This is a genomic window from Flavobacterium mesophilum (assembly GCF_039581405.1).
GTDB lineage: Bacteria > Bacteroidota > Bacteroidia > Flavobacteriales > Flavobacteriaceae > Flavobacterium.
Genome location: NZ_JBCPXZ010000003.1, coordinates 1 through 115,343, shown reverse-complemented (window position 1 = coordinate 115,343; position 115,343 = coordinate 1). Strand labels below are relative to the sequence as shown.

General features: G+C 35.1%; 94 protein-coding genes, 2 tRNA genes and 1 riboswitch (1 of these 97 running past the window's edge). Of the genes, 55 read left to right on the top strand and 41 right to left on the bottom strand.

Features of this window, described 5'->3' with window-relative positions; genetic code table 11:
- On the bottom strand, window positions 1–3,492 hold the 5' portion of the coding sequence (gene porU / locus AAYQ19_RS09470; RefSeq protein WP_343535985.1) for a type IX secretion system sortase PorU. 345 nt of this gene lie to the left of the window's left edge; the window shows 3,492 of its 3,837 coding nt (coding positions 1–3,492); the start codon lies at window positions 3,490–3,492; the stop codon falls past the left edge of the window.
- Window positions 3,493–3,705: 213 nt separating this feature from the next.
- Here porU and gldJ point away from each other — a divergent pair, with 213 nt between their 5' ends.
- Both gldJ and AAYQ19_RS09460 read left to right on the top strand, forming a co-directional pair.
- Window positions 3,706–5,391 carry a gliding motility lipoprotein GldJ gene (gene gldJ / locus AAYQ19_RS09465; RefSeq protein WP_343536816.1) on the top strand — a complete coding sequence of 562 codons (1,686 nt, stop codon included), beginning with the start codon at window positions 3,706–3,708 and terminating at the stop codon, window positions 5,389–5,391.
- Window positions 5,392–5,508: 117 nt separating this feature from the next.
- Window positions 5,509–6,795: a UDP-N-acetylmuramoyl-tripeptide--D-alanyl-D-alanine ligase gene (locus AAYQ19_RS09460; RefSeq protein WP_343535984.1), complete on the top strand. Its 1,287-nt coding sequence runs from the start codon at window positions 5,509–5,511 to the stop codon at window positions 6,793–6,795.
- Window positions 6,796–6,834: 39 nt separating this feature from the next.
- On the opposite strand, the gene AAYQ19_RS09455 is transcribed toward AAYQ19_RS09460, so the two are convergent.
- Window positions 6,835–9,705 (bottom strand): triple tyrosine motif-containing protein, encoded by a 2,871-nt coding sequence (locus AAYQ19_RS09455; RefSeq protein WP_343535983.1) that lies wholly within the window; start codon window positions 9,703–9,705, stop codon window positions 6,835–6,837.
- A 345-nt stretch (window positions 9,706–10,050) separates the two neighbouring features.
- Here AAYQ19_RS09455 and AAYQ19_RS09450 point away from each other — a divergent pair, with 345 nt between their 5' ends.
- The 11 genes from AAYQ19_RS09450 to bglX all read left to right on the top strand — a co-directional run bounded on the left by AAYQ19_RS09450 (window position 10,051) and on the right by bglX (window position 27,684).
- Window positions 10,051–13,161 (top strand): SusC/RagA family TonB-linked outer membrane protein, encoded by a 3,111-nt coding sequence (locus AAYQ19_RS09450; RefSeq protein ID WP_343535982.1) that lies wholly within the window; start codon window positions 10,051–10,053, stop codon window positions 13,159–13,161.
- A 13-nt stretch (window positions 13,162–13,174) separates the two neighbouring features.
- A complete protein-coding gene (locus AAYQ19_RS09445; protein ID WP_343535981.1) occupies window positions 13,175–14,680 on the top strand; it encodes a RagB/SusD family nutrient uptake outer membrane protein in 1,506 nt (501 codons plus the stop codon).
- A 27-nt stretch (window positions 14,681–14,707) separates the two neighbouring features.
- Window positions 14,708–15,565: a hypothetical protein gene (locus tag AAYQ19_RS09440; protein WP_343535980.1), complete on the top strand. Its 858-nt coding sequence runs from the start codon at window positions 14,708–14,710 to the stop codon at window positions 15,563–15,565.
- Between the two features lie 142 nt (window positions 15,566–15,707).
- Window positions 15,708–17,159, top strand: a complete 1,452-nt coding sequence (locus AAYQ19_RS09435; RefSeq protein WP_343535979.1) for a glycoside hydrolase family 30 protein — start codon at window positions 15,708–15,710, stop codon at window positions 17,157–17,159.
- An 89-nt stretch (window positions 17,160–17,248) separates the two neighbouring features.
- Complete coding sequence (locus AAYQ19_RS09430) at window positions 17,249–18,718, top strand: glycoside hydrolase family 30 protein (RefSeq protein ID WP_343535978.1); 1,470 nt, start codon at window positions 17,249–17,251, stop codon at window positions 18,716–18,718.
- Window positions 18,719–18,748: 30 nt separating this feature from the next.
- Window positions 18,749–20,224 (top strand): glycoside hydrolase family 30 protein, encoded by a 1,476-nt coding sequence (locus AAYQ19_RS09425; RefSeq protein WP_343535977.1) that lies wholly within the window; start codon window positions 18,749–18,751, stop codon window positions 20,222–20,224.
- A 25-nt stretch (window positions 20,225–20,249) separates the two neighbouring features.
- Window positions 20,250–21,992: a cellulase family glycosylhydrolase gene (locus AAYQ19_RS09420; protein WP_343535976.1), complete on the top strand. Its 1,743-nt coding sequence runs from the start codon at window positions 20,250–20,252 to the stop codon at window positions 21,990–21,992.
- A gap of 36 nt (window positions 21,993–22,028) precedes the next feature.
- Window positions 22,029–23,102, top strand: a complete 1,074-nt coding sequence (locus AAYQ19_RS09415) for a glycoside hydrolase family 16 protein (protein ID WP_343535975.1) — start codon at window positions 22,029–22,031, stop codon at window positions 23,100–23,102.
- A gap of 72 nt (window positions 23,103–23,174) precedes the next feature.
- Window positions 23,175–24,014 (top strand): endonuclease/exonuclease/phosphatase family protein, encoded by an 840-nt coding sequence (locus AAYQ19_RS09410; RefSeq protein WP_343535974.1) that lies wholly within the window; start codon window positions 23,175–23,177, stop codon window positions 24,012–24,014.
- A gap of 2 nt (window positions 24,015–24,016) precedes the next feature.
- On the top strand, window positions 24,017–25,441 hold the full coding sequence (locus AAYQ19_RS09405) for a glycoside hydrolase family 30 protein (RefSeq protein WP_343535973.1): 1,425 nt from the start codon (window positions 24,017–24,019) through the stop codon (window positions 25,439–25,441).
- Between the two features lie 14 nt (window positions 25,442–25,455).
- Window positions 25,456–27,684: a beta-glucosidase BglX gene (gene bglX, locus AAYQ19_RS09400; protein ID WP_343535972.1), complete on the top strand. Its 2,229-nt coding sequence runs from the start codon at window positions 25,456–25,458 to the stop codon at window positions 27,682–27,684.
- Window positions 27,685–27,733: 49 nt separating this feature from the next.
- Here the strand turns inward: bglX and AAYQ19_RS09395 are convergent, their stop codons facing one another.
- Window positions 27,734–27,991: a hypothetical protein gene (locus AAYQ19_RS09395; protein WP_343535971.1), complete on the bottom strand. Its 258-nt coding sequence runs from the start codon at window positions 27,989–27,991 to the stop codon at window positions 27,734–27,736.
- A 276-nt stretch (window positions 27,992–28,267) separates the two neighbouring features.
- On the opposite strand from AAYQ19_RS09395, the gene AAYQ19_RS09390 reads away from it, so the two are divergent.
- Both AAYQ19_RS09390 and AAYQ19_RS09385 read left to right on the top strand, forming a co-directional pair.
- Entirely contained in the window at window positions 28,268–29,023 is a 756-nt protein-coding gene (locus AAYQ19_RS09390) for an NUDIX hydrolase (RefSeq protein ID WP_343536815.1), read from the top strand.
- Window positions 29,024–29,054: 31 nt separating this feature from the next.
- On the top strand, window positions 29,055–29,375 hold the full coding sequence (locus tag AAYQ19_RS09385; RefSeq protein WP_343535970.1) for an MmcQ/YjbR family DNA-binding protein: 321 nt from the start codon (window positions 29,055–29,057) through the stop codon (window positions 29,373–29,375).
- Window positions 29,376–29,380: 5 nt separating this feature from the next.
- Here AAYQ19_RS09385 and AAYQ19_RS09380 read toward each other — a convergent pair whose 3' ends face one another.
- The 8 genes from AAYQ19_RS09380 to ahcY form a co-directional block, all read right to left on the bottom strand.
- Window positions 29,381–29,989: an alpha-ketoglutarate-dependent dioxygenase AlkB family protein gene (locus AAYQ19_RS09380; RefSeq protein ID WP_343535969.1), complete on the bottom strand. Its 609-nt coding sequence runs from the start codon at window positions 29,987–29,989 to the stop codon at window positions 29,381–29,383.
- A complete protein-coding gene (locus tag AAYQ19_RS09375; RefSeq protein ID WP_343535968.1) occupies window positions 29,976–30,221 on the bottom strand; it encodes an Ada metal-binding domain-containing protein in 246 nt (81 codons plus the stop codon). The genes AAYQ19_RS09380 and AAYQ19_RS09375 overlap by 14 nt, the downstream gene beginning before the upstream one ends.
- A 137-nt stretch (window positions 30,222–30,358) precedes the next feature.
- The gene (locus AAYQ19_RS09370; protein ID WP_343535967.1) at window positions 30,359–31,072 is read right to left on the bottom strand and encodes a 2OG-Fe(II) oxygenase; all 714 of its coding nucleotides are present in this window, start codon (window positions 31,070–31,072) and stop codon (window positions 30,359–30,361) included.
- 80 nt (window positions 31,073–31,152) lie between these two features.
- Window positions 31,153–31,995 (bottom strand): bifunctional helix-turn-helix domain-containing protein/methylated-DNA--[protein]-cysteine S-methyltransferase, encoded by an 843-nt coding sequence (locus AAYQ19_RS09365; RefSeq protein ID WP_343535966.1) that lies wholly within the window; start codon window positions 31,993–31,995, stop codon window positions 31,153–31,155.
- A gap of 127 nt (window positions 31,996–32,122) precedes the next feature.
- Window positions 32,123–34,441: a patatin-like phospholipase family protein gene (locus AAYQ19_RS09360; RefSeq protein ID WP_343535965.1), complete on the bottom strand. Its 2,319-nt coding sequence runs from the start codon at window positions 34,439–34,441 to the stop codon at window positions 32,123–32,125.
- A gap of 188 nt (window positions 34,442–34,629) precedes the next feature.
- Window positions 34,630–35,091, bottom strand: a complete 462-nt coding sequence (locus AAYQ19_RS09355) for a hypothetical protein (RefSeq protein ID WP_343535964.1) — start codon at window positions 35,089–35,091, stop codon at window positions 34,630–34,632.
- A gap of 131 nt (window positions 35,092–35,222) precedes the next feature.
- On the bottom strand, window positions 35,223–35,894 hold the full coding sequence (locus AAYQ19_RS09350) for a hypothetical protein (RefSeq protein WP_343535963.1): 672 nt from the start codon (window positions 35,892–35,894) through the stop codon (window positions 35,223–35,225).
- 128 nt (window positions 35,895–36,022) lie between these two features.
- Complete coding sequence (gene ahcY / locus AAYQ19_RS09345; protein WP_343535962.1) at window positions 36,023–37,339, bottom strand: adenosylhomocysteinase; 1,317 nt, start codon at window positions 37,337–37,339, stop codon at window positions 36,023–36,025.
- A gap of 381 nt (window positions 37,340–37,720) precedes the next feature.
- Here ahcY and AAYQ19_RS09340 point away from each other — a divergent pair, with 381 nt between their 5' ends.
- The gene (locus tag AAYQ19_RS09340; protein ID WP_343535961.1) at window positions 37,721–38,371 is read left to right on the top strand and encodes a 4'-phosphopantetheinyl transferase family protein; all 651 of its coding nucleotides are present in this window, start codon (window positions 37,721–37,723) and stop codon (window positions 38,369–38,371) included.
- A gap of 88 nt (window positions 38,372–38,459) precedes the next feature.
- On the opposite strand, the gene AAYQ19_RS09335 is transcribed toward AAYQ19_RS09340, so the two are convergent.
- The 3 genes from AAYQ19_RS09335 to AAYQ19_RS09325 all read right to left on the bottom strand — a co-directional run bounded on the left by AAYQ19_RS09335 (window position 38,460) and on the right by AAYQ19_RS09325 (window position 39,820).
- Complete coding sequence (locus tag AAYQ19_RS09335) at window positions 38,460–38,858, bottom strand: group III truncated hemoglobin (RefSeq protein WP_343535960.1); 399 nt, start codon at window positions 38,856–38,858, stop codon at window positions 38,460–38,462.
- On the bottom strand, window positions 38,855–39,142 hold the full coding sequence (locus tag AAYQ19_RS09330; protein ID WP_343535959.1) for a hypothetical protein: 288 nt from the start codon (window positions 39,140–39,142) through the stop codon (window positions 38,855–38,857). Before AAYQ19_RS09330 ends, AAYQ19_RS09335 begins: the two co-directional genes overlap by 4 nt.
- An 81-nt stretch (window positions 39,143–39,223) precedes the next feature.
- Window positions 39,224–39,820, bottom strand: coding sequence for a Crp/Fnr family transcriptional regulator (locus AAYQ19_RS09325; RefSeq protein ID WP_343535958.1), 597 nt, complete (start codon window positions 39,818–39,820; stop codon window positions 39,224–39,226).
- Between the two features lie 94 nt (window positions 39,821–39,914).
- Here AAYQ19_RS09325 and AAYQ19_RS09320 point away from each other — a divergent pair, with 94 nt between their 5' ends.
- The 5 genes from AAYQ19_RS09320 (at window position 39,915) to AAYQ19_RS09300 (ending at window position 46,223) form a co-directional block, all read left to right on the top strand.
- Window positions 39,915–40,643 (top strand): phosphoglycerol geranylgeranyltransferase, encoded by a 729-nt coding sequence (locus AAYQ19_RS09320; RefSeq protein ID WP_343535957.1) that lies wholly within the window; start codon window positions 39,915–39,917, stop codon window positions 40,641–40,643.
- 25 nt (window positions 40,644–40,668) lie between these two features.
- Window positions 40,669–41,292 (top strand): nicotinamide riboside transporter PnuC, encoded by a 624-nt coding sequence (gene pnuC / locus AAYQ19_RS09315; RefSeq protein WP_343535956.1) that lies wholly within the window; start codon window positions 40,669–40,671, stop codon window positions 41,290–41,292.
- Window positions 41,253–43,367 carry a DUF4301 family protein gene (locus AAYQ19_RS09310; protein ID WP_343535955.1) on the top strand — a complete coding sequence of 705 codons (2,115 nt, stop codon included), beginning with the start codon at window positions 41,253–41,255 and terminating at the stop codon, window positions 43,365–43,367. Before pnuC ends, AAYQ19_RS09310 begins: the two co-directional genes overlap by 40 nt.
- Window positions 43,367–43,771 (top strand): alternative ribosome rescue aminoacyl-tRNA hydrolase ArfB, encoded by a 405-nt coding sequence (gene arfB / locus AAYQ19_RS09305; protein WP_343535954.1) that lies wholly within the window; start codon window positions 43,367–43,369, stop codon window positions 43,769–43,771. Before AAYQ19_RS09310 ends, arfB begins: the two co-directional genes overlap by 1 nt.
- Before the next feature lie 289 nt (window positions 43,772–44,060).
- A complete protein-coding gene (locus tag AAYQ19_RS09300) occupies window positions 44,061–46,223 on the top strand; it encodes a TonB-dependent receptor (RefSeq protein ID WP_343535953.1) in 2,163 nt (720 codons plus the stop codon).
- A gap of 41 nt (window positions 46,224–46,264) precedes the next feature.
- On the opposite strand, the gene AAYQ19_RS09295 is transcribed toward AAYQ19_RS09300, so the two are convergent.
- Window positions 46,265–46,678, bottom strand: coding sequence for a Rieske (2Fe-2S) protein (locus AAYQ19_RS09295; protein WP_343535952.1), 414 nt, complete (start codon window positions 46,676–46,678; stop codon window positions 46,265–46,267).
- Window positions 46,679–46,833: 155 nt separating this feature from the next.
- Between AAYQ19_RS09295 and greA the strand changes: the two genes are divergently transcribed.
- Complete coding sequence (gene greA, locus AAYQ19_RS09290) at window positions 46,834–47,310, top strand: transcription elongation factor GreA (protein WP_132990808.1); 477 nt, start codon at window positions 46,834–46,836, stop codon at window positions 47,308–47,310.
- Window positions 47,311–47,371: 61 nt separating this feature from the next.
- Entirely contained in the window at window positions 47,372–47,761 is a 390-nt protein-coding gene (locus AAYQ19_RS09285) for an HIT family protein (protein ID WP_343535951.1), read from the top strand.
- Between the two features lie 101 nt (window positions 47,762–47,862).
- Here the strand turns inward: AAYQ19_RS09285 and AAYQ19_RS09280 are convergent, their stop codons facing one another.
- Complete coding sequence (locus AAYQ19_RS09280) at window positions 47,863–49,014, bottom strand: sensor histidine kinase (protein WP_343535950.1); 1,152 nt, start codon at window positions 49,012–49,014, stop codon at window positions 47,863–47,865.
- 160 nt (window positions 49,015–49,174) lie between these two features.
- Between AAYQ19_RS09280 and AAYQ19_RS09275 the strand changes: the two genes are divergently transcribed.
- The 4 genes from AAYQ19_RS09275 to AAYQ19_RS09260 all read left to right on the top strand — a co-directional run bounded on the left by AAYQ19_RS09275 (window position 49,175) and on the right by AAYQ19_RS09260 (window position 52,037).
- Window positions 49,175–50,050: a flavin reductase family protein gene (locus tag AAYQ19_RS09275; protein WP_343535949.1), complete on the top strand. Its 876-nt coding sequence runs from the start codon at window positions 49,175–49,177 to the stop codon at window positions 50,048–50,050.
- A 33-nt stretch (window positions 50,051–50,083) separates the two neighbouring features.
- The gene (locus AAYQ19_RS09270) at window positions 50,084–50,455 is read left to right on the top strand and encodes a DUF3127 domain-containing protein (protein ID WP_343535948.1); all 372 of its coding nucleotides are present in this window, start codon (window positions 50,084–50,086) and stop codon (window positions 50,453–50,455) included.
- 140 nt (window positions 50,456–50,595) lie between these two features.
- On the top strand, window positions 50,596–51,240 hold the full coding sequence (aat, locus tag AAYQ19_RS09265) for a leucyl/phenylalanyl-tRNA--protein transferase (RefSeq protein ID WP_343535947.1): 645 nt from the start codon (window positions 50,596–50,598) through the stop codon (window positions 51,238–51,240).
- 2 nt (window positions 51,241–51,242) lie between these two features.
- On the top strand, window positions 51,243–52,037 hold the full coding sequence (locus AAYQ19_RS09260) for an MOSC domain-containing protein (protein WP_343535946.1): 795 nt from the start codon (window positions 51,243–51,245) through the stop codon (window positions 52,035–52,037).
- Here the strand turns inward: AAYQ19_RS09260 and AAYQ19_RS09255 are convergent.
- From AAYQ19_RS09255 to AAYQ19_RS09205, 11 genes are all read right to left on the bottom strand, one after another.
- Window positions 52,034–52,744: a HesA/MoeB/ThiF family protein gene (locus tag AAYQ19_RS09255; protein WP_343535945.1), complete on the bottom strand. Its 711-nt coding sequence runs from the start codon at window positions 52,742–52,744 to the stop codon at window positions 52,034–52,036. The genes AAYQ19_RS09260 and AAYQ19_RS09255 overlap by 4 nt on opposite strands.
- A gap of 54 nt (window positions 52,745–52,798) precedes the next feature.
- Entirely contained in the window at window positions 52,799–53,950 is a 1,152-nt protein-coding gene (gene thiH / locus AAYQ19_RS09250) for a 2-iminoacetate synthase ThiH (protein ID WP_343535944.1), read from the bottom strand.
- 95 nt (window positions 53,951–54,045) lie between these two features.
- On the bottom strand, window positions 54,046–54,822 hold the full coding sequence (locus AAYQ19_RS09245; RefSeq protein WP_343535943.1) for a thiazole synthase: 777 nt from the start codon (window positions 54,820–54,822) through the stop codon (window positions 54,046–54,048).
- Window positions 54,803–55,441, bottom strand: coding sequence for a thiamine phosphate synthase (locus AAYQ19_RS09240; RefSeq protein ID WP_343535942.1), 639 nt, complete (start codon window positions 55,439–55,441; stop codon window positions 54,803–54,805). Before AAYQ19_RS09240 ends, AAYQ19_RS09245 begins: the two co-directional genes overlap by 20 nt.
- On the bottom strand, window positions 55,434–56,174 hold the full coding sequence (locus AAYQ19_RS09235) for a hydroxymethylpyrimidine/phosphomethylpyrimidine kinase (protein WP_343535941.1): 741 nt from the start codon (window positions 56,172–56,174) through the stop codon (window positions 55,434–55,436). Before AAYQ19_RS09235 ends, AAYQ19_RS09240 begins: the two co-directional genes overlap by 8 nt.
- On the bottom strand, window positions 56,132–56,728 hold the full coding sequence (locus AAYQ19_RS09230) for a thiamine phosphate synthase (RefSeq protein WP_343535940.1): 597 nt from the start codon (window positions 56,726–56,728) through the stop codon (window positions 56,132–56,134). Before AAYQ19_RS09230 ends, AAYQ19_RS09235 begins: the two co-directional genes overlap by 43 nt.
- Before the next feature lie 74 nt (window positions 56,729–56,802).
- Window positions 56,803–58,623 carry a phosphomethylpyrimidine synthase ThiC gene (gene thiC, locus AAYQ19_RS09225; RefSeq protein ID WP_343536814.1) on the bottom strand — a complete coding sequence of 607 codons (1,821 nt, stop codon included), beginning with the start codon at window positions 58,621–58,623 and terminating at the stop codon, window positions 56,803–56,805.
- 176 nt (window positions 58,624–58,799) lie between these two features.
- A complete protein-coding gene (gene thiS, locus AAYQ19_RS09220) occupies window positions 58,800–59,006 on the bottom strand; it encodes a sulfur carrier protein ThiS (RefSeq protein WP_343535939.1) in 207 nt (68 codons plus the stop codon).
- 66 nt (window positions 59,007–59,072) lie between these two features.
- A riboswitch (TPP riboswitch) is annotated at window positions 59,073–59,169 on the bottom strand.
- Window positions 59,170–59,269: 100 nt separating this feature from the next.
- Window positions 59,270–59,857, bottom strand: a complete 588-nt coding sequence (locus tag AAYQ19_RS09215; RefSeq protein WP_445709690.1) for a DNA-3-methyladenine glycosylase I — start codon at window positions 59,855–59,857, stop codon at window positions 59,270–59,272.
- Window positions 59,839–60,534 carry a hypothetical protein gene (locus AAYQ19_RS09210; protein ID WP_343535938.1) on the bottom strand — a complete coding sequence of 232 codons (696 nt, stop codon included), beginning with the start codon at window positions 60,532–60,534 and terminating at the stop codon, window positions 59,839–59,841. Before AAYQ19_RS09210 ends, AAYQ19_RS09215 begins: the two co-directional genes overlap by 19 nt.
- A gap of 14 nt (window positions 60,535–60,548) precedes the next feature.
- On the bottom strand, window positions 60,549–61,211 hold the full coding sequence (locus AAYQ19_RS09205) for a queuosine precursor transporter (protein WP_343535937.1): 663 nt from the start codon (window positions 61,209–61,211) through the stop codon (window positions 60,549–60,551).
- Window positions 61,212–61,500: 289 nt separating this feature from the next.
- On the opposite strand from AAYQ19_RS09205, the gene AAYQ19_RS09200 reads away from it, so the two are divergent.
- Window positions 61,501–63,618 (top strand): M3 family metallopeptidase, encoded by a 2,118-nt coding sequence (locus AAYQ19_RS09200; RefSeq protein ID WP_343535936.1) that lies wholly within the window; start codon window positions 61,501–61,503, stop codon window positions 63,616–63,618.
- A gap of 301 nt (window positions 63,619–63,919) precedes the next feature.
- Here the strand turns inward: AAYQ19_RS09200 and tsf are convergent, their stop codons facing one another.
- The 6 genes from tsf to AAYQ19_RS09170 form a co-directional block, all read right to left on the bottom strand.
- The gene (gene tsf / locus AAYQ19_RS09195) at window positions 63,920–64,882 is read right to left on the bottom strand and encodes a translation elongation factor Ts (protein ID WP_343535935.1); all 963 of its coding nucleotides are present in this window, start codon (window positions 64,880–64,882) and stop codon (window positions 63,920–63,922) included.
- 140 nt (window positions 64,883–65,022) lie between these two features.
- Window positions 65,023–65,787, bottom strand: coding sequence for a 30S ribosomal protein S2 (gene rpsB / locus AAYQ19_RS09190; RefSeq protein WP_012023686.1), 765 nt, complete (start codon window positions 65,785–65,787; stop codon window positions 65,023–65,025).
- Between the two features lie 176 nt (window positions 65,788–65,963).
- Window positions 65,964–66,350, bottom strand: a complete 387-nt coding sequence (gene rpsI / locus AAYQ19_RS09185) for a 30S ribosomal protein S9 (RefSeq protein ID WP_111288027.1) — start codon at window positions 66,348–66,350, stop codon at window positions 65,964–65,966.
- Window positions 66,350–66,805 carry a 50S ribosomal protein L13 gene (gene rplM / locus AAYQ19_RS09180; RefSeq protein WP_026728617.1) on the bottom strand — a complete coding sequence of 152 codons (456 nt, stop codon included), beginning with the start codon at window positions 66,803–66,805 and terminating at the stop codon, window positions 66,350–66,352. Before rplM ends, rpsI begins: the two co-directional genes overlap by 1 nt.
- Before the next feature lie 194 nt (window positions 66,806–66,999).
- The gene (locus AAYQ19_RS09175) at window positions 67,000–67,812 is read right to left on the bottom strand and encodes a ferritin-like domain-containing protein (protein ID WP_343535934.1); all 813 of its coding nucleotides are present in this window, start codon (window positions 67,810–67,812) and stop codon (window positions 67,000–67,002) included.
- Between the two features lie 25 nt (window positions 67,813–67,837).
- Complete coding sequence (locus AAYQ19_RS09170) at window positions 67,838–68,584, bottom strand: ferritin-like domain-containing protein (protein ID WP_343535933.1); 747 nt, start codon at window positions 68,582–68,584, stop codon at window positions 67,838–67,840.
- Window positions 68,585–68,791: 207 nt separating this feature from the next.
- Here AAYQ19_RS09170 and AAYQ19_RS09165 point away from each other — a divergent pair, with 207 nt between their 5' ends.
- Window positions 68,792–69,820 carry a LacI family DNA-binding transcriptional regulator gene (locus AAYQ19_RS09165; protein WP_026728614.1) on the top strand — a complete coding sequence of 343 codons (1,029 nt, stop codon included), beginning with the start codon at window positions 68,792–68,794 and terminating at the stop codon, window positions 69,818–69,820.
- Between the two features lie 39 nt (window positions 69,821–69,859).
- Here the strand turns inward: AAYQ19_RS09165 and AAYQ19_RS09160 are convergent, their stop codons facing one another.
- Window positions 69,860–70,306 (bottom strand): hypothetical protein, encoded by a 447-nt coding sequence (locus tag AAYQ19_RS09160; protein WP_343535932.1) that lies wholly within the window; start codon window positions 70,304–70,306, stop codon window positions 69,860–69,862.
- Between the two features lie 122 nt (window positions 70,307–70,428).
- Window positions 70,429–73,269 carry a DNA polymerase I gene (gene polA / locus AAYQ19_RS09155; RefSeq protein ID WP_343535931.1) on the bottom strand — a complete coding sequence of 947 codons (2,841 nt, stop codon included), beginning with the start codon at window positions 73,267–73,269 and terminating at the stop codon, window positions 70,429–70,431.
- 302 nt (window positions 73,270–73,571) lie between these two features.
- Here polA and AAYQ19_RS09150 point away from each other — a divergent pair, with 302 nt between their 5' ends.
- The 7 genes from AAYQ19_RS09150 (at window position 73,572) to AAYQ19_RS09120 (ending at window position 78,365) form a co-directional block, all read left to right on the top strand.
- Window positions 73,572–73,769 carry a hypothetical protein gene (locus AAYQ19_RS09150; RefSeq protein ID WP_343535930.1) on the top strand — a complete coding sequence of 66 codons (198 nt, stop codon included), beginning with the start codon at window positions 73,572–73,574 and terminating at the stop codon, window positions 73,767–73,769.
- A gap of 51 nt (window positions 73,770–73,820) precedes the next feature.
- Window positions 73,821–74,057 carry a hypothetical protein gene (locus AAYQ19_RS09145; RefSeq protein WP_343535929.1) on the top strand — a complete coding sequence of 79 codons (237 nt, stop codon included), beginning with the start codon at window positions 73,821–73,823 and terminating at the stop codon, window positions 74,055–74,057.
- A gap of 190 nt (window positions 74,058–74,247) precedes the next feature.
- Entirely contained in the window at window positions 74,248–74,922 is a 675-nt protein-coding gene (locus AAYQ19_RS09140) for a response regulator transcription factor (protein WP_343535928.1), read from the top strand.
- Between the two features lie 12 nt (window positions 74,923–74,934).
- Window positions 74,935–76,272 (top strand): sensor histidine kinase, encoded by a 1,338-nt coding sequence (locus AAYQ19_RS09135; RefSeq protein ID WP_343535927.1) that lies wholly within the window; start codon window positions 74,935–74,937, stop codon window positions 76,270–76,272.
- A gap of 108 nt (window positions 76,273–76,380) precedes the next feature.
- Complete coding sequence (locus tag AAYQ19_RS09130; protein ID WP_343535926.1) at window positions 76,381–76,572, top strand: hypothetical protein; 192 nt, start codon at window positions 76,381–76,383, stop codon at window positions 76,570–76,572.
- Window positions 76,573–76,753: 181 nt separating this feature from the next.
- Entirely contained in the window at window positions 76,754–77,989 is a 1,236-nt protein-coding gene (locus AAYQ19_RS09125; protein WP_343535925.1) for a metallophosphoesterase, read from the top strand.
- Window positions 77,990–78,062: 73 nt separating this feature from the next.
- Window positions 78,063–78,365: a thioredoxin family protein gene (locus tag AAYQ19_RS09120; protein ID WP_343535924.1), complete on the top strand. Its 303-nt coding sequence runs from the start codon at window positions 78,063–78,065 to the stop codon at window positions 78,363–78,365.
- Window positions 78,366–78,386: 21 nt separating this feature from the next.
- Here the strand turns inward: AAYQ19_RS09120 and AAYQ19_RS09115 are convergent, their stop codons facing one another.
- Complete coding sequence (locus AAYQ19_RS09115) at window positions 78,387–79,025, bottom strand: polysaccharide deacetylase family protein (protein WP_343535923.1); 639 nt, start codon at window positions 79,023–79,025, stop codon at window positions 78,387–78,389.
- A gap of 97 nt (window positions 79,026–79,122) precedes the next feature.
- On the bottom strand, window positions 79,123–82,404 hold the full coding sequence (locus AAYQ19_RS09110; protein ID WP_343535922.1) for a glycosyltransferase family 117 protein: 3,282 nt from the start codon (window positions 82,402–82,404) through the stop codon (window positions 79,123–79,125).
- 245 nt (window positions 82,405–82,649) lie between these two features.
- On the opposite strand from AAYQ19_RS09110, the gene AAYQ19_RS09105 reads away from it, so the two are divergent.
- Both AAYQ19_RS09105 and AAYQ19_RS09100 read left to right on the top strand, forming a co-directional pair.
- Window positions 82,650–82,720, top strand: a tRNA-Gln gene (locus AAYQ19_RS09105).
- Window positions 82,721–82,829: 109 nt separating this feature from the next.
- Window positions 82,830–82,900 (top strand) — tRNA-Gln (locus tag AAYQ19_RS09100).
- A gap of 55 nt (window positions 82,901–82,955) precedes the next feature.
- Here the strand turns inward: AAYQ19_RS09100 and AAYQ19_RS09095 are convergent.
- The 3 genes from AAYQ19_RS09095 to AAYQ19_RS09085 all read right to left on the bottom strand — a co-directional run bounded on the left by AAYQ19_RS09095 (window position 82,956) and on the right by AAYQ19_RS09085 (window position 86,241).
- Complete coding sequence (locus AAYQ19_RS09095; protein WP_343535921.1) at window positions 82,956–83,762, bottom strand: helix-turn-helix domain-containing protein; 807 nt, start codon at window positions 83,760–83,762, stop codon at window positions 82,956–82,958.
- Window positions 83,763–83,824: 62 nt separating this feature from the next.
- Window positions 83,825–85,246 carry an aldehyde dehydrogenase family protein gene (locus tag AAYQ19_RS09090; RefSeq protein WP_343535920.1) on the bottom strand — a complete coding sequence of 474 codons (1,422 nt, stop codon included), beginning with the start codon at window positions 85,244–85,246 and terminating at the stop codon, window positions 83,825–83,827.
- A gap of 170 nt (window positions 85,247–85,416) precedes the next feature.
- Complete coding sequence (locus AAYQ19_RS09085; RefSeq protein WP_343535919.1) at window positions 85,417–86,241, bottom strand: universal stress protein; 825 nt, start codon at window positions 86,239–86,241, stop codon at window positions 85,417–85,419.
- Window positions 86,242–86,416: 175 nt separating this feature from the next.
- Between AAYQ19_RS09085 and rimP the strand changes: the two genes are divergently transcribed.
- The 4 genes from rimP to AAYQ19_RS09065 all read left to right on the top strand — a co-directional run bounded on the left by rimP (window position 86,417) and on the right by AAYQ19_RS09065 (window position 91,749).
- The gene (gene rimP, locus AAYQ19_RS09080; RefSeq protein WP_343535918.1) at window positions 86,417–86,881 is read left to right on the top strand and encodes a ribosome assembly cofactor RimP; all 465 of its coding nucleotides are present in this window, start codon (window positions 86,417–86,419) and stop codon (window positions 86,879–86,881) included.
- A gap of 19 nt (window positions 86,882–86,900) precedes the next feature.
- Window positions 86,901–88,154 (top strand): transcription termination factor NusA, encoded by a 1,254-nt coding sequence (gene nusA, locus AAYQ19_RS09075; protein ID WP_109191786.1) that lies wholly within the window; start codon window positions 86,901–86,903, stop codon window positions 88,152–88,154.
- A gap of 59 nt (window positions 88,155–88,213) precedes the next feature.
- Window positions 88,214–91,105 (top strand): translation initiation factor IF-2, encoded by a 2,892-nt coding sequence (gene infB, locus AAYQ19_RS09070; protein WP_343535917.1) that lies wholly within the window; start codon window positions 88,214–88,216, stop codon window positions 91,103–91,105.
- 134 nt (window positions 91,106–91,239) lie between these two features.
- On the top strand, window positions 91,240–91,749 hold the full coding sequence (locus tag AAYQ19_RS09065) for a DUF4920 domain-containing protein (RefSeq protein WP_343535916.1): 510 nt from the start codon (window positions 91,240–91,242) through the stop codon (window positions 91,747–91,749).
- A 79-nt stretch (window positions 91,750–91,828) separates the two neighbouring features.
- Here the strand turns inward: AAYQ19_RS09065 and AAYQ19_RS09060 are convergent, their stop codons facing one another.
- The gene (locus AAYQ19_RS09060; RefSeq protein WP_343535915.1) at window positions 91,829–92,218 is read right to left on the bottom strand and encodes an SPOR domain-containing protein; all 390 of its coding nucleotides are present in this window, start codon (window positions 92,216–92,218) and stop codon (window positions 91,829–91,831) included.
- A gap of 218 nt (window positions 92,219–92,436) precedes the next feature.
- Here AAYQ19_RS09060 and AAYQ19_RS09055 point away from each other — a divergent pair, with 218 nt between their 5' ends.
- The 13 genes from AAYQ19_RS09055 to AAYQ19_RS08995 all read left to right on the top strand — a co-directional run.
- Complete coding sequence (locus AAYQ19_RS09055) at window positions 92,437–93,774, top strand: cytochrome c3 family protein (protein WP_343535914.1); 1,338 nt, start codon at window positions 92,437–92,439, stop codon at window positions 93,772–93,774.
- 32 nt (window positions 93,775–93,806) lie between these two features.
- Entirely contained in the window at window positions 93,807–96,872 is a 3,066-nt protein-coding gene (locus tag AAYQ19_RS09050) for a TAT-variant-translocated molybdopterin oxidoreductase (protein ID WP_343535913.1), read from the top strand.
- 33 nt (window positions 96,873–96,905) lie between these two features.
- Window positions 96,906–98,309 (top strand): NrfD/PsrC family molybdoenzyme membrane anchor subunit, encoded by a 1,404-nt coding sequence (nrfD, locus tag AAYQ19_RS09045; RefSeq protein ID WP_035645274.1) that lies wholly within the window; start codon window positions 96,906–96,908, stop codon window positions 98,307–98,309.
- The gene (locus AAYQ19_RS09040; RefSeq protein ID WP_026728591.1) at window positions 98,302–98,826 is read left to right on the top strand and encodes a DUF3341 domain-containing protein; all 525 of its coding nucleotides are present in this window, start codon (window positions 98,302–98,304) and stop codon (window positions 98,824–98,826) included. Before nrfD ends, AAYQ19_RS09040 begins: the two co-directional genes overlap by 8 nt.
- Before the next feature lie 8 nt (window positions 98,827–98,834).
- Window positions 98,835–99,380 carry a c-type cytochrome gene (locus AAYQ19_RS09035; RefSeq protein ID WP_343535912.1) on the top strand — a complete coding sequence of 182 codons (546 nt, stop codon included), beginning with the start codon at window positions 98,835–98,837 and terminating at the stop codon, window positions 99,378–99,380.
- A gap of 27 nt (window positions 99,381–99,407) precedes the next feature.
- On the top strand, window positions 99,408–100,802 hold the full coding sequence (locus tag AAYQ19_RS09030) for a quinol:cytochrome C oxidoreductase (protein WP_343535911.1): 1,395 nt from the start codon (window positions 99,408–99,410) through the stop codon (window positions 100,800–100,802).
- A gap of 19 nt (window positions 100,803–100,821) precedes the next feature.
- Entirely contained in the window at window positions 100,822–102,012 is a 1,191-nt protein-coding gene (locus AAYQ19_RS09025; RefSeq protein ID WP_343535910.1) for a cytochrome c oxidase subunit II, read from the top strand.
- Between the two features lie 30 nt (window positions 102,013–102,042).
- Entirely contained in the window at window positions 102,043–103,845 is a 1,803-nt protein-coding gene (locus AAYQ19_RS09020; RefSeq protein ID WP_320569891.1) for a cytochrome c oxidase subunit I, read from the top strand.
- 107 nt (window positions 103,846–103,952) lie between these two features.
- The gene (gene ruvB, locus AAYQ19_RS09015) at window positions 103,953–104,975 is read left to right on the top strand and encodes a Holliday junction branch migration DNA helicase RuvB (protein WP_343535909.1); all 1,023 of its coding nucleotides are present in this window, start codon (window positions 103,953–103,955) and stop codon (window positions 104,973–104,975) included.
- A gap of 9 nt (window positions 104,976–104,984) precedes the next feature.
- The gene (locus AAYQ19_RS09010) at window positions 104,985–105,800 is read left to right on the top strand and encodes an alpha/beta hydrolase family protein (RefSeq protein WP_343535908.1); all 816 of its coding nucleotides are present in this window, start codon (window positions 104,985–104,987) and stop codon (window positions 105,798–105,800) included.
- A gap of 57 nt (window positions 105,801–105,857) precedes the next feature.
- Window positions 105,858–107,204, top strand: a complete 1,347-nt coding sequence (locus AAYQ19_RS09005) for a cytochrome P450 (protein WP_343535907.1) — start codon at window positions 105,858–105,860, stop codon at window positions 107,202–107,204.
- Window positions 107,201–108,127: a tRNA epoxyqueuosine(34) reductase QueG gene (gene queG / locus AAYQ19_RS09000; protein WP_343535906.1), complete on the top strand. Its 927-nt coding sequence runs from the start codon at window positions 107,201–107,203 to the stop codon at window positions 108,125–108,127. Before AAYQ19_RS09005 ends, queG begins: the two co-directional genes overlap by 4 nt.
- A 536-nt stretch (window positions 108,128–108,663) precedes the next feature.
- A partial coding sequence (locus AAYQ19_RS08995; RefSeq protein ID WP_445709689.1) for an Ig-like domain-containing protein occupies window positions 108,664–115,343 on the top strand: 6,680 nt, incomplete at its 3' end.

Genomic DNA, 115,343 nt, shown 5'->3' with positions numbered 1-115,343 from the left:
AGTTACAGGGTTGTTGTAAACATCCCAAGCTGTAAAACTTATTGTATGCAGTCCTGCTTTTAAATTTCGAAGCGGGAAGCGTAAATTTCCATTAGTATAATCGTCTAATTTTGTTTGATAATAATCATTCAAAATATAAGGATTGCTGACGTCTCCATCTAATATCGCTACTATGTCATGCCCAATTCCACTAGCTGTATTAATTCCATTTTCGTCTTCAAGAAACGCTAAAAGAAACGGATTTTCATTTGTTATACCACCAGAAACAAATGTTTCGTCGTTCATATATAACTTAACTTTTGGACTAATATTGTCTTGAGGAGCATTTTCATTTATGCCTCCTATTTTAATAGTAGTGTTGTAGCCAGATTGATTTTCTAGGCCTTGGGTTTTCTTCGAATAAAAACTAATTCGGCCGTAATCAACAGGAATTCTAATATCTCTTGGAACAACAAAGCTAAATTCAAATTGGCCGTTTGTGACAGATGCATTTCCTCTAAAGATAGTTTCGCCAAGGGTCTTGAATGACATTGCGGGGCTAAATCCATCATTGTTAAGGGTGGAAGTTGTAATTAGCTTGTCAAAAATTGCAGTTGCCAATTCGCCGTTGTAATTGCTTAAAAGTGTGTTGTTTTCGTCTGTGATTTCTCCTGAAATCTTGATTTTTGAAAGCGATTTCAAGTCTGGAATCGCCTGCGAAATCACAATGTCGTTTATTTTTGTTAAATTAATTCGCGGTTTCGGGATTGCAAGCATTAATGCCGGATCTCCAATGTAAAAAATCACATTACTTGAAGAACTTGGATTTTCATTTTTTGAAATTCGAAGGGCTTCAGAAATGGTGGTGTATTGGTTTGATCCATACGAAAGCAAATTTTTGCTCAAACTATCATTGAAATTCTCTGCATTAAATTGGCCAATTGATCGAATTGTCGTCAACATTGAGATTGCACCTCCTTTTGGATTCCAGTACGTGTATTCGCCGGCGGTTGGTCGCGTTGGGTCGTCAAATCGGGAGAATTCACAAGTAATGGTGATAAATAAAGGGTATTTGTATTGATTGTTTAAGTTTTGCCCATCTGACTTTTCCCAAATTCTTTCGCTGGCCAATCCATCCTCGCCACCATGTCCTAAATAATTAAAAACTAGTGCGCCTTTTTCAAAAGCGTCAAATAAATCAGTTCGTGCTTTTGGATATCGTGATCCACCTGCAGAGGCTTCTTGAGTATAAGAGTCTAAAATGATTTTGTCAATATTGAAAAAAGGCTTTTGAGTGGCGATGACGTCTGCAAGTGCATTTTGGCGCGATTGAAGTGTCGCATCTGAGCTTTGGTCTGAATCGTCACTGATCAAAACAAAATTGTTTTTCCAGCTTCCATAGGATTTGGCATCATGATACTCTAAGACTTTGTTAACCATTTCGCTGGCCTGAGCATTGTCCGAAACTAGCATACGGCCTGTTGCAATGTCAATGCCGCCAAAGAAACTGGTGATGTTTCCTTCGTCGGCATCCATTAAGCCATAAAAATCATCAGAAGCAAATGAAGCTTCTCCCGTAGAGTTGCTAATGATGGAATGATATATAGGTACAATATTAGTGTTATTTGAAATTCTGTCCTTATAATCGTAGGAAGCATCTCCGAATAAATTTACGTATTTGATTCTTTTGTCTGTTGAAGATGCGTTTTCGTAAATATATCGAATACAGTTTCTAATAGCAGCGATGTCCTGCTTTCCCGAAGAAAATTCCTGATAGATGTTTTCAAGCGCAATAACTTTCACATTTAAATTAGAATAATTGCGGTGAAAAGTAGCTAGTTTTTCTGCTTGAGAGCTTAAAGATTTAGGTGAAATAATAACGTAGTCTATGTCTTGAAAGCTGTTTTGGGCATTTTTAAAAAGAGTTCCTTTCAAATTTTGATTGGCAACTTTTGATTGGCTCTCTTTTAAAGGTGCTAAATAATCTGAGGCATCAATGGCAATATATTTTCTGATTTCGCCCAAAGAAGCTTTAAAGCTGAAAGTAGCTTGATTTGTATTTTCAACTTTAGATGTATTGTAAATATCGGTAATATCCCAAATTTGAGATATTCCTGTTGCGTTTGCTATGGTATAATTTACAATTCCGGCGGTAGATCCTGCTTGGTCATATTGAAATTTGAATTGTTTTCCGGTTCCAAGGAGTTTCCTTTTTGCAACAATATTGATGTAGTCAAGATATCCTTTTGACCCTGGAACACCATTATTATTATAGGTAAGCTTTATTTTTGTGTTTTCAGAGCCTGAAAATGTTGTGTTTGCAGGCAGTTTTCCGGTATAGAATTTAATATCTGAACTTGAGGCTAGTGCATTAAAATTGATGTTTCCAATGTTTTGTCCATTTGCGCTTATCGCGAAAGAGGTAGATGTAAAAGCTGCAGAAGCTGCGACAACCTCTATTTTTATTGGAATTGATGTGTCAAGATTTGGAAATGTAAACGAAAATTCTTGTTCTTGATTGATGTCAAATGATTCTCCAAACCATTGACGCCCTAAATGAGCAATGTTTGTTTGGTCAATTTCATGGTATTGATAGTCATCAAACGTGTTTAGTTCTAAAGTTGCAGTGCCAGAAGGTTGGCTTAAGTTTGCGATTCGCTTTCCATCGCCGCCAGTGGTGGTTACGTAATAATAAGATTTCGAGTCATATAAATTAAGGTTGGTCTGGCTTTCTGAATTCCAGTTTTCAACTCCTTCGGCATAAAATAGAATGTAATCGTCATTGTTGAAGATTCCGTCGGTTTCTCCAATAATTTGGATGGCATTTTCTGTTAAATCATCGGGATAATATGTGTTGTTGGCTAAAGGAAGCATTTTGCCACCGTTTCCGTAGATTTTAATTCTTCTTGGGTCAGTTTTGCTGGGATCAAAACCTAGGCTTTGCAAAAAAGCTTTGGAGATTTTATAAACACCAGATTTTTCAACATAAAAGCGATACCAATCTCCTGAAGCCAAAATGGAATTAGTGACTGCTGCAGTTTTTTGAAAAGATGAAGTATTGCTGTTTTTTGATGTTGCGTTAGTAGAAGAATACGAGAAAGATTTGATTCGTTTGTATCCATTGCCGTCTTTTAGAATTGGTGAAAGCGATAAGAAAAGTTGCTTTTTGTCTCTTGACGAAGCAGATTTTAACGTTTCATTTGGTTTTTCGGGAATGTTTTCGAGAGATAAATCGCCAAGTTCATTCGTTGAAATTCCTTCGTAAATAATGTTCGAAATTTGGACAGAATTGCTCGTTGTAAAACCCGAATCGCTTAAATTAAGAAGCAATGTTAGGCTTTTTTTAGTATTGTCGTATCGAAAACTGCTTCCAGAAAAGTAAGGAATAATAGTTTTGAAATCGCCAAAACTCATTTCTTTTTTGCCTTGCCAATCTATCGTGAAGCTCCCATTTATCTGAGAAAAAGCAAAAATCGGAATTAAAAAAAAATATAAGATTAAGACTTGTTTCATAGGTAAAGAAAACGAAATTGATTGCAAAATATTTTAGTAAGTAAAAATATAGTATTTCATGTTATAGTAAATAATAAAAAGTATATTTTTGCGTTCGTAACTATAGGTTATTTTCTGGTAAAAAACAGCTAAATAAAATTATTAGAACAGATGTTGCTAATTAAATGTTAATTATTATATTGCAGCACCTAAATTTATCACCTAAGAATGAGTATGAAAGTAAACAAAATTGTAGTCTTGCAATTAATGATGTCAATGGTATTGATGTTGGGCACGGCTAGTTGTAGCAAAAAATCGAGTTCCTCTCACGCTTCTCGAGCGACTGGGTGGGATGTAGATAGTCAAAATGGAACGGCTGCTAGAAATGCAGGAAAAAAACAACAGGCAGGTCCTGGTTTAGTTTTTGTTGAAGGAGGTACATTTACAATGGGTAAAGTACAGGATGATGTTATGCACGATTGGAATAACACACCAACTCAACAACACGTTCAATCATTCTATATGGATGAAACCGAAGTTACGAACGGTATGTACTTAGAATACCTTGAATGGTTGAAAAAAGTTTTCCCTCCAACTGAAGAAAATTACAAAAACATTTACGAAGGAGCATCTCCTGATACATTAGTATGGAGAAATCGTTTAGGATATAACGAAACTATGACTAACAACTACTTAAGACACCCTGCTTATGCTGAGTACCCTGTAGTTGGAGTTAACTGGATTCAAGCTGTTGAATTTAGTAAATGGAGAACAGACCGTGTGAACGAAGCTGTTTTAGAAAAAGACGGATACATTAAAAAAGGTGCTAAAACTCAAGATGTAAGTGCTGAAAGTTTATTTAATACAGAGGCTTATTTAGCATCTCCATCTACTTCTTACGGAGGAAGTGAAGAAATTGTATTAAAGAAAAACCCTAGCGGAAGAAGACCTAAAGCAGGTAAAGATGGTGTAGTTCCAGAAGAGAAAAACGTATATGCACAGCGTTCTTCAGGTGTTATTTTACCTGAGTACAGACTTCCTACTGAAGCAGAATGGGAGTATGCAGCTGCTGCTGATGTTGGACAAAGAGAATACAATATCTATAAAGGACAAAAGAAATATCCTTGGTCTGGAGATTACACTCGTTCAGCAAAACGTAAAAACAGAGGTGATCAATTGGCTAACTTTAAGCAAGGAAATGGTGACTACGGTGGAATCGCTGGATGGTCTGATGACGGTGCTGATATTACAAACAAAGTAAAAAGCTACGCTCCAAATGATTTCGGATTGTACGATATGGCTGGTAACGTTGCAGAATGGGTAGCCGATGTTTACAGACCTATCATTGATAACGAAGCAAATGACTTCAACTACTTTAGAGGTAACCTTTATGCTAAAAATAAAATTGGCAAAGATGGTAAAATTGAAATCGTTTCAACTGCTAACATTAAATACGATACTTTAAGCAACGGTAAAATTATTGCAAGAAATCTTCCAGGAGAAATTGCTCAAGTTCCAGTTGACGAACAAGAAACTTATTTAAGACAAAACTTTAGCCAAAGCAACAATATTAACTACAGAGATGGTGATAAACAATCTTCTAGATATTTTGACTTCGGAGATTCAGAGTCTGGACCAAAAGCTGACCAAGCTATGTACAACTCTCCTAAACATAATGTAACAACTGACAGTTTAGGAAAAATGATCAGAAAATACGATAGCTCTAGCAAACGTACTACTTTAATCGATGATAAAGTAAGAGTTTACAAAGGAGGTTCTTGGAGAGATAGAGCTTACTGGTTAGATCCAGCTCAAAGAAGATATTTCCCTCAAGATATGGCAACTGATTACATTGGTTTCAGATGTGCAATGTCAAGAGTAGGATCTAAAACTGAAAAAAGAAAATCACCAAGGAATTAAGATTTAGAAATTCCAATATAAAAAATTCCAAATTCCAAAAGCTGAATATTCAGTCTGGAATTTGGAATTTTTTTATTGTTTTTTTTCTACTTTTATCATCTATAAAAAATAATATAAATGAATATTCAGGACATTCATAATCTGTTTTTGCAATGTAAGTCGCTTTCAATTGATACTAGAAAAATTGAAAAAGATTCAATGTTTTTTGCAATTAAAGGAGAGAATTTTGATGCCAATACTTTTGCTGAAGAAGCTTTGAAATTAGGTGCTTTATTTGTTGTTATAGACAATGAATCGTACTTTATAGACGAGAGGACTGTTTTGGTTGAAAACAGTTTAGAGACGTTGCAGGAATTGGCCAAATTTCACCGTTCTTATTTAAAATTGCCTATAGTTGCCTTGACGGGAAGCAATGGTAAAACAACAACCAAAGAGCTTATTAATGCTGTTTTATCAAAAAAATACAAAACTAAAGCCACTGTTGGGAATTTGAATAATCATATTGGTGTTCCGTTAACATTATTGTCTTTCACGAAGGAAACAGAAATTGGGATTGTGGAAATGGGAGCAAATCATAAAAAAGAAATCGAATTTTTATGTGAAATCGCCCAGCCAGATTATGGTTATATTACCAATTTTGGAAAAGCGCATTTAGAAGGTTTTGGCGGTGTTGAAGGAGTGATTCAGGGAAAAAGTGAAATGTATCAATTTCTTGCAAAAAATGAGAAAGTTGCATTTGTAAATTTGGAAGATCCAATTCAGATTGAAAAATCGGCAGGAATAAAGTCGTTTACTTTTGGTCTGAATAAAGAAAGTGCTGATGTCAATATCAAAAAGATCGAAGCGAACCCGTTTGTTGTGATTGATTATGAAAATTTCAGTGTAGAATCTCATTTAATAGGCTTATACAATTCAAATAACATAAATGCTGCAGTTTCTATTGGTCATTATTTTAAAGTGAATGATGAGGCTATAAAGGCAGCGATTGAAAATTATATTCCGGAGAATAATAGGTCGCAATTATTGAAAAAAGGCTCAAATCAAATTATTCTTGACGCATACAATGCTAATCCAAGCAGTATGGCGGTCGCTATTGCTAACTTTTTACAGCTTGATAGCCAGAATAAAATAATGATTTTGGGTGATATGTTTGAATTGGGCACTGAGAGCCCGCAAGAACATAAAATCATTGTTGAATCATTATCCGATCAAAATAAATCTGAATGTTATTTGATAGGGAAATCATTCTATGAAAATAAAATTTCAAATGATAAACTTCATTTTTTTGAAACGTTTGATGACTTTTCTAATCATTTAAAAACGCTTCATTTTGACAATAACACTATTTTGATAAAAGGATCCAGAGGAATGGCTTTGGAACGAACATTAGAATATATTGCATAATAAGAAAGCCATTCACTTCGAATGGCTTTCTTATTTTTGTTAGATACTCATCAAAAATCCGATTAGATTTTCTTTTTTATTCAGTCCCAGTTTTTTTCTTAATCGATATCTGGCTAATTCAACTCCACCAGTTGAAATATTCATGATTTCGGCGATTTCTTTTGTAGACATATTCATTAAAAGATAGGTGGACAAATCTAGTTCACGAGGTGAAATCGTCGGGTATTTCTCTTTTAATCTCTTCAAAAACTCGAAATGAACGTTTTTGATGTGTTTTTCTAAGTCTTTCCAGCTTTTATCGGTATTGACCTCTTTCACAATGCTTTTGTTGAGTTTGCTGACTTGAAATTTTGTTGAATCATCAAGCGCTTCAATGTCAATCTCTTTTAATTTGTGAATAATTCCGTTTAAGATCTTGTTTTTCTTTACAACCTGAAGCGAATTGTTTACTAGCTCTTTGTCTTTCGCTAAAATTTTAATTTGAAGTTTGTCATTTTTCAGTTTTTCAATCTCTTTTTCAAGATCATATTGTTCTTGTCTGATTTTCGACTCTTTTTCAAGATATAGTCGTCGTTGCTCAATTGTTTCGTAATATTTGTTCTTTCTGATTTTCATTTTTATTCGATCAGAAATAACATAGATTGCAACTATGATTAAAATAAAATAAATCATCAGCGCCAGGAAGTGTCGGTACCAGGGTGGAGAAACCGTAAATGAAATGGTTGACGGCTCAGATTGGATTCCGTAGCTGTTTCTCACTTTTACTTTCATCATATATTCGCCTTCACGAAGGTTCGTATATTCTTTTATAGAAATAGTTGACCAGTTGCTCCATTTATCGTCAAAAGGCTCTAATTGATACGAAAACTCGACATTTTCAAGATTTTCATATGTTGGTGACGAAAATGTGAAACGTACATGGTTTGAAGAGTATGGAATACGAATGTTTTCGATCTTATTTTGATTGTTTCCTAAGATAATAGTGTCGCCAGGAAACGAAAAGCTTCTAATGAATGCTTTTGGTTTGGTAACAAAATTATTCAGCAGTTCTGGATTATAATGCGCCAATCCGTCTGTTAGTCCGATAAAAATATTTTTTGGATCAATTGTATTTACAGATAGATAATTACTAACCAAATTTCCGGTCAAATTTGAGAAAGGAGCGACAATATTTGTGTAGTAATTATTCGTTTTCATTAATACGCCAATTGATTCATCAAAAGCATACCATAAATTAGATTGTGAATCCTCACTTAAACTGTTTATTACAGGAATATTTTTGAAGAGTTTTGACAGGTTTTTATCTTCATAAAATAGATCTTGCTCTTTAGAATATTTATAAAAATGATTGTTTGTTTGAAAATACAGTTGATTGTCAATTTTTTGAATGCTTCCGATATTTTTAAACTGAGATGTTAGCTGATCTATTTTTTTAATGGATGAAAATCGCGTCAAATCACTGTTTAAAGCCATTCGGTAAATAGATTCGTCTTTTTTAAGCCACAAATAAGAGTCGTCAAGCTCAAAACTGTTTGACGATTTATCAAACCCGATAACTTGATTTTTATAAATTAATCCGTTTGGCGTCTTTTCAAAAACAGCAAAACCTTCATAATTAGAGCCAATTAAAAAGCCAGGATGATTAGGGATTTTTTTAAATCCGAAATAACCTTTAGAATCTATCATATTCGTTACAGCACCGCCTTTAATAACTAGTGCTCCACGGTTATTGGAGCAAATCAATTGATTGTCTATCACTTGAACATTCCATGATTGGGCCGTAGTTCCTTGCACCAGCTTGAAAGTGTCTTCTTTGAAGCTGTTATTCCATGCATGATAAAACACGCCTTGGTTTGTTGCTACATATAAATTTCCTTGATAAATTACAGATGCATAAACGGTACTAATATCATAACTGAAGCCAAAATAAGTAAAAGGAGATCCTTCATTTACAAAAGCAATACCATTATCTAGACCAAGCCAAAGGTTGTTTTTGTTGTCAATGAACGAAGTAAGAACCGTATTGTTTTGTAGGCCTTTTTTGCGATTCAAATGCTGAATTATCTTGCCGTTATAATCGCAAATTACAATTCCATCCAACACTGAATTTAGAACGATGAAGTTGTTGTTTATTGTTACACCTCCAAGAGAGTTGTTTTGTTTGACAAAATTATTGGCCTCTGTATTCCATGGTTTTACAACATTGTTTTCGTAAACAAATAAGCCTTTTTCCAGGGTTATTATTAAGGTCTTGTCTTTTGTTAAATTGTACATTCCCCAAATTTCAGTATCGTTGAGGCTTGTAGTGTTTGGCAGGGAATAAAGTTTTCCATTTTTGTATTCAAGAATTCCCTTTTCAATGTCTTGAAAATAAAGTTTGTTGTTAACGATAAAAGAAAATTGAAATCGTTTAGGAGCTTCTAATATGGTAAGCTTGTCATCTTTTACTATATATGCTCTTGCAAATGACTGAAAAATGGTTTGATTATTAAAGGTGTGTATCTTCCAGATGAAATCTATTATTTTGATTTTATTACGGTCTACTTTTTTAGATAATGAAGTGTATTGAAGTTTTCCCTTTTCATTTGGTTTAAAATAGCCAAACTCATTATAACCGCCCACAAATATTCTTCCATCATTCGCAATCTTTAAACATCTTACAGATGTTAAATTAGGAAGCGGATATTTTCTCCATGATGATCCATCGAATTGCAAAAGGCCATTATTGTTGGCAAAATATAGATTTCCGTTTTTATCTTGGTCAATACTCCAATTTTGAGTTCCTCCTTTATATTCATTTCGTTTGTAATTTCTTACATCTGGAAGCCCAATGTTTTTAACTTGTCCAAAAATATTAATTGATAATAATGTAAAAAAAATAATAATAAAATATGATTTTGTCAATTTCATAAATTTTTAGGCTTTTTGGTGTGTTGGAGTCTTAATTGTCTTATTTGTAGTGTTTTACAATAGTTTTTTCTCTACTATCACGTTGTAGAAACACATTTTATTGATAAAAATAAGGAATCTTATACAACTGTAGTGTTTATTTTTATAATTAACATTTTGATAACATCTTAAATTTTATTTTTAAATAATTGTAAATCAAATATTTGTAAAAAAAATGATGTGTTTTTGTAATGTGTAAAAATTTGTTTTGATGTGTTTTTGTAGTGAATTTTACTTGTTGATAGTAAAAAAATAACATTATTATTGCATCAAATTACTAATTAATTAACCAAAATTTTTAGAAAAATGAAATTAACAAAATTACTTGTTTTTTGTATTTCATCTCTGTTATTCTCGGTTATAGCTGTGGCTCAGGATGTCACTGTAAACGGAATAATAAATGATGAAAATGGGATGCCAGTTCCTGGTGCAACTGTTGTATTAAAAGGTACAAAAAAGTCTACTGCATCAGACTTTGATGGGAAATTCCAAATTCAGGCGCCTTCAAATGGTGTTTTGACAGTTACTTTTATTGGATACAGCACAGTTAGCGAAGCTGTAAATGGAAGAACAAAAATTACATTCCAATTAAAACCAGAATCACAATCATTAAATGAGGTTGTGGTTGTTGGATACGGTACTCAAAAGAAATCAGTAGTTACTGGAGCAATTTCTAGTGTTAAAGCTGCAGATTTAGAGAAAGTACCAAACGGACGTGTTGAACAGTCATTACAAGGTAGAGTAGCGGGGGTTTCTGTTGCTTCTACTTCTGGACAACCTGGTTCAGCTTCGAAAGTACGTGTTAGAGGGGTTACTACATTCAGAGAAGGAGGAAATGATCCTTTATGGGTTGTTGATGGTATCGCTGTAGACGCTGGAGCAATTGGTTTTATTAACCAAAGCGACATTGAGTCTATCGAGGTTCTTAAAGATGCTGCTTCTGCTGCTATTTATGGTACGCGTGCTGCAACTGGGGTTATCTTGGTTACGACTAAAAAAGGTAAATCAGGTAAGATTTCTGTAAACTATAATGGTTTTGCAGGAGTTTCTGCACCAGCAAAAACATTAAATATGCTTAATGCTACTCAATATGGTGCAATTATGAATGAGAAATCTTTAGCAGATGGTGGTCCTATTAAATATGCTGACCCAACAGCTTTAGGTAAAGGTACTGATTGGCAAGATGCTATTTTCAATCATTCAGCTTTTAGATACACTCACGAATTAAGTATTAGCGGTGGTGGTGAAAAATCTACTTTTTATGCTTCTTTCGGAATTCAAGATCAAGAAGGTATTGTTGCAACAGAAATTTCAAACTATACTAAAAAGAATTTCCGTTTAAACTCAACACACAAAATCTCTGATTATTTTACTTTTGGACAAACTTTTGGATATACACACCAAAAATCAAAAGGAATTGGAAACACAAACAGTGAGTTTGGAGGACCTTTAAGTTCTGCAATCAATTTAGATCCAATTACTCCATTAGTTGAAACAGATCCTACTAAAAATACAGTTGGTTTCTATGCAAATCCAAATGTTATTAGAGATGCAAACGGAAATCCTTACGGAATTTCTACTTTAGTTCAACAAGAAATGAGTAACCCATTAGCGTATACTCAAACAAGATTAGGCGGTTATAGCTGGTCTGATGATTTTGTTGGAAATGCTTATTTAGAGGCAAACATTACTAGCCACTTAAAATTCAGAACTACACTTGGAGGTAAATTAGCTTACTGGGGAAGTGAAGGATTCACACCTGTTTTCTTCTTAAATCCTAACATTAAAGCAGATAGAAACAATTACAACCAAAATAATGAGAAATCATTTGCTTGGACTCTTGAGAACACTTTAGCTTATGCTAATAAATTTGGAGATCATAACCTTAGCGTTTTAGCTGGACAAGGTGCTTATGTTGAGAATATTGGTAAAGCTGTTAACACTACAATGTTTGGACTTCCAATTACTAGTTATAAAGATGCTTCTTGGAATTTTAACGTTCCTCAAACTGATAGATCTACATCAACAAGTGATAAGACACAACACAAATTGGCTTCTTTATTCTTACGTGCAAACTATGATTACATGGAGAAATACCTTTTCACAGGAATTGTTCGTCGTGATGGATCTACTCGTTTTGGTGAGAACAAAAAATGGGGTGTTTTCCCTTCATTCTCTTTAGGTTGGGTTGTTTCAAAAGAAGGATTCTGGAAAGAAAACAATGTAGTTAATACTTTAAAAGTACGTGGAGGTTATGGAGTTGTAGGTAACGATAATATCGATGATTTCAAATATAGAGCTGTAGTTGTTGGTGGATATAACTATGCAGTTGGAACTTCAGGTGATATCACAACTGGTTACGGAAACTCTACCTTGCCAAACCCTGATTTAGGATGGGAAGAAACATCTCAAACTACAATTGGTATTGATGCAAAACTTTTTAATGACTTTACATTAACTGCTGATTACTACAAAAAAACTACTAAAGGAATTTTAAGAGATGTTGTTATTCCTGGATATGTTGGAGTAGTTACTGCACCATCTGCAAATATCGCAGATATGTATAACAGCGGTTTTGAGATTGAATTAGGTTACAAGAAAAGACTTGGTGAATTTAACTTAGGAGTTAACGGTAACGTTGCTTACTTGAAAAACGAAATTACTTACGTAGGTTCATCTACAAATTACATTGTTGGAGATGCTTCATTCCAATCTATGGGACCTGTTACTAGAACGCAAGTTGGTCACTCATTCAATGAGTTTTATGGTTACAAAACTGCTGGAATTTTCCAAAATGAGGCAGAAGTTGCAGCGTACAAAAATGCAGGTGGTGGTTTAATCCAACCTAATGCTAAACCTGGGGATTTCCGTTGGGTAGATACAAATGGCGATGGTGCTATTTCTGATGATGACAAACAATTTTTAGGATCAAACTTGCCTAAATATACATTTGGTCTTACTTTGAATTTAGATTACAAAAACTTTGATTTAATGGCGTTTGCTCAAGGAACTGCAGGAAGCAAAATTTTCCAAGGTTTAAGAAGACTTGATATCTTGAATGCAAACTACCAAACAAAAGCTTTAGAGCGTTGGGTTGGTGAAGGAACTTCAAACGATTACCCAAGATTAAGTAATAACGATCCAAATAAAAACTTCACGAACATGTCTGATTTTTATTTAGAAAATGGAAATTACTTACGTTTAAAAATTGTTCAGCTTGGTTACACATTGCCGCTTAATTTATCATCTAAAATTGGAGCTGACAAAATTCGTTTTTACCTAACAGGAGAAAACTTAATCACTTTTACAAAATATACTGGATATGACCCAGAAATTGGTGGTCAAGTTTACGGTGTAGATAAAGGAGTTTATCCACAAGCAAGATCTATTCTGTTTGGAGCAAACTTTCAATTTTAAAAATTAAAGAATTATGAAAACTACAAAATTAAAATATATATACGTTGCATTGGCATTTGCCGCTTTAGGAGCTTGTTCTGAAGATTTTGTAACAATTGACCCAAAAGGACAATTTGACACAGATACTTATTTTTCTAACGAATCTGAGTGTTATGCTGCTTTAGTTGGAGTTTATGATCCGATGAGAAAAAATACTGGTGGTTTTGAAAACATGGTAGCAATGTTAAACGCTGGATCTGACGATTTCTACGCTGGTGGAGGAGGTCCAACAGATGGTACTGGAATTCAGAATTTCTCAACACACTCACTTACATCTATTATCATTCCTGGAAGTTTCTGGAGTGATCATTATCAAGGAGTTTCTAGAGCAAATCTTTTGTTGGATAAACTTCCAGCAGCTTCTATGGATAATAACAAAAGAACTAGGTTTGCTGCTGAAGCAAAAACACTTCGTGCACTTTACTATTTCAATTTAGTAAGATTATTCAAAAACATTCCTTTGATCTTGCAACCATTGAATACGAGTACAATTTATACTCCAGAGCAAGCTAAGCCAGAAGAAGTTTATGCACAAATCGAAAAAGACTTATTAGAAGCAATTCCTGCTTTGCCAAATACTGTAGTGGCATCAACTGAAGCTGGAAGATTTAATAAAGGAGCTGCTCAAGCATTATTGGGGAAAGTATATTTATTTGAAGGTAAAAAAGCTGACGCTGCTGCAATTTTAGCTCAAGTAAATGGAACACCTGGGCAAGCTAACCAATACGGAAATAAATTGTTGGCAAAATTCAGTGATTTATGGGTAGTTGCTAACAAATTCAATTCAGAGTCTTTAATCGAAGTATCACACTCAAGTGCTGGTAACTCAAACTGGGATTTCTGGGGTTCTGGAAGAGATGAAGGAAACTCTTTAAATGTTATGGTTGGACCAAGAGGTTACTCTAAAAAAGGTTCTAATGCACCAGATCTTCCATCAGGATGGAGCTTCAGTGTACCAACTCAAAAATTGTATGATTTCATGAAAAACGACCCTCGTTTTGCTGCTACAATTCTTGATGTTAAAGCACTTAAAGCTGCAGGTGAAGCTGATTATATCGGTGGATACCAAGATACAGGTTATTTCTTGAACAAATTCCTTCCAAGAACGGGTGACGTTCGTACAGGTGGAGGTGCTGCCGAGTTAAACTACAAACAAGATTCTTATGTTATCAGACTTGCTGATACGTACTTAATGGAAGCTGAAGCATTAGGTTCTGGCCCAAGAGCACAAGCATTGCTTGATGCAGTAAGAGCTAGAGTTGGTTTGGCATCTGTTCCAGTAACATTAGATGCAATCAAAAACGAAAGAAGAATGGAGTTAGCTGGTGAAGGACATAGATTTTTTGACTTAGTAAGATGGGGAGATGCTGCTGCAGCATTATCTGATAGAGGTTTCAACGCTGGAACTGACGAGATTTTCCCAATTCCATATACTGAGTTAAATGGAACTAAATTGAAACAAAATCCTAACTACCAATAGTAGAATTAACCAAAAAAACGCAAAAAAATGAACCTAAATATAAATTTAAAAAGAAGTGTATTCCTAATGCTAGCTATAGCATTAGGTACACTATCAAGCTGTAGTGACGATGTAAATCCTAATACATTAATAGCTTCAAACGTTGATGCGTCATTTACTTTAACTCCTGTAGCGGGTGCGGTAAATACTTACTTAGCAACAGCACAGACTAAAGGTGTAATCTCATCAATGTGGGATACTGGAACTGGTGCTTTACCAGGAAAAATGACTCAAACTATCGTTCTTCCTGATGCAGGAACGTATACGATTACACATACTGCTATCGGAGCAGGAGGTGCAACGGGAACGGCAAACACTCAAGTTGTTGTGGCAACTTCAGACCCTGTAAAAGGTAACCTTGTAAAAGGTGGTTCTTTTGCAACTGCAGCAGATCAAGCTAACTGGAAAAAAGTTATCTATGGTGCTGGTGGAGACTGGACTTACAGCTCGAAAGGTGCTACTGTAAGCGGAGGTCATGCTGGAATTTATCAAGCAATCGATGTTGTTAAAGATAAAGAATACACTGTTGATATGGTTGTTTCTGGAGGAGCTTCAACTGATATGTGGTTCGAAGTTTATGCAGGTAAAACAGATCCAGCTACAGTTTCTGGAGATTATAATGACGGTGGTGCTGTAATGGGATTAAATACTTGGAATGGTTGTGGAAACTCTGTTGTTTCTGGTAAATTATCTACAGTAGGGTGTGTGAAAAACGCTCGTTTAAATACTATCAGCAACGTTGTAAAATTTGATATTACAGGTAAAATCTATTTAATGATTAGATGCGGTGGTGGAATTGCTCCAGGCGGTATCACAATCAAAGCTGTAGAATTACGCGGAAAATAATAAAGATTAAGTTAAGTTTAAGTTTGGTTGTAAATAGCCCATAATCGTTATGAGTATGGGCTATTTTTTAAATCCTTCCTTAAGCTTGTCAGAAAATGAGTTTCTGAGAACTTGTATTTAGAATCAATATAATAAGGAAAGAATGAAAAATAATAGTTTAAAAATTCTATGTTTTTTGTTTTCAGTGGCAGCTTTTGCCCAGCCTAAAGCAAAAAAAGAATTTACAACCAACGGAAAAAAAATTACCGTATATACTACAGCTGAAAATTCTAATTTAAGATTAACTTCTACAGATAATTTAACGTTTTCAGCATCAAAGCAACCTCTTGAAATAGAATCTTCTGTTTTTGTGGAGCCATCAAAAAAATTCCAGACTTTCATGGGAATAGGCGGGGCTATCACAGATGCGAGTGCCGAAATTTTTGCTAAACTTTCAAAAGAAAAACAAGAAGAATTTTTAAACGCATACTACGATAAACAAAAAGGAATAGGCTATTCTTTGCTAAGAACAACAATTCAAAGTTCTGATTTTAGCAGTGGAAGCTATTCTTATATCAAAGAAGGCGACAAGGATTTGAAAACTTTTTCTATTGAACATGATAGACAATTTCGCATTCCGCTGATTAAACAAGCTATCGCAAAAGCAGGCGGAAAATTGACAACTTATGTTGCTCCATGGTCACCAAATGCTTTTATGAAAGACAATAAAAATGTTCTAAAAGGAGGAACATTATTACCAGAATACTACCAAACTTGGGCTAATTTTTATGTAAAATTCATCAAAGCTTACGAGAAAGAAGGTATTCCAATTTGGGGAACTTCAACTCAAAATGAGCCAATGGCAGTACAAACTTGGGAATCTTGTATTTACACAGCTGAAGCTGAAAGAGATTTTATTAAAAATTTCCTTGGACCAACTTTGAAAAAAGAAAAATTAGGAGATAAAAAAATCATCGTTTGGGATCATAACCGCGATTTGATGAATTACAGAGCCAACGTAATTTACTCTGATCCAGAAGCTTCAAAATATGTTTGGGGTATGGGTTTTCACTGGTATGAAAACTGGTCTGGTGGCGCTTCAATGTTTGACAATGTTGGAAAAGTAAATGAAGCTTATCCAAACAAAGGACTTTTGTTTACAGAAGGTTGTGTTGAAAAATTTGATGCAAAAAAATATCAATTCTGGGCTAATGGCGAAAGATATGGTATTTCGATGATTAATGATTTCAACAATGGAACAGCGGGTTGGACAGACTGGAATATTCTTTTAGATCAAAACGGAGGTCCAAATCATGTTGGTAATTTTTGTTTTGCTCCAATTCATGCTGATACTACAACAGGTGAGTTGATTTACACGCCATCTTACTATTACATTGGACATTTTTCAAAATTTATCCATTTAAATGCAGTTCGCGTGAGTACTGCTGTAAGCAGAAGCGCACTATTAAGTACTTCGTTTTTGAATACTGATGGCACAATGGCAACAATTGTCATGAATCAATCGGATAAAGAGATTACTTATAACTTGATTATAGCTTCTGAAAAGACTGTAGTTAAGATTCCTGCACACGCAATCCAAACGCTTGTATATTAATATTTTATTGGTAAATGCCGAGGGTTGATCTGAATCATCCGTATTGACCCTCAATTTACTTTTTAAGTTAAATCGTTTTTGAAAGTACAATGAAAGCCATAAGCAGCATTTTAATCGCCCCAATATTAGTATTGCAATTTAGTTGTAATTCATCAAAAATTGCAGATGCTTCTGCGGTTTCTGGTTCCAAATCAAATAAAAAAATAGAGGTTTATACTACAGCCGAAAATACCAATTTGAAATTGACTTTATCAAATAACTTAATTTCAAACAACACATCACAACAAACAAATTCAACAGTGTCTATCAATGTAGATGCTGCACAAACAGATCAGACTTTCCTTGGAATTGGAGGAGCAATTACAGATGCTAGTGCCGAAGTTTTTGCCAAATTATCGCCAAAAAAACAACAAGAATTTCTAAATGCTTATTACGATAAAAATAAAGGAATTGGCTATTCTTTAGCCAGAACCAACATACATAGCTGTGATTTTAGCAGCGATACTTACACTTATATTGCAGAAGGTGACAAAGATTTAAAAACCTTCAATATCGATCACGATAAAAAATATAGAATTCCACTTCTTAAAAAAGCAATTGAAACAGCCGGCGGTAAATTAACCTTATTTGTCAGTCCGTGGAGTCCCCCAGCTTTTATGAAAGACAATAATGATATTTTGCACGGCGGCGTTTTATTGCCAGAATTTGCACAATCATGGGCAAATTATTACGTGAAATTTATCAGAGCATATGAAAAAGAAGGTATCCCAATTTGGGGACTAACTATTCAAAACGAGCCAGCGGCAAAACAAAGATGGGAATCTTGTATTTATACACCTGAGGCTGAAAGAGATTTCTTGAAGAATTTCCTTGGGCCAACTCTAGCAAAAGAAGGACTTTCTTCAAAAAATGTAATTATCTGGGACCATAATCGTGGTGAAATGCTTGAAAAAAGAGCCAGTCTTGTTTTTTCTGATCCTGATGTATCAAAATTTGCATGGGGAATTGGATTTCACTGGTATGAAACATGGAGTGGTGGCCCACCAAGATTTGAATCTGTTGGCGTGGTTCACAAATCTTTTCCAAACAAAGGACTTTTATTTACAGAAGGCTGTATTGAAAAATTTGATGCTTCAAGATTTCAGTTTTGGGGAAATGCAGAACGCTACGGTCTTAACATGATTAATGATTTCAACAACGGAACTGTAGGCTGGACAGATTGGAATATTCTTTTAGACCAAAATGGAGGTCCAAATCATGTTGGCAATTTCTGCTTTGCACCAATCCATGCTGATGTTACAAAAGACGAATTAATCTATACGCCGATGTATTATTATATTGGACATTTTTCAAAATTCATTCACGCGAATGCGAAAAGAATAACACAAACCATAAGTGATAAAACCCTCTTAAGTACATCATTTAAAAATACTGATGGAAAAATTGCCACTATTGTCATGAACCAAACCGATAAAGAGATTGTATACAATTTAACCAACAGCTCTTTAAAAACTACTATTACGATCCCGGCACACGCTATTCAAACTATTGTTTACTAGTGGTACTATTAACTAAAAAACTAAAAAAAAATGAACTTTAATTCTAAAACCACCATAAAAGCATTATTTCTTGCTTTGACTATTTTTACGCAAGTAAAATGTTCGTCTTCAAATGATGCAACAGATCCAACACCGGTGACTCCTCCGGTTGTGACCCCACCAGTGACTGTAACAAACGATGTCGATTTTTGGTTAACAAAAGGAGATCAAACTGTTCTTTTGGCTAAACAAAGTACAACTTTAGGATTTAATACTACATATAATACATATCCAAATATCATTGTAGATGATGCACTAAAATATCAAACCGTTGATGGTTTTGGTTACACGCTAACAGGTGGAAGTGCTGAAATGATAAATCAGCTGACTCCAGCAAAAAAGAGTGCGCTTTTACAAGAATTATTTGGTTCAAGCGAAACTTCAATCGGAATAAGTTATCTCCGAATCAGTATTGGCGCTTCAGATTTACATGGCTCTACATTTACTTATGATGATCTTGGAACTGGCGAGACTGATATGGATTTGGCTAAATTTAGTTTAGACAAAGACAAAGCCGGTGTAATTGCTCTTTTAAAAGAAATTTTGGCAATCAATCCTAAAATTTTGATTTTGGCAACGCCTTGGTCAGCGCCACTTTGGATGAAAGATAAAAACAGTTTTGTTGGCGGAAAATTGCAAACTCAATATTATGATGTTTATGCAAAGTATTTTGTAAAATACATTCAGCAAATGAAAGCTGAAGGAATTACAATTGATGCTGTAACACCTCAAAACGAACCATTGCATGATGGTAATAACCCAAGTATGTATATGTCTGCTTTAGAACAGACTAATTTTATAAAATCAAGTTTAGGGCCTGCATTTAAGGCAGCTGGTCTTAAAACTAAAATTATTGCTTACGATCATAACTGCGATCAGCCTGGTTATCCAAAAGCAGTTTTGGCAGATGCTGATGCGTTTCCTTTTGTAGACGGTTCTGCATTTCACTTATATGCGGGAGATATCAGCGCACTTTCAAATGTTTACAATGCTTTCCCAACTAAAAATGTTTATTTCACAGAACAATGGACTTCATCAACTGGTGCATTTGACGGAGATTTGAAATGGCATCTTAAAAATGTAGTTATCGGCTCAATGAGAAATTATAGCAAGAATGCCTTAGAATGGAATTTAGCTAATAATGGTGCTTTCGAGCCTCATACATCTGGTGGATGTACGCAATGTAAAGGAGCTTTGACTATAACATCAAGTGAGACTTTTCAGCGTAATGTTGCTTATTATATTATTGCTCATGCTTCAAAATTTGTTCCGGCTGGTTCAGTTAGAATTGCTAGTAATATTAGCGGAAATCTTCAAAATGTCGCTTTTCTTACACCAACAGGTTCTAAAGTTTTAATTGTTGAAAATGATGGTTCTGGAGTAGAAGTCTTCAATCTTAAATACAATGACAAATGGGTAACCATTACATTGGATGCTGGTGCAGTGGGAACATTCACTTGGAAATAATTTTGAACAGAAAACAGTTTTCAGCATGAAAAAAATAATTATTGCCGTACAGCTTTTATTTACAGTTGCTTCATTCGGGCAAGGATTTTTGCATCGAGATGGCCAAAATATAGTTGATGGAAACGGCAAAAATATAATTTTAAGAGGTTTAGGTCTTGGTGGCTGGATGGTTCAAGAAGGCTATATGTTGCAGACACAACCATTTGCAAGTCCGCAGTATCAAATCAAACAAAAAATTCAGGATGTTGTTGGTGAACAAGGAACAAAAGAATTTTATGCGGCTTACAAAGCAAACGGAATCACAAAACGTGATATCGATTCATTAGCCAAATGGGGTTTCAACTCTGTTCGTCTTCCAATGCATTACAATCTTTATACGCCATCCATTCAAGAAGAAAAAAATGGTGAAATTACTTGGCTCGAAGAAGGCTTTGCTATAACTGATAATTTAGCAAAATGGTGTGCCGAGAATAAAATGTATTTGATTCTAGATTTGCACGCCGCGCCAGGAGGGCAAGGAAATGATGCTGCAATTTCGGATTACGATACGACAAAACCATCGCTTTGGAACAGTGAAGCCAATCAGAAAAAAATGATTGCTTTGTGGAAAAAACTAGCTTCTCGTTACAGAGACAATCAATGGATTGGCGCATATGATATTATCAATGAACCAAACTGGAATTTTACTGGAACCAATAAAAATGGTTGCGACGAAAATTCAAACGGACCATTAAGAGATTTGATGGTTGCAGTGACAAAAGCCATTCGCGAAGTCGATCCAAACCACTTGGTAATTATTGAAGGAAACTGTTGGGGAAATAATTACAACGGAATTTTTCCTTTATGGGATGAAAATATGGCATTGAGTTTTCACAAATATTGGAACTACAATACGATTGGTTCACTCCAAAAAATGTTGGATTACAGAAAACAATATAACGTGCCTATTTGGATGGGAGAAAGCGGAGAAAACTCTAATGTTTGGTTCAAAGACGTTCTGACTTTAGTAGAAAGCAATAATATTGGTTGGGCTTTTTGGCCAATGAAAAAAATCGAAAATATTGCCGGTGTTACTTCGGTAACAAAAATTCCAGAATATGATGTTTTGTTGAAATATTGGAAAGATGGCGGGCAAAAACCGACTCCAGAATTTGCAAAGAAAACTTTAATGAAAATGGCTGATAATTACAAAATGGAAAACGTAACGGTTAAACCAGATGTGATCGATGCAATGTTCAGACAAGTGCAAACAAATGATACAAAACCATATAAAAAACATGTAATTCCTGGAAAAATTGCTGCAGCTCAGTATGATTTAGGAACAAATGGATACGCATATTCTGATAAGGATTTTATAAACTACAGAGTTGAAACAGGAAATTTTGACCAATGGAACAAAGGAAATGCCATGCGAAATGATGGTGTAGATATTTTACCATGTAAAGATGCTGGATCAAATGGTTATCAAGTTTCATTTATCGAAGATGGTGAATGGTTGCAATTTACTTCTGAAGCAAAGAAACAAGGAAGCTATAAAGTGGCTATTCGTTACTCAAGTGAAAAATCAGAAGGCAAAATTTATTTTGAAACTGCAAACGGAGAAAAATCAGAAGCAATTGTGCTTCCTGCAACGGGAGGAAATGATAAATGGAAAACAGTTGTTTTGTCTGGAATTCAATTAGAAGCAGGAACAAACAAAATCAAAGCCGTTTTTGAAAAAGGAGGCTTTAATCTGAATTATTTGGATTTTTCTGAAGGGAAAAAATAAGCTTCAGAAATAATTATTAATCAAAATTTAAATCCGATGAAATTATACAATTTAATTAAGAAAACAGGTTTTTTATTGGCTTTGTTGCTTGTCGTGCAGTCATGTAGCGGTGGTACTGATTCTGGTGATGATACGCCAGTTGCAACAGGACCTTCTAATCTTTCTGTTCAAGTCGAAGTAATCGGGAAAACAGCTGATAAGCCTGATGGCGATGGAAGCGGAAAAATAAAACTTACGATTACGGCAACTAATGCTACATCGTTTAAAGTTTTAATCGATAACCAATTAAAAGAAATTACTACGGGAGATTTTACTTATGAATTTACAGGTTCTGGAACTAAGAATTATCCAATAGTGGTTTCAGCTTATAACGGATTGAAGTTTATAAGCACAACAACTTCTGCAAATGTTTTTGTTGCAAGAAAACTGCTTTGGTCAGATGAATTTGATGTAAACGGTGCTCCAAACACTTCAAAATGGGGATATAATACAGGAACTGGCGATGGCTGGGGAAATAATGAATTAGAGTATTATACCACCCGCCCTGAAAACGTAATTATTGAAAATGGAATTTTAAAAATAAAAGCAATCAAAGAAGATTATATGGGAAGCCATTATACTTCGGCAAGAATGCTTACAAAAGGAAAATTTTCATTTAAATACGGCCGTGCAGAAGTTCGTGCAAAATTGCCAGTTGGCGGCGGAACTTGGCCAGCTTTCTGGATGTTGGGCGATAATATTGATACTGCTCCTTGGCCGGCATGCGGTGAAGTTGACATTTTGGAATCAGTTGGGAATAATCCGAATGTAAATCATTCGTCATTGCATTCTCCTGGACGTTCGGGAAATACGCCAGATACTGCTATTACTACAGTTCCAAACTCGGCTACAGAATTTCACGTTTATGCTGCAGAATGGAGTGCTGAAAGTATCAAATTTTATGTAGATGATAATTTGTTTTATACCTACGGAAACAGCAGTTCAACTCCATTTAATGCTAACTTTTTCTTGATTTTGAATTTAGCAATGGGAGGAAATTTTGGTGGAAAAGTGGATCCAAATTTCACTAGCGCAACTTTCGAAGTGGATTACGTTAGAGTGTATAATTAACATAATTTTTAAATGATTTATTTTTTGTAAAGCCTCGGAAAACATAGCTTTACGGGATTAAATTTTTTAAATATGAAAACAATAAGTAAAATAGTTTTAGCTGTAATGCTTCTTTTGGCAAGTCAATCTTTTTTTGGTCAAAATCTGAAATTGATGACGTATAATATTCGTTTGGATGTTGCTTCTGATGGCGAAAATGCGTGGGGAAATAGAAAGGAGTATTTTACTTCTCAGTTGCGATTCTATAGTCCTGATATTTTCGGGATTCAAGAAGGATTACCAAATCAAGTAATTGATATTGCATCGGCTTTGCCAAATTATGCCAAAATTGGAATTGGCAGAGAGGAAAACGGTACGGGAGAAGCTTCTGCGATATTTTATAAAAAAGATCGTTTTCAAGTGCAGCAATCCAATACATTTTGGTTGTCTGAAACACCAAATCAAGTCTCGAAAGGCTGGGATGGTGCTTGCAATAGAGTTTGTACCTATGGGCTTTTTAAGGATCTAAAAACCAAGAAAACGTTTTGGGTTTTTAATCTTCATTTGGACCATATCGGAGAAGTTGCTAGAGTAAAAGGAGTAGAGCTTGTTTTGTCGAAAATTGCAGAACTGAATACCAAAAAGCTTCCTGTTTTTTTAATGGGAGATTTCAACTCAGAACCTGATACGAAACAAATTTTAGAAATAAAAAAGGTTATGGATGATACCAAAGATGTTTCAATAGAAAAACCATTTGGGCCTTATGGAACTTTCAATGGATTCAACCATGACAAACCAGTAAACCTATTGATCGACTATATTTTTGTGTCGAAAAATAGCGGACTTAAAATTCAAAAACATGCAGTTTTAAGTGATTCGAAAGATTTAAAATATCCATCAGATCACTTTCCTGTTCTAATAGAAATAGATTGAATATGAAAAACATCAACAAAAAACTTCAAATTTTACTTTTACTGCCTTTGATTGCAGTTCAAATAAAATGCGGGTCTTCAAAAAACACAGCGACCAATTCTGGTAAAGCCGAATCTTGGATTACTACCACAGATGAAACATCAAAATTGAAAAAACAGCCAGATTTGGTTTTTAATTCTGATGCAAATTCAAATCAAACCATTACGGTTGACGCTTCGCAAAAATTCCAAACTATCGAAGGTTTTGGATTTTCTTTGACAGGAGGAAGCGCTCAAACTATTTTGAAATTGGATAAAGCTAAAAGAGAAGCATTGCTTCAAGAGCTTTTTTCGAGAAAAAATGATGCGATTGGTATAAGTTATTTAAGAATCAGTATTGGTGCTTCAGATTTGAATGAAGTAGTTTTTTCGTATGATGATATGCCAGAAGGACAAACCGATTTAAAGTTGGAACATTTTAACCTTGGACCAGATTTAAAAGATGTCGTTCCGGTTTTAAAAGAGATTTTAGCTATAAATCCGAAAATTAAAATTATGGGGTCGCCGTGGTCGCCACCAGTGTGGATGAAAGATAACGGAAGCTCAAAAGGCGGTAGCTTACAGCCAAAATATTATCAAGTTTACGCCGAATATTTTGTGAAATATATTCAAGCAATGAAAGCACAAGGAATTGTAATTGATGCCATAACGCCTCAAAACGAGCCTTTGCATCCAGGAAACAACCCAAGTATGTTGATGTTGGCAGAACAACAAGCAGATTTTATAGGGAATAATTTAGGACCAGCTTTTAAAGCAGCGGGAATTAAAACTAAAATTATTGTTTACGATCACAATTGCAACAAACCAGAATATCCTTTGACAATTTTGAAAGATGCAAAAGCGAATCAATATGTTACGGGTTCAGCATTTCACTTGTATGAAGGTGATATCAGCGCTTTGACAACAGTTCATGATGCGTTTCCTAACAAAGATTTATATTTCACAGAACAATATACGGGGTCAAAAAGCAGTTTTGAAAACGACTTGAAATGGAGTGTAAAAAATGTCGTAATTGGTTCTATGCGTAACTGGAGTAAAAATGCGCTTTCATGGGGATTGGCAAATGATGAATATTACAAGCCATTTACTCCAGGAGGTTGTTCGACTTGCAAAGGTGCTTTGATGATTGATCAAAATCAAAACATCAAGAGAGAAGTTGGATATTATATTATTGGACATGCTTCAAAATTTGTTCCTGAAGGTTCAGTTAGAATTGGAAGTAATATAGCAGGAAACTTGCATAATGCGGCTTTCAAAACGCCATCAGGGCAAATTGTTCTAATTGTAGAAAATGATGGAACTGCAGCAGAAACATTCAATATCAAATACAATCAAAAACAAATTTCAACTACTTTAAATGCAGGTGCAGTAGCAACTTACGTTTGGTAACCAAAATCAAATTCATGAAAAAAATAACCACATTTGCCTTGTTGATGGCCACATTTTTTGCGACGGCCCAGCAACAGACAATAGATCAGAAAGTAAATGATTTATTGAAGAAAATGACCATTGAAGAAAAAATTGGTCAGCTTAATCAATACACTGGTGATAATCAAGCAACAGGACCAATTACAATAAATCCAAATAAAGAATCTGAAATCAAAGCTGGATTGATTGGTTCGATGCTGAATATCATTGGAACAAAATATACAAGACAATACCAGCAATTAGCAATGCAATCACGTCTTAAAATTCCGTTGTTGTTTGGTCAGGATGTTATTCACGGTTACAAAACAACATTCCCGATTCCTTTGGCGGAAGCGGCGAGCTGGGATTTGGCTGCCATTGAATTAGCGGCTAGAGTTGCGGCTACAGAAGCATCGGCAAGCGGAATTCATTGGACATTTGCACCAATGGTTGATATTGGACGTGACCCACGATGGGGAAGAGTAATGGAAGGTGCTGGAGAAGATACGTACTTAGGTTCTAAAATTGCTTACGCTCGTGTAAAAGGTTTTCAAGGAAATAAATTAGGAGACTTGAATTCGGTTATGGCTTGTGTGAAACACTTTGCAGCTTATGGAGCTGGTGTTGGCGGAAGAGATTACAACTCAGTTGATATGAGTGAGAGAATGTTGTTGGAAACGTATTTGCCACCATTCAAAGCGGCTTTAGATGCTGGAGCAGCAACTTTCATGAATTCATTCAATGACTTAAACGGAATTCCTGCAACTGGAAATGCGCATTTACAACGCGATATTTTAAAAGGAAAATGGAACTTTCAAGGTTTCGTAGTTTCTGATTGGGGATCAATTGGTGAAATGGTAGCGCACGGTTATTCAAAAGATTTGAAAGAAGCTGCATATTCTGCAATCACTGCAGGAAGTGATATGGATATGGAGAGCAATGCATATCGTTACAATCTTGCTGCTTTAGTTAAAGAAGGAAGAGTTTCAATTGATTTGATCGACGATGCCGTTAAACGTATTTTGCGCAAGAAATTCGAATTAGGATTATTTGATGATCCATACAAATATTCTGATGATAAGAGAGCTGAAAAAGTTTTAGGAAATCCTGAAAACAGAAAAGCAGCGCTTGAAGTTGCTGAGAAAAGTATTGTTTTGTTGAAAAACGAAAATCAAACTTTACCACTTTCTAAAAACCTGAAAACTATTGCTTTTATTGGTCCAATGGTAAAAGAATATAAAGCAAATATGGGATTCTGGGCTGTTGAATTACCAGAGGTAAATTACGATAAATGGGTAGTTTCTCAATGGGATGGTTTGCAGAATAAAGTTGGAAAAAATACCAAATTGCTTTATGCAAAAGGTTGTGATGTTGATGGAGATAGCAAAGCTGGTTTTGCAGAAGCAGTGGCAACAGCAAAACAAGCTGATGTTGTAATTTTGAGTATTGGTGAAAGACACAATATGAGTGGCGAGGCAAAAAGCCGCAGTGATCTTCACATTCCTGGCGTTCAAGAAGATTTAGTGAAAGAAATTATGGCAACAGGAAAACCGGTTGTAGTTTTAGTAAACGCTGGTAGACCGCTTATTTTCAATTGGACAGCAGATAATGCTCCGGCAATTCTATACACTTGGTGGTTAGGAACTGAAGCTGGAAATGCGATCGCTGATGTTTTATTTGGAGATTACAATCCGTCTGGGAAATTACCAATGACTTTTCCTAGAGAAGTTGGGCAAGTGCCAATTTATTACAACCACTTCAGTACAGGAAGACCTGCAAAAAACGAAGATTCTAAAAACTATGTTTCAGCTTACATCGATTTGAAAAACTCACCAAAATTTCCTTTTGGATATGGTTTGAGTTATACAAAATTCAATTATTCTGATTTGAAATTGTCTTCAACAAAAATCAAGAGTAATGAAACAATTAAAGTTTCTTTTCAATTATCAAATGTTGGAAAAGTAGCTGGCGAAGAAGTGGCGCAACTTTATTTAAAAGATAAATTTGGTTCTGTAGTGCGACCAGTTTTAGAATTAAGAGATTTTCAAAAAGTAAAATTGAATGCGGGAGAATCTAAAACAATTGAATTTACAATCGATAAAGAAAAACTTTCTTTCTACAATAATAAATTAGAATGGGTTGCTGAACCAGGTGATTTCGAAGTAATGATCGGAGCTTCTTCAGCAGATGTAAAACTTAGAGCAGACTTTGAATTAGTACAATAGTAAAAGTCAATTTAAATTTTGGCGTTGTGGATTTTATAAAGGTTTTGAATTATTTCAAAACAGTATTTATAAAATCCATAGCGCCAATTCCTTTATATGAGGCATACAAAGCTTTGTCAAAAGCCTCGCGTTTTGCTTTTTTATCCTTAGCTTCAGTTTCAACGATCATTTGATTGAAAATTTTCTCCTGTTGCTGGCTGTATTTTATGGATTCCTCCAATAAATATGTTTTTGAAACAAATCCGAAAGAAGTCCAGATTTTTGTTCGTATTCTTTGATTTATATTTTTTAATGGATTAGTGCTCATATCTCTCACGTTGATTTACTGAATCACAAGGTAAATGTAATAATATTCTTTCTTTTTACTTGAAATAATAACAAATTTATTTAAATGTGTTATTATGACGCAATGTACTTATTTTTTTTATATTTGATTTTAATTTTAAGTTAAAATTGTGATAGACACACTTATTTAACAAAGACTAATTTTGATCGTAATTGTTACAATTAAATTTATTTTCATTAAAATGAAGTAAATTGCAGCGTTATTCCAAGATCAAAAAGGCGTATTTAAATGGCAAATATGTTAAAAGACATTATAGAAAATAATGAAAATTATCAGCCGGGATTGTCGATCGACTGTGTCATTTTTGGCTTTCATGACAATCAACTTAAGGTTTTGCTCATTAAGGTGGCCACAAACCCAAAATGGTCTTTGCCCGGCGGATTCATTCCCGCTGATCAAGATATTGATACAGCTGCTGTAACTATTTTGAATGATAGAACAGGTGTTGAAGGGATTTTTTTAAGACAGTTTGCCACCTTTGGAAAAGTAGGGCGAAATGACCAGCATTTTGATAAGCAGGTTTTAAAATATCTAGAAATTGAAGAATCAAAAGGAAAATGGCTGATGCGGCGTTTTGTGACAATTGGGTATTATGCTTTGGTTGATTTTTTGAAGACAATTCCGAAACCTTCAAGTGAATTTGAAATTATAGAATGGATTGATCATAAAGAAGTTCCTGAACTTATTCTAGATCATCGCGAAATTCTCGATAAAGCGCTTGATACTTTAAGGATGGAATTGAATTTGATGCCAATTGGTTACAACTTATTGCCAGAGAAATTTACAATGCCTGAACTTCAAAAATTATACGAAACGATTCTGGATAAAAAGTTGGACAGAAGAAATTTTCTTCGCAAAATAACGAACATCGGAATCGTAAAAAAATTGGATGAAAAGAAAAGCAACGTAGCACATAAAGCACCAAATTTGTATTCTTTTGATAAAGAAAAGTACGATGAAGTTTTGAAAAATGGACTGAATCAAGGTTGGTAAAATCTGGCTTTAATCTCTAAAAAATGATGTTATGGTTTCAATTGAAGAATTTAGAAAATTAGCGATGTCATTTCCAGATGTAACTGAAGAACCCCATTTTGAGAAAACTTCTTTCCGAATCAAAAAGAAGATTTTTGCCACTTTTGATGAAAAAAATAATCACGCTGTTTTAAAATTAAACGAAATTGATCAATCTGTTTTTTGTTCGTCAAGCGAAAGGATTTTCTATCCAATTCCGAATAAATGGGGAAAGCAAGGTTGGACAATTGTCGAACTGTCAAGAGTAAGGCTCGAAATGTTTGAAGATGCTTTAATACGCTCCTATGAAAATGTTGTTACCAAAAAGAAGTGATTTTTTTATCTCACAATAGTTCTAAAAGTCAAATTCACCCTCGGTTTCTGAGTGCTTTTCGTTGGAGGTAATCTATGCAACCAATAGGTCTGCGTTTCATCTTTCATAACCAATAAACTCCCATGTTCCAGAATTAAGGAAACTGTTTCTTTCGTTTCTTTATGTTTGAATGCAAATTTGCGTTCAGCACCAAAACTTACTGATCCAATTGCGCCATTTTTTTTCAAATCTTTTTCAGCATCGCTATGCCACGCCATGCCTTCTTCACCCGAATGATATAAATTCAGTAAGCAAGAATTGAAGTTTTCTCCTGTTTTTTCTTCGATAATACGCTTTAATTGTAAAAGCTCTTTTGTCCAAGGCAAAGCCTTTTTTGTAGTATTCGAATACGTATATTCAAATTCCTGATCGCCGTACCAAGCTACTTTTCGTTTGGTTAAAATCAATTTTCCAAAGATGATTGCCTCATCGTTTTTCCATTCAATTGTATTTAATAAAGTATCGCGATAGAAATCGGCTTCTGCTCTAGAGAAGCATTTTCCATAATACTTAACCGTTCCATCCTTCGGAAGCAAATTGGTAGTTTCGTCAGTTTGCGGATTAAATAAGTCCATTTTTCCAGTTTTTATATTCAGTTTTCATGCAATGTCCGCAAGGTCTGAAACCATTTTCTTTGGCTTCATTTTCAGATAAAAAGAAAACCCGATTTTCACGTTTCATTCTTTTTCCTGAAGAACATTTGAGCGTTCCGTAGATTTTTAATTTTTGGTTGCCACCAAAGCAAATTTCGCCTTTTTTAATTTTATTTCGAAGATCTGAATCTTGAATTTGATTATGTTTAATCATATTTTTTGAAGATAAATTTCTCGCAAAGTCGCAAAAACGCAAAGACTTTGTCTTAATTAGAGAAGCAAAGGAAGAAAACTTAAGACGTAAAGTTAAATAGTTGCTTTTGCGACTTCGCGACTTTGCGAGAGATAAAATTATGAAAGGGCATCGTGAAAAATAATCCCCAATGTATATCGTTCACCCGAATGAACTTCACTAACGCCATGTTTCATATTCACACGATAATAACCTTTCGAACCTTTTACAGGTCTGAAATTGGTGGTAAAAATCAGAATATCTCCTTTTTTAGGTTTTAAAACAATAGCTTTCGATTGTGCTCTCGGCGTTTGTTGTGTTAAAACAAATTCACCTCCAGTAAAATCTTTGTTAGGTTCATTCAGAAAAAGAACAATTTGAATCGGAAAATAAACATCGCCATATAAATCTTGATGCAAAGTGTTGAATCCGCTTTTTCCATATTTTAAAATTAAAACTGTTGCCTTTAACTGATTATTATCGTGACATTGCTGTAATAATTCTGAATGTTTTTCTGGAAAAACAGTATTAATATTTAAGACTTTCATCCAAGAATTAGCAATTGGCGCCAATTTTGGATAAATCGCAGTCCGGATATTTTGAATCAAATCAGGCAAAGGATAATTGAAGTATTTGTATTCTCCCAAACCAAATCGATAACGTTCCATAACAACTGTTTTTCGGTATAAATTTGGGTTGTCATAATCGAATTTTAAATCTTCGCATTGTTCATTATTTAGGATATTTGGAATAATGGCAAAGCCATTTTCGTGCATAGATTCGGTGATGCTTTCCCAGTTTTGAGAAGCAATTTTTGATTGTATATTTTGCATGATTAAATTTTCGAGATATAGAAATTTTCAATGATAATAAGTCATCGGAATTTGGAATTTAAAATTTGGATTTTTTCCTTTTAAAGATTTATTTGCGCGCCTTCCCAGCCAATGATTGCTGTTTTTCGGGTATTTCCCCACATATAACCGCCAAATGTTCCCGAAGATTGGATCACGCGATGACACGGAATTAAAAATGCAACAGGATTGCTCCCAATCGCTGTTCCAACCGCACGCGAGGCATTTGGTTTCTGGATTTGATTCGCAATTGAACCATATGTAGAAAGCTGTCCCATTGGGATTTTCAACAAAGTTTCCCAGACTTTCAACTGAAAATCAGTTCCTTTTAAATGCAGTTTGATTTCAGATAATTTGCTCCAATCGTTTTGGAAAATGAATAACGCATTTTGTTGGTATAAATCTAGTTTTTTCGAAAATTGGGCATTCGGGAATTTATCTTTTAAGGCGATAAAACCAGTGATTTCATCTTCGGTGAAAGCCATAAAACAAACGCCTTTTTGAGTTGAAGCCACAACAATATTCCCAAACGGACTTTCGGCAAAACTGTAATTTATTTCCAGATTTTTTCCTCCGTTTTTATATTCGGCTGGTGTCATTCCTTCGATATTTACAAATAAATCATGAAGTCGGCTTGTTCCTGAAAGTCCAGTTTCAAATGCAGTTTCGGTGATGGTTGCCTGATTTTCTTTGAGCAGTTTTTTGGCGTGTTCAATACTTGTATATTGCAAAAACTTCTTCGGACTCGTTCCTGCCCATTCACTAAAAAGGCGTTGAAAGTGAAACGGACTCAAATGTACCTTTTCTGCAACCTCATCTAGATTGGGTTGCTCTTTAAAATTAGCTTTGATATAATCTATAGCTTCGGCGATACGATTATAATTGATGGTTTCCTGTGTGTTCATCTTCTTTCCATTTTATAATACAAATATCGATTGGTTTTTAAAGGTATAAAATCCGAAACTTGCGGAAATCAATTTTGTTGTTTTAGTTTCAGGTTCAAAACTTGAAACTTGAAACCTGAAACTAAAATTAAGGATTAAAAGATAATCCAACGCTAAAAAAGAATCTCACTTTATCGATGTTATTAATCCACGAAGTATCAAAATGAATTGGACCTAAAATGGATTCATAAGAAACCGCAGCTCCTCCTGATAATACCAGACTTGGTTCAATATTATCATCCCAACTTCCTTTTGGATTGAATGCATGATCAATATAATCGTCAAAAGTGCCAAAGCCTACAGTTGCAATATTAAAATGAGGAGTCAGATAGATTTTCCCAAAAAGATTTACTTGAGAGCCCAGTTTAAGTCCCATGTATTGTGTAACATTAAGTTCGTCTTCATGAAGGCCAGGCAATTGAAAACGATTACTGCCTGAACTTGGTATTATGCCTCCTAAGAAATATTTTGAAGCATAGCCAAATTCTGAAAATGAAATTTGATCTTCTTTAAGTTTGTCCTGAAAAATAAAATAAGAATCAAACCCTACAATTCCTGTGATTTTCTTTTTTAAAAGTGCCCTTTTTTCAAAAGTAAAACCAAATTTAGTATAACCATTAGTGGAACCCGAAATGGTTGTTAAATTTGGATCAGAAAAAGAGGCATTAATATCTGTTAAAAACGATCGCCCTAAATTTGATTTTATAATTGTTCCGTTTGTAGCAAAATACACTTTATCCATATCATTATAGGAATAATGCATATTGAATTCGATGTTATTAAAATTGTAATCGTTTATTGAAATAGAGTTTGGGTTATATTCGCGATCATATTTTGGTTTTACATGAGTGTAATGATAGTTTAGACCAAAACCAAAATAGCTTTTCAGAGAATTTAAATTCCGGTTTATTTCATTGTTGAATTCAAAAGCATTATAGAGCATATTGTCTGATGCTTTGCCATTGATGTAAATTTCTTGTCTTAGAAAAGCGCCATAAGCTTCAGTCATCCACCACCATTCTCTATGTCCGCCAAAATTTTTCTGATAATTGATTCTGGCTTTTGGTTGTTCTGCAATATCGGCAGTTACGAGAAGTCTGGACGCGTCTGCCAAAACGTTTCTTCCGGTGTAATTAAAAATGATGCCGACACCTCTATAAGTATCGTAATGCACTGACGTGTTCAGCTGATTTTTAGCGCGTTCGAGTCCGAACAAAGTAATTCCGAGTTTGTCTTCGTCTTTTATGAAATAACTATAGGTTATCTCTTCAAAAAGATTAGTGCCCATGGCTCGGTTAATTCCAGCAATTAAATCCTTTGTGGTATATTTTACGTGTGTTTTAAGGTTTGCTCTTCCAATTACGAGTGGCAGGTTTTCGGGGCTTATTTTTTTATACACTATTGTATCAAGAACAAATTCTTTTGGCATATCCGGCAATTTGTGTGTCCGTTGTGGAAATGCTTTTAATTTTTCGGATAAAGCAATTAAAGCGGGAAGATTTTGATTTGTTGCTATTTTACCGTCCTTGTAGATTTCATCGCTATCGGCAAAATCAGCTGTTGAGAAACGCAGGTTGGGCAAATGATCTACTAATATGGTGCATAAATCACGATTTGCGGGATTTTTGAGGTTGCTCGGGAACATGCTGGTTTGCATCAATACAGTCATAATATTATTGAGCTTATCTACAGGCTCCATTCCGCCGCCCACGTCACTGCCTATAATAATATCGGCGCCCATTTGTTTGGCAACATCAGTTGGGAAATTATTTAGAACTCCACCATCTACTAGTACTGATTTTTCATAAGGCATTGGCTTGAAAATAGCGGGCAACGACATGCTGGCTCTCATTGCATAAGCTAAACTACCTTTGCTCAAAATAACTTCCTTTCCTTCGGCAAGATCGGTGGCCATTGCTCTAAAAGGTATCGGGAGGCTGTCAAAATCTTTTACATTATAAACAGGAAAGGTTAACTCAGAAAGGTATTCTCTAAGGTTCTGATCATTTAAGAGGGAACCAATACTGTTCAATTTTCCATCTTTAATCCCAATTCTGATTAGGTATCTTTGAAATTCTCTTTTTTCTTCGGCACTTACAGATCGCAAGGCTTGTCCTCCACCAAGAAGTTTATCCCAATTAATATTTTTGGTCATTTTTTCGATACTGTCTCCAGAATAACCCATTGCATACAAACCTCCAATAATACTTCCCATACTATTTCCAACGATAAGATCTGGGACAATGTGTAAAGAATCGAGTTTTTGCAAAAGCGGAATATGTGCAATTCCTTTTGCTCCTCCACCGCTTAAGACTAATACCACTTTAGGTTTTTTTTCCTGAGAAAAAGCGATTTGTGAGAGACTTAGTAAAAATAAGAAGACGATTAAATAAGTTGATTTTTTCAAGTGTTTACTGTTTAAGTATTTGAGAAATAGAATCTTATTTTAATACTTAAAAGTAAATAGATATTTGTAAACCTGCAATTTTTTGTTTGAAATGTTTTTTATAAGATATTTACAAGTTGTTTATTTATAGAAACTTACTAAAAATAAAACCCGACAGGTTTTTAAAACCTGTCGGGTTTGAAGTATTATTATTCTGTTCGTATAAATTTAGAATCTTCTACAACGAGTTGTAAATTGGTTACTTTTTTTGCACTTATTTCTTCTTCAGCTTTTGCAACTTTTAATTCTTCTTCAATTCTAGCAATTAGCTGCTTTTGCTTTTCAATTTTTTTGTCTCGATCTGGATCATTCAGATTATCTTCGAGAGTCTTTAATTTTGTTTTTTGACTCCTTAAATCCAGTTCGATTTGCCAAGATTTTTCGGCTAATTTTACGAGTTTTTTTTCTTCTCGGTCTAATTTGGCCTGCATTTTTTCTTTATAATTTTTAGAAATAGGTTTCATGGTTTCTAATCCCAGAACTTTTGGACGCTGATCCATCATAGGAAACAATGCATTTTGTGGCTGAGGCATTAGTGCCGACGGATTAAAGTTTTGTGCAGTCGCACCGAAGGATAATAGTAGTAGTAAAGTAATTAAGGGCAGTTTCAAAATTTGGTTTTTTGGGTTTAATCGTAGATTTGAAAGTCAAAAATAACAAAATGAATTTTAGAATTACTATTAAAAACAAAACCCGACAGGTTTTAAAACCTGTCGGGTTTGAATTATTTTAGATTTGCATTTTAATTAAAATTATAATCGTAGCCTATTTCATCAAGATCTTCTCCAAGTCTTTCCCAGTCATCAAAATTTTTATCGAGTTGTAAAACCATTTCCTTTGTTAGTTTTTTACCTTGATAGATTTGACTTATGGGGGCTATAGATGTTGGTCTTGCCTTATAATAATCTTCATCTTCGTCTTCATCCTGAGTACCATCAAAAAAATATTCGAGAGCCCAATCTGCATAGGTTTGAGGATTTCCATCGAAAATATTTAATAATTCTTCTGAGCCATCATCCTTAACCGCGATTTTCCCAGTCTTCCATTCTCCTTCATTATTAGTCCACAAACAAAAGTTTATTATTGTTGAAGATGCAGGTTCTCCAAAGATAAAATCATTATAAATTTCAGGTATTCCTTGTAATAAATTTTCTCTTGTTATGCTTTTAGAATAATATTCATGAGCAAGCCCAATTAATATGCAGTTGTTTTCAAGAAAAAGAGCCATCATTTGATCTCCACAGCCATCTTTCATTTCAAAAAACTCTTCGTTTTCACTCCATTTAGAATTGTAAGAATAATATCTATCTTCCCATTCTGGCCAAAAAATAGCATCGAGAACTGAAATTGCTTTGCAAATTCTTTGAAAATCACCTTTTTGAGGCATTAATTGTTTATTTCCAGTTGAAATCATAGTATCGAATTATTTTTCTTATAAAAATAAATGTTTTTTTGATAGCAATAGTTAGGAAATAAAAAACCCGACAGGTTTTTAAAACCTGTCGGGTTTGAATATGTAATAAATCTAAGATCTAAAATAGATTAGTATCTGTAGTATTCTGGTTTGAATGGACCTTGAACTTCAACACCAATGTAAGCAGCTTGATCTTCTCTTAGAACTTCAAGTTCAACACCTAATTTAGCTAAGTGTAAAGCAGCAACTTTTTCATCTAAATGTTTTGGTAACATGTAAACTTCATTTTTGTAAGCAGCGCTGTTGTTCCATAATTCGATTTGAGCCAAAGTTTGGTTTGTAAATGAGTTACTCATTACAAAACTTGGGTGACCTGTAGCACAACCAAGGTTTACTAAACGACCTTCAGCCAAAATGATGATATCATTTCCGTTGATGTTGTATTTGTCAACCTGAGGTTTGATTTCGATTTTAGATGCACCGTGGTTTTTGTTTAACCAAGCCATATCAATTTCGTTATCGAAGTGACCAATGTTACAAACAACAGTTTTATCTTTCATTTGTTCGAAGTGCTCTCCAAGAACGATATCTTTATTTCCAGTAGTTGTAATGATGATATCAGCATTAGCAATTACAGTACTTAATTTTTTAACTTCATACCCGTCCATTGCAGCTTGTAAAGCACAAATTGGATCGATTTCAGTAACAGTTACAATAGAACCTGCACCTCTGAAAGAAGCAGCAGTTCCTTTTCCAACGTCACCGTATCCACAAACAACAACTCTTTTTCCAGCTAACATTAAGTCAGTTGCACGACGTACAGCATCTACAGCAGATTCTTTACATCCGTATTTGTTGTCAAATTTAGATTTAGTAACAGAATCGTTGATATTGATTGCAGGCATTGGAAGAGTTCCAGCTTTTACTCTTTCGTAAAGTCTGTGAACACCAGTTGTAGTTTCTTCAGAAAGACCTTTAATTCCAGGAACTAATTCTGGGTAACGATCAATAACCATATTAGTTAAATCTCCACCATCATCAAGAATCATGTTCAATGGTTTTCTGTCTTCACCAAAGAATAAAGTTTGCTCAATACACCAGTCAAATGACTTTTCGTCAAGACCTTTCCAAGCATAAACTGAGATTCCAGCAGCAGCAATAGCAGCAGCAGCTTGATCTTGAGTTGAGAAAATGTTACAAGAAGACCAAGTAACCTCAGCACCAAGAGCAATTAAAGTTTCGATCAAAACAGCAGTTTGAATCGTCATGTGCAAACATCCAGCAATACGAGCACCTTTTAATGGTTGTTCGTCTTTGTATTCAGCGCGAAGTGCCATTAAACCTGGCATTTCAGCTTCAGCTAGTTCAATTTCTTTTCTTCCCCAAGCCGCTAGAGAAATGTCTTTTACTTTATAAGCCACATAAGGCGTAGTTGTAGTACTCATTTATATTATATTTGTAGAATTGTAAATTTTTTGCAAATTTAAGGAATAGCTTTTGAATTTTACTATTTTCTTTAAGATTTGTGAAATCTTTAATTTCTTAATCTCTAGAATGTTAGTTTAAGATTCGTTTTTGAACCATATAAGTGATATAAGTTCATTTAAAAAGATTCTTAACTATTACCTTTGTTGCTAATTGCTTATATTTTTCAAACCATATAAGTAATATAAGTTCATTTAAAAAGGGGGTTAAACTATTAGCTTTGCCACTAATTGCTTATATTTACTATTACATTTTTCAGCCAATAATTTATATTTTCTTATATGACTTATATGGTTTAAAATTACAATTAACCATTCATCATAATTTACAATTAAAAAGAAATGCCTTTATTTCAGACCATACAATTCAACGAAACCACTAAAATCTTAATTTGGGAAATAACAGAATCTCTCGAAGAGTTAGTAAGTAAAGTAGTTTTAAAGGAAAAAACACAAAGGAGGTTGGACGGAATGAAATCTCAAATGCATCAGCGTGCTTTTTTGAGTGTTCGTATGCTGATTCAGGAAATGGGGTTTACAGATAAAGATTTGCATTATGATGAATTCGGGAAACCATATTTTGATTGCCATAATCATATTTCAATAACGCATTCGTACCATTTTGCGGCTATAATTATCAGCCACGAAACCGTAGGAATTGATATGGAATTACAGCGAGAAAAAATTCAGAGAATCGCAGATAAATTCACAGATTTTGAATGCGATTATTTAGACCCGTCATCTATTGAAGAATACATAAAAAAACTTACAGTGATTTGGGGAGCCAAAGAAGCAATCTTTAAAATTAGAAACGAAAAAGGAATCAGTTTTAAAGATCATATCAATGTTGATGATTTTTCTTTAGAAGAAAGTCAGACTAAGGCAAGTCTTCATTTTGATAATTTGACCAAGGAATTTGATGTGCATTATCAGGAAGTTCAATCCGATAATTTTGAAGGCAAGTTTACGTTGGTTTATGCTTTTGAGAATTAGACGCAAAGCTTCGTATCGCGCTAGGATTGATTTAGCAAATGTGCTTGCGCTCTATTCGATTCGCTCCTCGCAATGATATTTAGAGCCGTTAAATCTCACTTTCCTTATTTCTATGCTGAAACATACTCATATATAAAAAAGTGCTCATTTTTCGGGCACGTCTTTTTAATATATCGGCATTTTCGCCTTCAAAATATTCGTCGATGGTTTGGGACCAATGATTCAACCAGATTCCAAACTCGTTTGTAGTGATTTTTTCGCCAAAATGAGCGTCAACTTCGTTATGAACAGCTATTGGATTTCCATTGTATTTTTTTACGCCAAATAAATTCATCTCCCAAAAATCAGTCAGTTTTTCGAGATGTGCATCCCAATCCGCAATCATTTCATTAAAATAAAAGCCGATTTCTTCATCGGCTTTTATTTTAGCATAAAACTGATGTACTAAAAAGGAAACATCGGCTCTATTTTCTATTTGCTTTTTCACAGAAAAATAGTGTTTAAAAGAATAAATAATACACTTAATACTGAGCTCAAAATTAAAAGGTTAAAAACTACTTTATGTTTCATTTGTGCCAAAATTGAAGTGTTTACAAAGATACAAGCTAAAACAATAATAGCCAGCTGAATCATTTGAAAAATTGAAGTTCCGTTAGCCAAAACATACATTGCAGCAGCGCCTCCTAAACAGCTTTGTCCAATTACTGCCATTGCAGCAGAGCCCATGTAGTTTTTATTGAAAATGTCGAATGTTGATTGATATAGTGTCATGATATACAGATTTTTATATGACAAAGATACGCTCGCAATTCAACTCCATTTTATGATTAAAATCATAAAACAAGAACTTTTTTATCGATATACTTTTCGGTTTATAATCTTTAATTCGCCTTTTTTCTCCAATGTTTTTATGGTTCTAATTACCGTTTCAACACGCAATCCAGTCAAATCTCCAATTTGCTGTCGGGTGAAATTGATAAGGTAGCCGTTTGAGTCTTTTTTAAATTTGAAATAAGCAATTCCGTGGTCAATTAATTTCAAAACACGATGTTCTGGTTCTTGAGTTGAAATTTCTGCCGCCATAACCGATTTATAATACAAACGTTGCGCTAAATTCTCGATTATTTTAATGCTGATTTTAGGATTTTCCTCCAGCAATTTCATGAAGTTTGTTTTCGACAAAAGAAAAATTTGGCAATCTTCAACGGCAATAGCATTGGCAGGATATTTTTGGTTTAAAAATAATGGAGGTTCACCAAAAGATTGTTCTTTATAAAATATTCCCTGGATAAATTCGCGTCCGTCATCATTGTAATTGCTCATTTTGACCTCGCCTGAAAGAATCTGATAATAATTTGAGGGGAAAATTCCTTCTTCAAAAATTATTTCATTTTTAGAGAAAGTTTTCTTTATAGCGCCATATTTTTCTAGTAATTCAGGAGCAATCATACATTTATGTCTTTGGTTGTCAAAAGCGGTTGTACAAATATAATTTATTCAAAATAGTTCTTCTACCTTAAAAACTTTTACTTTTACAGCCATTATGCAGCAAAAAATACCCAACATACATCAGCAGATTTTAGAAGCTAAAAAAAGCGGACAAAAACTGCTGGCTATACTTTTAGATCCGGATAAAATTGTTCTCGAAAAATTAGATGATTTATCGCTCAAAATAAATCAATCTCCCGCGACACACATTTTTGTAGGCGGAAGTATTGTCCAAAACAATATTCTGGAGGATTTAATTGCACAATTAAAGCAAAAAACAAATCTGCCTGTTATTATATTTCCTGGTGATCCTTCTCAAATTTCTCCTCAGGCTGATGCTATTTTGTTTTTATCCTTACTGTCAGGCCGAAATCCAGATTATTTGATTGAATATCAAGTTCAAGCAGCGCCTATTCTGAAAAAAACAAATCTAGAAGTGATTTCTACTGGATATATTTTGATCGAAAGTGGCAATGAAACAGCGGTCGCGCGCGTTAGTAAAACAAAACCGCTTAATCGTGAAAACTTTGATTTGGTTTTGGCAACTGCACAAGCAGGAGAAATGTTAGGAAATAAATTGATGTATTTAGAAGCGGGAAGTGGCGCTAAAAACGCAGTGCCGCTGAAAATGATAGAGTTAATTGCGCAAAATATTGAAATTCCTATAATTGTTGGCGGAGGAATTGTAGATTTGCACGGAATTCAAAATGCGTATAAAGCTGGTGCCGATTTAGTAGTTATTGGAACTGCTTTCGAAAACAACAGCCATTTTTTTGATTCCTAAACCAACCCAAAAATAGCTTGACCAAATGATAGATTTTTTTCTAGACAGTTATAAAAATGCCCCACTATGGCATATTGCTCTTGAATTTTTAGTTTTTGTTTGCGGTATTTTAAGTGTTTGGTTTGCCAAAAAAGAAAACATTTGGGTTTATCCTACAGGATTGATTGCAACAATAATTTCAGTGTATCTATTATATGTTGCGGGTTACATTGGTGATATGATTATCAATGGATATTTTTCGATTATGAGTATTTACGGATGGTATGTATGGGCGCGAGGAGGAGCAGTTGAAGATAATTTACCAATTACCCGTACAAATTTTAATGAAAAAATAATCGGAATCTTACTGTTTATTGTAACCGTTTTTGTAGTTTTCGGAATTTATAAATATTTCGATTATGAAATCAAAAAAGACAATTATGTCGATATGATTTCGTCAGGAATATTTTTTGCAGGAATGTGGTATATGGCCAGGAAAAAAATCGAAAACTGGACACTTTGGATTATTGGCGACATTATTGTTGTGCCTCTTTATGCTTATCGCGGCTTAGGGATGCTGTCACTTCAATATTTAATTTTTACAATTTTGGCTATTTCAGCTTATTTAGAATGGAGAAAAATCTTAGACAGCAAAAAACAACTATCATAAAAATTGCTTTGTTTGGTCCTGAAAGTACAGGAAAAACAACCTTAGCAAAACAGCTTGCAGAATACTACGAAACCGAATGGGTTCCAGAGTTTGCTCGTGACTACTTACAAGAGAAATGGGAGGAGAATCAGCACATTTGCGTGGCTGATGATATGATGCCTATTGCTTACGGACAAACAGCATTAGAAAATGAAAAACTTTCTAAGGCAAACACCTATTTGTTCTGTGATACAAATTTGATGGTGACTAAAGTTTTTTCTGAAATGTATTACGGTTTTTGTGATCCCCTTTTAAATGAAGCGGCGCTCGAACACGAGTACGATTTGTTTTTCTTGACGGATATTGATGTTCCTTGGGAAAAAGACGATATTAGAGATACTCCAGACGGAAGAGAAACTGTTTTTTCAGTTTTTAAGCAAACTCTAATAGATACTAAAAAGCCATTTATAATTCTGTCAGGAGATAAGGAAAGCCGTTTGAAAAAAGCAACAACAATTATTGACGAGCTTGCTATGGCTAAAGAACGTGGTTTTTCGTCAGAAGATTTTGTGCAGTTGTATGAGCGAGGCATTTCTTTTGAAAATGTTCTGAAACAATTGAAAATTTTCAAGAAAGGAATAACAAAAAGTAATTTAATTAGTGCAGCAACAATTGATGATGGAATTTTAGCTTTTTCAGAAACAGAGTTCGAAGAAAGAGCGGCTTTTTTTGATTCGCAAGTAAAGAATCTGAAAATTAAAAAATTCGTTCCGGCTTCTGGTGCGGCAACTAGAATGTTTAAGTTTTTACGAGCTTTTTTGAATGAATTTGATATCGAAAAAGAAACAATCAACGCTTATATAAATAGAAAGAAGGATAAAGAATTGCCAATTTTTATTGTCGCAATGGACAAGTTTCCATTTTTCAAAGCAGTTGACAAAAAGCTAAAATCAATTTATCCTGATTTTGATAGTTTAGAGCGCGATTATAAAAATTATTATTTCATTAAAACATTGCTTTCACAGGATTATTTTGCTTTTGCAGATAAGCCAAAAGCGGTTTTGCCTTTCCATAAATATAAAGACCATATTGCAAATCCTATTGAAGAACATTTGAACGAATGTGCGCACTATGCTTCTTCAAATCAGGTTTCAAATCTTCATTTTACGGTGACTGAAGCGCATCAGCAATTATTTGAAAAAGAAATTGAAGTTCTTAAGGAAAAAGTAGAGAAGGATTCTGGAATTCAGATTAATATTGGTTATTCTTATCAAAATGCCAGCACAGATTCTATTGCTGTTGATACCAAAAACAGATTGGTAAGAGACAAAAATGAAGCTTTGGTTTTCAGGCCAGGCGGACATGGAGCATTGATTCAGAATTTAAATACGCTTGATGCCGATGTTATTTTTATTAAAAATATCGACAATGTAATTCAAAATCATATTGATAAAATTACATTATACAAAAAAGCGCTTGCTGGAATTATGATTGAAGCGCAACAAAAAGTCTTCAACTATTTAAATGCTATTGATGAACAAAAAATCGACGAAGCTGGATTAGAAAAAATCGTTCGGTTTTTGACAAAAAATCTAAATGTAGAAATTTCTAGTGATTTCAAAATGTTCACTTTTGAGAATAAAATCAATAAGGTGAAAGAACTTTTAGATCGTCCGATACGAGTTTGCGGTATGGTGAAAAATGAGGGAGAACCTGGCGGAGGACCTTTTTGGGTAATGAATGACAAGGGAATAAAATCACTTCAGATTGTTGAAACATCGCAAATTGATTTATCAGATAAAAAGCAGTCTAAAATTTTAGCAGAAGCAACTCATTTTAATCCAGTTGACTTGGTTTGCGGTATAAAAAATTATAAAAACCAAAAATTTGATTTACAGCAATTTGTAGATCACAAAACAGGTTTTATTGTGGAAAAAAGCGTTGAAGGCAAAACAGTAAAAAACTACGAGCTTCCGGGATTATGGAATGGTTCGATGGCGCATTGGCTGACTATTTTTGTTGCAGTGCCATTGATTACTTTTAATCCGGTGAAAACGGTGAATGATTTATTAAAAGCACCACATCAGCCACAATAATGGATATTGAAAAAATCATATCAGAACTTAATTTTAAAGCCGTACGCAGTAGTGGGTCTGGAGGGCAAAACGTGAATAAAGTTTCGTCAAAAGTAGTGCTGAGTTTTGATTTAAATGCTTCTCAAGCCTTGTCTGATGAAGAAAAATTGCTTTTGCAAGAAAATATATCGGCAAGGTTAACTTCTGAAAATATCCTCATTTTAAATTGTGACGAAGACAGAAGTCAGCTTAAAAATAAAGATATTGTTATCAAACGATTTTTGGAAATCATCAAAAAAGGATTGTACGTTCCGAAAATTAGAAAAGCAACAAAAGTTCCGAAAGCGGTAATTAAAAAGAGGATCAAAGACAAAAAGAATCTCTCTGATTTAAAGCAATCTCGAAAAAAACCTAATCTGGATTAAATTCCAAAACAAACCTTTATCGAATTGCTGTTGGAATTTGGAATTTCACAAATTGGAATTTTAAAAGAAATTTCTTTTTTGGAGTTTTAAATATTTTAACATTACCTTTGCACTGTCTCAAAGGGGTGCTCCAAATAACGAGCTGAGATCATACCCAAAGAACCTGAGCGAGTAATGTTGCTAAGGGAAAAAACGACACTATCAAGCGTGCACACTTTATTTTGTCGTGAAACACATTTATTAATTTAACAAAAGAATAATTCCCCCTTTTATTCGTAATTTTTTACGAATGAAAATTTTATTTAAAGGCGCTAAGTCGCTAAGGTACAAAGGTTCAAAGGTTGAAAATCTTATCGGAACCAAATCAATTCTCTTTACTCTATTTTCTGTTTTCTTTACTCTATTATCTTTTGCGCAACAGCAAGATTCTACCAAAGTAAATTCACTTGATGAGGTTTTGGTTTCTGCGGTTCGTGTAACGACGAAAACTCCTGTTTCGTTTAGCAATATGGATAAAAAAGAAATCAAATTCAGAAATCTTGGGCAAGATATTCCAACTTTGATGAATTATCTTCCATCTGTAGTTACAACTTCTGACGCTGGAAACGGAATTGGTTATAGTGGCATCAGGGTGCGAGGAAGCGATGCAACTCGTGTGAATGTGACAATCAACGGAATTCCGTATAACGATGCCGAAAGCCAAGGAACTTTTTGGGTAAATATGCCCGATTTTGCTTCTTCTGTCGAAAGTTTACAATTACAGCGTGGTGTTGGAACTTCAACAAATGGTTCAGGTGCTTTTGGAGCAAGTTTGAACATGTTGACTGATAATTATGCTTCTAAAGCAACAGGCGAAATTTCGAGCTCTTTCGGAAGTTTTAATTCGCAAAAAAATACTGTGAAATTCAGCACAGGATTATTGAACGATCATTTTGAATTGGCTGGACGTTTGTCAAGAATTAAATCGGACGGTTATATTGACAGAGCAAGTTCTGATTTGAAATCGTATTTTCTTCAAGGGACTTATGTTGGAAAAACGACTTTAATTAAAGCTTTAGTTTTTGGCGGAACTGAAAAAACGTATCAATCTTGGAACGGAATTGATGAAGAAACCATGAATGATAATCGTACTTTCAATTCGGCTGGAATGTACAAAGACGAATCAGGAAATGTTCGTTTTTACGATAATGAAACGGATAATTACCAACAAGATCATTACCAATTGCATTGGAGTGAATCAATTTCTGACAAATGGAGCAGCAACTTGGCTTTTCATTACACAAAAGGGAAAGGATATTACGAAAATTATAAAGAAGATGCCGATATGGCTGATTATAATTTAGACCCAGTTGGTTCAGTTACAACAACAGACTTAGTTCGTCAGAAATGGTTGGACAATGATTTTTACGGAACGACTTTTTCTGTAAAATATAAAGATGAAAAACTGGATGTTATTTTTGGCGGAGGCTGGAATAAATACGAAGGCGATCATTATGGAAAAGTAATTTGGGCAAGATATGCTTCACAGTCGGAGCCGGGAGATCATTATTATGATGATTTTTCAACAAAGACTGACGGAAATATTTTTGCAAAAGCAAATTATCAATTCACCGAAAAGTTGAGTTTTTATGGCGATCTTCAATACAGAAGAGTACATTATAAAGCAGATAGTGCTGAAACTGGTTTAGTAGATGACACTTTCAATTTCTTTAATCCAAAAGCGGGATTGAATTATGAAATCAATCAAAAAAATACGTTATATTTTTCATACGCTCGTGCGAATCGTGAACCAAACAGAACCGATTACGAAGGCGGAAATGTAAAACCAGAAAAACTGAATGATTTTGAATTAGGCTGGAGATTTAATTCAGATAATTTCCAATTGAATTCAAATGTTTACTATATGGCTTACAAAGATCAGTTGATTTTAACTGGTACACTTGATGATGTTGGAGCTCCAATTCGCTCGAATACTGATAAAAGTTACCGTTTAGGATTAGAATTTGATGCAACGATTAAGCTTTCAGAACAATTTATTATTCGTCCGAACTTTACTTTGAGCAGTAACAAAAATGTTGATTTAGCTGTTGAAGGTCAAAATTATGGAACAACTAAAATTGCATATTCACCAGAAGTTATCGCTGGAAATATAATTGTTTACAGCCCAATTCAGAATTTGCATATTTCATTATTGCAAAAATATGTTGGCGAACAATACATGAATAATATCGAATTGCCATCAGCAAAACTGGCAGATTATTTTGTAAACGATTTGAATGTTTCGTATGAAATCAAACCAAAATCGGTTTTCAAATCTATTATGATTACAGGGATGGTGAACAATATTTTAGATAAAAAATATGTTTCAAACGGGTACATGTATGATATTTATCCATACTATTATCCGCAGGCAGGAATTAATTTCTTAGCTGGATTAACCTTGAAATTCTAAAAAATAAAAAAGCCTGAAATAAACTTTCAGGCTTTTTTATTTTAATTATATACGTGAATCACGGTTCCCGAAACTTCTACGCGATAGGATTTTAATGGATATTCTTTTCCGCCAAGTCCAGTGAATAAACTGTATTGTGCCTTATCGCAAGAGCAAACGGCATATATTCCGTCAATTGTCATTGCTGTGCAGGAATTGATTTCTTGATTTGGGCACGCAGCATCAAAAGCATTATAACCGCTTCCGGCATTAAAAATGATAATTCCTTTTGCTCCATAATTAGGAACAATAACGCCATTACTTACAAATTTGAGGTTAGAATATGCGGGCAAATTCATATCCACAGTTAAATTAACAGAGTAGTTTGGAATGTAAGGATTTTTACTGCTTCGTTCACTCTCGCTACAAGCAGAAAGTGCACAAACAAAGACGATTAAGAGCCAGATTTTTTTCATTATTTGAATTTGGATTAGTGAAACAAAAATAAATTATTTAGTTTTGATTTTTATATGATTAACATATAATTATGTACTATTAAAAATAATAGTATATTTGTATTACAAAATCCCGTCCCGATGGGATTTTTTCTATTTATATAAACGATGAAGTTATGAGTAAAGTATCTTATTATACCGCAGATGGTTTAAAAAAATTAAAAGATGAGTTGGAGCATTTAAAGAGTGTAATGCGCCCAAAAGCATCTCAAGATATAGCAGACGCAAGAGACAAAGGTGATTTATCTGAAAACGCCGAGTACGATGCAGCAAAAGAAGCGCAGGGTTTATTAGAAATGAGAATTGCTAAACTAGAAGAAGTTTATGCAAATGCACGATTAATTGACGAATCTCAATTGGATGTTTCTAAGGTTTTGGTTCTTTCGAATGTGAAAATCAAAAACCAGAGCAATGGAATGGAAATGAAATATACGCTTGTTGCGGAAAGTGAGGCTGATTTGAAAACAGGAAAAATCTCAGTAACTTCTCCTATTGGAAAAGGTTTGCTAGGGAAATCTGTTGGAGAAGTAGCTGAAATTACAGTTCCAAATGGCGTTTTAAAATTTGAAATTCTTGAAATTTCACGTGACTAATCATTAAGTTTAACTGTTTAATCGTTAAATCGGTTAAGCGATTAACCAAATAAAATAAACGATGAGTTCAATATTCACAAAAATAGTAAACGGAGAAATTCCTGCATATAAAATAGCTGAAGATGAAAATTATTTAGCTTTTTTAGATGTAAATCCAAATGCAAAAGGGCATACACTTTGTATTCCGAAACAAGAAATCGACAAGATTTTTGATATGGATGACGAACTGTATTTAGGCTTGATGAAGTTTTCTAAAAAAATTGCAATTGCGCTAGAAAAAACAGTTCCATGCAAAAGAGTAGGAGTTGCAGTCGTAGGTTTAGAAGTGCCTCATACACACGTGCATTTGATTCCGTTGAATCATATGGATGAAATGCGTTTCATAAATAAAGTTTCGCTTTCAAAAGAAGAGTTTGAAGCTTTGGCTAAAAGCATTTCAGCGAATTTGTAGAACATAGCTTGTGAGGCTGAGTCCTTCGTTTCTCAGGATGAACTCCGTCGAAACCCGCAAAGTTTGGAACTTGATATAATAAAAAAATGCAGTAAAATTATTTACTGCATTTTTTTATTTAAAGAAATCTGAAACGTAGTTCCTTTTCCAATTTCAGAATGTAAAACTTTGATTTTTCCATTGTGATATTCTTCAACAATTCTTTTGGTTAAAGAAAGTCCTAATCCCCAGCCTCTTTTTTTGGTTGTATAACCGGTTTCAAAAATAGTTTTGAATTGTTTTTTAGGAATTCCGGTTCCCGAATCTTTTATGTTTATTTTTACATGATGCGCATCTTGTTCGATTTGCAGATCTAAAATTCCTTTTCCTTTCATGGCGTCAATCGCATTTTTGACCAAATTTTCAATTGTCCAGCTGTAAAGCGTCGGATTTAGTTCAACTAAAATCGGTTCATTAGGCGTGTCATAAGTAAAAGTCACTTGTTTTGAAAAACGTGATTGCAGATATTTGAAAGTATTTAATGTTTCTAAAACAATGTCGTGAATTTCTAAAACGGGAACTGAACCAATTTTTGAAAAACGATCAGTAATAGTCTGTAATCGATCAACATCTTTTTCAATTTCAGTAGTTATTGACGAATCAATATTTTCTGTTTTTAAAATTTCAATCCAACCAATTAATGACGATAATGGCGTGCCAATTTGATGCGCCGTTTCTTTTGCCATTCCTGCCCACAACTTGTTTTGCGTGGCCATTTTGGTGCTTTTGTAAAAATTATAAATTAAGGCAACACACAGAAATACAATCAGCAACAACGCAATTGGGTAATATTTTAATTTATTGAGCAATGCCGAATTGCCGTAATACAGAATTTGGTATTTTCCGGGAGCATATTCAAAAGTTATCGGCTCGTTTTCGTTTTTTAAATTGTTTAGAAAGACTTTTAATTTTTTCTTGTCATTCAAAATTTCGTCAGGAACATTTTTAGAGCTTACAACATTATCATACAACATCAATACAACGGGAATCGAAGTGTTGTTGCTGAAAATTTGAAGCGGCAGTTCGACATCTGTATTTTCATCTGCATTTACAATGGTAATTTGCGCATTGGCAAAAAGCTTCATTTTCAGACGCTCTTCATTTTTGAAAATTTGGAAGAAAGTATAGGTATTCCAAAGAATCAAAGTAATGATTAAAAAGGAAATAAGAATTATAACCCAACGAGTTGTATTTCTGCGTTCAGAAAAGTGCATAAATTAATTTTTGAGGTATAAATATAACGAAATATAGTCATTTTATATTTTGCAGTTCCCCAAAAGATTTTTGTTTTTATGTCTTAAACTATTTCTCTGAATTAAACCATTTCTATACTTTTGCAGTTACCAAAATGAGGTTTGGTTAAATAGAAAATATATGATTAGCATCGATCCAAAAGAGATACCGACGGTTCAATTACAAGGTTATCTACAAAGTGCTGTGGGGCCAAGACCAATTGCTTTTGCAAGTACAATAAGCGAGAAGGGGATCCCAAATTTATCGCCTTTCAGTTTCTTTAATGTATTTAGTGCTAATCCGCCAATTTTGGTTTTTTCGCCTTCAAGACGTGTTCGTGATAATACGGTAAAACACACTTTGATTAATGCCGAAGCAACGCGCGAAGTGGTAATTAATGTAGTGAATTATGATTTGGTGCAACAAACATCACTGGCAAGTACAGAATATGGCGAAGGTGTAAATGAGTTCATAAAAGCAGGTTTGACCCAAATTCCATCTGATCTTGTAAAGCCATATCGAGTAAAAGAATCTCCGGTACAATTTGAATGCAAGATTTCACAAATTATTCCGTTAGGAACAGAAGGAGGAGCTGGAAATCTGATTTTGTGTGAAGTAGTGAAGATTCATATCAACGAATCGATTTTAGATGAAAATGGAGCGATTGATCAGCACAAAATTGATTTGGTTTCACGACTTGGAGCAAACTGGTATTCAAGATCGAATCAAGGACTATTTGAGGTGCCAAAACCACTGACAACTTTAGGTGTTGGAGTAGATGCAATTCCGAATTTTGTAAAGGAAAGCCCTGTGTTTAATGGGAATGACCTCGGAAAATTAGGAAATATAGAAGCCTTGCCTACAATGGAAGAAGTTAGTATATTTGTGAAAGAAAATTTTTCTGTGAAAGGCGTTTTGAGCTCAGATGATCAGGAAAAAGTGCATTTAGAAGCCAAAAAATATCTGAATAAAGATGATATTGCTTCGGCTTGGAAAGTGCTTTTAGCTAAAAAATAAAGGAATAGAAACAATAAATAATTATAGACGAAGATGGAAGTTATAGGAAAAGTAAAAGTGGTAAATCCTGAGCAACAAGTTAGTGCTTCATTCAAAAAAAGAGAATTAGTAGTAACTACAGATGAGCAGTATCCACAGCACATTTTAATCGAATTTACACAAGATAAATGCGATTTATTAAGCAGCTATAAACTAGGTGAAGCAGTAAAAGTTTCTATCAATTTAAGAGGAAGAGAATGGGTTAACCCACAAGGTGAAACTAGATATTTCAATAGTATTCAAGGTTGGAGAATCGAAAGATTAGCGCCAGAAGGGCCTGCACAAGGTGCTCCAATGCCAACAGCAGAAACTTTTGCACCAGCAACAAGCATTAACGAAGACGAACCAGACGATTTGCCATTCTAAGAAACGGTAAATTTCAAATAATCAAATTCCAAATTCCAATTCATTACCTTGTTTTGGGATTTGGAATTTTATTTTTGAGTTAATTTTGTCATAAACGACCAAATTGCAGAAAGTTGGAATTTGGAATTTGAAGTTTGAATATGTATTATTTATTAAAAGATTTATTTTTTCCGCCAGTTTCAGAAGCTGATGAAGAAGGTATTTTGGCAGTCGGAGGAGACTTAAATCCCGAGCGATTGAAATTAGCTTATAAAAGTGGTATTTTTCCTTGGTTTAACGAGGGAGAACCAATTCTTTGGTGGGCGCCAGATCCGAGAATGGTATTGTTTTTTGATGAATTAGCGATATCCAAAAGCATGCATAAGATTCTCAAAAAGAAAATGTTTAAGGTCACATACAATAAGAATTTTAGAGATGTAATTTCAAATTGCCAGCAAATAAAGCGTGAAGGACAAGACGGGACTTGGATTTCAGATGAAATGATTGAAGCGTATTGCAAATTGAATGAAGAAGGATTTGCAAAATCTGTTGAGGTTTGGCAAGATGATGTTTTGGTTGGGGGTTTGTACGGAATTGATTTAGGTAAAGGAACTATTTTTTGCGGAGAAAGCATGTTTTCCAAAGTTTCAAATGCTTCAAAAACAGCTTTTATAGCTTTAGCTTTATATTTGCAGAAAGAAAATTATAAATTGTTGGATTGCCAAGTTTATAATCCGCATTTAGAAAGTTTGGGTTGCCGAGAAATTGATCGCGAAGAATTTATGTCCATTTTAAAAAGTAAATAAAAATGAGTGCAGTTTACAGTGTAAAAGAAATTTATATTTATCCGATAAAAAGTTTGGCAGGCATTAGTTTAAAAAGTGCCAATGCTGGAGAAATGGGATTTGAAAACGATCGTCGTTGGATGCTTATTAATACTGAAAATGTTCACGTTACCCAACGAGAATATCCAATAATGAGTCAGTTTTATCCACAAATTTTGGGAGATAAAATTCAAATTAATTTTGAAGGAGAAACGCATGAATTTTCAGTTAATGAACATTTAGGAAATGCAATAGAATCTCAAGTTTGGGATGATAAAAGTGAAGTTTTCGAAGTAAATAAAAATTCTTCAAAATGGTTTAGCGATAAATTAGGTTTCGAATGCAGACTTGTAAAAATCAATAAAATTGGTGCTCGTAAACATGAAAGTTCCAGAACAAATGAAACGTATAATGTAAGTCTTGCCGATGCTTATCCGTATTTGTTAATAGGGACCGAAAGTCTTGATTTTTTAAATGACAAATTAGAAGAAAAAATCACTATCAAAAGATTCCGTCCAAATATTGTGGTGAGTACAAAGAATGCTCACGAAGAAGATGATTTCAAAACTTTTACAATTGGTGAGGTTCAGTTTAAAAACATAAAACCTTGCGGACGATGTATTATGGTAAACAACGATCCACAAAAAGGGATTGTGAAAAAAGAACCTTTAAAAACTTTAAGCAAATACAGAAATGTAGACAATTCAGTTTTATTCGGAACTAATCTTGTGAGTTTGAATTCAGGAATTATCAGTGTAGGGGATGAGGTTGTTTTTTAAAAATTCAACCTCATAAAGTTCCAATTTAAAGTATTAAAAAGTACCAATTCATTGTTTAAAGTTGGTAATTCGAGAATTAATTTCAGCGTTTCATGCGCCATCATATTGCCAATAATTCCGGGCAATGTTCCTAAAACGCCATTCAAATTACAGTTCGGAACATCTTTTGGATCAGGCATTTCAGGAAATAAATCTCTCAGGTTTTTACTTCCATTATGATTGAAAACCGCAATTTGTCCTTCGAATTTTAGAATACTTCCGTAAACCAAAGTCTTTTTTAATGCAACGCAAGTATCATTTACTAAATAACGCGTCGAAAAATTATCAGAACCATCTACAACAATATCATATTGCTGAATGATTTTTGATGCATTTTCAGCCGTTAATTTCTCATTAATCGAAACAGCTTCAATCAACGGATTTAATTTCGAAACTACTTTTTGAGCCACAATTGATTTGTGCTGACCAATTTCATTTTCGGTGTATAAAATTTGACGATGAAGATTATGAATTTCAATGGTATCAAAATCCATAATTCCGATAAAACCAACTCCGGCGGTCGCAATGTATTGTAAAATCGGACAGCCCAAACCGCCTGCACCAATTACTAAAACTCTAGCGTTTTTTAATTTTTCCTGACCTTCGTCGCCAATTTCAGGAAGAATGGTTTGTCTGTTGTAACGAAGGAATTCTTGTATAATGCTCATTTTAATTAAGTCTTAAAGTTTTTAAAGTCGAAAGTCGAAAGTCAAAAAAAATGTCTAAGTAAAAAACTTTATGGCTTTAGACTTTTCAACTTTATGACTAAATGATCTGTCCCAATCTTTCCAAACGGGTTCGTACCCTGCCTTTTTTATGATTTTCGAAATTTCTTCGGCAGAGCGTTCATCGCTGATTTCGAATTGTTCCAAAGACTGCGGGTCAACCACATAACCACCAGGGTTTGTTTTAGATCCTGCACTCATACTTGTGACTCCAATTGGGATTATATTGTTTCTGAATTTTTCATTTTCACGAGTTGAGATGGAGATTTCTAGATCTTCATTCCATAAGCGGTAAGCACAAATCAATTGCGTCAAATCTTTGTCGTCCATAATAAAATTCGGTTCGACAATGCCTTCAGCAGGGCGAAGACGCGGAAAAGAAACTGAATATTTAGTCTGCCAGTATTTCTTCTGCAGATAATCTAAATGCAACGCATTGAAAAAACTATCAGTTCTCCAATCTTCCAAGCCTAATAAAACTCCTAAACCAATTTTATGAATTCCAGCAGTTCCAATTCGGTCAGGTGTTTCCAATCGATAATCGAAATTTGATTTCTTGCCTTTCGTATGATACTTTTTATAAACTTCCTGATGATACGTTTCCTGATAAACCAAAACGGAATATACTCCAGCATCGTGCAAACGCTCATAATCTTCTGTAGAAAGTGGCTGCACTTCAACAGAAATAATCGAAAAATCTTCTTTGATTAAATTGATTGCATTCAGAAAATAATTGATGTTTACGGTATAATTTGCTTCGCCAGTAACCAGTAAAACGTGGTCAAAACCTTTATTTTTTAAAGCTTCGACTTCGAGTTTTATTTCTGCATCAGAAAGTGTTTTTCTTTTGATTTTATTGTCTAAGCTAAAGCCACAATAGGTGCAAATGTTTTGGCATTCGTTGCTCAAGTATAACGGCGCATACATTTGAATTGTTTTTCCAAAACGTTTCTTGGTGATTTCGTGGCATTTCTGTGCCATTTGTTCTAAATAATTTTGAGCAATAGGAGAGATCAGAATCAAAAAATCATCGAGATTGTATTTGGTTTTCGCCAAAGTTCGTTCGACATCTTTTGATGTGGTTTTGTATATTCTGGATTGGATTTCATCCCAATTATATTGCTCGAAAATAGATTTGAATGTTTTCATAATGTTTAACCGCAAAGAGCGCAAAGTTTTACGCAAGGTTCGCAAAGCTTTGCGTTCTTATCGCTTGTCTTTGCGAACTTTGCGGTTGAAAAAAATTACTCATAAAGAAAAGAAGTCAAAGGACTAGAAGCCGAAGCATAATTTTGCTGATTCGCAACTTTAGCCTCAAAGGCTTTTCTCCCTGCAATTACAGCTTCCTTAAAAGCCTCAGCCATTAAACTTGGATTTCCGGCAACGGCAATTGCAGTGTTTACCAAAACAGCATCAGCACCAATTTCCATTGCTTTTGCAGCGTCAGAAGGAACTCCAATTCCGGCATCTACAATAACAGGAACAGTACTTTGTTCAATTATAATCTCTAAGAAATCAATCGTTTTTAAACCTTTATTACTTCCAATTGGCGAACCCAATGGCATTACAGCAGAAGTTCCAGCGCTTTCTAAATGTTTGCACAAAACAGGATCGGCGTGAATGTAGGGAAGCACAATAAAACCCAATTTTGCTAATTCTTCTGTTGCTTTTAAAGTTTCAATTGGATCAGGCATTAAATATTTCGGGTCAGGATGAATTTCCAGTTTTACCCAATTCGTTTCTAAAGCTTCACGCGCCAATTGTGCTGCGAAAACCGCTTCTTTCGCATTTCTTGCGCCAGAAGTATTTGGCAATAAATTGATATTGGGATGTTTTAAATGCGATAAAATAGCATCGGTATCGGTTTCTAAATCGATGCGTTTTAAGGCAACAGTAACTAATTCGCTTTCCGAGGCTAAAATGGCCAGCTCCATTTCCTCGTTCGAACCAAATTTTCCCGTTCCAAGAAACAAACGGGATTTAAAGCTTTTATCTCCGATATTAAACAATGATGTTTGCATATAATTTTTCGTTTAATTGTTGAATTAATTTTTCTTTCTCATCACTTTCGGTAATGATTCCAGAAACGGCAATTCCGTGAATTCCAGTTTCCATTAGCGGACTCACATCGCGCAACGTAATGCCTCCGATGGCATAAACCGGAATTTCGATTTTATTTTTTTTGAGTTTTTGAAGAATTTCATGATACCCGCATAAACCCAAAATCGGACTTAGTTTTTCCTTTGTATTGGTGAATCTAAAAGGCCCTAATCCAATATAATCACAGCCATTTTTGACATGATTTTCGATGTCTTCAAAAGTATTGGCGGTTCCTCCAATGACTTTTGAAGTTCCTAAAAAAGCTCTTGCTTCGTCGATTTTGGTATCGGTTAAACCTAAATGAACGCCATCTGCATCTATTTCTTTAGTAAGATGCAAATCGTCGTTTATAATAAAATTAGCGGTGTATTTTTCGCATAAAGGCTTTACTGCTTCGGCTAATGTGAAAGCGTCTCTTTGTGTTTGGTCTTTAAAGCGCATTTGCACCCAGTTACAGCCTGCGTCTAGTGCTTGATGAATATTATGCAATTGTTTTTCGATGGTTTCGCCCTGCGAGATATATTGAAGTTTGCTATACATAATGATATCCTATTAATGTTGGTGTTGAGCTCAGGTAATTTTCGATATAGATTTTAGCATTTTTACAAGCTTCTTTTAGCGTTTGATTCAAAGCTAAATTGGAAGCAATTGCAGAAGAAAGTACACAGCCTGATCCATGTTTTTCAAAACAGTTTTTTTCTGATGGAAGGAATTCTAAAACTTCATCTTTTAGAAATAAACGATCTGTTCCCAAAGCCTTTTTGTTATGTCCGCCTTTCAATAAAATGTTTGTTGAAAATTCATTTTCTTTAGAAATAAAATCAGGAAACAGTATTTCGGCTTCATGATAATTCGGCGTAATCAAATCGATTTTTGATACTATTTTATTTAAATCTAGACGATCTTCCATATTCATAAATTCAAATTTTGTAGTCGATTTTAAAACGGGATCCCAAACTATTTTTGTAGTAGGAGAAAGTAGTTTTATGGTCGAAAGAATTCGATTTAAATCATACAAAGAAGACACAATCCCAATTTTCACCACACTGATTTTATAATTTAAAAACAGTGTTTCAATAGAGCGAATTACAAAACTCAAATCTGTCCACTGGATTTCATAAAACTGATTTTCAGTCTGAATGGTATTCGCCGTCGAAATCGCAAAACCAGTCACTTTGTGCTGTTCAAAGGTTTTGATATCAGCCAAAATCCCGGCGCCACCTGACGGATCTAAACCTGCGATTGTGAGAACGAATGGGCGATCTGTTGACATAATTTAAATTGTTTTAATGGATTTTCATTTTTCCAAATACTTCCTAAAAGCGCGACATCATCAAACCCCTTTTCTAAAACTTCTTGAATATTTTGGGAATCAATTCCGCCTAAAGCGACCATCTTTGTTTTATGATTTTTTCTTGATTTTATTTCCTTGAAAAGATCTCTTTCGGGCAAATAATTTTCTTTAGAAATACTTTTAAAAACTGGACTCAGAAAAGCATAATCAAAATTTTCAAGAGAATTAAAATCTTCAATTGAATGTGTTGATGTTGATTTAGACTTGCAATTTTCAAAAGATCGATTATTATTGATTCTTTCTTTTTCAGAAAAATGAAAGCTGCAAATTCCAAAATCTTCCGCTATTTGATAATGATTATGCAAAACCAAATTCGTTCGAAATTCCAATTTGATTTGACGAATAAATTGAGTTATTTCCAACTCTGAAAAATCTGGTTTCCGAATATGAAGCAAAGACAATCCTTCTTCCAATAAAGAATGAAGAATTTGAATTTCATCTTCAACAAAAAAAGGATTCGTAATCAAAATCATAATTTGTAAAATGCTTTTTGTGAGATATAAAATGTGAAAATTATAGCATTTCACATTTTACAAATCTCATCTCACTATATATAAATCTCTTTCCCTTGTTCAATAAATTCCTCTGATTTCTCTTGCATTCCTTTTTCTGCGGCAGCGACATCCCTGATTTCTTGAGATATTTTCATAGAACAGAATTTTGGTCCGCACATCGAACAGAAATGCGCCACTTTTGCACCGTCTGCAGGAAGCGTTTCGTCGTGGAATTCTCTTGCGGTATCTGGATCTAAAGCCAAATTAAACTGATCTTCCCAACGGAATTCGAAACGGGCTTTGCTCAACGCGTTATCACGATATTGCGCTCCTGGATGACCTTTTGCCAAATCGGCAGCATGAGCAGAAATTTTATAAGTGATAACACCGTCTTTAACGTCTTTTTTGTTTGGTAAACCTAAATGTTCTTTTGGTGTTACGTAACATAGCATCGCGCATCCGTACCAGCCAATCATAGCAGCGCCAATTGCTGAAGTAATATGATCGTAACCCGGTGCAATATCTGTAGTTAATGGACCTAAAGTGTAAAATGGAGCTTCATGGCAGTGTTCCAATTGTTTGTCCATGTTTTCTTTAATCATGTGCATCGGAACGTGCCCTGGACCTTCAATAAAAACCTGAACATCGTGTTTCCAAGCAATTTTTGTCAATTCACCTAAAGTTTTTAATTCGGCAAATTGTGCAGCATCATTCGCATCTGCAATCGAACCCGGACGTAAACCATCTCCTAGAGAAAAAGCGACATCGTACTGTTTCATGATTTCGCAGATTTCTTCAAAATGCGTGTACAAGAAGTTTTCTTTATGATGAAATAAACACCACTTTGCCATGATTGATCCGCCTCGCGAAACGATTCCCGTAACACGATTGGCTGTTAAATGAATGTAACGAAGCAAAACTCCAGCATGAATCGTGAAATACGAAACACCTTGTTCTGCTTGCTCAATCAACGTATCACGGAAAATCTCCCAAGTTAAATCTTCGGCAATTCCTTTTACTTTTTCTAATGCCTGATAAATCGGAACAGTCCCGATGGGAACAGGAGAGTTTCTGATAATCCATTCTCTGGTTTCGTGAATGTTTTTTCCTGTAGATAAATCCATAATTGTATCAGCTCCCCAACGGCAAGCCCAAACGGCTTTTTCAACTTCTTCTTCGATACTTGAAGTCACAGCGCTGTTTCCAATATTGGCATTAATTTTCACCAAGAAATTACGCCCCACAATCATTGGTTCGCTTTCTGGGTGGTTGATGTTGTTAGGGATAATCGCTCTTCCGCAAGCAACTTCAGAACGAACAAATTCTGGAGTAATTTTGTTTTTTGGAGTATTGGCACCAAAGCTATTTCCGCCATGCTGGCATTGCATTGCTTTAGTCTGCTCATTTAAAAGCTCAATGCGTTGATTTTCACGAATCGCAATATATTCCATTTCTGGAGTGATTATTCCTTGTTTGGCGTAATACAATTGTGTTACGTTAGCGCCTTTTTTAGCACGTTTTGGCTGATGTAAATATTCAAAACGAAGATGATTCAAGCTTTCATCTCTCAATCGGCTTTGGCCATAATCTGACGTGATTTCTTCTAGAATTTCAACATCATTTCGATCTAAAATCCAACTTTCGCGTAAGCGTGGCAATCCTTTTCTAATATCAATTTCAATATTCGGATCTGTGTAAGCGCCCGAAGTATCGTAAACAGTTACGGGTGGATTTTTCTCAATTCCACCATTTGAAAGTTTGGTATCGCTCAAAGTAATTTCGCGCATCGCCACTTTTATCGGATGAATTTCTCCGTCGATATATACTTTTTTAGAATTCGGAAACGGGGTTCTGGATATTTGTTCTTCTTTCATAATATTTTTGTTTGCTTCGCCCGTTCGGCTTTCGCCTCGGGTCAAGTTTGAAGTTTGAAGTTTGATTCTGATTGTGTTTATTTTTCGCAAAGTTTTTCCGTAGAGACGCGCCGCAGTGTATCTAACGCACAGTATGAAAATTGGAATTTGGAATTTATTTTTTTGGAATTTAAATTCTAACCACCCTGTGTAGCAGAAATAATCAAAATATCGTCAGTTTCGTGTACGAAGAATTCGTTCCATTTGGTTTTTGGAACAACGGTATTGTTGACAGCAACAGCGATTCCGTTTTGTTTGTGCGGAATTTCGAGATCGAGCAATGATTGAACGCTTAGCGATTCAGTATTGAATTTTTTAGTTTGTTGATTGATTTTCAGTTCCATTCCTTGTTGAGTTTAGTGTATAGATACACCTTAGGAATGGCTACAAGAACGCATAAAAATGCGCGCAGAAGTCATCTTACTTTTCCCTACGCTAGTATGAACTAGATCAGGTTCAGAGGGTAAAATCTCAGCCTACAAGTTGTAGACACCCCTAAAGTGTGAAGCAAATATATGTAATTTTTGTTTGAGAGTTTAAAAAAGTTTCAAGTTTCAGGTTTCAAGTTGGGAAAACTGAATACTAAAAGCTGTTTTCTGAACACTAATTATTTCTTTCTCGTCCAGCAATCTTCCACATGATCATTGACCATTCCGGTGGCTTGCATGTGAGCGTAAATTACGGTTGAACCGACAAATTTAAATCCGCGTTTTTTTAAATCTTTGCTGATTTCATCTGAAAGTGGAGTAGTAGCCGGAGCATCTTTTGAATGTTTCAGATTGTTTATAATCGGTTTCCCATCAGTATACTTCCAAATATAGTCAGAGAAAGTTCCAAATTCTTCTTGAATTTTCATAAAAGCTTGAGCGTTGGATACAGCCGCTTTAATTTTTAATTTGTTCCGAATAATTCCGGTATTCTGCATTAATTCTTCAATTTTATCTTCTGAATACTGTGCTACTTTTTTGTAATCAAAATGATCAAAAGCTTCTCTGAAATTTTGTCTTTTGTTTAAAATCGTGATCCAGCTCAGTCCCGCCTGAAAAGTTTCCAAAATTAAAAATTCGAATAGAGTTGGGTCGTCATAAACGGGAACGCCCCATTCTTCATCATGATATTTTTTATATAAATCACTGGAAGTACACCAGCTGCATCGAATAATATCGTTGTTTTCCATTATTTTCCAATTTGCCATTTGTATCCTTTCACACTCGGAATGTAAGCTGAGCGTCCCACGATAACTAAATCAGTGTAGATTTTACGGTTGTATTTTATGCCAATTGCATTGCCGGAAGTATACATTTTATTGGCTTTAAAAACGACTTTCATTTTGCCATCTTCAAGCTCGGCATCGGATACTTTTTCTACAAACCATGTTGATTGCCATTTTACGGCTATTTCATTTTCGGCAGTTTTGGTAACGCTCTTTACCAGTTTTACCGCTTCTTCTGGAATTTCAAAATTTTCAGTAAGCTGTTTTTGAGTCATCGTTTGTCCCATTTTGCAATTGGCAAGGATTTTTCTAATGTTCACAAAATTCAGCAATTCCTCGTTTACCTGCTTTTTGATGTTAATGCTTGTATTTTCGGTTTTGCTCACCGTGTTGTGCGAGTCATGCGGATTGTGAAGTGGTACAATTGCAATTGGGGTTTTTACAGCAAACGGATTTTGAGTTGGTGCTTTTTTTTGAGTTCCAATTTCTTTAGGGGCTTTAATAGTTTTTGCTGCAATTTTTGCTCCTTTTTTTACAGGTGCTGGCTTTAGCATATTAACAGGCATTACAGTTTTTTTAGCTGGCTTTTTTACATCTTCGCCACAACTAAAAAATAAGCAGATTATACAGGATAAAATAAGCAAGTTAATTTTTTTCATGGCCCTAAAGTTTTTTATTCTTGATGAGAATTATCCTCTTCCAAATATTTTTTTATCAAATGATGTCCTGCATAAATTAGCGGTGTCAACAATATTGCAATTGATAGTTTAAACGTATATCCAATTAACGCAGAAGATAGAAATGTGTCAAAATTGATTTTTCCTGGGAGCCAAAAAGCAATTCCGAGAACAATAAATGAATCGAATAATTGTGAAATTACTGTTGATCCTGTTGTTCTAAGCCAAATCTTTCTTTCACCAGTTCGTCTTTTAAAGAACCAAAAAATCCACACGTCAATTAACTGCGATGCCATAAAAGCAATCAAACTTCCAACAATAATCCACATACTTTGTCCAAAAACAGCTTGAAATTGATCGTCATTTACAGGACTTATTCCTTTTGCTGCGGGAATAATGATGGCCATAAATAAAATTAGAAAAGCATAAGCAATCAAGCATGCCGTGATAAAGGAGAGTTTTTTTACTCCTTTTTCTCCAAAATATTCATTAATCAAATCGGTTGTTAAAAAAACGACAGGCCAGGGCAAAATCCCGATACTCATTACAAATGGACCAATCTGGATCAGCTTGCCTCCAATCAATTCAGCCACAACGGCGTTAGTTATAAATATACCTGCTAGAATAACAAAGACAATTTCTTTTTTGGTTTTAAACATGTGAACTTATTAAAATCTGTTTTATTCAAAGTTAATTATTTTAACTAAATTAACATTTAGCATCGATCAATATTTCTTTTTTTGATTTTCTGCGAGTTAATAATCTTACTCTGAGTTTGGGGTTTTGTTTAATAAATATTTTCTGATTGAGAGCATTTGTTCATCTTAAAAATAGAATTGTTTTATTTATCTCATTTTTTTAACATATTGTGATATGCTGTCGATTGGTAAATTTTAGGTATTTTTGGAGAAGAACAAGTTTCTATTATTTATAATCAAATTAATGAGAATGAAAAAATTAATGTCAATTTTTATCATGAGTACAACTTTTTTTGCGGCTTCCGCACAAAGCAATTCTGATAATCCGTTGCTAAAACCATGGCCAGGGCCATACGGAGGAGTTCCTGCCTTCAATGAGTACAAAGTTTCAGACTTTAAACCAGCGATTGAATTTGCTATTCAGGAAAAACTAAATGAAGTAGATGCTATTGCAAATAATCCAAAACCAGCTACTTTTGAAAATACAATTGTTGCTATGGAACGTTCAGGGCAAACAATTGAAAGAATCATGACTGTTTATGGAATCTACAGATCTAATTTAAGCAGTCCTGAGTTTAGCGCTATTGACAGAGAAATGTCGCCTAAATTTTCTGAGTTTTCAGATAAAATCAATCAAAATAAAAAATTATTTACCAGAATCGAGACGGTTTATAATTCAAAAGAAAAAAGTAAACTTACTGGTGAACAACAACGTTTAATTTGGTTGTACTACACCAATTTTGTGCGTCAAGGTGCTCAACTTAATGACGTAGACAAAGCAAAAGTTGCAGGAATCAATAAAGAACTTGCAACATTGTTTACACGTTTCAGCCAAAATTTATTGGCAGAAGAACACAATCAATATGTTGAATTAAAAACAGAAGATGACTTTGCTGGTTTACCAACCGAAGTTAAAAATGCTGCTATTGCTGAAGCAAAAGAGAGAAAATTAAATGTAATGGGTTGTATTGCTAATACACGTTCTTCAATTGAGCCATTTTTGACATTTTCAACTCGTAGAGATTTAAGAGAAAAAGCATTTGACATTTTTGTAAAACGTGGCGACAACGGAAACGAAAATGACAACAATTCAACACTTGTATCAATCTTGCAATTACGTACTCAAAAAGCAAAATTATTGGGTTACCCAACATTTGCTGACTGGAGTTTGTCTAACAAAATGGCAAAAGATCCTAAAAAGACTTTGGCTTTAATGGAATCTGTTTGGGAGCCAGCTGTTGCGCAAGTTCATAAAGATGTTGCTGAGATGCAAAAAATCGTTGATGCTGAAGGCGGGAATTTCAAAATTCAGCCTTGGGATTACCGTTTTTATGCTGAAAAAGTTAGAAAAGCAAAATACGATTTGGATCAAAACGAAGTAAAGCCTTACCTTCAATTAGAAAAATTACGCGAAGGAATGTTTTGGGTTGCTGGCGAATTGTTCAACTTCAATTTCAAGCAAATTACAAATGTACCAGTTTATCATCCAGATGTACGTGTTTGGGAGGTTAGCAATAAAGTAACTGGAAAAGTGGTTGGATTATGGTATTTTGATCCTTATGCACGTGCAGGAAAACGTTCTGGTGCATGGATGAATGCTTACCGTAATCAAGAAAAATTAGACGGAAATGTACTTACAATTGTGTCTAACAACTGTAATTTCGTTAAAGGCGCTCCAGGTGAGCCAATTTTGATTTCTTGGGAAGATGCGTCGACTTTATTTCACGAATTTGGACACGCGCTTCACGGATTATGTTCAAATGTAACGTATCCGAGTTTAGCGGGAACTTCTGTAGCAAGAGATTATGTTGAGTTTCCTTCTCAATTATTAGAGCACTGGTTAGCAACTCCAGAAGTGTTGAATAAATTCGCTTTGCATTACAAAACAAATCAGCCAATGCCTCAGGCTTTAGTGGATAGAATTGAAAAAGCGGCGAACTTTGGTGAAGGTTTTTCTACAGTTGAAACAATTTCAAGCTCTTTAGTAGATATGAAACTTCATTTAACTACTGAGCCAATTGATCCTCATAAATTTGAAAAAGAGACGTTAGATGCTTTACATATGCCATCTGAAATTGTAATGCGTCACCGTATTCCACAATTCGGACATATTTTTTCAAGTGATGGATATGCAGCTGGATATTACAGTTATTTATGGGCAGATGTTATTAATGCAGATGCTTGGGAAGCTTTCCTAGAAGGAAAAGGCCCTTATGATAAAGCGGTTGCAAAAAGGCTTTATGATACTGTATTTAGTGTAGGAAACACTATCGATCAGGAAAAAGCTTATGAAAACTTTAGAGGAAGAGCTCCAAAATCTGATGCGTTAATGCGCGCTAGAAACTTCCCAATTAAGAGCAAAAAATAATTCGGAATTATTTATAAAATTAAGACTGTCAGAAATGGCAGTCTTTTTTTTATAGTTTGTGTCTTGGCTTCGAGTCCCCGGCACTTACAAATAGGGATCAATATTGCGCAAAGTTGTCATTTCGACGAAGGAGGAATCTTCGTTGCTAGATCGACAAAGATTGATATACTTTGCGATGCTACTTAGGATTTAAATAAGCAAGAGGCTGTTTTAAAAGTCAAAAAAGAAAAAGGCTGCCCTTTTTGGACAGCCTTTTGTATAATAAAGTAATGATATTTTTAAATATCAATAAAGAATTAGATTAACCTAAAGTAACTCTTTTGAAACCAGTGATTTCAACATTGAATCCTTTAACATAATCACCAACTTTTTTACTGTCATCTTTGATGAAGTTTTGATCTAGTAAAGCTTTTTCTTGATCTAAAGTAGTGTTGTCAGAAATGAAACGTTGCACTTTTCCTGGAAGAATTTTGTCCCAGATTTGCTCTGGTTTTCCTTCAGCTTTTAATTCAGCTTTAGCATCTTCTTCAGCTTGTTTGATAACTTCAGGAGTTAATTGAGAGAAAGAGATGTATTTAGGAACATTTTTCAAAGTTTTTCCTAAACGTTTTGCTTCTTCGTTGTCTTTTTCGATTACAGCAATACGAGCAGCAAGTTCAGATTCAACGAAAGCTGGATCAAAATCTTTGTAAGATAATGTATCAGCACCCATAGAAGCAACTTGCATAGAGATGTCTTTTGTTAAAGCTTCAGCGTTAGCAACTGGAGCAGAAATTGCAGTTAAAGCAGCAATTTTATTAACGTGAACGTAAGATCCAACGTAAGCACCTTCTAAAATTTCGAAACCACCGATTTCGATTTTTTCACCGATAACACCAGTTTGCTCGATTAATTTCTCAGCAACAGTAATTCCGTTGAAATCAGAAGCCAATAATTCTTCTTTAGAAGAGAAGTTGATAGCTCTTTCAACTAAATCTTTAGCTAAAGTTACGAAAGCTTCATTTTTACCTACGAAGTCAGTTTCGCAGTTTAAAGTGATGATAGCTCCTTTAGTGTGGTCAGCATTGATGAAAGAAACAGCAGCTCCTTCAGAAGACTCACGGTCAGAACGGTTAGCAGCAACTTTTTGTCCTTTTTCTCTAAGGATTTGGATCGCTTTATCGAAATCTCCTTCAGCTTCAACTAAAGCTTTTTTACAGTCCATCATTCCGGCACCTGTAGATTGTCTTAATTTATTTACGTCTGCAGCAGTAATTGTTGACATAATATTTTGAATTTTTAATGTTAAAAGTAAAAAATTCCATCTTCTAAATCCCAAATTCCAATTTTATTAAATTATCAACATAACGTTTTTAATTTTGTATTTGGAATTTGGAATTTAAAATTTGGAATTTAAAATTTGATTTATTCTTCAGTTGCAGGAGCAGCTTCAGCTTCAGCAGCAGGAGCTTCTTCAGCAGCTTCAACTTCTTTTTCTGCACCTCTGTCTGAAAGACCTTCGATTACAGCAGTAGTTACTAAAGATAAAATTTTGTCAATTGATTTAGAAGCGTCATCATTTGCAGGAATCACGTAATCAACCTCTCTTGGGTCAGAATTCGTATCAACCATTGCGAAAACTGGAATGTTTAATTTTTGAGCTTCTTTTATTGCGATGTGTTCAGCTTTGATATCTACTACGAACAATGCTGCAGGTAGTCTAGACATATCAGCAATTGAACCTAAGTTTTTCTCTAATTTAGCACGTAGACGATCAACTTGTAAACGCTCTTTTTTAGATAAAGTGTTGAAAGTACCATCTTTCTTCATTTTATCGATAGAAGACATTTTTTTAACTGCCTTTCTGATAGTTACGAAGTTAGTCAACATTCCACCTGGCCATCTTTCAGTGATGTAAGGCATGTTTGCAGCTTTTGCTTTATCAGCAACGATGTCTTTTGCTTGTTTTTTGGTAGCTACGAATAAGATTTTTCTACCTGATGCAGCGATTTTTTTCAAAGCTTCGTTAGCTTCTTCGATTTTAGCTGCAGTTTTATATAGATTGATAATGTGAATACCATTACGCTCCATATAAATGTAAGGAGCCATGTTTGGATCCCATTTTCTAGTCATGTGTCCGAAGTGAACACCTGCTTCTAGTAATTCTTTTACTTCTATTTTGTTTGCCATTTTTGTACTAGTTTACGTTCTGTTGATTAGCAATGTATAAATGGCGATTTCTCTGGCTTTATACATTTAGATGCTAAACTATATCCTACCTCGATAGGAGAGCAACAATAACTGTGTTTTTTAATTTCAATAAATAATTGATAATGTCTTGTCCCATCTGAACAAGACAGGTAATATTAACGTTTAGAGAATTGGAATCTCTTACGAGCTTTCTTCTGACCGAATTTCTTACGTTCAACCATTCTTGGGTCTCTTGTTAATAAACCTTCTGGTTTAAGGATTCCTCTGTTTTCAGCGTTAACTTCACACATTACGCGAGCTAATGCCATTCTTACAGCTTCTGCTTGACCAGTTGTACCACCTCCGTAAACGTTTACTTTAACGTCAAAGTTGTTTTCATTTTCTGTCATAGATAATGGTTGTAACACTTTGTAACGTAAAGTTGCAGTTGGAAAGTAAGTTGCGAATTCTTTTTTGTTTACAGTGATGTTTCCAGTTCCTTCAGAAACGTAAACACGTGCAACAGCGGTTTTTCTTCTACCGATTTTGTGAATAACTCCCATTACTTAAGATCATTTAGGTTAACAGTTCTAGGTTTTTGAGCTCCGTGTTTGTGCTCAGCTCCTACAACAACATTTAGATTTCTAAAAAGTTCAGCACCTAATTTGTTTTTAGGTAACATACCTTTTACCGCTTTTTCTACTAATAATGCAGGGTTTTTAGCTTGCAATACTTTAGCAGTTAAAGTTCTTTGTCCTCCTGGGTAACCTGTATGACGCATGTAAATTTTGTCATTCATTTTTGTACCTGTAAGGTTAATTTTTTCTGAGTTGATAACAATTACGTTATCTCCACAGTCAACGTGCGGTGTGTAACTTGGCTTGTACTTACCTCTTAAGATCATAGCAACCTTTGAAGCAAGACGTCCTAAGTTATGACCTTCAGCGTCAACAACAATCCACTCTTTAGTTACTGTGGCTTTGCTTGCTGAAACTGTTTTGTAGCTTAATGCGTCCATAATATTATTTTAATTAAACATTCCATCCCCAATAAAGGGGATGCAAAAGTACAATTAATTATTTTAAAACCAAATACCTGAAAGAATATTTTATCTGCTGAAAATCAGGACTTCAGTTTTTTAATTAATTAGGGAATAAAAAAACCGTCTCTGCAATAAAGTAAAGACGGTTAAATATTTAGGAAAAAAATCTATTATACAATAAATATATTGGCAATATCAACTACTTGCTGTGTCGTAAGTGGCTCATCATAAGCCTCGGAGCCTGCGGAAGCTCCAAAAGCAGCAGCGGTATTAAATCCTGCCTGCATCGTTACACCTTCGCCATCATAGACTGCTTGTGTTGCTGCCGGCATACCAGTTCCTCTCTCGGAATTGGAAATCCATCCTTTTAATCCGCGCAGTCGTCTTACTTCAGATGCATGTCGCGCTTCGACAGAATGAATCTGCAATGCAGCGGTTAGCAAATCTGGTGTGGTTATTAAATTTGCTGCTTGACCTTTGTAGGCTCTAACTCCAGTATCTTCAAAAGCTTGTGCCAAAGCTAAAAATGTTGGATAATCATGAAAGGGGTCAAAAGTACCTCCAACTGTAAAATCAAAAGTAGGTTTTGCAACAAAGTTCGGACTCATTGTGCCGCCTAGTCCATTAATTAGGAATTTAACATGGTCAGATTCATGCGCTGCAATTTGTTGAAATACTTTTAGATCGCGTCCGCCATTTTCAGAAGCTGGAATTACTCCAGAATCTAATGCCATGGCATAAAATTCGTTTTCCAAATATTCAAGTGTCAAAGCAAATTGCAAAGCGCCAATGGGTGTTGCAGGTGTTGCTGTAATGTCTTTCGCGAAAGCTTTATTAGTAAGAGCTGACAATCCGAAAGGGATTGATGCTAAAGCTAAATTTTTTCCGATATTTCCAAACTGCGTAAAACTGTCTCTACGAGAACCAGTACTATTCATTAAATTATCATCAGTAAAGGATTCTATAAATTTTAAAATGTTCATAATTTCTAAGTTTTAACGGTTAGGATTAAGGCAAGTATTTAGCTGTAAATTTTGTGGTAATAAAATTGGCAGCAATCGGCAGGATTTTAGATGGATCTTTGGCATCATCTAAACCTGTTGTCATATTTACAATATCATCTCCGGCAAAATCTTTAGAATTCGGATTGATCAAACTTCTTATTGCAGAAGCATGTCTGGCTTCAACAGAAACGATTTTTCCAGCTAATAATAGATAATCAGCACTTTTAATTAATTTTCCCGCACCATTATATGCAGCAACTCCAGTATCTTCAAGAGCTTTTGCAGTAGCGAGAACTTCGTTTCGGCTGTTGAAATTCAAAGAACCATAATTGAAAGCGAGGGAAGGAAGCAATTGTGAACTTGGGTCTGGAAGGGCTCCAGTTAAAGCGGCTTTGAAAAAATCGCGATGAACGACTTCGTGATAATATAAATCTGTCAAGACTTGTCGTTCGGTGGCATTAAAAGTGGCATTAAAACTTGAGGCGTTTACAACTTTGGTATAAAAATCGGCTTCTAGTTGTTCTAGAGCGTACGCATAAGTCAATACGCCAAAATCTCCAGAACCCAAATCAAATACTCCATTTCTGACTCCTGGCAGGGAATTGTCTGGCATGTCATCATTGTTGTCATCGTTGCTGCAACCAGCTAGAATTAAGCCTGTAGTTGCCAGGGTTAATCCGCTGAGCTTAAGAAAGCTCCTTCTGCTATTCAATGAAGGATCAACTTCATGAATTTTAACTTCGTTTTTCATAATCTAGTTTTTTAAAAGTTAACAACATTGGTCTTTAGTTCTTTGATATTTAGTTATTAACGAAATTTTTGTAGGCGCGGTTTTAAAAAACAGGTGTTTTTGATTTTATTTTAAAAAAGAAGGATAATTTTAAATAGTGGTAGGGCTTTTTTGTTTTATTTTAGGTAATTCTACTATATTTGTATTAATTACGTAAAATTCAATTAGATGAAAGCTAAAGCAACTCTTAAACAAATCGCAAAAGAATTGGGTGTTTCTGTGTCAACAGTGTCTAAGGCATTGAACGACAGTCCGGAAATTAGTGAGCAGACGAAAGTAAAGATTAAGGAGTATGCCAAACTCAAAAATTATAAGCCGAATGTTATTGGTCTGAATTTAAAAAACAGAAAGACTAAAACGATTGGTGTAATTATACCTAATATATTGAACTCTTTTTTCGCAAAAGTTTTCAGTGGTATTGAAAAAGTAGCCGATAAAAAAGGATATAATGTGATTACTTGTATTTCAAATGAGTCTTTGGAAAAAGAGATTCATACGCTTGAAATGTTGAGTAACGGAACAATTGATGGTTTTATTCTTTCGGTTTCTGAGGAAGCGCAAAAACTTCAGGATTACAATCACTTTTCAGAAATTATAAACGATGGAACGCCAATCGTGATGTTTGATCGTATTGCAGATGAAGTAGATTGTGATAAAGTTGTTGTTGATGATTTTGATTCAGCTTTGAATTCTACACAGCATTTAATTAATCTTGGATGTAAAAATATTGCCTTGATTTCGTCTGTAGATAATTTAAGTGTTGGAAAATTAAGAGCTGACGGCTATTTGAAAGCTTTGGCAGACAATAATATTCCAGTAAATGAGAAAATTATTCTTCGTACTGATTCTGAGGATGATATGAAAGCTAAAATCGACGGACTTTTCGATAATAAAATTGACGGAATTTTTGCTTTGGATGAAAATGATTCAGTTGCCGCTTTAAGAGTGAGTTTGAAAAAAGGATACAGAGTTCCAGAAGATATTTCTATTATTGGTTTTGCTGATGGTATTTTGGCATCAAGACGTTTGTCTCCAAGTTTGACAACTGTAAGCCAACACGGAATCGAAATTGGTGAAGTTGCCGCTAAACGATTAATCAAAAGATTAGAAGAAAGCGAAGAAGAAACTTCAGATTATGAAACCATCGTAATCAAAACGGTTTTGAAAGAACGAGAATCGACACGAAAAGTAAAATAATAAAAAAACCACCAGCGCAACTGGTGGTTTTTTTATAATTCAATTTGATCCGTCGAAGCCGTAGGAATCGCCATAACCATTTTTACATTCTCTAAAGAATTCTTTTGGCAATCCTTTTTTAAAATTAATTTTAGAAGCTGCCTTTTTGTCGCATTCGGGATCTGTATTTCTAAATATTAGAATTCCATTATTCAATTCTGTAGGTAAGTCGGTAATCATTGTTACAGCATAATTGCCTAGATATTGATTGTTATTGTTAAATATTAGAATTCTATTTGTAGCTCTATGTGCGCCCCAAATCAATGTCGAATTCATGATTTTATATGTCTTTCCTTTTTCTGTGCGCACATGTCCTAAATAAGTTAAATGTGTTTCTGTTTTTCCCTCTTCATCACATTTTCCAAAAACAAATTCTTTTCCGATTTTATTTTTGTAAAGAACTTTTAGTCTGATGCTTTTGTCATTTTGTTGAGCATTGCCAAACATTGGAATGATCGCTGTAATTAAGATAAAAAATATCCTAATTAATATTGTTGCTTTTTTCACCAAATTTACAATAGTAGTTTTGTTTATAATCTAAAATCAACAATCTGAAATCTAAAATTAGATCAATGCGCTTCCAACCAATCTTTTCCTAAACCAAGTTCAACTTCCAATGGAACTGCCATTTTAAAAGCATTTTCCATTTCATGTTTAATCATTGGCTGAATTTTCTCGAGTTCGTCGTTGTGAACATCGAAGACAAGCTCATCATGTACTTGAAGCAACATTTTTGATTTCCAGTTTTCTTCTTGCAGTTTTTTATGGATGTTGATCATGGCAATCTTAATCACATCGGCGGCGCTTCCTTGAATTGGTGCGTTTACAGCATTTCGCTCTGCGGCACTTCTAACTACAGCATTTGCCGAGTTGATGTCTTTCAAATAACGGCGTCGGCCTGAAATAGTTTGCACGTATCCTTTTTCTCTCGCAAATTCAATTTGTTCCTGAATAAAAGATTTCAATCTCGGATACGTTTTATAATAGGCATCAATCAAAGCGGCACTTTCGCTTCGAGACAATGAAGTCTGGCTGCTCAATCCGAAAGCAGAAACACCATATATGATTCCGAAGTTTACTGTTTTTGCGTTGCTTCTTTGTTCGCGGCTCACATCTTCTAAAGCAACATCAAAAACTTTTGCAGCTGTTGATCTGTGAATGTCTTCTCCGTTTTGGAAAGCTTTAATCATATTTTCTTCCCCACTTAAAGCGGCAATGATTCGCAATTCAATTTGAGAGTAATCGGCAGAGATTAAAGTATGGTTTTCATCGCGCGCGACAAAAGCTTTACGAATCTGACGACCTCTTTCAGTACGAATCGGGATATTCTGCAAGTTCGGATTGTTTGAACTCAAACGTCCTGTTGCGGCAACGGTTTGCATATAATCGGTATGAACGCGCAAAGTCTTTTTGTCCACTTGTTCCGGCAAAGCCAAAATATACGTGCTTTGTAATTTCACCATTTGGCGCCAGTCCAAAATATCTTTTACAATCGGATTTTCGTTTGCTAAATACGTCAAGACTTCCTCACCGGTTGCATATTGGCCCGTTTTGGTTTTCTTTTGTTTTGCACCACCAATCTTCATTTTTTCAAAAAGAATATCTCCTAATTGTTTTGGAGAAGCCAAATTGAATTTCTCGCCAGCAGTTTCGTATATTTTTTGTTCCAAAGACTTGATTTCAACATCCATTTCAGATGACATTCCTTTTAAGAAATCAACATCTAAACGAATTCCTTCTGTTTCCATAGCCGCTAAAACGCTTACTAACGGAATTTCGATTTCATCAAATAACTTTTTAGTTTCGGTTTTGTCTAATTCTGTTGTGAAGATTTCCTTTAATTGTAAAGTAATATCCGCATCTTCAGCAGCATATTCTTTAATATCCTCAAGAGGAACATCGCGCATCGAAAGTTGATTTTTTCCTTTTTTTCCAATTAAATCTTCAATTGGTTTGGGAGAATATTTCAAATACGTTTCGGCCAAAACATCCATATTATGACGCATATCAGGATTGATCAGATAATGCGCAATCATCGTATCAAAAAGTTTTCCTTTTACTGTAACGCCATAGTTAGCAAGGATTTTTAGGTCGTATTTTAAGTTTTGCCCAATTTTCTCGATGTTTTCATTTTCGAAAAACGGAATAAATTTGTCAATCAAAGTTTGAGCTTCTTCTTGACTTTCCGGAAACGGCACATAAAATGCTTTTCCTTTTTCATATGAAAAAGACATTCCGACTAATTCAGCGTGCAAGGCATCAATTCCAGTAGTTTCAGTATCAAAACAAACCGAAGTTTGATTTTGCAAATTCTGTAATAATAATTTCACGCCCAAATCGCCTTGAACAATCTGATAGGAGTGAGGTGTATCTGCTAATGTTCCGTAGAAAGAAGTTCTAGGGGTTTCTGTATTTTCATCTGCTGAAGCGCTTCCAAACAAATCAAATTGATCTTCGTTTTTTGGCTGTGGTTTTTTGTACAACTTCGCATCAGAAACTTCAGGAGCTGCAGTTTGAGATCCATCTGTTTTAAATAAATTATCAAATTGTTCCGCCATTCTTCTGAATTCTAATTCCTGAAAAATAGCATCTGTTTTTTCGATATCTGGACGCGTCAATTGATAGTCAGTTTCATCAAAAGTAACCGGACAGTCTAATAAAATAGTTGCCAATGTTTTAGAAAGCAATCCTTTTTCTTTGTTGGCTTCAATGTTCTCTTTCATTTTTCCTTTCAGCTTGTCTGTATTTGCCAAAAGGTTTTCCATTGTACCAAATTCTTTCAAAAGTTTTTTGGCCGTAACTTCACCAACTCCAGGGAGTCCTGGAATATTATCGGCTGCGTCGCCCATCATTCCAAGAAAATCAATTACTTGTTCAGGTCTTTCGATTTCGAATTTCTCTAAAACCTCAGGAACACCCCAAATTTCGATTCCGTTACCCATTCGGGCAGGTTTGTACATAAAGATGTTTTCAGAAACTAATTGTGCAAAATCCTTATCAGGCGTGACCATAAAAACTTTGTAATTCTGTTTTTCGGCTTGTTTGGCAATAGTTCCAATTAAGTCATCGGCTTCAAAACCTTCAACTTCTATAATAGGAATATGCATTGCTTTTAAAAGTTCGCATATATAAGGAACGGCAATTTTGATTGCTTCAGGCGTTACGTCTCGATTCGCTTTGTATTCTGGAAATATTTCGTTTCGCATCGCGCTTCCACCTTTGTCAAAAGCAACAGCTAGATGGTCTGGTTTTTCTCTTTTAATGACATCCAAAAGTGAGTTCATAAAACCCATAATTGCAGATGTATCCAATCCTTTTGAGTTGATTCTCGGGTTTTTTATAAAGGCATAATAACCACGAAAAATTAATGCATAAGCATCTAGAAGAAAAAGGCGTTTTTGAGTTGACATATTAAAAATATTAGTCTGTAAAAATAAACAATTGGGTTTTAAAAATGATTCGGCTCTCGAAATAATTTTTTTAAAACCATATAAGTCATATAAGTGCATTTTAGTAGTGGCGCACTGCAGCGCGTCTTCGTATCTGACATAAACGCACTGCAGTGCATCTCTACAATATGGTTTAAAAAAGGTCGAAAGTTAATATCAAGTTAAAAAATGATTCCTGTAGGATTTCTTCACTTTGGCTTCATTTTACGAAGGTAATTTTGAAGTGTAAAATAAAAGGTATTAATTTTTAAATCTTAGAAATCATGAGAAATTTATTGATGGTATTAGTAGCAGTTTTAGGCGCAAGTGCAATGGTTCATGCATTTCCTGCTAAAAATCAACAAACAGCACCTGTAAAAGAAGTTACAGCAACAAAACACCCAAAAAACAAAGCTGATAAAAAAGCAAAATCAGAAAAAACTGTAGCTCCAAAAGAGGAAAAAGCAAAAGCAAAAAAATAAGAGAAACATTTTAAAAAGAATAAAATCAATTAATTAAAAAACTTAGAAATCATGAGAAATTTATTTATGGCGATCGCCGCAGTTTTAGGAACAAGTGCAATGGTAACAGCAGCTCCAGCTCCAGTTAAAAAAGCTCCTGCTAAAGAAGTTAAAGCAACTCCTCAACAAGATACAAAAGCAACTCCTTCAAAAGAAGAAAAAGCAGCTAAACATTCTAAACATCATAATAAAAAAGCAAAATCAGCAAAAACTGAAGCTCCAAAACCAGAAGCTTCAACAATGAAATAACAGAATTTGTTTTTGATTTGTTTTCAGATTCATGGTTAGGAAACAAAACAGGAATAATGGTTATGAACAATGCGGTTGGAAAAGCTGACAAAGAAATTTGTCGGCTTTTTTTAATCGTTAATTTTTTAATAATAGGTATCGGGATTTTTTAAAATTGCTTAAATTTAATTGCGCTTAATAGCTACAGATTATGAATATTTTGATTGTTGAAGACAATAAGGAACTTGCAGTAGAAATTTATGATTTTTTGTGCAATGCGGGGTACATATGCAAAATTGCACATACCTGTGAAGATGCTCTTGAAGAGGTGGCAAGCAACGATTTTGATGCCATGCTTCTTGATTTAGGGTTGCCAGATGGCGATGGATTTGAGATATTGAAGTCTGTTAGGAAAACACAATCAAAAATGGCGGTTATTGTTTTGACAGCACGCGGCGAGCTCGATGACAGAATTAATGGCCTGCATTTGGGCGCCGATGATTATTTGACAAAACCTTTTGCGCTGACCGAACTCAGCGCGAGATTATTTGCTGTGATTCGCAGGATGCATGGTTTTACCTTGAATAGTTTGAGTATTCACGGATTTTTGTTGCAACTTCAAGATTATAAAGTTAGTTACAATGAAGTGCCGCTGAGTTTGACCAAAAAAGAGTTTGATATTTTTCAATATTTGGTTCTGAACAAAAACCGCGTTATTACCCGACTGCAATTGACAGAACATATTTGGGGGGATATTCTAGAGGTTAATTCCGATTCTAATTTTATTGATGTTCACGTTCGGAATCTTCGAAAAAAATTGGACAAGCATACTACAATTGATTGGTTTGAAACGGTTAGGAATGTTGGTTATCGCATCAACGAATAAAAAGACAAATCTGTGAAAATAAAACACCAATTGGCTATTTTTAATGCACTGACAAGGCTGTTGGTGATTTTGATTTTATGGCTGATGTTGCCTATACTTGTTGAAAATGTGGTTTATCGGCATATTAATAACGGGTTGGTAGAAAAAAAGAAAAAATTCATTGACCATTTGAATAAAAAAGAAATTGACGATTTTATTCAGAATGCCGATGATTCGACCGAAACCTATTCTCAGTTTTCGACGCTACACAGCGAATTTTTGGTTTTGTCTAAAATTCCGATAAAAGATAACGAGAAAAAGACTTTCTTTAATAATGAATACCGAATTATTGAAGGTGAAGAAAATGAATATCGAATTCTGCAATATCATTTTACTTATGAAAATCAAGGTTACCAACTTGAAATTGGAAGTAGTCTTAGCGAAGTAAACGACCTTACATTTATTATTCGATTTTTTATTATTATCGTTTTGGTTGTAATTCTGCTCGTTACTTTTTTAGCAGATACCGTTTATATTGAATATCTTTTAAAACCTTTTTATAAAATCATTGACACAAAAATTAGGCGTGTCAATGAGCCCGAAGGTTTTGATCATACTCCGATAAAAGCAAATTCTAGAGATTTTAGAGAACTTGATTTGGTGCTCAACCAAATGATGGATCGCATTACAGAACTTTTTAAAAAAGAAAAACAATTCATCTCAAATGTTTCGCACGAATTGCTGACTCCAATTGCATTGCTGAAAAATAAATTTGAAAATTTATTGCAGAATGAATCTTTAGATGACAATGCCGTTGATAAAATAGTAAGCTCCTTGAAGACATTGGATATGCTGAAAAAAATAATCAATAATTTGTTGCTGATTTCCCGAATTGAAAACAATCAATATGAAGCAAACGAAGAAATTAATTTTCATGAAATTGTAAATGATCTCCAGGAAGATTTAGAAGATAGAATTGAAGATCGAGAAATTGAGTTTACAAATAAAATGGAGCATGATTATGTTTTTACAGGAAATAAAACGCTCATTCATATTTTGATTTATAACTTGGTTACAAATGCGATAAAATATAATCGTCCAAACGGAAAAATTATTGCCGAAGATGGTTTTGAAAAAGGGCATTATTTTGTTTCCATAACAGATACTGGGCTAGGAATGAGTGAGGCGCACATTGAAAAAATATTTAATCGGTTTGCAAGAATCAGCTCAGATCAGGATGGGCAAGGTTTAGGGCTTGCAATTGCTGAAAGTATAGCCTCTTTTCATCATATTGAAATAAAAGTTGAATCGCAAATTAATGTCGGAACAACATTTACTTTGATTGTCCCAGAACCCATAAAACATAATTAAAAGTTAATTTTTATTGAATGGTTTAATCTTCATTTTGTCTTCATTTAGTGATTCTATCTTTGAAGTATAATAATAGAAGTAATAAACAAATCAGTAAAATTTTTAATTATGAAAAAAATAGTAATGCTTGCAGTAGCTGTTCTAGGAACAGTAGCAATGGTAAATGCACAAACTACTCCAGCTCCAGCTAAAACAGCTCCAGCAAAAGAAGCAAAAGCACCTAAAAAAGATAAAAAAGCAGATCAAAAAACTAAAAAAGCAGAAGCTCCTAAGCCTGAGGCAGCTAAAACTAAAAAATAGAAAGTATAAGTTTGCTTTGGCAGGCTTTGTGTGGATTATAAAAGGTTTTAAAAAATTTGGTAGAGAAAAAAGCTGGTGGAGAAATCCGCCAGCTTTTTGTTCTTTATTTTTGAGTTAAATTTTTGATAATAAAAAGCAATTAAATTTTCATTCTTTGTTACTTTGCTTAAAACTATATCTAATGTTCATTCGTTTTCTAATTCTTTGCGCCCTTTTTCTGCTTATCGAATTTTATTCCTATCAAGCCTTTCGTACTTTAATTAAAACGAGATGGGTTTTGGTAAGTTATCAAATTATAAGTTTTTTGCTTTTAGCATTCATCATTTATTCTTTCACTCAGTTTGACCGTTCAGTAGGGCAAACCAAACAGACTATGTTTACAATGGGGCTTATGCTGTTGGTTTATGTTCCAAAAATTGTGCTTACCTTAATCATGTTTGGGGAAGATATTTTTAGAATTGGTGCAAGTCTTTTGAACTACTTCATGTACAATGCGCCGAGAAAAGAGATGATGCCAAACAGAAGAAAGTTCATTAGCCAAATTGCATTAGGTTTGGCGGCAGTGCCATTTTTGTCATTGATTTATGGAATTTTTGAAGGGAAATATAATTTCAAAGTAATTAAGCAAACTGTCTTTTTTCCTGATTTGCCAGATGCTTTTGATGGTTTTAGAATTACACAGATTTCAGATGTCCACAGCGGCAGTTTTGATAATCCAGATAAAATAAATTATGCGATTGATTTGATTAATGAACAAGAAGCCGACATGATTTTGTTTACCGGTGATATTGTAAATACGCATGCAAAAGAAATGTATCCTTGGTTGGAAACTTTTAGCCGAATCAAAGATTATAAATACGGTAAATTTTCAGTTTTAGGAAATCACGATTATGGTGAATATGTAACTTGGCCATCTGAAAAACAGAAAGCAGAAAATTTTGAGGAAATCAAAAAGCTTTATGGGAAAATTGGTTTTAACCTAATGCTGAATGAACATACTTATATTCAAAAAGGCAATGATAAAATTGCATTGATTGGAGTAGAGAATTGGGGAGTGAATTTCAAAAAAGCAGGAGATTTAAATAAAGCTTCTGAAAACGTTGCTAAAGAAGATTTCAAAGTCTTGATGAGCCACGATCCAAGTCATTGGGATGCAGAAATCAAAGATCATCCTAAAAACTTTCATTTAACATTAGCAGGACATACACACGGAATGCAGTTTGGAATTGAAATTCCAGGTTATTTTAAATGGAGCTTGGCACAATATATTTATAAACAATGGGCTGGTTTATACGAAACTGCTGGAAGATACGTTTATGTTAACCGTGGATTTGGTTTCCATGCCTATCCAGGACGAGTTGGTATTATGCCTGAAATAACAGTAATCGAACTAAAAAAAGGCAAGAATGTGGCTTAATTCGTTAAAAATGCTACATTTGTAGAATATTTGTCTCTTTTAAGTAGATTAAAAAAATTAAATTTTTGGTTTTATGTCAAAATTTGGAGAACTAATAAATGCTCAAGTCCCTGTGTTGATTGACTTTTACACAGATTGGAATGAATCGTCAGTATCTATGCATCCCGTAATTAAGGATGTTGCGGCTGCGCTTGGTGATAAGGCCAAAGTAATCAAAATTGATGTAGATAAGAATCAAGAACTAGCTGAGGCTCTTCGTATTAAAGGCCTTCCGACGTTAATGATTTATAAAGAAGGGCAAATGATCTGGAGGCAATCAGGCGAGCTTGATGCAAATACAATTATAGGAATTGTTCAAGAACAGTTCAATCATTAATAATCTTTTTACGATGTCGCTTTAGTGAATGACATCAAATGCATATCCATTTTCTTTTAAAAAATGTAATGTTTTCGGCAATGCAAATTTTAAATTTTGCGATGCTTTAATACTGTCATGAAAAACAATTACACTTCCTGAAGTTACATTTTTAGTCACATTTTCAAGGCATTTCTCAGGCGTAATCGATTGGTCGAAATCAGCGCTCAAAACATCCCACATTACTATTTTGTAGCCCAAACCACGTAATATCTTTGATTGTGCTTTTTTGATTTTTCCATAAGGAGGACGAAACAATAAACTGTTTAGTTTTTTCTCATTGGCTAAAATTGAAGCACAATTTTTTACGTTTTCAATATAATCATTGGTTTGGCTTTTCCATCCATTGATGTGATTCATGGTGTGGTTTCCAATAGCGTGTCCTTCGGCGATCAATCTTTCAAATAAAGAAGAGTTTGCATTGATGTTTTTTCCAATGCAGAAGAATGTGGCTTTGGCATCGAACTTTTTCAATTCAGACAAAACCCAATCTGTAATTTCTGGCGTAGGGCCATCATCAAAGGTGAGGTATATTTTCTTTTCCTTGTTCGGAATATCCCAACAATACTTAGAAAACACCGTTTTGATGAAAGCGTTAGTTTTGACCCAATAAAAGCTCATTTTGAAATGGATTTACAGATACTGTAAAATTAAAAAATGCAGTGCTATTTATCTAACAGCACTGCATTTTTTTAATCAGTATATTTTTCGTATCTTATTATTCTTTTTCACGCCCAAAACGTTCGAATACATTTACATACGTATTAAAGGTCTTTTTGTGTTTTTCATAGAACGCTTTGTCGTTATTGCGATCCATTACTTGTAAAAGACTTCTGTAGCGCTCGATATCAGTAATAATGTCGATTGCTAGATCAGTTTGGTCTCCAGGAGGCAATGTTGCGTAATAGTTTAGGTTTTCATTGTATTTTTTAACCAGTTTATTAAGCAAGTCTTGTGCTTTTGCAGTTTCTCCAACTTTGTAATACCCGTTTGTAAAAGGTTCTACTAATGAATAATAGCCAAATTTATCCAAAGGCATTTTTGTAATTGCTAAATTGATTACGTTTTTAGCTTTGTCAATTTTGCCTTCAGCAATAAGCTGATCCATTAAACGAGATAAATTTGTACGGTACGTAATACTGTTTCTTCTCGTTTCAGGGTCATGATAAATCTTATCACTTTCGCTATTGCCCCAATCCCATTTCATTACAATATCATACATTTTATCGGCGTCAATTTGCCCCATATCCATTGGTCCGCCATCTTTAGAAGGAACATTTCTAATCGGAACTAATTTGTAAACCATACCATCTAATTGAAGGTAGTTTTTCAGCCATAAGTAATCTTCATCGTCAAAAGCACCACCGCTAAAGTAAATTGGACGTTTCCAATTGTTGTTAGCTAAGATATCAAGCATCATTAAGCGGTTTTTGTAGATTGCGCTTCCTTTGATGTCAATATCCAAATAAGGAACAATAGAATCGTTGTATTTAGGATTAATAACCTTGTTTTTGATGATGACATCTTTGTCAACAGGAACTCTGATTTTGTTTGTTGGGTAAAAGTGGATTGTTTGTCCATTTTGTAAGCCAACAGTTGATTTTGGATTTTTAATAAAATCGATAAAATCATTGATGTTCCAACGTGTGTCAATTTTTTGGATAAAAGCTACATAGTCCAATTTATCTCCCACATAGTCATCATGCGTGAACGATATTGGCAATGGATTTGATTCATAAGCTTTGGCTTTCATTTGATCAATGTACCAATCGGTCATAAATAAGCTTGTATTCACGATTTTGACATCGGTTCTAAAGTGCTCAATTTCCTGGGCATACCAAAGCGGGAATGTATCATTATCTCCAATGGTGAATAAAATAGCATCTTTATCACATGAACTCAAATAAGCTTTTGCCATTGCAACCGCTGTATATCTTCCAGATCTGTCGTGATCGTCCCAGTTTTGAGAAGCCATTAAAATAGGAGCGGCAAGCAAACTTCCTGCAATAATCACTGGTCCTGCGATTTTTGGCGCAATGTATTTTTGGATGCTTTCATATAAAGAATAAACTCCAAAACCAATCCAAATGGCAAAGACATAAAATGATCCTACAAGCGCATAATCTCTCTCACGAGGTTCAAATGGTCTTTCATTCAAGTAAATTTTTAATGCAATTCCGGTAAACAAGAACAATGCTAAAAGAACATAAAAACTTTTAAGATCTTTGTTTGCATGATACATTATTCCGATAAGTCCTAAGATGAAAGGTAGGAAATAATAAACATTGCGTCCTTTGTTGTTCAAGACATCTGAAGGCAAATTGTCTTGCGAACCTAAGTGAACAGAGTCAAGTGGTTTGATTCCACTGATCCAGTTTCCGTCAAGATTATCGTATTTTCCTTGAACATCGCTTTGGCGTCCAACAAAATTCCACATTAAATATCTCCAATACATGTATCCAAATTGATATTCGAACATAAAACTGAAATTATCAGTAGTTGTAGGTTTTTCGATAGTTAAGTATTTTCCATAGCTCTTTAGGAACTTTATATAACCTTCATTGTCAATTTGTTTTTGAGCATATGCTTTTCTGAATTCAGAAACTGTTTTTTCAACTTCGTTTCTTAATTGAGCAGTTGCTTTATTGTATTCATCTTCACTTAATTGGCTAACGTCAATTCCGTATTCTCCTAAATCTTCTTCGTAATTGTAATTTGGGTTGATTTTGAATTTAGGCGGATTTGTAAAGTTGATATAATTTTGAATATGAGCAGTTTCAGTGCTCCACATTCTTGGCAGAATCGTTTTTTGATTGTCGTCAGAATTTTGATCTGCGTTTTTATAATTGTTGGTAATAACGTATTTGCCAGTTTTATAATCTCTTTCGTAGTTTGGTTTTTTGTCTAAATAAGGTGTTTTTTCATCAAGGCCAGAAAAAACTTCAGTGTATTGTGGACCATAAAACAAAGGATTTACACCATATTGCTCACGATTGTAGTAAGCCAAAACCTCAGTAGCATCAGATGGTTTGTTTTCGTTGATTACCGTGTTTGCATTTGCACGAACAGGTAGCATTAACCAAGTTGAGAAACCAATAAGAATAAATAAAACACACAATATTATAGTGTTGTAGAATATTAATCCTTTTTGCTTTGTGAATTTTAATCCAAAATAAAAGAAAGCAACAAAAAGCAACGCCACAAAGATAGTTCCTGAGTTAAAAGGAAGCCCCATGTTGTTAACCATGTAAATTTCGGTTTTTCCGAAGAAAGCCATAGTCAAAGGCAAAAGCAATTTGAAAATGAATAATAAAATTCCAATTACCACCACATTGGCAATAATGAAGTTTTTAATAGTAACTTTTTCGTAATGCTTGAAATAGTAAAGAAAACCAATTGACGGAATTGTCAATAATGCCATAAAGTGAACACCAAATGAAAGTCCGACAACCAATGAAATAATCAAAAGCCATTTGTTTCCTTTTGGTTTGTCCATGTCTTGCTCCCAACGAAGACCAAGCCAGAAAAGCAATGCAATTAATAAAGATGCCATTGCATAAACTTCTGCCTCAACTGCATTGAACCAAAAACTATCTGAAAAAGTATAAGCTAGAGCGCCTACAAATGAACTCCCTAAAATAACTATTGAATTGTTTTGGTCAATTTCAGCAAAACGAGCTACAATCTTTTTTAAGATCATAGACGAAGACCAAAACATAAATAAAATTGTAAATGCGCTAGAAAAAACAGACATCATATTAACCATTACAGCTACGTGTTGTGCGTCAATGGCAAACATGGCGAAGAAAGCTCCCATCATTTGGAATAAAGGTGCTCCTGGCGGGTGGCCAACTTCAAGTTTGGCAGCTGTGGCAATATATTCGCCGCAGTCCCAAAAACTCATTGTAGGTTCGACGGTTAAAGTGTAGGTAATTAAAGCGATTGCAAATGCAAACCAACCAATAATAGTATTCCATTTATTGAAATTGAATTGTGCCATATTTAGGTGTTAAAATTTTGTATGTTTTCTATCCTACAAAGAAAATGTTTTTTTATGTAAAGAAACGAGCATTAACAAAAAATTCTGTAAAACTCTACGTTAAAAGTAATGTGTTGTCAATGAGATGATTCTGATAATGATTGGGATTTAAATGTGAAAAAAAGCAAAAAAAAATGATTTTTTTGTTCAAAAAGTTTGCGAAAACTAAATAAAGGCTTAAATTTGCACTCGCTTTACAGCACTGCTGGTCTATGGTGTAATGGTAACACTACGGTTTTTGGTGCCGTCTTTCTAGGTTCGAGTCCTAGTAGACCAACAGAAAAGCCTCTCAGAAATGAGAGGCTTTTTTTTATGCAAAAAAGTTTCAAATAAAATTTGCATAAGATAAATAAAGTTCTAATTTTGCACCCGCTTAACCGCACTGCTGGTCTATGGTGTAATGGTAACACTACGGTTTTTGGTGCCGTCTTTCTAGGTTCGAGTCCTAGTAGACCAACAGAAAAGCCTCTCAGAAATGAGAGGCTTTTTTTATGCCGTTATTTTTGGTAGGTTTATTTGTGGTTTAAAGAAGAAGGAACGATTCCGAATTTCTTTTTAAATGAAAAAGAAAAATGAGATAAGTCTTCAAATCCAACGCCTATATAAACCTCTGATGGCGGATTGCCTTGGCTGATCAAATAATAAGCTTCTTGAAGTCTTTTGTTTAGCAACCATTTTCCAGGTGCTTGCTGGAATATCTTTTGGAAATCTCTTTTAAAAGTTGCTAAACTTCTTCCTGTTAGATAAGCAAATCGATGCATTTGTACATTGAAATGGAAATTTTTGTTCATAAATGCTTCCAAGTCGATTTTGCCAGGCTCGGTAAAATCGAATAAAATATCTTTTAATTCGGGATTTACTTTTAGTAATAAATGAATGGCTTCTTTGATTTTTAAATTGAACAAAGCTTCGTTGCTTTCTTGTTCAACCTCCAAATAAGATATAAGTGATTCCATGAAAGATTTATAAAGCGGATGTGGAGCTAGTGTGATCATAGCTTCAGAATCGACTTTTTTGATTACTTTATGGTTGTATTCTTTATTTACTTCGCGAAGGATTTCCTGGTCCAAAAAAAGGGAGATGGTTCTGAATTCACCGTTCTCTGGTGGGATTTTGGTGAATTTTGCCAAATGATTCCTTTTGCTGAAGCGAAAATCTCCCGGTTTTGATTGAAAAGTATTTTTGCTGTCTGAAGCCGTCATTTCTCCGGAAATTTGGTAGCTGAAAACATGTTCTGGAATAAAATGTTCTCCTTCTCGGCTACGGGCATAATAGCAGGAGTATAGTATTTTTGGTTTCGGATTTGATTTTGTCGTCATAATGGTAAAATTACAAAAGATCCGGAAAATTTTTTCATGAAAACTTTCCGGATTGTAAATGATTATAAAGGTTGAATAAGTGCTTTTGGTTCCAAATAAGCTTCAAGCCCAATAGTTCCAAATTCGCGACCAATTCCTGATTGTTTGAATCCACCGAAAGGCGCCATAGGATCATGTCCGAGTCCGTTTATCTGCACGCGTCCGGCATTGATTTGTGAAGCAACTCGGTGTGCTCTTTTTTCGTCTGATGAGCTAACGTACGCTTGAAGCCCGTAAGTAGTGTCGTTTGCAATTTCAATTGCTTCTTCCTCGGTTTTGTATGTGATCACAGTTAAGACTGGTCCAAATATTTCTTCTCTTGCAATACGCATTTGGTTGTTTGCATTTACAAAAACAGTTGGCTTAATAAAATTCCCTTTTTCAAGACCTTCTGGTTTTCCTAATCCTCCAGCAAGAACTTCTGCGCCTTCGTTAATTCCAATTTGGATGTAATCTTGAACACGTTGAAATTGTTTTGTGCTGACCATTGGGCCAACTGCTGTGTTGCTGTTTTTTGGATCGCCAACAATTACGTTTTCTAAAGCTTTTCTAAGGATTGTTTTGGTTTCTTCCAATTTGGTTTCTGGAATTAAAAGTCTGGTTCCGGCGATACAAGCTTGTCCGCTGTTCATAAATGCGGCGCTCAAAGCAAGCGGAATTGCTTTTGAAAAATCAGCATCTTCTAAAATAATGTTTGGCGATTTTCCTCCAAGTTCCAGCGTAACTCGTTTCATGGTGTTTACTGCTTCTTTGGCAATGATTTTCCCGACGTTTGTTGAGCCGGTAAACGAGATTTTTGAAATATCAGGATTTCTGCTGATTTCTGCGCCTACAATTTCTCCTAATCCGTTTACGATATTCACTATGCCTTTTGGAAGTTGTGCGTCGTGTAGGCATTCCAGCATTACCTGCGTTTGCAGTGCGCTCATTTCGCTAGGTTTTATAACAGTTGTGCATCCCGCCGCGATTACTGTTGCTAATTTGCTGGCGATAAAACCATTGCTGGAATTCCACGGGATTATGATTCCGACAACACCAATTGGGGTCATTTGAACTTCGGATTGTCCCATTGTTCGCGTAAAATCATAGCTGTTTAATAGGTTAATTGCTGAATCGAATCCCTTTAGCATGTATTCGTAACTTACCGAAGCAAATTGAAATGTTCCTCCGTATTCTTCGACCATTATGTTTATAAAGTCGGTTTTTCTTTTTTCGACAGCTGTTTTTATGTTTTTCAAATACTGAATTCTTTCTGAAGTTGAAGTTTTCGAAAAAGTTTTGAAGGCATTTTTAGCGGCTTCAATGGCGTTTTGAGTGTCTTCGGTATTTCCTAAAAGAACTTTTCCGAGCTTTTCATTTGTGGTTGGGCTTATAAGGTCAAAATATTCTGTTCCTTGAGGCGTTACAAATTCTCCGTTGATGTAAATTTTGTCTATTGTTTTCATGTTGTTATGATTTAATGAATTTTTATTTGACAAATTTCCGGATAAATGCCGTGGCTGACTTTGCTGTAAAGCTCAATTAGACTTTGTTGTGAAGCTCATGGTTTATTTGTTTTTATAAAAAAAAATAGCTTCTCGATTGAGAAGCTATGGTTGTAAAAGTAATTTTGTTTTTAAATCTTTAAAGTGATGACAGGTCTGACGGCGTGGTTTACTAATCCTTCGCTTATACTGCCATTGAAGAAGTGTGCAAATCCAGTTCTGCCGTGTGTGCACATTCCTATGATGTCTGCGTTTATGCTGTTTGAAAAATTCAGAATTCCTTTTTCAATATTTGTATCGTTGTAAATTTGGGTTGTAAAATTGGTAATGTTGAATTCGGTTACGAAATTTTTCATTGCTTTTTCCATAACATGAGTCGGTTTGAAACTGTTAGGCGTGCAGATGGTTACTAGGTGAATTTTTGCGCCAAAGAATTTGGTGAAGTTCAATAGTTTGTTGAAAGGTTTTTTTGTCTCGTCAGAAAAATCAGAAGCAAAAACAATATCAGTGACTTTAAAGTCGGAAATATCTTTTTTGATGACCAAGACTGGGATTTCCGAATTTCGAACCACTTTTTCTGTATTTGAACCAATTAAGAGTTCTTCAACTCCAGAAGAGCCATGAGATCCCATTATGATTAAGTCAACTTCGTAATCCTTGCTTACTTGTAGGATTCCGTGAATTGGTTTGTCCATTTTTACGATTTCAGTTACCGAGATTCCGTCCAGATATGGTTTTGAAGATACTTCGTCAAGTGTTTCGTTTGCTTTTTTCATGAAAAGCATAGTTTCGGGTATGCTTGCGCCTCCAAGTATGGCATCGTTCATTTGGTGCGGCAATTCGAGCATATGCAAAATGATGATTTCTGAATTGTTTTTTTTAGCAATTTGCGCAGCCACTTTTAACGCATCTTCAGCATGTTCTGAAAAATCAGTAGGAACTAAAATTCGTTTCATAATTTTTTGGGTTAAATTATTAGAATAATCTGTTTTTGAATGCTTCCATAAAGATAAGAAATATTTTTAGAGCAATCAATTTATTTTGATTTATAAAAAAATCACTATATTTGCATCGTTATTTATTAAAATCTAAATAATGAGGGGACTAAGTGTCCCCTCTTTTTATAAAATTATGACATTTAAGGAAAAAGTTAACGAATTAATTACAGAAGCACTTCTGGAAAAGCCATCGATCTTTTTGATCGATCTTGCTGTTTCGGATTCTTTTAAAATTAGTGTTGGTTTAGACGGAGATAATGGAGTTGCGTTGCAGGATTGTATTGATATCAGTCGTGCCATCGAAAACAATCTGGATCGTGAAGAGCAGGATTTTTCGCTTGAAGTAGCTTCGGTTGGAGTAGGATCTCCTTTAAAATTGATTAGACAATACAAGAAAAATATTGGTAGAACGTTGATTGTTACTACAAATAATGAAAAAATTGAAGCAGAATTGGTTGAAGCTAACGATGTTTTCATAATTTTGTCTTGGAAGGCAAGAGAACCGAAAAAAGTAGGAAAAGGAAAAGAAACAGTTCAAAAAGAGCAACAAATACCTTATACAGAGATTAAAGAGGCAGTTGTTACGGTAACATTTTAATTTTAATTAAAAAATTCGCATGGAAAATTTAGCATTAATCGATTCATTCTCAGAGTTTAAAGATAATAAACTTATTGATCGTGTAACGCTTATGGCAATTTTAGAGGACGTATTTAGAAATGCATTAAAGAAAAAATACGGTTCAGATGAAAATTTCGATATCATTATCAATCCTGATAAAGGCGATATGGAAATATGGAGAAGAAGAGTAATTGTTGCCGATGAGGATCTTGATTTTGAAAATGAAGAAATTACATTGACTGAAGCAAGAAAAATTGAAGCGGATTTTGAAATTGGTGAAGAGGTTTCTGAAGAAGTAAAATTAATTGATTTAGGAAGAAGAGCTATTTTGGCACTTCGTCAAAACTTAATATCTAAAATTCACGAACACGATAATACAAATCTTTACAAACAATTTAAAGATATTATCGGTGATATATATACAGCAGAGGTGCACCACGTACGTCCAAGAGTAGTAATCTTGGTTGATGATGAAGGGAATGAAATTGTACTTCCAAAAGAAAAACAAATTCCATCTGACTTTTTCCGTAAAGGAGATAATGTTCGTGGAATTATTGAAAGCGTTGAATTAAAAGGGAACAAACCTCAAATCATTATGTCTAGAACTTCTGAAAAGTTCTTGGAAAAATTATTTGAACAAGAAATCCCAGAAGTTTTCGATGGATTAATTACAGTGAAAAACGTAGTGCGTATTCCTGGTGAAAAAGCAAAAGTAGCTGTAGATTCTTATGATGACAGAATTGATCCAGTTGGAGCTTGTGTTGGTATGAAAGGTTCTCGTATCCACGGAATTGTTCGTGAGCTTGGAAATGAAAATATTGACGTAATCAATTATACAAACAATATTCAATTGTTTATTACAAGAGCATTGAGCCCTGCAAAAGTTTCTTCTATCAAAATTGATGAGGATAACAAAAGAGCTGAAGTTTTCTTGAAATTAGAAGAGGTTTCAAAAGCAATTGGTAGAGGTGGTCACAACATCAAATTAGCTGGTCAATTGACAGGGTATGAATTGGATGTTATTCGTGAAGGCGATGTGGCAGGAACTGTTGCAGATGAAGACGATGTTGAATTAACAGAGTTCTCAGATGAAATCGAAGAGTGGGTAATTGAAGAGTTTGCAAAAATAGGTTTGGATACTGCAAAAAGTATCTTGAAACACGACGTAGAAGATTTAGTAAGAAGAACAGATTTAGAAGAGGAAACGATTCTAGATGTTATGAAAATACTAAAAGAGGAGTTTGATAGCTAGAAAATAGCTGAATATCTGCTCTAACAACACAACTAAAAAGGTAATAATAAAAAGGTTATATGTCTGAAGAGAGAGTAATAAGAATAAACAAGGTTTTAAGGGAATTAAATATTTCGTTAGAAAGAGCTGTTGATTATCTAAAAGATAAGGGAATTGCTATTGATGCAAATCCAAACGCGAAAATTTCTGACAGTGAATTTAATATCCTACAAAGCCAATTTGCGGGCGATAAGGGGAATAAGGAAGCTTCTAAAGAGGTAGGAGAAGAGAAAAGAAAAGAAAAAGAAGCATTGCGTGTTGAGCGTGAGAAAGAAATTGAAGACAAACGCAGACAAGAAGAGGAGCGCCAAAAACAGCAAGAAATAATTAAAGCGAGAGCGGTTGTTTCGGGACCTGTACAAGTCGGTAAAATTGACTTGAATCCTAAAAAACCTGCCGTTACTCCTTCTGAGGAACCAGCTAAGGTTGAAGAGCCAAAAGCTGTTGTTGCGCCTACGCAACCAGAAAAACCAGTTCAGCCTGAAGTTGTAAAAGCTGAGCCTGTTGCTGCAACTCCGGTTGTAGAGGCAAAAAAGGAAGAACCTATTATTACGGAGAAAAAAGAAGTTAAAACAGAATCTTCGAAAGTTGCTCAGGAGCCAATCGTGTCTACTGATCCAACAACTTCTGAAGAAACTATTACTACTCAATATCAAAAGCTTTCAGGAACTACTCTTACTGGCCAAACAATTGATTTGTCTCAATTTAATAAGCCAAAGAAAAAGAAAGAAGATCCTAAAGCGGCTCAGAATAAACCTGGAGTTCCAGGAGCGGGTGGAGGAAATAACGCAAATAAAAATAAGCGTAAAAGAATTGCTCCTAAGCCAGGAACGCCTGGTGCACCAAAACCTCCTACAGGTAATAACAACAATGCGCCAGGAACACCAAATCCCAACAAGATTACTCCAAATAATAATAATAGTGGAGGTGGTTTCAATGCTAACAGAAGCCAAAGACCTGGTTTTGTAAAAGGAAACCGTCCTGCAATTGTAGCTAAAGTTGAGCCAACGGAAGAAGAAGTAAAAAACCAAATTAGAGAAACTCTTGAAAAACTTCAAGGTAAAGGAGGAAAATCTAAAGCGGCAAAATATAGAAGAGATAAAAGAGAAACACACCGTCAAAAATCTGATGACGAGCAAAGAGCTCTTGACGAAGGAAGTAAAACTATTAAGGTTACAGAATTCGTTACTGTAGGTGAAATTGCAATCATGATGGATGTGCCGATTACTAAGGTGATTGGAACTTGTATGTCTCTTGGAATCATGGTAACCATGAACCAACGTCTAGATGCTGAAACATTAACTATCGTTGCTGATGAGTTTGGTTACGATGTTGAATTCATTACAGTAGATATCGAAGAAGCAATAGAGGTTGTAGAAGATAAAGAAGAAGATTTAGTAACTAGAGCGCCAATTGTTACTGTAATGGGTCACGTTGACCACGGTAAAACATCTTTACTGGATTATATCCGTAAAGAAAATGTTATCGCTGGTGAGTCTGGAGGTATTACACAGCACATTGGGGCGTATGGAGTTACTTTAGATAACGGACAAAAAATTGCATTCTTAGATACTCCGGGTCACGAGGCGTTTACCGCGATGCGTGCACGTGGAGCTCAAGTTACGGATATTGCTATTATTGTGGTTGCGGCTGATGATGATATCATGCCACAAACAAAAGAGGCGATTTCTCACGCACAGGCTGCGGGAGTGCCAATTATATTTGCAATCAATAAAATTGATAAACCAAATGCTAATGTCGATAAGATTAAAGAGCGTTTGGCTGGTATGAATTTGCTTGTTGAAGATTGGGGTGGAAAAATTCAGTCACATGATATTTCTGCAAAAGTTGGAACAGGTGTTAAAGAATTATTAGAGAAAGTTTTATTAGAGGCTGAAATCTTAGATCTAAAAGCAAATCCAAACAAAGCTGCTCAAGGAACTGTAGTTGAGGCTTTCTTGGATAAAGGTAAAGGATATGTGTCTACAATTTTAGTACAACAAGGTACTTTGAAGATTGGAGATTATATGCTTGCTGGAAAAAATCATGGTAAAGTTAAGGCTATGCATGATGAAAGAGGGCATGCTGTTTTAGAAGCTGGTCCTTCAACTCCTGTATCTGTTTTAGGTTTGGATGGAGCGCCAACAGCGGGTGATAAGTTCAATGTATTTGAAGACGAAAAAGAAGCGAAACAAATTGCATCTAAACGTTCTCAATTAATGCGTGAACAATCTGTACGTACACAAAGACATATTACACTTGATGAAATTGGACGTCGTATTGCTCTTGGTCAGTTTAAAGAATTGAACGTTATCCTTAAAGGAGACGTGGATGGTTCTGTTGAAGCGTTGTCAGATTCGTTCTCTAAACTTTCTACAGAAGAGGTTCAAATCAATATTATTCACAAAGGTGTTGGTGCGATTACGGAAACAGATGTTAACTTGGCATCTGCTTCAGATGCGATCATCATCGGATTTAACGTTCGTCCTGCAGGAAATGCTAGACAGTTAGCTGATAAAGAAGAAATTGATATTCGTTACTATTCTATTATCTATGCTGCTATCGATGACTTGAAAGATGCGATGGAAGGAATGCTTGCTCCAGAGATGAAAGAAGAAGTTTTAGGAAATGCTGAAATTCGTGAGATATTCAAAATTTCTAAAGTGGGTTCAATCGCTGGATGTATGGTGACAGATGGTAAGATTTTAAGAACTTCTAAAATTAGAGTTATTAGAGACGGAGTTGTGGTTCATACAGGTGAGCTAGTGGCGTTAAAACGTTTCAAAGACGATGTTAAAGAAGTTACTAAAGGTTACGATTGTGGTATTCAAATTAAAGGATTCAACGACATCGAAATCAATGATGTTATTGAGGCTTACCATGAAGTAGCTATCAAAAAGAAATTGAAATAATATTTAGTTAATATATTGAAGGCCCCAATGAAAATTGGGGCTTTTTTTATGAAGTATCTTGCTTGAAAAATGCTTTTTGAGTAAGTTGTTCCTTTTTCGAAAATTTCGTTATTTTTGATTAAAATTATTTGATCATGAAACAGTTATTATATTCAGCTTTGTTTTTTATTGGAATTTCTAATTTTTCTTTTGCTCAAGAAGCTGTAGAAAAAAGCGCTCCGCCGGCAGGAAATGCTGCAGTGGGGGATTATTATGGAAATGATGTTTCTAGTATTGCTTTGGATAAAGCAATCTCTGTTGAAAAACTTGAGGGGGAATTTAAAGATCAAAAAAAACTAGAAAATGTTGCTGTAAAAGGAGTAGTGACTGATGTTTGCGAAAAAAGAGGTTGCTGGGTAACCATTAAAACGGAAAATGGATCTTCATTTTTTGTGAAAATGAAGGACTATGCATTTTTTGTTCCGACAGCTTTAAAGGGGAAAAATGTGGTTTTAGAAGGGAATGCAGAGAAGAAAATAACTTCTGTTGATGAGTTGAAGCATTATGCAAAAGATGCTAAAAAATCACCGGCTGAAATTAATGCTATTACAGTGCCAAAAGAAGAAATTCGTTTTATGGCAAGTGGAATAAAAGTGGTAAATTAACTAAGGAAAATAGCTGATTTAGAGCATAAAAAAAGAGCGAGATTAAATCTCGCTCTTTTTTTATGTTTTAATAATTATTTTATTTGCCTGGCTTAAGTAAAAAGACATTTTTGTATCTGTTTTTTATGTCAGCCAAATTTCGTTCTGCTTCGATTCTGGTTTTGAAATTTCCAACGATTACTTTATAGTTTGGAGTGTTGAAAATTATAGTTCCGTCAATGTTGCTGTATTCTCTTTTGAAATCAGATAACGTTTTCTTTGCTTCTTCGCTTTTGCCGCTAAAAATTTGAATTCGGTATGTGTCGTTTGTACTGATTGATGTGTTAATTTTGCGTTTCTCAGTCAGTAACTGCTCAAATTTTGGGTCTTGGTTTACTGTTAAATTTTGATCCTGAGCGTGAATGTTATATGCTAATGTGAATACAGTCAGCGTGAAGAAAACTCTTTTTGAAGGGGTTAAAATTCTCATAATGTGATGGTTTTTATGCAAAAATACTATTTAAAGTTTGTGTGGAAAATTTTAATATTATTTAGAATTGATATAAATTGATATTTAAGACTATTTTAAGGTTTTGAGAATAGTTCATAAGTCGTATTTTTGTGCAAGTTTTAAAAGAGGGTATTAGTTTTTACGGATTTATCACAGTAAAAATCATACCAAAAATTAGTAGATAATTATTATACTATATGAAAAAGGTGGGTAACCATAATTCGATCTCAAGAAAATTGCTCCTTAGCTTATCGCTAACGCTTATTTTCTCCCTAACTTCATTTGCTCAAGATCCTGCTGCAGCTCCTGCGGCACCTGAAGCTGCTGCTCCGGCTGCGACATCTGGTGGAGATCCGGTAAAAGGGAAAGAACTTTTTAATGCAAATTGTGCTGCATGTCACAAATTAGATGCTAAATCAACAGGTCCTGCTTTAAGGGGCGTTGCTGAAAGGCATGATATGGCTTGGATTTACAAGTGGGTGCACAATAGTTCTGATATGATTAAATCAGGCGATGCTGCTGCTGTTAAGCTTTTTGAAGAAAACAACAAAGCAGTAATGACTCCATTTCCTCAATTATCTGAAGGAGATATTGACAATATTATAGCTTATACTTCTGAGAAAAAAGCTGAACCTACAGCTGCTGTAGCTGGTGGAGCAGCAACTCCTCCGGGGACTAACGTAGAAAGTGGTTCTATTTCTAATAATGTTATTTTAGGAGCTCTTGCTCTTGTAATGGCTATTTTGGTAATTATGTTGTTCATGGTGAACAAAGTATTGACTAAAGTGGCGAATAAAAACGGTATTGAAGTTGGTCCAAAAGAAGAAAGATTGCCTATTTGGAAAGCTTTTGCTAAAAACCAATTCTTAGTATTAGTTACTTCAATTTTCTTGCTTTTGGCTAGTGGTTATTTTGTTTACGGATACTTGATGCAAGTTGGTGTAGATCAAAACTACGAACCAATTCAGCCAATCCACTATTCTCATAAAATCCACGCTGGAGATAACGAGATCAATTGTAAATATTGTCACTCAGCTGCTCGTGTTAGTAAAACTGCAGGTATTCCTTCTTTGAATGTTTGTATGAACTGTCACAAGAATATTTCTGAAGTTGCTGAAACGACTGCTACTGCTGAATACAGCAAAGCTTTCTATGATGCTCAAATTCAAAAATTATATGATGCTGTTGGTTGGGATAAAACTAAACAAGCATATACTGGAAAAACACAACCTGTAAAATGGGTTCGTATTCATAATCTTCCTGATTTTGTTTACTTCAACCACTCACAACACGTTTCTGTTGCAGGTATTGAGTGTCAAACTTGTCACGGTCCAGTACAAGAATTTGAAATCATGAAGCAATACTCTAAATTAACAATGGGATGGTGTGTTGATTGCCATAGAAAAACTGATGTTAAGATGGAAGGTAATGCTTACTATGACAAAATTCATGCTGAACTTTCTAAAAAATACGGTGTAGAGAAATTAACTGCAGCGCAAATGGGAGGTTTAGAGTGTGGTAAATGCCACTATTAATCGATTTATTAAGATTTTAATATATATATACAATGTCATCAAACAAAAAATACTGGAAAAGTGTTGAGGAGCTAGAAAATAGCTCTATTGTTGAGGCGCTTAGAAATAACGAGTTTGTTGAAGAAATTCCTACTGATGAGTTTTTAGGTAATGCTGATGCTTTATCTACATCTGGGACTTCACGTCGTGACTTTTTAAAGTACGTAGGGTTTAGTACGGCGGCTGTAACATTAGCTGCTTGCGAAGGTCCTGTGCACAAGTCTATCCCTTATGTTTTACAACCAGAGCAAATCATTCCTGGTGTTGCTGATTACTACGCAACTACAGTTTTTGATGGTTTTGATTTTGCAAATCTTTTGATTAAAACTCGCGAGGGTCGTCCAATCAAAGTTGAAAACAACACTATTGAAGGTGCTAAATTTGCAGCTAATGCTAGAATTCACGCATCTATCTTAGGATTGTACGATAGTGCTCGTTTGAGTGAGCCAAAAGTAAAAGGAGAAAAAAGCAGCTGGTCTGCTGTTGATTTGAAAATCAAATCAAGCCTTGCTCAAGCAAAAGCAAAAGGAGGACAAGTGGTATTGTTGACAAATACATTAGCAAGTCCATCTACTGAGAAATTGATAGGTGAGTTTATTGCTAAAAACCCTAATGCAAAACATGTCGTTTACGATGCTGTTTCTTCTTCTGAAGCGTTAGATGCATTTGAGGCAGCTTATGGTGAAAGAGCTTTAGTTGATTATGATTTTTCAAAAGCTTCTTTAATTGTATCTGTTGGTGCGGACTTCTTAGGAGACTGGCAAGGTGGAGGATATGATTCTGGATATGCAAAAGGTAGAATTCCTTCTGGAGCTGATGGGGCTAAAGTAATGTCTCGCCATATTCAGTTTGAATCAAATATGACTTTATCTGGAGCAGCAGCTGATAAGCGTGTTCCAATGACTACAGCTGATCAAAAACAAGCTTTAGTTCAAATATATAATATTATTTTAGGTGCTTCTGTACCTGTTTCTTTAGAAGGTAAGCTTAAAGATGAAGCAGTAAAAACTGCTCAACAATTGAAGCTTGCTGGTACTAAAGGAGTTTTAGTTTCAGGAATTGAAGATAAAAATGCTCAATTGTTAGTTTTGGCTATCAATCAGAAAATAGCAAGTGAATCTTTCAGTACTGCTGGAACAAGACAAATTAGAAAAGGTTCTAACGCTGCTGTTGCTCAGTTGTTGAAAGATATGAATGCTGGAAGTGTTCATACTTTGATCATGAGCGGAATCAATCCTGCTTATACATTAGCTGATTCAGCTTCTTTTGTTTCTGGATTGAAAAAAGTTGATACTTCAGTTGCTTTTTCTTTAAAAGAAGATGAAACTGCTTCTATTGCAACTATCGCTGCTCCAGCGCCTCACTATTTAGAGTCTTGGGGAGATGTTGTGATTACTAAAGGAACTTACGCTTTAACACAGCCAACTATTCGTCCAATCTTTAATACAAAACAATTTCAAGATGTTTTATTGTCTTTAAATGGTGTTGGTGGAACTTTCTACGATTACCTTAAGGCAAATTCAGCTAGTTTAATTGCTGGTTCTTCTTGGAATAAAGTATTGCATGATGGTGTTTTAGTAACTGGTTCTGCTGCTTTAGCTGGCGGATCTTATGATTTTGCTAGTGCTGCAAGCGCGCTTTCTAGTGCAAAATCTGCAGGAGGTTTAGAATTAGTATTGTATACTAAAACTGGTATGGGTGATGGACAACATGCAAATAACCCTTGGTTACAAGAGTTTCCAGATCCGATCACAAGAGTTTCTTGGGATAACTACATTACAGTTTCTAATGCTGATGCTAAGAAATACGATTTATCAAATGAAATCGTTGCAAATGGTGGTTTAAACGGAAGTTATGCTACAATTACAACTGCTGACGGTGTAAAACTTGAAAATGTTCCAGTTATTGTTCAGCCAGGACAAGCTGTTGGAACTATTGGTCTTGCAGTTGGATATGGCCGTAAAGCATCTTTGAAAGAAGAAATGCAAGTAGGTGTTAATGCTTACGCTTTATATAAAAACTTCAATAATGTTCAGTCTATCACTTTAGCTAAAGCTAATGGTGTTCATGAGTTTGCTTGTGTTCAAGGACAAAAAACATTAATGGGTAGAGGAGATATCATTAAAGAAACTACTCTAAAAGTATTTAATGATGAAGATGCAGAACATTGGAATGAAAAACCAATGGTATCTTTAGATCACCAAGAGGTTGAAGCTACAACAGTAGATCTTTGGGAATCATTTGATCGTACAACTGGTCACCATTTCAATCTTTCAATTGACTTAAATGCTTGTACTGGATGTGGGGCTTGTGTTATTGCTTGTCACGCTGAAAACAACGTTCCAGTTGTAGGTAAAGCAGAGGTAAGAAGAAGCCGTGATATGCACTGGTTACGTATCGATAGATATTATTCTTCTGAAAGCACTTTTGAAGGTGATAATAAGAGAAAAGAAGGAATTGCAGGTTTATCTAGTTCATTATCTACATTTAATGAAATGGAAAAAGCAGGAGAAAATCCTCAAGTTGCATTCCAGCCTGTAATGTGTCAACACTGTAATCACGCACCTTGTGAAACAGTTTGTCCTGTTGCTGCAACTTCTCACGGTCGTGAAGGCCAAAACCATATGGCTTACAACAGATGTGTTGGTACTCGTTACTGTGCTAACAACTGTCCATATAAAGTACGTCGTTTTAACTGGTTCTTGTATAACAAAAACAGCGAGTTCGATTATCACATGAACGATGATTTAGGCCGTATGGTATTAAATCCTGACGTTAACGTACGTTCTCGTGGTGTTATGGAGAAATGTTCTATGTGTATCCAAATGACACAAGCTACTAAATTAAAAGCTAAAAACGAAGGCCGTCCAGTAAGAGATGGTGAATTCCAAACAGCTTGTTCAAGTGCTTGTTCTTCTGGAGCGATGATATTTGGTGATGTAAATGATAAAGAAAGCCAAGTTGCAAAATTAGCGGCTGACGAAAGATCTTACCACTTATTGGAGCATGTAGGAACAAAACCTAATGTGGTTTACCATGTTAAAGTTAGAAATACTTAGTAAATTATTAATTAAGAAACAATATAAAGGATTATGTCGTCTCACTACGAAGCACCCATTAGAAAACCTTTAGTTATAGGTGATAAATCTTATCACGATGTAACTGTAGATGTGGCAGCGCCTGTTGAAGGACCTGCAAATAAACAATGGTGGATTGTATTTTCAATCGCATTAACAGCCTTCCTTTGGGGATTAGGTTGTATAATTTACACCGTATCTACCGGTATTGGAACATGGGGATTAAATAAAACAGTTGGTTGGGCTTGGGATATTACGAACTTCGTTTGGTGGGTTGGTATTGGTCACGCCGGAACATTAATTTCTGCAGTACTATTACTTTTTCGTCAACGTTGGAGAATGGCTATTAACCGTTCTGCGGAAGCGATGACTATCTTCTCGGTAGTTCAAGCAGGTTTATTCCCAATTATTCACATGGGTCGTCCATGGTTAGCATACTGGGTATTACCTATTCCAAACCAATTTGGATCTCTATGGGTAAACTTTAACTCGCCTTTACTTTGGGACGTATTTGCAATTTCTACGTATCTTTCAGTATCATTAGTTTTCTGGTGGACTGGTTTATTACCTGACTTCGCAATGCTTCGTGATAGAGCTATTACACCATTCAACAAGAGAGTTTATTCTATCTTAAGTTTTGGATGGAGCGGAAGAGCAAAAGACTGGCAACGTTTTGAAGAAGTATCTTTAGTATTGGCTGGTTTAGCAACTCCTCTTGTACTTTCTGTACACACAATTGTATCTATGGACTTTGCTACTTCTGTAATTCCTGGATGGCATACAACAATTTTCCCTCCATACTTCGTTGCTGGAGCGGTTTTCTCTGGATTCGCGATGGTAAATACATTGTTGATTGTTATGAGAAAAGTTTCTAATCTTGAAGCATACATTACTTTACAGCATATCGAGTTGATGAACATCATTATCATGATTACTGGATCTATTGTTGGTGTTGCATACATCACTGAGTTATTCGTAGCTTGGTATTCAGGAGTAGAGTATGAGCAATATGCATTCTTAAACAGAGCTACTGGACCCTACTGGTGGGCATATTGGTCGATGATGACTTGTAACGTTTTCTCTCCGCAGTTTATGTGGTTCAAGAAACTTAGAACAAGTATCATGTTCTCATTTATTATTTCGATTGTAGTAAACATCGGAATGTGGTTTGAAAGATTTGTAATCATTGTTACTTCTTTACATAGAGATTATCTTCCATCTTCATGGACAATGTTCTCACCAACATTTGTTGATATTGGAATTTTCATTGGAACAATTGGTTTCTTCTTCGTATTGTTTTTATTATACTCTAGAACATTCCCTGTAATTGCTCAGGCAGAGGTTAAAACAATTTTGAAAGGAACAGGAGATAATTACATAAGAGAAAGAGCAAATAGTAAAGATTCACATCATGAGTAATAAAGTAATATACGCCATTTATAATGACGATGATATTTTGATGGATGCAGTAAAGAAAACTAGAGCTGCTCACCATCATATTGAAGAGGTTTTTACTCCATTTCCTGTTCACGGATTGGATAAAGCCATGGGCTTAGCGCCAACAAGATTAGCAATCTGTTCTTTCTTATACGGATGTGTTGGTATTTCTGTTGCCACTACAATGATGGGTTATATCATGATTCATGACTGGCCTCAAGATATTGGTGGAAAACCAAGTTTTAGTTTCATTCAAAATATGCCATCTTTTGTGCCGATTATGTTTGAGATGACAGTATTTTTTGCTGCCCACTTAATGGTAATCACTTTTTATATGAGAAGTAGATTGTGGCCATTTAAAGAAGCTGAAAATCCTGATGTAAGAACAACAGATGATCACTTCTTAATGGAAGTAGCAGTAAATGATAACGAAGCAGAATTAGTTTCTTTCTTTGAAGGAACTGGAGCTGTTGAAGTTAAAGTAATTGAAAAGAATTAATTGTAGCTATGAAAAGGATATATAAAATAACACTTTTAGTTGGTATAACTATTTTAGTTTCATCTTGCCACAATAATTCGGCACCGAACTATCAGTATTTCCCAAATATGTATGAGTCTGTTGCTTACGAGCCATATTCAGAAGCAAAAATATTTAAGGGAGAAAAAGAAGGACAGCTTCCTGTTGCAGGAACTATTAATAGAGGTTTTGAACCTTATGAATATGAAAATTCGACTGCTGGTTATGAATTAGCTAAAGCTAATTTAAAATCACCTTTAACTGAAGAAGAAAGAAATTCAGGTAAAGGAAAAGAGCTTTTCGAAATTTATTGTATCAGTTGCCATGGTGCTGCTGGTAACGGTAAAGGTAAATTGGTTGAAAGAGAGAAATTTCTTGGGGTACCTAGCTATAAAGACAGGGTAATCACTGAAGGAAGTGTATTCCATGTTGAGACTTATGGTTTAAATGCAATGGGTTCACACGCAAATCAATTAAGTGCCCACGAACGTTGGTTAGTTGCTGACTATGTTCTAAAACTAAAAAGCCAATTATAATTGTTGAACAAACTGATCGTAATAGATATGTATACATTTTCAAGTAAATTAAAAACTTTTTCTATCATCTTAATGGTCCTTGGCCTATTAGGTATTGGGTATGGTTTTTTAAGTGCACCTAAAGATATTCAAGAAGTTGAAAAAATACTAGCTGCGGATGCTCACGGTTCGCATGGGGCTGCACATGAAGAGGCTGCTGAGGCTTCTCATAAAGATGCTGCGCATCATGAAGCTGCTGAAGCTTCACATGAATCACACAAAGGTGGTGAGCATGAAAAAGTTGGAGCAGCAGATGAACATACTGAACACTTAACGCATGTATTGCACCAATTGCAAAATAAGCCATGGTCTGCATTATATGTTGCTTGTATTTTCTTTTTACTGCTTTCTATGGGAGTTTTAGCGTTTTACGCTATTCAACAAGTTTCTCAAGCAGGTTGGTCTCCAGTTTTATTCAGAGTTATGCAGGGTATTACTGCTTACTTGCCAGCAGGTTCAATCATTTTCTTTATTATATTAGTTTTATGCGGATTGCATTTTAATCATATTTTTGTATGGCTTGGTGAAGGAGTTACAGAGAAAGCTAGTCCAAATTATGATGCAATCATTGCTGGAAAATCTGGATATTTAAATTTCCCATTTTGGATTGGTAGAGCATTTGTCTTTTTATTAGGATGGAACATTTACCGTTATGTTTCAAGAAAGAACTGTTTAGCGCAAGAAGAGGCAAATGATGATCTTTACTACAAAAAGAATTTCAAAGCTTCTGCTGGATTCCTAGTTTTCTTCATTGTTTCTGAATCTATCATGTCTTGGGACTGGATTATGTCATTTGATCCACACTGGTTCAGTACATTGTTTGGATGGTATGTATTTGCTTCTTTCTTTGTAAGTGGTATTACAGCAATTGCTTTGGTAACAGTATATTTAAAATCAAAAGGATATTTAGAGTATGTAAATACAAGCCATATTCACGATTTAGCTAAATTCATGTTTGGTATTAGTGTTTTCTGGACTTATTTATGGTTCTCTCAATTTATGTTAATCTGGTATGCTAACATTCCAGAGGAGGTTACTTATTTCGTAACAAGAATTCAATTATATAACTTGCCATTCTTTGGTGCTGTAGTTATGAACTTTGTTTTCCCATTATTGATATTAATCAATACAGACTTCAAACGTCTTAATTGGGTTATTGTAATGGCGGGTATTGTTATCTTATTAGGTCACTATGTAGATTTCTTTAATATGATTATGCCTGGTACAGTTGGAGACAAATGGTTTATTGGTGTTCCTGAAATTGCATCTATTCTTTTCTTCTTAGGTTTATTTATTTTTGTTGTATTCACTGCATTAACTAAAGCTCCTTTGTTAGCAAAAAGAAATCCTTTCATCGAAGAAAGTAAACATTTTCATTATTAATATTTAAAGAAGTAAACAGATGACAAGTTTGTTGGTAATTATAGTTGTAGTTTTATTAGCAGTTGCATTGTGGCAATTGACGAAGATATTTGACCTTACTCAGGCAGGTACTTCTTCGGACGATTCTCAGGTTGCATCAGATAATGATAATAATGTTCAAGGATATATTATGTTTGGCTTTTTAGCTTTCATTTATATATTTACGATTTATGGTTTACTGAAATGGGGTAATTTAGCACTTCATACTCCTGCTTCTGAGCACGGACTTTTAGTAGATAACTTAATGAATATTACTTGGGTTTTGATTTTTACAGTTCAAGTTATTACTCAAGGTTTATTATATTGGTTTTCTTTTAAAAATAGAGGACACAAAGACAGAAAAGCTTTGTTTTTTGCGGATAGCAATAAATTAGAAGCAATTTGGAGTATCATTCCATCTGTAGTTTTGGCTTGTTTAATTCTTTATGGATTATATGCTTGGAACAACATTATGTTCGTTGACAAAGATGAAGATGTAATTGAAATTGAATTGTATGCTCAACAGTTTAAATGGACTGCAAGATATGGTGGTGCTGATAATACATTAGGAAAAGCAAACGTTAGATTAATCGAGGGTATTAATACATTAGGTGTTGATATGTCTGATAAGAATTCTCAAGATGATATCGTAGTTACTGAATTGCATATTCCTAAAGGAAAAAAAGTTCACTTTAAAATGCGTTCTCAAGACGTATTGCACTCAGCTTACATGCCTCATTTTAGAGCACAAATGAACTGTGTTCCTGGTATGGTTACTGAATTCGCTTTTGTTCCAACATATACAACTGCTGAATACAGAGAGTTGGATTTTATGAAAGAGAAAGTTGCAAAAATCAACAAACTTAGAGCTGAAAAAAGTGTTGAGTTAGTTGCTAAAGGCGGAACAGCTTTAGATCCTTATACTTTTGATTTTTTATTATTATGTAATAAAATTTGTGGAGCTTCTCACTATAACATGCAAATGAAAGTGGTTGTTGATACTCCTGAGGATTATAAAAAATGGTTAAGTGAAAAAACTACTTTAGCTCAAGATATTGCTGCAGCAAAAGCGGCTGAGAAACCAGCTGAAGGAGCTGCTCCAACTACAGATACTACTGCAAAAGTTCAAGATACTGTGAAAGCGGTTATTGATACTGTAAAGGCAGCTGTAGCTAAAGTTGCGATGAAATAATATTATTTAGAAAATTTAAAGTACACATATATGTCAGCAGAAGCGCACGGTCACGATCACGGACACGATCACGAGCACGAACATCATCATAAAGACACGTTCATTACTAAATATATTTTTAGTATTGATCACAAAATGATTGCTAAGCAATACTTGATTACAGGTATTATTATGGGAATCATTGGTATCGTAATGTCTTTGCTTTTCAGAATGCAATTGGCTTGGCCAGAGGAGTCTTTCAAAATTTTTAATGTTTTATTAGGCGATAAATTTGCACCGAATGGTGTAATGGCAAATGATATTTATCTTGCATTAGTTACGATTCATGGTACTATAATGGTATTCTTTGTATTGACAGCAGGTTTAAGTGGTACTTTTAGTAACTTACTTATTCCGCTTCAAATTGGAGCAAGAGATATGGCTTCTGGATTCATGAATATGATTTCATACTGGTTGTTTTTCTTGTCTGCTGTAGTAATGGTATGTTCTTTATTTGTTGAAGCTGGACCAGCTTCTGCAGGTTGGACAATTTATCCTCCATTAAGTGCATTGCCACAAGCAATTCCTGGTTCAGGAACTGGTATGACTTTATGGTTAGTTTCAATGGCAATCTTTATCGCATCTTCTTTAATGGGATCTTTAAATTACATTGTAACTGTAATCAATTTAAGAACAAAAGGTATGTCTATGACTAGACTTCCTCTTACAATCTGGACGTTCTTTGTAACAGCTATTATCGGTGTTATTTCATTCCCAGTATTGTTATCTGCAGCATTATTATTGATTTTTGATAGAAGTTTTGGTACTTCATTCTTCTTATCTGATATTTATATTGCTGGTGAAGTTTTACACTACCAAGGTGGTTCTCCTGTATTGTTCGAGCACTTATTCTGGTTCTTAGGACACCCTGAGGTTTACATCGTAATTTTACCTGCAATGGGTCTTGTATCTGAAATTATGGCTACAAATTCTCGTAAACCAATCTTTGGTTACAGAGCGATGATTATGTCAGTTCTTGCAATTGCATTCTTATCTACTATTGTTTGGGGTCACCACATGTTTATTTCGGGTATGAATCCTTTCTTAGGATCTGTATTTACTTTTACAACTTTATTGATTGCGATTCCATCTGCTGTAAAAGCATTTAACTGGATTACAACTTTATGGAAAGGTAACTTACAATTTAACCCTGCAATGTTATTTTCTATTGGAATGGTTTCTACTTTCATCACTGGAGGTTTAACTGGAATCATTTTAGGAGATAGTACTTTAGATATTAACGTTCACGATACTTACTTCGTAATTGCTCACTTTCACTTAGTAATGGGTATCTCTGCACTTTATGGAATGTTTGCTGGTATTTACCACTGGTTCCCTAAAATGTACGGAAGAATGTTGAATAAAAACTTAGGTTATATTCACTTCTGGGTAACTGCAGTTTGTGCTTATGGAGTATTCTTCCCAATGCACTTTATTGGATTAGCTGGTTTACCAAGACGTTACTATACAAATACAAACTTCCCATTATTTGATGATTTACAAAATGTGAATGTTTTAATTACAACATTTGCTCTTGTAGGAGGTGCGTTCCAATTAGTATTCTTATACAATTTCTTCAGCAGTATTTTCTACGGTAAGAAAGCAGTTCAAAACCCATGGAGATCTACAACTTTAGAGTGGACAACTCCAGTTGAGCACATGCACGGTAACTGGCCAGGAGAAATTCCTCATGTATATCGTTGGCCGTATGACTATAGTAACCCAAATCATGATGTAGATTTTGTTCCTCAAAATGTACCAATGAAAGAAGGTGAAGAAGTTTTACATCACTAAAAATATTTTAAAGGCTATCAGAAATGATAGCCTTTTTTGTTTAGTTAAAGTTTTAAACCTTCAGTTTTACTATTTTACAAACTGATTACTTTCTATATCTTTGTAGGATGAATGAAAATCTAGATCCTACAACTAAAGGATATAACTCAGAAGAATTAGATCTTGAAAAAAGATTGCGTCCACTGTCATTTGATGATTTTGCCGGACAAGATCAGGTTTTGGAAAATTTAAAAGTTTTTGTTGCCGCTGCTAACCAGCGCGGTGAAGCACTTGATCATGCTCTTTTTCATGGGCCTCCGGGTCTTGGAAAAACCACTTTGGCAAACATATTAGCCAATGAATTGCAAGTAGGAATTAAAATTACTTCTGGACCTGTTTTAGATAAACCTGGTGATTTAGCCGGATTGCTTACTAATTTGGATGAACGTGATGTTTTGTTCATTGATGAAATTCATAGATTAAGTCCAGTTGTTGAGGAATATTTATATTCAGCAATGGAGGATTTCAAAATCGATATTATGATTGAGTCTGGCCCAAATGCGCGTACGGTTCAGATTAATTTAAATCCGTTTACACTTATTGGCGCTACTACACGTTCTGGATTATTAACGGCTCCAATGCGAGCGCGTTTTGGAATTTCGTCTCGTTTGCAATATTACACCACAGAACTTTTAACAACAATTGTAGAAAGAAGTGCTTCCATATTAAAAACACCAATAGATCTGGAAGCCGCTATAGAAATTGCAGGCAGAAGCCGAGGAACGCCTCGTATAGCAAACGCTTTGTTAAGACGAGTTCGTGATTTTGCTCAGATAAAAGGAAATGGAAGGATTGATCTTGAAATTTCGCGTTATGCTTTGAAAGCACTAAATGTCGATGCCCATGGTTTAGATGAAATGGATAATAAAATCTTATTGACTATTATTAATAAATTCAAAGGTGGACCTGTGGGACTTTCTACTTTAGCAACTGCTGTTTCTGAAAGCAGTGAAACTATTGAAGAGGTCTACGAACCGTTTTTAATTCAGGAAGGATTTATTATGCGTACTCCTCGCGGAAGAGAAGTTACAGAGAAAGCCTATAAACATTTGGGAAAAGTTAATATAAATATTCAAGGCGGATTATTTTAAAGACACGTTATGAGGCATTACTTTTTATTTCTATTATTTGCTTGTTGCTGCTCTTTTGGCCAGACAAGTTATTTTCCACATCTTGCTTATGGAAAATCGTCGCAACAAATTTTGGATTTATATGTTCCTAATGGAAATTTAAAAGATGTTCCAGTTGTTATTCTTCTTCATGGAGGATCGTGGTCAATGGGCGGACTTGAATACACGAATAAACATGCTCAGGATATTGCTAATAAAGGTTTTGTTGTCGCTAATGTAGATTATCGTTATGTAAATGATACAATTTCAGCTAAAGATTTATTGGCGGATATAGACGCAGCTGTTACTTATGTTTCGAAAACTTCTAGTAAATATGGATATGCTAAAAAAGGATTCCATATTGTTGGAATTAGCGCTGGTGCTCATTTAGCATTGTTATATGGTTACACCAAGAAGAACATGAAATCTATTACAGCTTTGTGCGCACCTTCTAGATTAGACTCTCCCGAAATGATAGCACTTAGAAAAAATAACGGTCGCCTTGATATTATCGAAAAATTGGCGGGAACCAAAATTAATCCAAATGGAAATAATGCTGCATTAACGAAAATAAGTCCGTTTAGTAATATTTCAAATATACCAACATTGCTAATTCATGGTAATGCTGATAATGTGGTTAATGTTAGTCAATCGCAAAATCTTTATAATGAATTAAAAAAGAAAGGTGTAGAAACAAAATTGATTATTAGAGAAGGCAAAGGGCATGATGCTGGAATGAATACACCTGAGACTGAAATTGAGAATATAAAAGATATTACAGATTGGATTCTGCAGCACAATAAATAAAACTTCATAAAAAAATAAGCACCATATTTAAGGCGGTTTGTTTAAATTTTATTCAAAATGTCTGAAAACATAAACTATAATTACCCAAATAAGTTATCGATATTAAGATTCTTTTTAGATTCAGAAGGAGTCAGAAGAAATCCTATACCGTTTCATAAAAGATATTTTGACAAATTAGGAGATTCATTTTCTTTGAAAATTGGATTTTCTAAACATTTGATTTTATCTCGAGATAATGAAATTGTTCAGTACATTTTAGTTAAAAATCAAAAAAATTATCACAAGTCAAAGTTTCAGTCGGTTTATCTTTCTAAATATTTGGGGAAAGGGCTTTTGACTAGCGATGAGGATTTTTGGCTAAAGCAAAGAAGACTTATTCAACCTGCATTTCATAAACAGAAAATGAACATGCTTGTTGAGAATATGAATAAAACAATTAGTGCTGAAATTGATAATTTGAAAGAAAATGAAGTTGTCAATGCTTTTCCAGCGATGAGCCAATTAGCATTTAACGTGGTTGCAAAATCATTATTTGAGTTTTCTATTTCAGAGGAAAAATTACATCGCATCAAATTTATAATAGAAGAAGTTCAAAAATTTTTAGTCAAAGAAATTAGGCTCCCTCATAAAGCTTGGTGGTTTTCATTGAGCGGTCAAGTCAATAAACATTTAAAGTTGGCTCAAGAAAATAATCAAATCATTCAGGAAATTATTGAAGAGCGAAATGTTTCAAATGAAGATTTTAATGATTTGCTCAACATGCTAATGGAAACTCGTTATGAAGATACCGGAGAGAGTATGTCTATGCAGCAATTAATAGATGAAATTAAAGTATTATTTATAGCGGGACACGAAACAACAGCAAATGCTTTAACGTTTACACTTCATTTTTTAGGGAAATATCCTGAGGTGCAACAAAAGGTTTTTGATGAGATTACCGAAATCGAATCACAAACGGACAATATTATCGAACAGCTTCAAAAGATGGTATATATAAATGCCGTTTTGAATGAATCCATGCGATTATACCCTCCGGCTTGGATAACAGATAGACAAAATGTTGAAGATGATTTTGTGGGTTCATATAAAATTAAAAAAGGAACTTTGATTGGGGTTTCGTTTTATGAATTGCATAGAAATCCGAAGTATTGGCAAAATCCAGATGCGTTTATTCCTGAACGATTTCTGGGTGAGCAGAAGAAAGAATCAATGCAATATTTTTATCCGTTTGGAGCAGGACCAAGAATGTGTATTGGAGCAGGATTTGCTATTTACGAAATGTGCTTAGCGATTTCGCAAATTGTAAAACGTTATGTTGTAAAATCAAATACAGATAAAGTCGAATTTAATCCGTTAGTGACTTTAAAACCCGTTAATATTGAAGTTTCATTTTCTAAAAGATGAGCATTAATTCGAAAGAAATATATTCAAAATTCATAAAAGACGAAGCCAAGAGGCTCGGTTTTCTGTCATGCGGTATTTCGAAAGCTGGATTTTTGGAAGAAGAAGCACCTCGTCTGGAAAAATGGTTAAACAATAATCATAATGGTCAGATGGCATATATGGAAAACCATTTTGACAAACGCCTCGATCCTACCTTACTTGTTGATGATGCAAAAAGTGTAGTTTCACTTCTTTTGAACTATTTTCCATCGGAATCCCAAAATCCGGATAGTTTTAAAATCTCGAAGTATGCTTACGGTCAAGATTATCATTTTGTTATTAAGGAAAAGTTGAAGGAACTTCTTCATTCGATAGAAGAAAATATAGGAGCAGTTTCTGGTCGCGCTTTTGTCGACTCAGCTCCGGTTTTAGATAAGGCCTGGGCAGCAAAAAGTGGCTTGGGCTGGATTGGAAAAAACAGCAATTTAATTACCCAAAAAGTAGGCTCTTTTTATTTTATCGCTGAACTTATATTAGATCTCGATTTAGAATATGATCATAAAGTAACAGATCATTGCGGTTCATGCACTGCTTGTATTGATGCTTGTCCCACACAAGCAATTCTTGCTCCTTATATCGTAGATGGTAGTAAATGTATATCTTATTTTACGATTGAATTAAAAGAAAATATTCCCAATGAGATGAAAGGGAAATTTGATGAATGGATGTTTGGTTGTGATACTTGCCAAGATGTTTGCCCTTGGAACCGATTTTCTAAACCTCATTCAGAACCTCTATTTAATCCAAATCCTGATTTGCTTTCTTTCTCAAAAAAGGATTGGACAGAAATTACAGAGGAGACTTTTCGTTCCGTTTTTAAAAACTCCCCAATTAAAAGAACCAAGTTTGAGGGACTAAAGCGGAATATTAAATTCTTGAAATAGAGCTACATAAAAAAACATGAATCTTAATGTACTCTTAATGTTTTCTTAAAATCACAAACAATTGAAAATCAATAAGTTATTTATTTTTTAAAAAACTCTTTTGTAAGATAAATTTGCATTTTTATTGCTAATTTTGTGTTTTATTGTTTTTTATGTAATAAATTAAGAAATTTCTTCGGTTTTATTGATAAATCATTATATTTTTTGAAAGAATTGCGCTAAGTTACCTTGATGAATAGTGTAGTTCAACGTCTTTCTGTGTAGTTTATCGAGTAATGTAGCTAGTATTGAGGTGTTTATATATTTTCGCGACTCCAAATCTACTATCTAATCCAAAAGACAACCAGTACGTCTTGAACCTTAAAATATTATGGTCCAATTACTTCGTTATTACTTTTATGATTTTGAAAAATCTTTTTTCAAATTTCAAAAATCCATTCGTTTAGTTTTTTCGTATTTGCTCTATAATCTGAAAATCAGTTTTTGGTTTTCGGAGTCATTCATTTTATTTTCTAAAACTAATACCCAGTCTGTCTATGCATAACTCTACTTTTAATCGGTCTAGATTTTCTAGGCTAAACTTTTTTATTGCATTTTTATTACTGATTAGTTTCAGTGCTTCGGCCCAGTTCTATACAAAACATTATATAGCACCGGCGCCATGGCAGTATTTTAGTAAATCAAATGAAATTGTTATTGCGACAAATTCAGAAACACCAGTTAGTATTAAATTGTACAGAAGTAACGGTGTTTTAGAAACAACGTTGAGTGCAGTAAAAGGAGCTCCGGCAATTTATAGATTTCAGCTTTTAGCGAAAGATCTTCCTATGCACGCACTGAATACAGTTATTTCAGGTGCGGGACTCATTGTTGAAAGTGCAGGGCCTACATCGGTAAATATGCGAAATGTTGCTTCTGATGATAATTCGGGAGATAATAATGATGCCTACTTGAAAGGTAATGCTGCGTTGACCAGTTTTGGTGACGCAGGACTTGGAGTTCGTTTTAGAGTGGGCTACTATAGGGATGGAACTCTTGGAAGTTTTAGTACTTTTGGAGACCAACGCCCTATTTACAGTATTATGGCTACTGTAAATAATACATCTGTTAAAATCAATAATGCTATTGTAACTACTTTGAACGCTGGTCAAAGTTATTTATTTAAGGCAGCAATTGGAACTTTAGTAGAATCATCTAGTCCAGCTGTTATGAATACAGCGGCAGCGATCGATATGCCCGATGGTTGTGGGGATAGTGCTTATAATCAAATTCCACCAGAATCGGTTTTGGGAACAGAATACTTCATCGAAAGAGGAAAAGGAAATAACAAAGCAGAGCAAACCACAGTTGTTGCAACAAAAGATGACACGCACTTAGTAATCAATACTTATTCGACTTCTGGTGCTGTTGTAGGAACTACAAATGTTACATTAGCAACAGCAGGAAGTTTTCATACTTTCAATAATGGATCTTTAGATACCCCATTTTCAGCATCACGCGTTGCTGCAGATAAGAGAGTTGTTGTTTATTCAGGAACTGCACAATCATGTGAGGTTGATATCTCAACAATTGCTCCGGTATCAGAATGTGGTGGATCAAATTTCATAGAAACGGCTAAATTTAGAAATTATGGAACAGGTACATTGCCATATTTTGGGTACATTCTTTTAAGAAGCCAGAATGATCCTGTAATGGTTAATGGAACCAATATTGAAACACGAAGTGGTATTGCCGCGCGACACCAATTAGGAAACACAGGTTGGTATGTTATTAACTTTGAAGACACGCAAATTGGAAGCCCAGACGTTCTGTCTATCTCATGTGATACTAAAATGACAGTGTCAATTGTACAGCAAGGAGGAGGATTTTCAATGGCAGGATTTTTCTCGAATTTCGCTGCTCAGCCTGATGAACCAACTTTAACTTATATTTCTGGTGGTGGATGTACCAACAATACAGCAGAACTTACAACTCCGCCTAACTTTGATCCATACCAATGGTATTTTAACGGAACAGCAATTAGTGGAGCAAATTCATCTACTTATACGGCTACTAAAACAGGTAACTATACGGTAGCTTCTACTTTAGCTTGTGGGGTACAAACTCAATCAAAACCAGTTAATGTTATTTTATGTACCGATTTAGGAATTACCAAGACAGTTGATAATCCAACTCCTTGTATAGGTACTAATGTAGAATTTACGGTTAAGGTTAGTAATTTAGGAGGAAACAATGTTTCGGGAGTTTCTGTTAATGATTTGCTTCCTTCAGGTTATACTTATGTAAGTTCAACACCTTCTGTTGGAGTTTATGATTCTTCAACTGGTACTTGGAGTATTGGCGATGTAGATGCTCAAACATCTGTTACACTAAAAATTACAGCGACTGTAAAATCGTCTGGAAATTATACGAATACAGCGACATTGCCAGCTTCAATAGATACAAACACTGCAAATAATTCGGCTAGTGCCGCAGTAAATCCAAATCCTGTGGTTACTCTCGTAACTAATGCTTTTACTGCTTGTGTCTCAGGTGATTTAACAGCGGCTTCAGTTACAGCAGGAAGTAGTAATAATTTAACTTTTTCATATTGGACAAATTCGGCTGCTACATCGGCAGTGGCCAATCCGACATCTGTGTCAGGCGGAACTTATTATATAAAAGCAGTTTCAGCAGAAGGATGTTCAGCTGTAAAGTCTGTTGTCGTGACAGTAAATACTGCACCAGGAACACCTACTATTACTTCAAGAACTAGTGGTGCTACTATAAATAATGGTTCAATTAGTTGTTTTGGAGGAAGTAGTGTCACGTTAAGAGCAACTAGTAGCAGTGGGTATTTATGGTCAACAGGTGAAACTACACGTGATATTGTGGTTACTACAGATGGAACTTATTCAGTTAAAGTTTTGAATAGTTCAAATTGTATAAGTGTTAGTTCTTCTCCTGTTATGGTTACACTTGCTCCAGCACCAGTGGCTTCTAACCAAACATTTTGCTCTTCTGAGAATAAAAAAATTGGAGATTTGGTGGCCACGGGGAGTTATATAAAATGGTATAGTGCAAGTAGTGGTGGAACGGCTCTTTCTAGTACTCAAAGTTTACCGACTACAGCTGGAAATTATAATTATTATGCGACACAGACATTAGCAAATAATTGTGAAAGTCCGAGAACATCCGCAATTGTAATTACAATAAATAATACATCATCTGCACCAACGGCTTCGGCTCAAACATTTTGTAGTGCAGATAATAAAAAGATAAGTGATTTATCTCCATCAGGACCAACTATAAAATGGTATGATACAAATACTTCAACATCAGCCTTAGCGGGAACTACGACTTTAACTTCAAAAACATATTATGTAAGTCAAACTGCAAATAGTTGTGGTGAAAGTGCTAGAACTGCGGTACTCGTAACAATAAATAATATTCCGTCTGCGCCAACAGCATCATCTCAGACTTTTTGTGGAACAGATTCGAAAACAGTAAATGATTTAATTGCAACTGGTACAAATTTAAAATGGTATAACCAATTAACAGGAGGAACACTTTATAATGGTACTGAAACTTTAGCATCAGGAAGTTATTATGTGAGTCAGAGTAATAGCTGTGGTGAGAGTACAAGGACCTCGGTAAACGTTACAGTAAATAATACAGCAGCACCTACCGCATCAGCTCAATCATTTTGCTTGCCAGATGCTAAAAAAGTGAGTAATTTAGTTGCTACTGGAACAAGTTTAAAATGGTATAACGCAAGTACTGGAGGTACACAATATACAGGAAATGAGACTTTATCATCAAACAATTATTATGTTTCTCAAACATTAAATGGTTGTGAGAGTCCAAGAACTTTGGTTGTTGTTACAGTAACAAATGCAACTGCACCAACGGCTTCATCTTTGACATTCTGTTCTGCAGATGGCAAAAAAGTGAGTGATTTAACCGTTACTTCAGGTACAAATTTAAAATGGTATACTGCAAGTACAGGAGGAACACAATATACAGGAAATGAGATTTTATCTTCAAATAATTATTATGTAAGCCAAACAATTAATAATTGCGAAAGTACAAGAACGTTAGTTTCAGTTACAGTAAATCCGACGCCAGCGACTCCAACAATTAATGCAGGAGGATCCACAACATTTTGTACAGGAGGGAATGTAGTTTTGACTTCAACTAGCGGTATTGGTTATTTATGGTCAAATGGTGCAACAACACAATCTATTACAGTTTCTAATTCTGGGAATTATAGCGTCCAAGTTACAAATGCTTCAGGATGTTATAGTGCATCTTCGACACCAGTGACGGTAACTGTAAATAACATCCCTACTGCTCCTTCAGCTTCGTCTCAAACATTTTGCATTGTTGATGGAAAAAAAGTAAGTGATTTAGTTGCGACAGGAAGTAATTTAAAATGGTATGATGCCTCTTCCAATGGGACCTTATATATTGGAACAGAGACTTTAGTTGATGGCATTTACTATGTAAGCCAAACAACAAATGGTTGTGAGAGTAGCAGAACGGCAGTAAATGTTACAGTAACTCCGAAGCCGGCGAAAGTAATCACGACTGCTGCGATCTGTTCCGGTGATACATACAACTGGTCGGTGAACTCAACGAATTATACCGCGACAGGAACTTATACGGTATCCAACAACGGATGCACGGCGGACCAGGAGCTTCAGCTGACGGTTACTCCGAAGCCGGCGAAAATCATCACGACGGCGACGATCTGTTCTGGCGATACATACAACTGGCCGGTGAATTCTGCGAATTATACAGCGACAGGAACTTATACGGTGTCCAACAACGGATGCACGGCGGACCAGGAGCTTCAGCTGACGGTGACTCCGAAGCCGGCGAAAGTAATAACGACCGCTACGATCTGTTCCGGCGATACATACAACTGGTCGGTGAATTCTGTGAATTATACAGCGACAGGAACTTATACGGTGTCCAACAATGGATGCACGGCGGACCAGGAGCTTCAGTTGACGGTGACTCCGAAGCCGGCGAAAGTAATAACGACCGCTACGATCTGTTCTGGGGATACTTACAACTGGTCGGTGAATTCTGCGAATTATACCGCGACAGGAACTTATACGGTGTCCAACAACGGATGCACGGCGGATCAGGAACTGCAGTTGACGGTTACTCCGAAGCCGGCGAAAGTAATAACGACCGCTACGATCTGTTCCGGGGATACATATAATTGGTCGGTGAATTCTGTGAATTATACCGCGACAGGAACTTATACGGTGTCCAACAACGGATGCACGGCGGATCAGGAGCTTCAGCTGACTGTGACTCCGAAGCCGGCGAAAGTAATAACGACGGCGACGATCTGCTCTGGGGATACTTATAACTGGCCTGCCAACTCGACTAATTATACCGCGACAGGAACTTATACGGTATCCAACAACGGATGCACGGCAGACCAGGAGCTTCAGCTGACGGTTACTCCTAAGCCTGCGAAAGTAATAACGACCGCTGCGATCTGTTCTGGCGATACATATAATTGGCCGGCAAACTCGACTAATTATACCGCGACAGGAACTTATATGGTGGCCAACAACGGATGCACGGCGGATCAGGAGCTTCAGCTGACGGTGACTCCGAAGCCGGCGAAAGTAATAACGACCGCTGCGATCTGTTCCGGCGATACATACAACTGGTCGGTGAATTCTGCGAATTATACCGCGACAGGAACTTATACTGTGTCGAACAACGGATGCACTGCGGATCAGGAGCTTCAGCTGACGGTTACTCCGAAGCCGGCGAAAATCATCACGACTGCTGCGATCTGTTCCGGGGATACATACAACTGGTCGGTGAATTCTGCGAATTATACAGCGACAGGAACGTATACGGTATCCAACAACGGCTGCACGGCGGATCAGGAGCTTCAGCTGACTGTGACTCCGAAGCCGGCGAAAGTAATAACGACGGCGACGATCTGCTCTGGGGATACTTATAACTGGCCTGCCAACTCGACTAATTATACCGCGACAGGAACGTATACGGTGTCCAACAACGGATGCACGGCGGATCAGGAGCTTCAGTTGACGGTGACTCCGAAGCCAGCAAAAATCATCACGACGGCGACGATCTGTTCTGGGGATACTTATAACTGGCCGGCAAACTCGACTAATTATACAGCGACAGGAACTTATACGGTGTCCAACAACGGATGCACGGCGGACCAGGAGCTTCAGCTGACGGTTACTCCGAAGCCGGCGAAAATCATCACGACGGCGACGATCTGTTCTGGGGATACATACAACTGGCCGGTGAATTCTGCGAATTATACAGCAACAGGAACGTATACTGTGTCCAACAACGGATGCACTGCGGATCAGGAGCTTCAGCTGACGGTTACTCCGAAGCCGGCGAAAGTAATAACGACCGCTACGATCTGTTCTGGGGATACATACAACTGGTCGGTGAATTCTGCGAATTATACCGCGACAGGAACGTATACGGTGGCCAACAACGGCTGCACTGCGGATCAGGAGCTTCAGTTGACGGTGACTCCGAAGCCTGCGAAAATCATCACGACGGCGACGATCTGTTCTGGGGATACATACAACTGGTCAGTCAACTCGACTAATTATACCGCGACAGGAACTTATACGGTGTCGAACAACGGATGCACGGCGGATCAGGAGCTTCAGTTGACGGTGACTCCGAAGCCGGCAAAAATCATCACGACGGCGACGATCTGTTCTGGGGATACTTATAACTGGTCGGTGAATTCTGTGAATTATACAGCGACAGGAACTTATACGGTGTCCAACAACGGATGCACGGCGGACCAGGAGCTTCAGTTGACGGTGACTCCGAAGCCAACAAAAATCATCACGACGGCGACGATCTGTTCTGGGGATACTTACAACTGGTCGGTGAATTCTGCGAATTATACAGCAACAGGAACTTATACGGTGTCGAACAACGGATGCACGGCGGATCAGGAGCTTCAGTTGACTGTGACTCCGAAGCCGGCGAAAATCATCACTACGGCGACGATCTGTTCCGGGGATACATACAACTGGTCGGTGAATTCTACCAATTATACAGCAACAGGAACTTATACGGTGTCCAACAACGGATGCACGGCGGACCAGGAGCTTCAGCTGACGGTGACTCCGAAGCCGGCGAAAGTAATAACGACGGCGACGATCTGCTCTGGAGATACATACAACTGGCAGGTCAACTC

Coding starts and splice junctions, on each gene's coding strand:
- gldJ (WP_343536816.1), top strand. CDS start 3,706: ATGAAAGTAAACAAAATTGTAGTCTTGCAATTAATGATGTCAATGGTA.
- AAYQ19_RS09460 (WP_343535984.1), top strand. CDS start 5,509: ATGAATATTCAGGACATTCATAATCTGTTTTTGCAATGTAAGTCGCTT.
- AAYQ19_RS09455 (WP_343535983.1), bottom strand. CDS start 9,705: ATGAAATTGACAAAATCATATTTTATTATTATTTTTTTTACATTATTA.
- AAYQ19_RS09450 (WP_343535982.1), top strand. CDS start 10,051: ATGAAATTAACAAAATTACTTGTTTTTTGTATTTCATCTCTGTTATTC.
- AAYQ19_RS09445 (WP_343535981.1), top strand. CDS start 13,175: ATGAAAACTACAAAATTAAAATATATATACGTTGCATTGGCATTTGCC.
- AAYQ19_RS09440 (WP_343535980.1), top strand. CDS start 14,708: ATGAACCTAAATATAAATTTAAAAAGAAGTGTATTCCTAATGCTAGCT.
- AAYQ19_RS09435 (WP_343535979.1), top strand. CDS start 15,708: ATGAAAAATAATAGTTTAAAAATTCTATGTTTTTTGTTTTCAGTGGCA.
- AAYQ19_RS09430 (WP_343535978.1), top strand. CDS start 17,249: ATGAAAGCCATAAGCAGCATTTTAATCGCCCCAATATTAGTATTGCAA.
- AAYQ19_RS09425 (WP_343535977.1), top strand. CDS start 18,749: ATGAACTTTAATTCTAAAACCACCATAAAAGCATTATTTCTTGCTTTG.
- AAYQ19_RS09420 (WP_343535976.1), top strand. CDS start 20,250: ATGAAAAAAATAATTATTGCCGTACAGCTTTTATTTACAGTTGCTTCA.
- AAYQ19_RS09415 (WP_343535975.1), top strand. CDS start 22,029: ATGAAATTATACAATTTAATTAAGAAAACAGGTTTTTTATTGGCTTTG.
- AAYQ19_RS09410 (WP_343535974.1), top strand. CDS start 23,175: ATGAAAACAATAAGTAAAATAGTTTTAGCTGTAATGCTTCTTTTGGCA.
- AAYQ19_RS09405 (WP_343535973.1), top strand. CDS start 24,017: ATGAAAAACATCAACAAAAAACTTCAAATTTTACTTTTACTGCCTTTG.
- bglX (WP_343535972.1), top strand. CDS start 25,456: ATGAAAAAAATAACCACATTTGCCTTGTTGATGGCCACATTTTTTGCG.
- AAYQ19_RS09395 (WP_343535971.1), bottom strand. CDS start 27,991: ATGAGCACTAATCCATTAAAAAATATAAATCAAAGAATACGAACAAAA.
- AAYQ19_RS09390 (WP_343536815.1), top strand. CDS start 28,268: ATGTTAAAAGACATTATAGAAAATAATGAAAATTATCAGCCGGGATTG.
- AAYQ19_RS09385 (WP_343535970.1), top strand. CDS start 29,055: ATGGTTTCAATTGAAGAATTTAGAAAATTAGCGATGTCATTTCCAGAT.
- AAYQ19_RS09380 (WP_343535969.1), bottom strand. CDS start 29,989: ATGGACTTATTTAATCCGCAAACTGACGAAACTACCAATTTGCTTCCG.
- AAYQ19_RS09375 (WP_343535968.1), bottom strand. CDS start 30,221: ATGATTAAACATAATCAAATTCAAGATTCAGATCTTCGAAATAAAATT.
- AAYQ19_RS09370 (WP_343535967.1), bottom strand. CDS start 31,072: ATGCAAAATATACAATCAAAAATTGCTTCTCAAAACTGGGAAAGCATC.
- AAYQ19_RS09365 (WP_343535966.1), bottom strand. CDS start 31,995: ATGAACACACAGGAAACCATCAATTATAATCGTATCGCCGAAGCTATA.
- AAYQ19_RS09350 (WP_343535963.1), bottom strand. CDS start 35,894: ATGATTTCAACTGGAAATAAACAATTAATGCCTCAAAAAGGTGATTTT.
- ahcY (WP_343535962.1), bottom strand. CDS start 37,339: ATGAGTACTACAACTACGCCTTATGTGGCTTATAAAGTAAAAGACATT.
- AAYQ19_RS09340 (WP_343535961.1), top strand. CDS start 37,721: ATGCCTTTATTTCAGACCATACAATTCAACGAAACCACTAAAATCTTA.
- AAYQ19_RS09330 (WP_343535959.1), bottom strand. CDS start 39,142: ATGACACTATATCAATCAACATTCGACATTTTCAATAAAAACTACATG.
- AAYQ19_RS09325 (WP_343535958.1), bottom strand. CDS start 39,820: ATGATTGCTCCTGAATTACTAGAAAAATATGGCGCTATAAAGAAAACT.
- AAYQ19_RS09320 (WP_343535957.1), top strand. CDS start 39,915: ATGCAGCAAAAAATACCCAACATACATCAGCAGATTTTAGAAGCTAAA.
- pnuC (WP_343535956.1), top strand. CDS start 40,669: ATGATAGATTTTTTTCTAGACAGTTATAAAAATGCCCCACTATGGCAT.
- AAYQ19_RS09310 (WP_343535955.1), top strand. CDS start 41,253: ATGGAGAAAAATCTTAGACAGCAAAAAACAACTATCATAAAAATTGCT.
- arfB (WP_343535954.1), top strand. CDS start 43,367: ATGGATATTGAAAAAATCATATCAGAACTTAATTTTAAAGCCGTACGC.
- AAYQ19_RS09300 (WP_343535953.1), top strand. CDS start 44,061: ATGAAAATTTTATTTAAAGGCGCTAAGTCGCTAAGGTACAAAGGTTCA.
- AAYQ19_RS09295 (WP_343535952.1), bottom strand. CDS start 46,678: ATGAAAAAAATCTGGCTCTTAATCGTCTTTGTTTGTGCACTTTCTGCT.
- greA (WP_132990808.1), top strand. CDS start 46,834: ATGAGTAAAGTATCTTATTATACCGCAGATGGTTTAAAAAAATTAAAA.
- AAYQ19_RS09285 (WP_343535951.1), top strand. CDS start 47,372: ATGAGTTCAATATTCACAAAAATAGTAAACGGAGAAATTCCTGCATAT.
- AAYQ19_RS09280 (WP_343535950.1), bottom strand. CDS start 49,014: ATGCACTTTTCTGAACGCAGAAATACAACTCGTTGGGTTATAATTCTT.
- AAYQ19_RS09275 (WP_343535949.1), top strand. CDS start 49,175: ATGATTAGCATCGATCCAAAAGAGATACCGACGGTTCAATTACAAGGT.
- AAYQ19_RS09270 (WP_343535948.1), top strand. CDS start 50,084: ATGGAAGTTATAGGAAAAGTAAAAGTGGTAAATCCTGAGCAACAAGTT.
- aat (WP_343535947.1), top strand. CDS start 50,596: ATGTATTATTTATTAAAAGATTTATTTTTTCCGCCAGTTTCAGAAGCT.
- AAYQ19_RS09260 (WP_343535946.1), top strand. CDS start 51,243: ATGAGTGCAGTTTACAGTGTAAAAGAAATTTATATTTATCCGATAAAA.
- AAYQ19_RS09255 (WP_343535945.1), bottom strand. CDS start 52,744: ATGAGCATTATACAAGAATTCCTTCGTTACAACAGACAAACCATTCTT.
- thiH (WP_343535944.1), bottom strand. CDS start 53,950: ATGAAAACATTCAAATCTATTTTCGAGCAATATAATTGGGATGAAATC.
- AAYQ19_RS09245 (WP_343535943.1), bottom strand. CDS start 54,822: ATGCAAACATCATTGTTTAATATCGGAGATAAAAGCTTTAAATCCCGT.
- AAYQ19_RS09240 (WP_343535942.1), bottom strand. CDS start 55,441: ATGTATAGCAAACTTCAATATATCTCGCAGGGCGAAACCATCGAAAAA.
- AAYQ19_RS09235 (WP_343535941.1), bottom strand. CDS start 56,174: ATGTCAACAGATCGCCCATTCGTTCTCACAATCGCAGGTTTAGATCCG.
- AAYQ19_RS09230 (WP_343535940.1), bottom strand. CDS start 56,728: ATGATTTTGATTACGAATCCTTTTTTTGTTGAAGATGAAATTCAAATT.
- thiC (WP_343536814.1), bottom strand. CDS start 58,623: ATGAAAGAAGAACAAATATCCAGAACCCCGTTTCCGAATTCTAAAAAA.
- thiS (WP_343535939.1), bottom strand. CDS start 59,006: ATGGAACTGAAAATCAATCAACAAACTAAAAAATTCAATACTGAATCG.
- AAYQ19_RS09215 (WP_445709690.1), bottom strand. CDS start 59,857: ATGGCAAATTGGAAAATAATGGAAAACAACGATATTATTCGATGCAGC.
- AAYQ19_RS09210 (WP_343535938.1), bottom strand. CDS start 60,534: ATGAAAAAAATTAACTTGCTTATTTTATCCTGTATAATCTGCTTATTT.
- AAYQ19_RS09205 (WP_343535937.1), bottom strand. CDS start 61,211: ATGTTTAAAACCAAAAAAGAAATTGTCTTTGTTATTCTAGCAGGTATA.
- AAYQ19_RS09200 (WP_343535936.1), top strand. CDS start 61,501: ATGAAAAAATTAATGTCAATTTTTATCATGAGTACAACTTTTTTTGCG.
- tsf (WP_343535935.1), bottom strand. CDS start 64,882: ATGTCAACAATTACTGCTGCAGACGTAAATAAATTAAGACAATCTACA.
- rpsB (WP_012023686.1), bottom strand. CDS start 65,787: ATGGCAAACAAAATAGAAGTAAAAGAATTACTAGAAGCAGGTGTTCAC.
- rpsI (WP_111288027.1), bottom strand. CDS start 66,350: ATGGGAGTTATTCACAAAATCGGTAGAAGAAAAACCGCTGTTGCACGT.
- rplM (WP_026728617.1), bottom strand. CDS start 66,805: ATGGACGCATTAAGCTACAAAACAGTTTCAGCAAGCAAAGCCACAGTA.
- AAYQ19_RS09175 (WP_343535934.1), bottom strand. CDS start 67,812: ATGAACATTTTAAAATTTATAGAATCCTTTACTGATGATAATTTAATG.
- AAYQ19_RS09170 (WP_343535933.1), bottom strand. CDS start 68,584: ATGAAAAACGAAGTTAAAATTCATGAAGTTGATCCTTCATTGAATAGC.
- AAYQ19_RS09165 (WP_026728614.1), top strand. CDS start 68,792: ATGAAAGCTAAAGCAACTCTTAAACAAATCGCAAAAGAATTGGGTGTT.
- AAYQ19_RS09160 (WP_343535932.1), bottom strand. CDS start 70,306: ATGTTTGGCAATGCTCAACAAAATGACAAAAGCATCAGACTAAAAGTT.
- polA (WP_343535931.1), bottom strand. CDS start 73,269: ATGTCAACTCAAAAACGCCTTTTTCTTCTAGATGCTTATGCATTAATT.
- AAYQ19_RS09150 (WP_343535930.1), top strand. CDS start 73,572: ATGAGAAATTTATTGATGGTATTAGTAGCAGTTTTAGGCGCAAGTGCA.
- AAYQ19_RS09145 (WP_343535929.1), top strand. CDS start 73,821: ATGAGAAATTTATTTATGGCGATCGCCGCAGTTTTAGGAACAAGTGCA.
- AAYQ19_RS09140 (WP_343535928.1), top strand. CDS start 74,248: ATGAATATTTTGATTGTTGAAGACAATAAGGAACTTGCAGTAGAAATT.
- AAYQ19_RS09130 (WP_343535926.1), top strand. CDS start 76,381: ATGAAAAAAATAGTAATGCTTGCAGTAGCTGTTCTAGGAACAGTAGCA.
- AAYQ19_RS09125 (WP_343535925.1), top strand. CDS start 76,754: ATGTTCATTCGTTTTCTAATTCTTTGCGCCCTTTTTCTGCTTATCGAA.
- AAYQ19_RS09120 (WP_343535924.1), top strand. CDS start 78,063: ATGTCAAAATTTGGAGAACTAATAAATGCTCAAGTCCCTGTGTTGATT.
- AAYQ19_RS09115 (WP_343535923.1), bottom strand. CDS start 79,025: ATGAGCTTTTATTGGGTCAAAACTAACGCTTTCATCAAAACGGTGTTT.
- AAYQ19_RS09110 (WP_343535922.1), bottom strand. CDS start 82,404: ATGGCACAATTCAATTTCAATAAATGGAATACTATTATTGGTTGGTTT.
- AAYQ19_RS09095 (WP_343535921.1), bottom strand. CDS start 83,762: ATGACGACAAAATCAAATCCGAAACCAAAAATACTATACTCCTGCTAT.
- AAYQ19_RS09090 (WP_343535920.1), bottom strand. CDS start 85,246: ATGAAAACAATAGACAAAATTTACATCAACGGAGAATTTGTAACGCCT.
- AAYQ19_RS09085 (WP_343535919.1), bottom strand. CDS start 86,241: ATGAAACGAATTTTAGTTCCTACTGATTTTTCAGAACATGCTGAAGAT.
- rimP (WP_343535918.1), top strand. CDS start 86,417: ATGACATTTAAGGAAAAAGTTAACGAATTAATTACAGAAGCACTTCTG.
- nusA (WP_109191786.1), top strand. CDS start 86,901: ATGGAAAATTTAGCATTAATCGATTCATTCTCAGAGTTTAAAGATAAT.
- infB (WP_343535917.1), top strand. CDS start 88,214: ATGTCTGAAGAGAGAGTAATAAGAATAAACAAGGTTTTAAGGGAATTA.
- AAYQ19_RS09065 (WP_343535916.1), top strand. CDS start 91,240: ATGAAACAGTTATTATATTCAGCTTTGTTTTTTATTGGAATTTCTAAT.
- AAYQ19_RS09060 (WP_343535915.1), bottom strand. CDS start 92,218: ATGAGAATTTTAACCCCTTCAAAAAGAGTTTTCTTCACGCTGACTGTA.
- AAYQ19_RS09055 (WP_343535914.1), top strand. CDS start 92,437: ATGAAAAAGGTGGGTAACCATAATTCGATCTCAAGAAAATTGCTCCTT.
- AAYQ19_RS09050 (WP_343535913.1), top strand. CDS start 93,807: ATGTCATCAAACAAAAAATACTGGAAAAGTGTTGAGGAGCTAGAAAAT.
- nrfD (WP_035645274.1), top strand. CDS start 96,906: ATGTCGTCTCACTACGAAGCACCCATTAGAAAACCTTTAGTTATAGGT.
- AAYQ19_RS09040 (WP_026728591.1), top strand. CDS start 98,302: ATGAGTAATAAAGTAATATACGCCATTTATAATGACGATGATATTTTG.
- AAYQ19_RS09035 (WP_343535912.1), top strand. CDS start 98,835: ATGAAAAGGATATATAAAATAACACTTTTAGTTGGTATAACTATTTTA.
- AAYQ19_RS09030 (WP_343535911.1), top strand. CDS start 99,408: ATGTATACATTTTCAAGTAAATTAAAAACTTTTTCTATCATCTTAATG.
- AAYQ19_RS09025 (WP_343535910.1), top strand. CDS start 100,822: ATGACAAGTTTGTTGGTAATTATAGTTGTAGTTTTATTAGCAGTTGCA.
- AAYQ19_RS09020 (WP_320569891.1), top strand. CDS start 102,043: ATGTCAGCAGAAGCGCACGGTCACGATCACGGACACGATCACGAGCAC.
- ruvB (WP_343535909.1), top strand. CDS start 103,953: ATGAATGAAAATCTAGATCCTACAACTAAAGGATATAACTCAGAAGAA.
- AAYQ19_RS09010 (WP_343535908.1), top strand. CDS start 104,985: ATGAGGCATTACTTTTTATTTCTATTATTTGCTTGTTGCTGCTCTTTT.
- AAYQ19_RS09005 (WP_343535907.1), top strand. CDS start 105,858: ATGTCTGAAAACATAAACTATAATTACCCAAATAAGTTATCGATATTA.
- queG (WP_343535906.1), top strand. CDS start 107,201: ATGAGCATTAATTCGAAAGAAATATATTCAAAATTCATAAAAGACGAA.